Annotated in this window: 105 protein-coding genes, 4 pseudogenes and 3 riboswitches (2 of these 112 cut by a window edge); of the genes and pseudogenes, 69 read left to right on the top strand and 40 right to left on the bottom strand. The window is 37.2% G+C overall.

The window, feature by feature from the left end; all coding sequences use genetic code 11:
- Positions 1-508 carry the 5' portion of a 4-hydroxyphenylacetate 3-monooxygenase, oxygenase component gene (gene hpaB, locus KGF86_RS12985; protein WP_211742132.1) on the bottom strand. 947 nt of this gene lie to the left of the window's left edge, so the window shows 508 of its 1,455 coding nt (coding positions 1-508); the start codon lies at positions 506-508; the stop codon falls past the left edge of the window.
- A gap of 280 nt (positions 509-788) precedes the next feature.
- Between hpaB and KGF86_RS12980 the strand changes: the two genes are divergently transcribed.
- The 19 genes and pseudogenes from KGF86_RS12980 (at position 789) to KGF86_RS12890 (ending at position 21,054) form a co-directional block, all read left to right on the top strand.
- Positions 789-1,724 (top strand): NADP-dependent oxidoreductase, encoded by a 936-nt coding sequence (locus KGF86_RS12980; RefSeq protein ID WP_211742131.1) that lies wholly within the window; start codon positions 789-791, stop codon positions 1,722-1,724.
- Positions 1,725-1,985: 261 nt separating this feature from the next.
- Entirely contained in the window at positions 1,986-2,423 is a 438-nt protein-coding gene (locus KGF86_RS12975) for a GNAT family N-acetyltransferase (RefSeq protein ID WP_211742130.1), read from the top strand.
- 293 nt (positions 2,424-2,716) lie between these two features.
- Positions 2,717-3,724: a ketoacyl-ACP synthase III gene (locus KGF86_RS12970; RefSeq protein ID WP_211742129.1), complete on the top strand. Its 1,008-nt coding sequence runs from the start codon at positions 2,717-2,719 to the stop codon at positions 3,722-3,724.
- A 340-nt stretch (positions 3,725-4,064) separates the two neighbouring features.
- Positions 4,065-4,209, top strand: a riboswitch (FMN riboswitch).
- 762 nt (positions 4,210-4,971) lie between these two features.
- Positions 4,972-5,622, top strand: a complete 651-nt coding sequence (ribE, locus tag KGF86_RS12965) for a riboflavin synthase (protein WP_186868982.1) — start codon at positions 4,972-4,974, stop codon at positions 5,620-5,622.
- Between the two features lie 542 nt (positions 5,623-6,164).
- A pseudogene (ribB, locus tag KGF86_RS12960) lies at positions 6,165-6,770 on the top strand (3,4-dihydroxy-2-butanone-4-phosphate synthase); the annotation flags it as partial.
- Between the two features lie 62 nt (positions 6,771-6,832).
- Entirely contained in the window at positions 6,833-7,303 is a 471-nt protein-coding gene (ribH, locus tag KGF86_RS12955; RefSeq protein WP_186868980.1) for a 6,7-dimethyl-8-ribityllumazine synthase, read from the top strand.
- A gap of 198 nt (positions 7,304-7,501) precedes the next feature.
- The gene (locus KGF86_RS12950; RefSeq protein WP_186868979.1) at positions 7,502-8,368 is read left to right on the top strand and encodes a cation diffusion facilitator family transporter; all 867 of its coding nucleotides are present in this window, start codon (positions 7,502-7,504) and stop codon (positions 8,366-8,368) included.
- Positions 8,369-8,674: 306 nt separating this feature from the next.
- Positions 8,675-9,160 (top strand): hypothetical protein, encoded by a 486-nt coding sequence (locus tag KGF86_RS12945; protein WP_211742128.1) that lies wholly within the window; start codon positions 8,675-8,677, stop codon positions 9,158-9,160.
- A 258-nt stretch (positions 9,161-9,418) separates the two neighbouring features.
- Complete coding sequence (locus KGF86_RS12940; protein ID WP_186868977.1) at positions 9,419-10,870, top strand: NADP-dependent glyceraldehyde-3-phosphate dehydrogenase; 1,452 nt, start codon at positions 9,419-9,421, stop codon at positions 10,868-10,870.
- Positions 10,871-11,042: 172 nt separating this feature from the next.
- A complete protein-coding gene (locus tag KGF86_RS12935) occupies positions 11,043-11,219 on the top strand; it encodes a hypothetical protein (protein ID WP_246521545.1) in 177 nt (58 codons plus the stop codon).
- A 518-nt stretch (positions 11,220-11,737) separates the two neighbouring features.
- Complete coding sequence (locus KGF86_RS12930) at positions 11,738-13,279, top strand: NADH dehydrogenase subunit 5 (RefSeq protein WP_211742127.1); 1,542 nt, start codon at positions 11,738-11,740, stop codon at positions 13,277-13,279.
- Positions 13,279-15,903, top strand: a complete 2,625-nt coding sequence (locus KGF86_RS12925) for a DUF2309 domain-containing protein (RefSeq protein ID WP_211742126.1) — start codon at positions 13,279-13,281, stop codon at positions 15,901-15,903. Before KGF86_RS12930 ends, KGF86_RS12925 begins: the two co-directional genes overlap by 1 nt.
- Before the next feature lie 190 nt (positions 15,904-16,093).
- Entirely contained in the window at positions 16,094-16,462 is a 369-nt protein-coding gene (locus KGF86_RS12920; RefSeq protein ID WP_211742125.1) for a Na-translocating system protein MpsC family protein, read from the top strand.
- A 362-nt stretch (positions 16,463-16,824) separates the two neighbouring features.
- Positions 16,825-17,742 (top strand): phosphotransferase, encoded by a 918-nt coding sequence (locus KGF86_RS12915; protein WP_211742124.1) that lies wholly within the window; start codon positions 16,825-16,827, stop codon positions 17,740-17,742.
- 173 nt (positions 17,743-17,915) lie between these two features.
- Positions 17,916-18,239 carry a hypothetical protein gene (locus tag KGF86_RS12910; protein WP_211742123.1) on the top strand — a complete coding sequence of 108 codons (324 nt, stop codon included), beginning with the start codon at positions 17,916-17,918 and terminating at the stop codon, positions 18,237-18,239.
- Positions 18,240-18,405: 166 nt separating this feature from the next.
- On the top strand, positions 18,406-18,918 hold the full coding sequence (locus KGF86_RS12905; protein WP_211742122.1) for a GrpB family protein: 513 nt from the start codon (positions 18,406-18,408) through the stop codon (positions 18,916-18,918).
- 161 nt (positions 18,919-19,079) lie between these two features.
- Positions 19,080-19,508: an Rrf2 family transcriptional regulator gene (locus KGF86_RS12900; RefSeq protein WP_211742121.1), complete on the top strand. Its 429-nt coding sequence runs from the start codon at positions 19,080-19,082 to the stop codon at positions 19,506-19,508.
- Positions 19,509-19,582: 74 nt separating this feature from the next.
- Positions 19,583-20,491, top strand: a complete 909-nt coding sequence (locus KGF86_RS12895) for an NAD(P)/FAD-dependent oxidoreductase (RefSeq protein ID WP_211742120.1) — start codon at positions 19,583-19,585, stop codon at positions 20,489-20,491.
- Between the two features lie 68 nt (positions 20,492-20,559).
- Positions 20,560-21,054, top strand: coding sequence for a hypothetical protein (locus tag KGF86_RS12890; RefSeq protein WP_211742119.1), 495 nt, complete (start codon positions 20,560-20,562; stop codon positions 21,052-21,054).
- Between the two features lie 114 nt (positions 21,055-21,168).
- On the opposite strand, the gene KGF86_RS12885 is transcribed toward KGF86_RS12890, so the two are convergent.
- Complete coding sequence (locus KGF86_RS12885) at positions 21,169-21,810, bottom strand: response regulator (RefSeq protein WP_211742118.1); 642 nt, start codon at positions 21,808-21,810, stop codon at positions 21,169-21,171.
- Entirely contained in the window at positions 21,811-22,638 is an 828-nt protein-coding gene (locus KGF86_RS12880; RefSeq protein ID WP_211742117.1) for a sensor histidine kinase, read from the bottom strand.
- Positions 22,639-22,820: 182 nt separating this feature from the next.
- Here KGF86_RS12880 and KGF86_RS12875 point away from each other — a divergent pair, with 182 nt between their 5' ends.
- The 5 genes from KGF86_RS12875 (at position 22,821) to KGF86_RS12855 (ending at position 29,000) form a co-directional block, all read left to right on the top strand.
- Complete coding sequence (locus KGF86_RS12875) at positions 22,821-23,408, top strand: copper resistance CopC family protein (RefSeq protein ID WP_211742116.1); 588 nt, start codon at positions 22,821-22,823, stop codon at positions 23,406-23,408.
- A gap of 81 nt (positions 23,409-23,489) precedes the next feature.
- Positions 23,490-24,500: a copper resistance D family protein gene (locus KGF86_RS19595; RefSeq protein WP_211742115.1), complete on the top strand. Its 1,011-nt coding sequence runs from the start codon at positions 23,490-23,492 to the stop codon at positions 24,498-24,500.
- Between the two features lie 831 nt (positions 24,501-25,331).
- Positions 25,332-26,321, top strand: a complete 990-nt coding sequence (locus KGF86_RS12865) for a phosphotransferase enzyme family protein (RefSeq protein ID WP_211742114.1) — start codon at positions 25,332-25,334, stop codon at positions 26,319-26,321.
- On the top strand, positions 26,315-26,890 hold the full coding sequence (locus tag KGF86_RS12860) for a GNAT family N-acetyltransferase (protein ID WP_211742113.1): 576 nt from the start codon (positions 26,315-26,317) through the stop codon (positions 26,888-26,890). Before KGF86_RS12865 ends, KGF86_RS12860 begins: the two co-directional genes overlap by 7 nt.
- A 661-nt stretch (positions 26,891-27,551) precedes the next feature.
- Positions 27,552-29,000, top strand: a complete 1,449-nt coding sequence (locus KGF86_RS12855) for an Msr family ABC-F type ribosomal protection protein (protein ID WP_211742112.1) — start codon at positions 27,552-27,554, stop codon at positions 28,998-29,000.
- A gap of 58 nt (positions 29,001-29,058) precedes the next feature.
- On the opposite strand, the gene KGF86_RS12850 is transcribed toward KGF86_RS12855, so the two are convergent.
- Complete coding sequence (locus tag KGF86_RS12850) at positions 29,059-29,334, bottom strand: cation transporter (RefSeq protein WP_246521543.1); 276 nt, start codon at positions 29,332-29,334, stop codon at positions 29,059-29,061.
- A gap of 284 nt (positions 29,335-29,618) precedes the next feature.
- Positions 29,619-30,206, bottom strand: a pseudogene (locus KGF86_RS19685) (cytochrome c oxidase assembly protein); the annotation flags it as partial.
- 338 nt (positions 30,207-30,544) lie between these two features.
- Between KGF86_RS19685 and KGF86_RS12840 the strand changes: the two are divergent.
- Positions 30,545-31,297 (top strand): FixH family protein, encoded by a 753-nt coding sequence (locus KGF86_RS12840; protein ID WP_246521540.1) that lies wholly within the window; start codon positions 30,545-30,547, stop codon positions 31,295-31,297.
- 85 nt (positions 31,298-31,382) lie between these two features.
- On the opposite strand, the gene KGF86_RS12835 is transcribed toward KGF86_RS12840, so the two are convergent.
- The gene (locus KGF86_RS12835) at positions 31,383-32,600 is read right to left on the bottom strand and encodes an MFS transporter (protein WP_211742109.1); all 1,218 of its coding nucleotides are present in this window, start codon (positions 32,598-32,600) and stop codon (positions 31,383-31,385) included.
- A 128-nt stretch (positions 32,601-32,728) separates the two neighbouring features.
- Between KGF86_RS12835 and KGF86_RS12830 the strand changes: the two genes are divergently transcribed.
- From KGF86_RS12830 to KGF86_RS12815, 4 genes are all read left to right on the top strand, one after another.
- Positions 32,729-33,982 carry an aminopeptidase gene (locus KGF86_RS12830; RefSeq protein WP_211742108.1) on the top strand — a complete coding sequence of 418 codons (1,254 nt, stop codon included), beginning with the start codon at positions 32,729-32,731 and terminating at the stop codon, positions 33,980-33,982.
- The gene (locus tag KGF86_RS12825; protein WP_211742107.1) at positions 33,954-34,841 is read left to right on the top strand and encodes a phosphotransferase; all 888 of its coding nucleotides are present in this window, start codon (positions 33,954-33,956) and stop codon (positions 34,839-34,841) included. The genes KGF86_RS12830 and KGF86_RS12825 overlap by 29 nt, the downstream gene beginning before the upstream one ends.
- Before the next feature lie 204 nt (positions 34,842-35,045).
- Positions 35,046-36,833, top strand: coding sequence for a metal ABC transporter solute-binding protein, Zn/Mn family (locus tag KGF86_RS12820; protein ID WP_211742106.1), 1,788 nt, complete (start codon positions 35,046-35,048; stop codon positions 36,831-36,833).
- Positions 36,834-37,599: 766 nt separating this feature from the next.
- Entirely contained in the window at positions 37,600-38,106 is a 507-nt protein-coding gene (locus KGF86_RS12815) for a DUF1648 domain-containing protein (RefSeq protein WP_186868956.1), read from the top strand.
- A gap of 38 nt (positions 38,107-38,144) precedes the next feature.
- Here the strand turns inward: KGF86_RS12815 and KGF86_RS12810 are convergent, their stop codons facing one another.
- Genes KGF86_RS12810 through KGF86_RS12800 form a run of 3 tightly spaced genes read right to left on the bottom strand, consistent with a single transcriptional unit; the run spans position 38,145 to position 40,169 of the window.
- Positions 38,145-38,927 carry a hypothetical protein gene (locus tag KGF86_RS12810; RefSeq protein ID WP_186868955.1) on the bottom strand — a complete coding sequence of 261 codons (783 nt, stop codon included), beginning with the start codon at positions 38,925-38,927 and terminating at the stop codon, positions 38,145-38,147.
- Entirely contained in the window at positions 38,911-39,795 is an 885-nt protein-coding gene (locus KGF86_RS12805) for an ATP-binding cassette domain-containing protein (RefSeq protein WP_186868954.1), read from the bottom strand. Before KGF86_RS12805 ends, KGF86_RS12810 begins: the two co-directional genes overlap by 17 nt.
- Positions 39,792-40,169: a GntR family transcriptional regulator gene (locus KGF86_RS12800; RefSeq protein ID WP_211742105.1), complete on the bottom strand. Its 378-nt coding sequence runs from the start codon at positions 40,167-40,169 to the stop codon at positions 39,792-39,794. The genes KGF86_RS12805 and KGF86_RS12800 overlap by 4 nt, the downstream gene beginning before the upstream one ends.
- Positions 40,170-40,381: 212 nt before the next feature.
- On the opposite strand from KGF86_RS12800, the gene KGF86_RS12795 reads away from it, so the two are divergent.
- The 4 genes from KGF86_RS12795 (at position 40,382) to truA (ending at position 44,177) form a co-directional block, all read left to right on the top strand.
- A complete protein-coding gene (locus tag KGF86_RS12795) occupies positions 40,382-41,098 on the top strand; it encodes an MBL fold metallo-hydrolase (protein WP_186868952.1) in 717 nt (238 codons plus the stop codon).
- 2 nt (positions 41,099-41,100) lie between these two features.
- On the top strand, positions 41,101-41,664 hold the full coding sequence (locus KGF86_RS12790) for a TetR/AcrR family transcriptional regulator (RefSeq protein ID WP_186868951.1): 564 nt from the start codon (positions 41,101-41,103) through the stop codon (positions 41,662-41,664).
- A 167-nt stretch (positions 41,665-41,831) separates the two neighbouring features.
- Complete coding sequence (gene rlmD, locus KGF86_RS12785) at positions 41,832-43,220, top strand: 23S rRNA (uracil(1939)-C(5))-methyltransferase RlmD (RefSeq protein ID WP_211742104.1); 1,389 nt, start codon at positions 41,832-41,834, stop codon at positions 43,218-43,220.
- A gap of 219 nt (positions 43,221-43,439) precedes the next feature.
- Entirely contained in the window at positions 43,440-44,177 is a 738-nt protein-coding gene (gene truA / locus KGF86_RS12780) for a tRNA pseudouridine(38-40) synthase TruA (RefSeq protein ID WP_186868949.1), read from the top strand.
- Positions 44,178-44,353: 176 nt separating this feature from the next.
- Here truA and KGF86_RS12775 read toward each other — a convergent pair whose 3' ends face one another.
- Positions 44,354-45,211: a methyl-accepting chemotaxis protein gene (locus KGF86_RS12775; protein WP_186868948.1), complete on the bottom strand. Its 858-nt coding sequence runs from the start codon at positions 45,209-45,211 to the stop codon at positions 44,354-44,356.
- A gap of 412 nt (positions 45,212-45,623) precedes the next feature.
- Positions 45,624-46,820, bottom strand: a complete 1,197-nt coding sequence (locus KGF86_RS12770) for an MFS transporter (RefSeq protein ID WP_186868947.1) — start codon at positions 46,818-46,820, stop codon at positions 45,624-45,626.
- A 62-nt stretch (positions 46,821-46,882) separates the two neighbouring features.
- Positions 46,883-46,981, bottom strand: a riboswitch (purine riboswitch).
- A gap of 288 nt (positions 46,982-47,269) precedes the next feature.
- Between KGF86_RS12770 and KGF86_RS12765 the strand changes: the two genes are divergently transcribed.
- The 4 genes from KGF86_RS12765 (at position 47,270) to KGF86_RS12750 (ending at position 49,497) form a co-directional block, all read left to right on the top strand.
- A complete protein-coding gene (locus tag KGF86_RS12765; protein WP_186868946.1) occupies positions 47,270-47,854 on the top strand; it encodes a TetR/AcrR family transcriptional regulator in 585 nt (194 codons plus the stop codon).
- A 15-nt stretch (positions 47,855-47,869) separates the two neighbouring features.
- Complete coding sequence (locus tag KGF86_RS12760; RefSeq protein WP_211742103.1) at positions 47,870-48,475, top strand: hypothetical protein; 606 nt, start codon at positions 47,870-47,872, stop codon at positions 48,473-48,475.
- Positions 48,476-48,564: 89 nt separating this feature from the next.
- On the top strand, positions 48,565-49,065 hold the full coding sequence (locus KGF86_RS12755; protein ID WP_211742102.1) for a hypothetical protein: 501 nt from the start codon (positions 48,565-48,567) through the stop codon (positions 49,063-49,065).
- Positions 49,066-49,116: 51 nt separating this feature from the next.
- A complete protein-coding gene (locus KGF86_RS12750) occupies positions 49,117-49,497 on the top strand; it encodes a hypothetical protein (protein ID WP_211742101.1) in 381 nt (126 codons plus the stop codon).
- An 84-nt stretch (positions 49,498-49,581) separates the two neighbouring features.
- On the opposite strand, the gene KGF86_RS12745 is transcribed toward KGF86_RS12750, so the two are convergent.
- The 8 genes from KGF86_RS12745 to KGF86_RS12710 all read right to left on the bottom strand — a co-directional run bounded on the left by KGF86_RS12745 (position 49,582) and on the right by KGF86_RS12710 (position 59,170).
- Complete coding sequence (locus tag KGF86_RS12745) at positions 49,582-50,781, bottom strand: aminotransferase class I/II-fold pyridoxal phosphate-dependent enzyme (protein ID WP_186868943.1); 1,200 nt, start codon at positions 50,779-50,781, stop codon at positions 49,582-49,584.
- 196 nt (positions 50,782-50,977) lie between these two features.
- Complete coding sequence (gene vanT, locus KGF86_RS12740; RefSeq protein ID WP_211742100.1) at positions 50,978-53,113, bottom strand: serine racemase VanT catalytic subunit; 2,136 nt, start codon at positions 53,111-53,113, stop codon at positions 50,978-50,980.
- A 4-nt stretch (positions 53,114-53,117) separates the two neighbouring features.
- Positions 53,118-53,336 carry a hypothetical protein gene (locus KGF86_RS12735; RefSeq protein ID WP_211742099.1) on the bottom strand — a complete coding sequence of 73 codons (219 nt, stop codon included), beginning with the start codon at positions 53,334-53,336 and terminating at the stop codon, positions 53,118-53,120.
- The gene (locus KGF86_RS12730) at positions 53,312-53,872 is read right to left on the bottom strand and encodes a M15 family metallopeptidase (protein ID WP_211742098.1); all 561 of its coding nucleotides are present in this window, start codon (positions 53,870-53,872) and stop codon (positions 53,312-53,314) included. Before KGF86_RS12730 ends, KGF86_RS12735 begins: the two co-directional genes overlap by 25 nt.
- A complete protein-coding gene (gene vanG, locus KGF86_RS12725; protein ID WP_211742097.1) occupies positions 53,869-54,924 on the bottom strand; it encodes a D-alanine--D-serine ligase VanG in 1,056 nt (351 codons plus the stop codon). The genes KGF86_RS12730 and vanG overlap by 4 nt, the downstream gene beginning before the upstream one ends.
- A gap of 143 nt (positions 54,925-55,067) precedes the next feature.
- Positions 55,068-56,165, bottom strand: coding sequence for a sensor histidine kinase (locus KGF86_RS19680; protein WP_425516493.1), 1,098 nt, complete (start codon positions 56,163-56,165; stop codon positions 55,068-55,070).
- On the bottom strand, positions 56,158-56,865 hold the full coding sequence (gene vanR / locus KGF86_RS12715; protein WP_186868939.1) for a VanR-ABDEGLN family response regulator transcription factor: 708 nt from the start codon (positions 56,863-56,865) through the stop codon (positions 56,158-56,160). Before vanR ends, KGF86_RS19680 begins: the two co-directional genes overlap by 8 nt.
- Positions 56,866-57,097: 232 nt before the next feature.
- On the bottom strand, positions 57,098-59,170 hold the full coding sequence (locus KGF86_RS12710) for a cation:proton antiporter (protein WP_186868938.1): 2,073 nt from the start codon (positions 59,168-59,170) through the stop codon (positions 57,098-57,100).
- A 618-nt stretch (positions 59,171-59,788) separates the two neighbouring features.
- On the opposite strand from KGF86_RS12710, the gene KGF86_RS12705 reads away from it, so the two are divergent.
- Positions 59,789-60,025: a small acid-soluble spore protein Tlp gene (locus KGF86_RS12705; RefSeq protein ID WP_211742096.1), complete on the top strand. Its 237-nt coding sequence runs from the start codon at positions 59,789-59,791 to the stop codon at positions 60,023-60,025.
- A gap of 429 nt (positions 60,026-60,454) precedes the next feature.
- Here KGF86_RS12705 and KGF86_RS12700 read toward each other — a convergent pair whose 3' ends face one another.
- Positions 60,455-60,703, bottom strand: coding sequence for a hypothetical protein (locus KGF86_RS12700; protein ID WP_425516492.1), 249 nt, complete (start codon positions 60,701-60,703; stop codon positions 60,455-60,457).
- Between the two features lie 126 nt (positions 60,704-60,829).
- A complete protein-coding gene (locus KGF86_RS12695; protein ID WP_186868936.1) occupies positions 60,830-61,882 on the bottom strand; it encodes an NAD(P)/FAD-dependent oxidoreductase in 1,053 nt (350 codons plus the stop codon).
- A gap of 231 nt (positions 61,883-62,113) precedes the next feature.
- Here KGF86_RS12695 and KGF86_RS12690 point away from each other — a divergent pair, with 231 nt between their 5' ends.
- From KGF86_RS12690 to KGF86_RS12675, 4 genes are all read left to right on the top strand, one after another.
- Complete coding sequence (locus tag KGF86_RS12690) at positions 62,114-62,905, top strand: ABC transporter ATP-binding protein (protein ID WP_186868935.1); 792 nt, start codon at positions 62,114-62,116, stop codon at positions 62,903-62,905.
- A gap of 4 nt (positions 62,906-62,909) precedes the next feature.
- Positions 62,910-63,836, top strand: coding sequence for an iron-hydroxamate ABC transporter substrate-binding protein (locus KGF86_RS12685; protein ID WP_186868934.1), 927 nt, complete (start codon positions 62,910-62,912; stop codon positions 63,834-63,836).
- A gap of 175 nt (positions 63,837-64,011) precedes the next feature.
- Entirely contained in the window at positions 64,012-64,992 is a 981-nt protein-coding gene (locus KGF86_RS12680; RefSeq protein ID WP_246521538.1) for a FecCD family ABC transporter permease, read from the top strand.
- Positions 64,989-65,999 carry a FecCD family ABC transporter permease gene (locus KGF86_RS12675; protein WP_211742094.1) on the top strand — a complete coding sequence of 337 codons (1,011 nt, stop codon included), beginning with the start codon at positions 64,989-64,991 and terminating at the stop codon, positions 65,997-65,999. The genes KGF86_RS12680 and KGF86_RS12675 overlap by 4 nt, the downstream gene beginning before the upstream one ends.
- Before the next feature lie 43 nt (positions 66,000-66,042).
- Here KGF86_RS12675 and KGF86_RS12670 read toward each other — a convergent pair whose 3' ends face one another.
- Positions 66,043-66,501: an acyl-CoA thioesterase gene (locus tag KGF86_RS12670; protein ID WP_186868931.1), complete on the bottom strand. Its 459-nt coding sequence runs from the start codon at positions 66,499-66,501 to the stop codon at positions 66,043-66,045.
- A 179-nt stretch (positions 66,502-66,680) separates the two neighbouring features.
- Positions 66,681-66,855, bottom strand: a riboswitch (cobalamin riboswitch).
- A 219-nt stretch (positions 66,856-67,074) separates the two neighbouring features.
- Here KGF86_RS12670 and pepV point away from each other — a divergent pair.
- On the top strand, positions 67,075-68,484 hold the full coding sequence (gene pepV, locus KGF86_RS12665; RefSeq protein ID WP_211742093.1) for a dipeptidase PepV: 1,410 nt from the start codon (positions 67,075-67,077) through the stop codon (positions 68,482-68,484).
- A 141-nt stretch (positions 68,485-68,625) separates the two neighbouring features.
- On the opposite strand, the gene cysK is transcribed toward pepV, so the two are convergent.
- A complete protein-coding gene (gene cysK, locus KGF86_RS12660) occupies positions 68,626-69,543 on the bottom strand; it encodes a cysteine synthase A (protein WP_211742092.1) in 918 nt (305 codons plus the stop codon).
- Between the two features lie 206 nt (positions 69,544-69,749).
- Between cysK and KGF86_RS12655 the strand changes: the two genes are divergently transcribed.
- Complete coding sequence (locus KGF86_RS12655) at positions 69,750-71,555, top strand: M3 family oligoendopeptidase (RefSeq protein WP_186868928.1); 1,806 nt, start codon at positions 69,750-69,752, stop codon at positions 71,553-71,555.
- A gap of 98 nt (positions 71,556-71,653) precedes the next feature.
- Here the strand turns inward: KGF86_RS12655 and KGF86_RS12650 are convergent, their stop codons facing one another.
- A complete protein-coding gene (locus KGF86_RS12650; RefSeq protein ID WP_186868927.1) occupies positions 71,654-72,787 on the bottom strand; it encodes a zinc-dependent alcohol dehydrogenase in 1,134 nt (377 codons plus the stop codon).
- A gap of 164 nt (positions 72,788-72,951) precedes the next feature.
- Between KGF86_RS12650 and KGF86_RS12645 the strand changes: the two genes are divergently transcribed.
- Positions 72,952-73,560, top strand: coding sequence for a cadmium resistance transporter (locus KGF86_RS12645; protein ID WP_186868926.1), 609 nt, complete (start codon positions 72,952-72,954; stop codon positions 73,558-73,560).
- A gap of 92 nt (positions 73,561-73,652) precedes the next feature.
- Entirely contained in the window at positions 73,653-73,829 is a 177-nt protein-coding gene (locus tag KGF86_RS12640) for a DUF2187 family protein (protein WP_186868925.1), read from the top strand.
- A gap of 83 nt (positions 73,830-73,912) precedes the next feature.
- On the opposite strand, the gene KGF86_RS12635 is transcribed toward KGF86_RS12640, so the two are convergent.
- A complete protein-coding gene (locus KGF86_RS12635; RefSeq protein ID WP_211742091.1) occupies positions 73,913-74,104 on the bottom strand; it encodes a YbxH family protein in 192 nt (63 codons plus the stop codon).
- 115 nt (positions 74,105-74,219) lie between these two features.
- Here KGF86_RS12635 and KGF86_RS12630 point away from each other — a divergent pair, with 115 nt between their 5' ends.
- Positions 74,220-76,253: a catalase gene (locus KGF86_RS12630; RefSeq protein WP_211742090.1), complete on the top strand. Its 2,034-nt coding sequence runs from the start codon at positions 74,220-74,222 to the stop codon at positions 76,251-76,253.
- Between the two features lie 75 nt (positions 76,254-76,328).
- On the opposite strand, the gene KGF86_RS12625 is transcribed toward KGF86_RS12630, so the two are convergent.
- Positions 76,329-77,357, bottom strand: a complete 1,029-nt coding sequence (locus KGF86_RS12625) for a ketopantoate reductase family protein (RefSeq protein WP_211742089.1) — start codon at positions 77,355-77,357, stop codon at positions 76,329-76,331.
- Between the two features lie 182 nt (positions 77,358-77,539).
- On the opposite strand from KGF86_RS12625, the gene KGF86_RS12620 reads away from it, so the two are divergent.
- Positions 77,540-79,021, top strand: coding sequence for a methyl-accepting chemotaxis protein (locus tag KGF86_RS12620; RefSeq protein ID WP_186868921.1), 1,482 nt, complete (start codon positions 77,540-77,542; stop codon positions 79,019-79,021).
- 88 nt (positions 79,022-79,109) lie between these two features.
- Positions 79,110-79,844 (top strand): sulfite exporter TauE/SafE family protein, encoded by a 735-nt coding sequence (locus KGF86_RS12615; RefSeq protein WP_186868920.1) that lies wholly within the window; start codon positions 79,110-79,112, stop codon positions 79,842-79,844.
- A 32-nt stretch (positions 79,845-79,876) separates the two neighbouring features.
- Here KGF86_RS12615 and KGF86_RS12610 read toward each other — a convergent pair whose 3' ends face one another.
- From KGF86_RS12610 to pdxS, 3 genes are all read right to left on the bottom strand, one after another.
- On the bottom strand, positions 79,877-81,478 hold the full coding sequence (locus KGF86_RS12610; protein WP_211742088.1) for an amidohydrolase: 1,602 nt from the start codon (positions 81,476-81,478) through the stop codon (positions 79,877-79,879).
- A gap of 324 nt (positions 81,479-81,802) precedes the next feature.
- Entirely contained in the window at positions 81,803-82,399 is a 597-nt protein-coding gene (gene pdxT, locus KGF86_RS12605; RefSeq protein ID WP_186868918.1) for a pyridoxal 5'-phosphate synthase glutaminase subunit PdxT, read from the bottom strand.
- A gap of 34 nt (positions 82,400-82,433) precedes the next feature.
- Positions 82,434-83,321: a pyridoxal 5'-phosphate synthase lyase subunit PdxS gene (pdxS, locus tag KGF86_RS12600; protein ID WP_186868917.1), complete on the bottom strand. Its 888-nt coding sequence runs from the start codon at positions 83,319-83,321 to the stop codon at positions 82,434-82,436.
- A gap of 121 nt (positions 83,322-83,442) precedes the next feature.
- Between pdxS and pdxR the strand changes: the two genes are divergently transcribed.
- The gene (gene pdxR / locus KGF86_RS12595) at positions 83,443-84,858 is read left to right on the top strand and encodes a MocR-like pyridoxine biosynthesis transcription factor PdxR (RefSeq protein WP_186868916.1); all 1,416 of its coding nucleotides are present in this window, start codon (positions 83,443-83,445) and stop codon (positions 84,856-84,858) included.
- 125 nt (positions 84,859-84,983) lie between these two features.
- Here pdxR and KGF86_RS12590 read toward each other — a convergent pair whose 3' ends face one another.
- Both KGF86_RS12590 and KGF86_RS12585 read right to left on the bottom strand, forming a co-directional pair.
- Positions 84,984-86,891: a vWA domain-containing protein gene (locus tag KGF86_RS12590; protein ID WP_211742087.1), complete on the bottom strand. Its 1,908-nt coding sequence runs from the start codon at positions 86,889-86,891 to the stop codon at positions 84,984-84,986.
- A 15-nt stretch (positions 86,892-86,906) separates the two neighbouring features.
- Positions 86,907-87,779, bottom strand: a complete 873-nt coding sequence (locus KGF86_RS12585; RefSeq protein ID WP_186868914.1) for an AAA family ATPase — start codon at positions 87,777-87,779, stop codon at positions 86,907-86,909.
- A 95-nt stretch (positions 87,780-87,874) separates the two neighbouring features.
- Between KGF86_RS12585 and KGF86_RS12580 the strand changes: the two genes are divergently transcribed.
- Both KGF86_RS12580 and KGF86_RS12575 read left to right on the top strand, forming a co-directional pair.
- Positions 87,875-88,525: an N-acetylmuramoyl-L-alanine amidase gene (locus KGF86_RS12580; RefSeq protein WP_211742086.1), complete on the top strand. Its 651-nt coding sequence runs from the start codon at positions 87,875-87,877 to the stop codon at positions 88,523-88,525.
- 254 nt (positions 88,526-88,779) lie between these two features.
- Positions 88,780-89,205 (top strand): transposase, encoded by a 426-nt coding sequence (locus tag KGF86_RS12575; protein WP_186868912.1) that lies wholly within the window; start codon positions 88,780-88,782, stop codon positions 89,203-89,205.
- Between the two features lie 349 nt (positions 89,206-89,554).
- On the opposite strand, the gene KGF86_RS12570 is transcribed toward KGF86_RS12575, so the two are convergent.
- On the bottom strand, positions 89,555-90,904 hold the full coding sequence (locus KGF86_RS12570; protein WP_211742085.1) for an alpha/beta hydrolase: 1,350 nt from the start codon (positions 90,902-90,904) through the stop codon (positions 89,555-89,557).
- Between the two features lie 140 nt (positions 90,905-91,044).
- On the opposite strand from KGF86_RS12570, the gene KGF86_RS12565 reads away from it, so the two are divergent.
- Both KGF86_RS12565 and KGF86_RS12560 read left to right on the top strand, forming a co-directional pair.
- Positions 91,045-91,275, top strand: a complete 231-nt coding sequence (locus KGF86_RS12565; RefSeq protein WP_186869104.1) for an excisionase family DNA-binding protein — start codon at positions 91,045-91,047, stop codon at positions 91,273-91,275.
- A gap of 12 nt (positions 91,276-91,287) precedes the next feature.
- Positions 91,288-92,193 (top strand): RluA family pseudouridine synthase, encoded by a 906-nt coding sequence (locus KGF86_RS12560; protein WP_211742084.1) that lies wholly within the window; start codon positions 91,288-91,290, stop codon positions 92,191-92,193.
- 25 nt (positions 92,194-92,218) lie between these two features.
- On the opposite strand, the gene KGF86_RS12555 is transcribed toward KGF86_RS12560, so the two are convergent.
- Positions 92,219-93,211 (bottom strand): DmpA family aminopeptidase, encoded by a 993-nt coding sequence (locus KGF86_RS12555; protein ID WP_211742083.1) that lies wholly within the window; start codon positions 93,209-93,211, stop codon positions 92,219-92,221.
- A 194-nt stretch (positions 93,212-93,405) separates the two neighbouring features.
- On the opposite strand from KGF86_RS12555, the gene KGF86_RS12550 reads away from it, so the two are divergent.
- From KGF86_RS12550 to KGF86_RS12535, 4 genes are all read left to right on the top strand, one after another.
- Entirely contained in the window at positions 93,406-93,585 is a 180-nt protein-coding gene (locus tag KGF86_RS12550; protein ID WP_186868908.1) for a hypothetical protein, read from the top strand.
- A gap of 29 nt (positions 93,586-93,614) precedes the next feature.
- The gene (locus tag KGF86_RS12545) at positions 93,615-95,489 is read left to right on the top strand and encodes an ABC-F family ATP-binding cassette domain-containing protein (RefSeq protein ID WP_186868907.1); all 1,875 of its coding nucleotides are present in this window, start codon (positions 93,615-93,617) and stop codon (positions 95,487-95,489) included.
- 59 nt (positions 95,490-95,548) lie between these two features.
- Positions 95,549-96,601 (top strand): C45 family autoproteolytic acyltransferase/hydrolase, encoded by a 1,053-nt coding sequence (locus KGF86_RS12540; RefSeq protein ID WP_186868906.1) that lies wholly within the window; start codon positions 95,549-95,551, stop codon positions 96,599-96,601.
- A 91-nt stretch (positions 96,602-96,692) separates the two neighbouring features.
- Entirely contained in the window at positions 96,693-97,367 is a 675-nt protein-coding gene (locus KGF86_RS12535) for a hypothetical protein (RefSeq protein ID WP_186868905.1), read from the top strand.
- Positions 97,368-97,953: 586 nt separating this feature from the next.
- Here the strand turns inward: KGF86_RS12535 and KGF86_RS12530 are convergent.
- From KGF86_RS12530 to kynU, 6 genes and pseudogenes are all read right to left on the bottom strand, one after another.
- Positions 97,954-98,463 (bottom strand): DUF3916 domain-containing protein, encoded by a 510-nt coding sequence (locus KGF86_RS12530; protein WP_211742082.1) that lies wholly within the window; start codon positions 98,461-98,463, stop codon positions 97,954-97,956.
- A gap of 32 nt (positions 98,464-98,495) precedes the next feature.
- Positions 98,496-98,699 (bottom strand): annotated as a pseudogene (locus tag KGF86_RS19355) (IS1595 family transposase); the annotation flags it as partial.
- 64 nt (positions 98,700-98,763) lie between these two features.
- Positions 98,764-99,888: a DNA polymerase III subunit beta gene (gene dnaN, locus KGF86_RS12525; protein ID WP_211742081.1), complete on the bottom strand. Its 1,125-nt coding sequence runs from the start codon at positions 99,886-99,888 to the stop codon at positions 98,764-98,766.
- A gap of 131 nt (positions 99,889-100,019) precedes the next feature.
- On the bottom strand, positions 100,020-100,868 hold the full coding sequence (gene kynA, locus KGF86_RS12520; protein ID WP_186868902.1) for a tryptophan 2,3-dioxygenase: 849 nt from the start codon (positions 100,866-100,868) through the stop codon (positions 100,020-100,022).
- Positions 100,861-101,505 (bottom strand): arylformamidase, encoded by a 645-nt coding sequence (gene kynB, locus KGF86_RS12515; protein WP_186868901.1) that lies wholly within the window; start codon positions 101,503-101,505, stop codon positions 100,861-100,863. The genes kynA and kynB overlap by 8 nt, the downstream gene beginning before the upstream one ends.
- A complete protein-coding gene (gene kynU / locus KGF86_RS12510; RefSeq protein WP_211742080.1) occupies positions 101,505-102,776 on the bottom strand; it encodes a kynureninase in 1,272 nt (423 codons plus the stop codon). The genes kynB and kynU overlap by 1 nt, the downstream gene beginning before the upstream one ends.
- A 157-nt stretch (positions 102,777-102,933) precedes the next feature.
- Between kynU and KGF86_RS12505 the strand changes: the two genes are divergently transcribed.
- The 11 genes and pseudogenes from KGF86_RS12505 (at position 102,934) to KGF86_RS19345 (ending at position 114,408) form a co-directional block, all read left to right on the top strand.
- Complete coding sequence (locus KGF86_RS12505) at positions 102,934-104,118, top strand: LL-diaminopimelate aminotransferase (protein WP_211742079.1); 1,185 nt, start codon at positions 102,934-102,936, stop codon at positions 104,116-104,118.
- A 7-nt stretch (positions 104,119-104,125) separates the two neighbouring features.
- A complete protein-coding gene (locus KGF86_RS12500) occupies positions 104,126-105,790 on the top strand; it encodes a thiamine pyrophosphate-binding protein (RefSeq protein WP_211742078.1) in 1,665 nt (554 codons plus the stop codon).
- 31 nt (positions 105,791-105,821) lie between these two features.
- The gene (locus KGF86_RS12495; protein ID WP_211742077.1) at positions 105,822-107,312 is read left to right on the top strand and encodes an aldehyde dehydrogenase family protein; all 1,491 of its coding nucleotides are present in this window, start codon (positions 105,822-105,824) and stop codon (positions 107,310-107,312) included.
- A gap of 185 nt (positions 107,313-107,497) precedes the next feature.
- A complete protein-coding gene (locus tag KGF86_RS12490; protein WP_211742076.1) occupies positions 107,498-108,670 on the top strand; it encodes a saccharopine dehydrogenase family protein in 1,173 nt (390 codons plus the stop codon).
- Positions 108,671-108,734: 64 nt separating this feature from the next.
- Entirely contained in the window at positions 108,735-109,502 is a 768-nt protein-coding gene (locus KGF86_RS12485) for an IclR family transcriptional regulator (protein WP_211742075.1), read from the top strand.
- Entirely contained in the window at positions 109,499-109,828 is a 330-nt protein-coding gene (locus KGF86_RS12480) for a DUF3870 domain-containing protein (protein ID WP_186868894.1), read from the top strand. The genes KGF86_RS12485 and KGF86_RS12480 overlap by 4 nt, the downstream gene beginning before the upstream one ends.
- 151 nt (positions 109,829-109,979) lie before the next feature.
- A complete protein-coding gene (locus tag KGF86_RS12475) occupies positions 109,980-110,822 on the top strand; it encodes a hypothetical protein (RefSeq protein WP_211742074.1) in 843 nt (280 codons plus the stop codon).
- A gap of 17 nt (positions 110,823-110,839) precedes the next feature.
- Positions 110,840-111,646, top strand: a complete 807-nt coding sequence (locus KGF86_RS12470) for an aminoglycoside adenylyltransferase domain-containing protein (protein WP_211742073.1) — start codon at positions 110,840-110,842, stop codon at positions 111,644-111,646.
- A 5-nt stretch (positions 111,647-111,651) separates the two neighbouring features.
- Positions 111,652-112,764: a protein kinase family protein gene (locus KGF86_RS12465; RefSeq protein WP_211742072.1), complete on the top strand. Its 1,113-nt coding sequence runs from the start codon at positions 111,652-111,654 to the stop codon at positions 112,762-112,764.
- A 345-nt stretch (positions 112,765-113,109) separates the two neighbouring features.
- A pseudogene (locus KGF86_RS19350) lies at positions 113,110-113,940 on the top strand (alpha/beta fold hydrolase); the annotation flags it as partial.
- Positions 113,932-114,408: a DUF4279 domain-containing protein gene (locus tag KGF86_RS19345; protein ID WP_246521564.1), complete on the top strand. Its 477-nt coding sequence runs from the start codon at positions 113,932-113,934 to the stop codon at positions 114,406-114,408. The pseudogene KGF86_RS19350 and the gene KGF86_RS19345, both read left to right, overlap by 9 nt.
- Positions 114,409-114,563: 155 nt before the next feature.
- Here the strand turns inward: KGF86_RS19345 and KGF86_RS12455 are convergent, their stop codons facing one another.
- On the bottom strand, positions 114,564-115,343 hold the 3' portion of the coding sequence (locus KGF86_RS12455; protein ID WP_281413786.1) for an NAD-dependent succinate-semialdehyde dehydrogenase. Its footprint extends 666 nt past the window's final position; only the last 780 of its 1,446 coding nucleotides appear in the window; its start codon lies off the right edge, out of view; its stop codon occupies positions 114,564-114,566.

Below are 115,343 nucleotides of genomic sequence, written 5' to 3'. Positions count from 1 at the left end.
CTTCTTCAGAGGATTCTAAATATACCTCGGAACGATTTACTTGGGGTGAGACAAAGGTATGGGTGAATGAAAGGTCTTTTGTCATCGCTAATTTATATAAAGATTGAATATTTTCCGGAAAACAATTTACACGTCCACTCAATACAGGAGAAGAAGAGGCAAAACTCATCACAGCGGTATTGAGGTAATCGGGACTCCTTCCCATAAAACCACCAGTTTGTCTAGCCCAATGCTCAGCTGCCTTTCGCCTATTTAATAAGTCATCCTTCGTTTTGGGTTGTAAGAAGGATAGGCCGACAGAATCCCCTGTTTCTGGCGAAAGAAAAGTCATCTCATCTTTATATTTAGGATGATGCTGCATATCATATAAGGAAGCCTTAGTCTGAAGAACTCCTTTAAATACTGGGTGCTCAGAGATTTTCCCCTCAACTTTTTTCCCATCTAGCCAAATTTCAGTATCTAGCTGATTTAAGCGATTAATAAATTCCGTCCCATTAATAGCTCCCATAATAACACTCCTATATCCATTTGCTGTTAAATGCAGATTCATCTCTACTGTACTATTTTATTAGTCTGTTCCCTCGTCAGTTCCACTATTATCATTGGAAAAGCACTATAAGCTCATTGTGTTTGTTCATCTGATTTTAGCTAATTCCCAATAGCAGAAACCAAACTAAGAAGCTCAAGTAGTACTTCATAAGAGCAAAAAAGTAGTTAATACTATAAATATGTTGTTAAATTTTATACGTAATGGTTTTAAATAAAAATATAAGAGGGAGTTTATATAAATGAAAGCAATCATTATTAATAATTATGGCTCTATTAATGAATTAAAGGAGCAAGAGATACCAACACCCGAAATCGAGAATAATCAAGTTCTAGTCGAATTATATGCGACATCTATAAATCCAATAGACTGGAAGATGCGTTACGGATATTTGAAAGAGATGCTTCCATTTTCTTTCCCAATCATTTTAGGTTGGGATGCAGCTGGGATTGTAAAAGAAGTAGGAAAAGATGTGACAAGATTTAAGGTAGGGGACCGTGTCTTTGCTCGACCAGCAACAACTAACAAAGGAACATATGCTGAATATACAGCAGTAGATGAGGATTTACTGGCTCTAATTCCCGATAACATAACATTTGAAGAGGCTGCAGCAGTTCCACTTGCAGGTGAGACCGCATGGCAATGTCTGGTTGATTTTTCAAATATAAAAGCAGGAGATAAAGTTTTAATACATGCAGGTGCTGGTGGTGTTGGGAGTTATGCAATTCAGTTTGCTAAGCATTTTGGTGCGTATGTGGCTTCTACTGCCAGTGAAAAAAACAAAGAATTGTTAAATGAATTAGGTGTTGACCAATTTATTAATTATAAAGAACAAGACTTTTCGGACGTCTTATCCGATTACGATATCGTGCTGGATACAATGGGTGGAGAAATAATGAATAAGAGCTTCGATGTGTTAAAGGAAGGTGGAAAGCTCGTATCAATTGCAGGCACGCCAAGCGAGGAAAGGGCAAAGGAGAAAGGGATAAAAGCTGGTTCCTACTGGCTTGATCCCAGTGGAAAACAGCTTGCTGAAATTGCAGATATAATGGAACGCGGTATTGTTAAATCAATCATCGGACACGTTATGCCATTTACAGAAGCTGGTTTAAAGGAAGCCCATCAATTAAGTGAGACACATCATGCAAAAGGAAAGATCGTTATTAAGATAAAATAATTAAGGATACATGTTCCGTCTATAAAATGCTTTTTATACAATAACAATGGATTTACCCTTTCAAACACGTATAAAAAAAGCTAATGTCACTATTGTTGCTGACATTAGCTTTTTTCGTTGTCACTGAAAATTTGATTATTAGATAGAATTTTATACAAAATTTAGAAACCTATGATACACTCTTTGAAAAAGGAACCTCATATTTACATAAAAGTATATGGAATATAGGTGTAATATTTTTTAGAATGGGTGAGTTGAAAAGTGAACATAAGAAAACCAAATGAGGTAGAAATTGAAAAGATATTAGCACTTTCTCCACAAGCGATATTTGAGGGAACTTTAGGTGAAACAGAACCAACGATGGAAAGAGCAAAACAACTGGTAGAACCTCTTCTAAAGAAGGGGTGTTATTATTTAATATCCACGGAAAACAATGTAATGACGGGGTGGATTCTTATAGGAGGAAGCAAAGACAATTTTTCTGGTAAGGCTTTCGGATTTATTTATGAATTATTTGTATTAGAGGAATATAGAGGTAAAGGTATTTCCAAACAATTAATTAAAACAGGTATGGAACAATTGAAACAAGAAGGATACTTCGAAATTCGTTTAAGCGTATTTGATGGAAATCCAGCAATGAAAATATATGAAAGCTTGGGCTTTGAAAACAGGACAATTACTATGAGTATTTCCTTATAAAATAAGGTTTTTTCATCAAAGATACTAAAATAGCAGGATGGTTGTATAATCTAGTTAAACTACAGATAATAAGAGGAGCTTTATAAAAAAGTGGATGGGGTAAATACCCGTCCACTTTTTAAATTTGTATTCTTTTCTTCAGTGACACCACTAATGTTTAGATGTGGAAATATATGGAGATAGATTGGATGTAGATACGTTCTATTCCAAATTGTTACATTGACAGATTATCAAATAAATATGTTATAATTAGTACCAGGTATTAATATTAGATACTAAAATGAGGTGAACACATGATTGGGGCAAGAATAACGGCTATTGGAACATATGTGCCAGAAAAACGACTAACTAATTTTGAATTGGAGCAAATGGTCGAAACGAATAATGAATGGATTGTTCAAAGGACAGGAATTCACGAGCGTAGAATATCACGTTCTGATGAATTCACGAGTGATTTATGTGTATCTGCCATAAAAGATTTAATGCAAAGGTATGATAAAAAAGTCGATGATGTAGATATGATTATCGTTGCAACAAGTACACCAGACTTTCCATTTCCATCTGTCTCAAGCATCATACAAGACCGATTAAATATCTCGCAAACAGGTGCTTTGGATTTGAGTGCCGCTTGTGCTGGATTTGTTTACGGATTGCATACAGCACATACCTATATAGCGTCTGGACTGCACAAAAAGGTTCTTGTCGTAGGAGCGGAAACGTTATCGAAAATCACCGATTATACCGATAGAAGCACATGTGTATTATTTGGTGATGGTGCAGGAGCGGTATTGATTGAAAGCGATGAGAAACAAAACAGTTTCATGGGGTTCCATTTAGGAAGTGATGGAAGTGGAGCTCAACATGTATACCGTACTGGGCTATCAAACAAGGTTAATGGGATTGAGTTAATCGATACACAATACCTTGTGCAAAATGGTAGAGAAGTTTTTCGCTGGGTTACAAGAAATGTTCCAGAAAATATTAGACAGTTGTTAGAGAAGTCACAGATGCGTTTGGATGAGGTAGATTGGTTGATTCCCCATAGTGCTAACTTACGGTTGATAGAACCAATTTGTGAAAAATTAGATTTCCCATTGGAAAAAGCGCTTTACAGCTTGGTCAAGTTTGGAAATACATCAGCAGCAACCATACCTTTAGCGCTTGATCTAGGCCTAAGGGAAGGAAAGGTCAAAAATGGAGATCGCGTTTTGATGTATGGTTTTGGAGCGGGTTTAGTTCATGCAGGTCAACTTTTAGAAGTAAATTTTGACGAGCAGGTTAATACCCCTTTAGCATTGTGAGGACTTTTACTTACCAAAAAAGTGAGTACCTGTGATTATTAAAAGGTTGGGATTGAGAGTGGAAAATAGAGCAGTGGGAACAATGGTACTCAATCCTGATTATCTTGGATTCAATACAAATTGGGACCGGATACGATTGGAATCCAATCCCTTTCCTTGCAAATACAGTAGAACGATTATAGTATATAAATTGGGTAGAGATTATGTTTGAAATGATTGGTTGATGTTACGAAATGAACCATCATGGCAATCTTGGTTAGGATTAGGATAGGAACCCCTTTAACGACAAGGTTTTGAGGGGACTATTGGTAACCAACAATTTTACCCTTTAATTGAATAGGATTTTCTTCGGGGTCGGGTGCAATTCCCAACCGGCGGTGATGAGGGCAACCTCTTAGTCCGTGACCCGTGTTTAATAAGTGAACACGGTGGATTTGGTGAAATTCCAAAGCCGACAGTAAAAGTCTGGATGGGAGAAGAAAAGCGGAAATTGTTCAAAAAACTATTGGACTTTAGTTTTGTTGTGCACTGTTCTCCCCTGCCTAGATAAGCAGGGGATTTTTTTACAATGGAGAACGATAACTGAAGGGAGGAATAGTGTTCTACTAACATTATATGTGTATCTCTCTAGCATAAAAAACAACTCGGTAGAGCAGTAAAGAGACCAAATACTATAAGCATAGAGTTTTGGTGATATAGATATCATTTACGCAAACTCCATTTGTAAAGTTGAACTAGGCATATCATTAGTTAGAAATATCGCAGTAAACATTACGGAAAGAAAATGGATATTCTGGCAGAATTCACTATTAGTTTTTCTAACATATGTTTGAAGGACGCTGAATTGCTAGGAAAGACTCATTTTATTTCTTCAAAATAAAAACCTCTTCAATCACCAGAAGACCCCACGGTGAAAATCCCATTTACGTTATCTTTTTACGATTTAATTTTGGATTGTAATTTATGAATTTCTCCTTTTAGAGCAGCATAATGATGCTTCTTTGGTATGGAGTTAAATCGAAATTGTGTTTCTCTTATCCTTTCATTCTTAGGATTTTAATAATCCACCTCGCATTAAATGGAAGTTCGTTCGAGTAATGGGCTACCTAGAATTAAAAAGGGGAATACGGGACCTCTGTATAGGTAGAACATATCACGTTTCTAGAGGATGTTTTTTTAGGCGCGAGTTCATGAGTAGTCCAGAGTGCCGGCATAACGGCAGTGTAATTTAAAGAGGAGGAATAACGTTGTTCACTGGAATCATTGAGGAATTGGGAAGCATCGATGAAGTGAAAAAGCAGGGAGAAACGATTTCCCTTTCTATTAAAGCAAATAAAATAATGGAGGATATAAAACTGGGTGATAGTATTGCAATCAATGGTGTTTGTTTAACCGTAACGGATATTCATAATAATCGTTTCTTTGCTGATGTTATGCCTGAAACCTTCCATACAACCACATTAGCTAATCTGCAAAAAGGAACTTCAGTCAACCTTGAGAGAGCAATGCGTGCAGATAGCCGATTTGGGGGACATATTGTAACCGGGCATGTCGATACTATTGGGAAAATAACGAAAAGAGAGCGAAGACAGAACGCAATCTATATTGATATTTCGCTACTGCCTAACCTCAAGCATGTTGTCTTGTTAAAAGGATCGATAGCAATTGACGGTATTTCTCTAACTGTTTTTAATAAAGCAGATACTAGTGTAACAGTTTCCATTATACCGCATACAGCGAATGAAACGGTACTCGGTAAAAAAAGAGTAGGAGAGGACGTAAATATAGAATTTGATGTTATTGGCAAATACATCTACTCGATTGTTGGGACTAAGGAATCCGTCCTTCCACCCAATACTATTTCAAATGAGTTTCTGAAAGAGCATGGATTTAGCTGATCGGAAAGCCGCCAGTCCCTTATGGGGAATGGGAGTAGGTGGGGATAACGGATTAATGTGATCAGTGCCCTTTTACCGGAATGAAAGCAGGAGAAGGTAACAGAGAAGGTTGATCAGTGCCCTTTTACGGAGTGGAAGCGGGAAAAGGTAACAGAGAATTGATATCAGTGCCCTTTGACAGGAAAGGAAGCTGGAAAAGGTAACAGAGCAGGCTGATCAGTGCCCTTTTGCAGGAACGGAAACAGGAAAAGGTAACAGAGCAGGCTAATCAGTGCCCTTTTACTGGATTGGAAACAGGAAAAGGTAACAGAGCAGGCTGATCAGTGCCCTTTTGCAGGAACGGAAACAGGAAAAGGTGACAGAGGAGTGATATCAGTGCCCTTTTACCGGAATGAAAGCAAGAAAAGGTAACAGAAAAGGGTGATCACCCTTTACTGGAAAAGAAACAGAATCATAATCACAGCCTTTTATAGGAAGTTGAAGCAGAAAAAGGTAACAGAAAAACATAATCAGCTCGGATGGATGAAGAGAGGAGAAGGAAAATGTTTCACAAAGTCGAAGAAGCATTGGAAGATTTAAGGGCAGGAAAAGTCATCATAGTATGTGATGATGAAAATAGAGAGAACGAAGGCGATTTTATAGGATTAGCGGAGTTTGTATCTCCAGAGATGATAAATTTTATGGCAAAAGAGGGAAGAGGGCTCATTTGTGCTCCTGTTGCGGAAGCGTTGGCTCAGAAATTGGCGTTGAAGCCAATGGTAGATAAGAATACGGATCATTATGAAACAGCTTTTACCGTTAGTATTGACCATGTTCAGACAACAACTGGAATAAGTGCTGGGGAAAGGGCGTTAACTATAAAAAAATTGCTACAAGAGGATTCGTGTCCTGCTGATTTCAAAAGACCTGGGCATGTTTTTCCTTTAATTGCAAAAGCAGGTGGAGTATTAGAACGTGCGGGGCATACAGAGGCGGCGATTGATTTAGCGAGATTAGCGGGTGCAGAACCAGCAGGTGTAATTTGCGAAATTATGAATGATGATGGAACAATGGCTCGTGTTCCAGATTTGGAAAGAATCGCTGCGAAATTCGCTATTAAATTAATCACAATTGAAGCTCTCATTCAATATCGGTTAAAAATCGATACAGATAGTAAGCGAGTAGAATTTTAATAGACCAATTAAACTAACTTAATGGAGGAAATGGACAAATGAAACAGGTTGTTGAAGGTAATTTAGTCGGGAAAGATATAAAAGTTGGTATTATCATTGCTAGGTTTAATGAATTTATCACTAGTAGATTGCTTAGTGGAGCGGAAGATGCGTTAAGAAGACATGGAGTAAACGAAGCTGATATAACTCAAGTCTGGGTTCCAGGTGCATTCGAAATATCGATTGCTTCTAAAAAGCTAGCGGAAAAAGGGGAATATGATGCAATCATTACATTAGGAGCCGTAATCCGGGGAGCTACACCTCACTTTGAATATGTAAGTAATGAAACAGCAAAAGGCATTGCTAGTATAAGTTTGCAAACAGGAGTCCCTATCATATTTGGGATATTAACGACGGATACGATCGAACAAGCAATTGAGCGTGCAGGAACAAAAGCGGGGAACAAAGGATATGAAGCGGCGGTTAATGCGATTGAAATGGCCAATTTGTTTAAAGCTATGGAACAGTAGTAATTTTAGGGGCAGCGATATGCTGCCCTCTTCTACGTTTACAATTCTTCTTTTTTCACCTTCCTATATTATTTTCACCTCAGGAAACTCTTTTAGAAGGTTGTTACAATGCTTCTACTAGTCTATTTCATTGCTATAGACCCACTCGAATTTATTTGATATATTAATAATCCATTAATGAAAGGAAGGGTCATTGTAATGTTGAGAACACCTCGTATTGCCTTTTTATCGGTTATCAGCAACAGCTTTGTCGTGCTGTTAAAATTAATAGTTGGCGTAATCACAGGTTCTGTAGCCGTCATATCGGAAGCAATCCATTCTTCTTTAGATCTATTAGCATCGCTAATAGCATTTATATCGGTTAGAATATCTGGAAAACCAGCTGATAAGGAGCATCCCTTTGGGCACGGAAAAGTAGAAAACATCTCAGGAACGATTGAGACGCTTCTAATTTTTGTTGCCGGAATCTGGATAATTTACGAATGTATTCATAAACTTATATATCCTGAAGCTATAAAATTTCCTTTCCTTGCAGTAGCGGTAATGCTAGTTGGAGCGATTGTCAATTTCATTGTTTCTAGAATAGTAAAGAAAGAGGCTGATAGAGTTAATTCTATTGCGATGAAATCAAATGCTTTCCATCTTCTTACAGACGTTTATACATCATTAGGTGTGGCAGCGGGACTATTTTTGGTTTACTTAACAGATTGGCATATTCTTGATCCGATAATAGGCATTGCGTTAGCACTTTATATCATGTTTGAAGCAGTAAAATTAATGAAAGAGGCGTTTCCACCGCTGCTTGATGCTAAACTGAATCAAATAGAAGAAGAAAAGATTTTAGACATCATTCATAAATATCAAGATCAATTTCTTGAAATACATGATTTTAAAACTAGAAGATCAGGTCCAAATGAATATATTGAATTTCACATGGTAGTTCTTTCCCATAAAACGGTCGAAACCATACATGAATTGTGCGATAAAATAGAACATGATATTCAAACGGAATTTGAAAATTCACATGTTCTTATTCATGTTGAGCCTGAAACAGAATTACAATAAAAAATAGTAAGGAAGTTATAAGCTTTAAAAGGAAGCTATAGATTATGAAATGCTAGATGAATATAGTCAAAGTTAAAAACTGCAATAAGAAAGCAAGGTGATCATGGATGGTCACCTTTTTCTTTTGGCAATATTATTTAAATTAGTATCTGTTAAAAAGGTCATCTACAAACAGTGGAGAGAGCTAAAGAAGGAACATTTGTTAAAATGATTTCGTCATATAATTACGAAATCGTTGATGAAGGCAAAAGGACTATTTTTAATCCATAATAGCTCACAGCTACTATGTAGAAGGAGGGATACGGTATGAAAAAGTATCTATTTTTAATCGTAACGTTACTATTAGTTGTTAGCGGGTGTACGGAAAAAGAAATAAAGTTAAGTGAGAATGCTAACATTGCCAAAAGCTATTTAGAACAGAGCGGTTATCAAGTTATTTCCTTTGAGGGGGAGAGTAGTCAGGAATTTAAAAGAAAGGATCTATTTACTTCCCCTAACCTAGAATTTTGGTCTGTTCAATATATGGAACCTGATGAATATTTTGATAAGGAGATAAATACTGTGGCATTTATCGTAGAAAACCATCCATTAGATAACATCTTTGAAATGGGGAAAACTAAAGTAACGGTTTGGATAGTTGATAATGAAGTAATTGGCGGTTGGTCCTCCCCAATTTCAAAGAATCATGATGAAGTAGGTTCCCCCTATCCTTTGGATGGTAAGACCGTGGAAGAAGTAAAAGGAGATCATTCAGATTGGTTAGAGGAATGGAAAAACAAATACAAAGATTAAATAAGGTGCGATGATCAGGCAAGGTGGTTAAGATTAAATCGCCTTTTTCTTTGTTTCATAAGCTTATTTTTCTTATGTGATTATCTTAAATCACTATAAGGGTAAGTAATTTTTGCCTAGCTTTGCTCATTAATATGTTTGAAAGTGAGCATATTATTTAGTATAAATACGTTTCTCTATATATAATAGTAAACATTCCTTTTAAACTGTCTTACCCGAAATACACAAACTAGATACTAAATAAGATAGGAGATTATTATGACATCAAAGACAAAACTACCAACGTATAAGATTTATATAAATGGTGAATGGAGAGAAAGTAGTTCCGGACAGACTATCGATATACAGTCCCCGTATCTTCCAGAAACATTAGGTAAAGTTCAATCGATAACACAAGATGAAGTCGATGAAATAATAAGTTTCGCTCAAGCAGCTCAAAAAGATTGGGCAGAGGTCTCACTTCAGGATCGTGCGAAATACTTATATAGATGGGCTGATGAATTAGTCAATATGCAAGATGAACTTGCAGAAATTATTATGAAAGAAGTTGGGAAAGGCGCTAATGATGCTAAGAAAGAGGTAGTACGTACAGCTGACTTTATCCGCTATACAGTTGAAGAAGCGCTTCATATGCATGGAGAAAGTATGTTGGGAGACAGTTTTCCAGGAGGATCTAAGTCGAAGATTGCAATTATAAACCGTGTTCCACGTGGTGTTGTTCTTGCAATTTCTCCGTTTAATTATCCTGTAAATCTATCAGCTGCTAAAATTGCACCAGCATTAATGGCTGGAAATGCAGTTGTCTTTAAACCAGCTACACAGGGAGCTCTAAGTGGTACTAAGATGATTGAAGCCCTAGATAAAGCTGGATTGCCTAAAGGTTTATTAGGATTAGTAACTGGCCGTGGATCCGTCATTGGTGATTATTTAGTGGAGCATAAAGGGATAAACATGATTTCCTTTACTGGTGGAACAAACACTGGTGTACAGCTTGCCAAAAAAGCAACTATGGTTCCATTAGTACTTGAACTAGGTGGAAAAGACCCTGGAATTGTTCGGGAAGATGCCGATTTACAGGAAGCTGCAAAGCATATTATTAGTGGAGCTTTTTCTTACTCAGGACAACGTTGTACAGCAATCAAACGTGTATTAGTTCATGATAGTGTAGCGGATGAGCTTGTTGCCTTGTTAAAAGAGCAAGTTGAAAAGCTATCAGTAGGATCTCCGGAAGAAAATAATGTAATTGTTCCATTAATCAATGATAAATCTGCAGATTTCGTTCAGCATTTAGTAGATGATGCTGTAGAAAAGGGAGCAACAGTAGTAGCGGGGAATAAAAGAGAGGGTAATTTAATTTATCCAACCCTACTAGATCAAGTGACAGAAGAAATGGAGGTTGCTTGGGAAGAGCCATTCGGCCCAATTCTTCCAATTATACGCGTTTCTTCTGATGAAGAAGCTATCCGTATTGCAAATGAATCCGAATTTGGTTTACAGGCAAGTGTCTTTACGAAGGATATTAATCGAGCATTTGCTATTGCTAACCGAATTGAAGCAGGCTCTGTTCAAATCAATGGTCGTACTGAACGCGGCCCAGACCACTTCCCATTCATTGGTGTTAAAGGATCTGGTATGGGAGCACAAGGTATTCGTAAGAGCTTAGAATCAATGACACAGGAAAAAGTTACTGTATTAAATATAGTAGAATAATTCTAAGGTGAACCAAGACCAGGGAAAATACCCTGGTCTTTAAACTAATTTAAACTACTAAATAGCATTAAAGGAAAATAGTTCAGGTAGTTATTGACTAGTTGAAGACGGGAATATGGTAAAATAAAGCTGGTAACAAAAATCTAAGTTATAAGACTGTTTACAACCAGTCGTGATAAAATTGATTATTGAAATCAAAGGTTATGGTATTCAAGTTTTACTTACCGGGAAAAAGTGTTCCATACAACAATTGAAACATAACTATTTTCTAGCAAAAGAATTATGTTATGAGATTATGGACCTTCCTAATGTGTTTTGTAGGCTTCATGGTTTTGAACAAATTCCATGACAATTAAATGACAGTTGATTTTGTAATTGATATCGATACGAAAAGAATTTATTCCCCATCTTATTAAGCTAGTTGATCGAGTAGTGATTAATCTGAAAGGTGCTGGGACTAAACGATCAATGAAATAGTAAATGGATATCCTTGTTGACAAATTTTCCAATTCGATATACGCTAATATATATTGTAAAAGCATAATTCTAACTTAATTAGGGCTTTAGCATTTTATTAATGTTGATTAATATTGATTAGATGAAAAAGCTTCCTAAGTATAAGAATAAGAAAAATAATTTAAATCGGTATAATTTGATTTAGACTGATTTTTATTTTGAACATAACTTAATCCACCTTAAAAGGTTGCTCTTCAAAAAACTTTATTGAAGTTAGTTGAAGTGAAACCGACAATTATCAAAACTCAATGATAGTAAACCATCATTGAGGTTTTGAAGTTGTCGGTTTTTTTTATTGTAATAATAAGATTACTCATATGAACTAATTTTTAAATACTGGGAGAATTTTTTATGATAGTTTCACTAAATTCGTTATCATCGTTATCCATATTTCTCATTTTGCTTACTTTCTCTGGGGTTAGTGCACTATTGTTATTACATCCACGAGTACCATTACGTTTTGTTCGCATTCATATAGGTGTTGTTGCTTTACCGCCATTGTTCTCGCTATTGACTCTTTTAAACACTACTAATCCCAATTTGAATGGTATAGTGGGGCTTTGGTCATTGGACTCCTTAGCTTGGCTAATGGCTTTCTTTGTTCTTTCCATTGGTTTAATCATTCAGCGTTTTTCTGAACGCTACTTAATGGGAGATCGCCATTATCGTAAGTATTTCACGCTTTTTACATTCACTACAAGTGCTGCCGCTATTACATGGCTAAGTGGGGATCTCCGCTTAATGGTTATTTCTTGGGGAGTAACGCTCATCGGTTTAACCTTACTGATAAGGCTAAACAGTAGCTGGAAAGTAGCTAGATCAGCAGCAAGGGTTTCTGCTCGTATATTTACGTTAAGCTGGTTCGCCCTGTTATTCGCAGTGATTTGGCTATTTTATACCACAGGTCAATGGCAGTTATCGGTCGTTCTAACGAATGACAATTTAGCTCTACTTGGTGCATGGGAGAAAACTGGGATTAACTTATTGATTGTATTAGCAGTGATAATTCCTGCAGCTCAGTGGCCTTTCCAAAGATGGTTAGTCGAGTCAGTTGTCGCACCAACTCCTGTTTCTGCAATCATGCATGCAGGTTTAGTAAATGCAGGTGGAATTATCTTAACTCGATTTTCGCCTCTTTTTAACGGTGATGTCGCTTCGATAGTGTTACTCATTTTCGCAAGTATTTCTGTATTGATTGGATCAGGAATCAGTTTAGTGCAAGTTGACTATAAACGTCAGTTAGTAGGTTCCACAATTGGACAGATGGGTTTTATGCTTATTCAATGTGCATTAGGAGCGTATATAGCCGCTATTATTCATCTTGTTTTGCATGGGTTGTTCAAAGCTACCCTGTTTTTACAGAGTGGTTCAGTAGTACGTCGTTCCGAGGATTCTCCTCTCATTAATGAAAGGTCCTCCAAATTATGGATCGTAGCTGGTTGGATCTTAGGTTTACTTGTAGCAGTAGCTTTTTGGCTAGTAGCTCCTGGAGATGGGTATCAATTGATTAGTGCGCTAATCTTAGGCTGGTCATTGTCTATTTCCTGGAAACAGCTTGTTGCTTATGGGAAGGGAAGAATGGGTAGAATTGCTGGCTTCTTCCTATTAGGAGGCGCGGCCTTCGTTTATTTTATCATGCATGACCTTTTCTATGAGCTGTTGTATACAACCGTTTTTCATAGTGCTCAACCTCCAATGCTGGTTGTCATCATCGTTGTATGTCTCTTACTATTTGGGACTGTTATCGGTACGCGGATTGCTCGTAATCCTTCTTCTGCTTCCTTCGCCGTACTTTATTTTTGGTTAATTCGCTTAGGTGAAGCAAAACCTAAATCAGTAGAAAGTCATCCAAGCTACCTGAAGCTATTTTTATCTGAAGGAGGGAATAAGTGATGGATGCAACATCCGTTTTAACAAAAGAAGTGGAAAATAATAAAGCTATAAATAATGACGGTAACGAACGTGATATGAATGATATGGTTGAATCAGCTAGTCGAGTAATTGCGCCCCTATGGCCTATTTCTAAGTTCGCAGCACGTAATCCTTGGATGGGACTGGAAAATCAACCTTTTCAACAAGTTGCGGACTGGTTAAAAGCTACCCGTGATGTTGATCTATACCCTAGTGCTAATTTGATTCTTGCGGCAAAGAATAATGGTGAGATTGATGAAGCCTTTGTGAAAGAGGGTTTAAAGCGTTGGCTTGATTCCAATTCCTTTAATATCCCACAGGATGTGAAAGAACGGTTTTGTCATGCAGCATTAAAATTAGACACATTACCTTCAGAACTTTTGACCTCACAAAAGTTGGAGAAATTGGCGAAGAACTTAAACGGACGGAATACAGGTAGTGCCGAAAATGCTCCTGTGCAACCAATAAGTTCACAACTAGAGAATCAAGATGGTGAGAGGTTAGAAACGATTCTTGACCATCATGTCATCAAGTGGTGTAAATTATTTCTTGATGTCTCTCAGGCAGGCTGGACAATGCCACATCGAGAGAAGGGATTCTATGGTGCATGGCGGCAACTCATTCAATATGACCCGGCACTTACTAAGAACCAGCGTAAAAGCTTGAAGGATTGGCCACAAGAAGCATCTGTGGCGTTACAGCATGCAGTATCCTTATTAGAAATTCCAAAAGAGAAGATCCAATCCTATTTGGAAGGTCATTTGCTATCACTACCTGGATGGGCGGGAATGATGCTATGGCGCTCCCGCCAATCGAACGATGAACAGACTCTATTAACAGAATATCTAGCAGTTCGTATTTCCATGGAGTACGCCCTTTTAAAGCCATATTTACCTTTGTCCATACAACAATTTGAGAAAAAAGCTTCCATTACTACCCTGATAGCATCTTGGATTCATTGGGGCGATCTTACCATGGAAGAATGGTCAACGATGTCAGCTGCTGAGCAAGCCGAATATTTATCGTTTGCTTACGAATTTGATGATAATGTTCGCAGAAAAATTTGGTTAGAAGCTTGGGAACAAACCTATACAGATCGATTAAGTCAGATGATTCGTTCGACACAACGTAAGATTAACGATAGAAAAAGTACCTTAGCTCAATTAGCATTCTGTATTGATGTGCGTTCAGAGCCTTTTCGTCGCCATCTTGAAAAAGAGGGTCCGTTTGAAACGATTGGAGTTGCCGGTTTTTTTAACTTACCAATTGCTACGAGTGAACTTGGAAGCGATCATAGTCATCCTTCTTTGCCGATTATACTGGAGCCTGAGCACCGAATAACAGAGTCTGCAGAAGCGAATGAATTTGAAACGTATCAACAACGGAAACAGACAATTAATTCCGTAAGCTATACCTTCAAAGAGATGAAACAGAATGTGTTTTCAAGCTTACTTTTACCTGAGCTAAGTGGGCCATGGCTTAGTCTACAAACAGTAGCACGTAGCTTTGTGCCAAAAAGTGCAGACCGTTTCCTTCGTAACCTACGTAAGACTTGGTTACGGAAACCGAATACAGAGCTTTCGATTAACCATGTTTGTCACACGGAAACAGAGCTGCCTATTGGTTTCTCAGAAGAAGAAAAGGTAATGTATGCGCGCAGGGCTCTACAAATGATGGGGCTAACAGAGAATTTTGCTCCATTAGTTGTCATATGTGGTCATGTTAGTCAAAGTATTAATAATCCTTATGCCGCTGCTCTTGACTGTGGCGCCTGTGGTGGTGCTTCAGGCGGATTCAATGCGAGGGTATTAGCTACTTTATGCAACCTTCCAGAAGTAAGAAAGCAGCTATCTTCCTCTGGAATTGAAATCCCTGAGGACACGGTCTTCGCAGCAGCTGAGCACAATACAACCGTGGATAAATTACAATGGATTTATGTTCCTGAACTTTCCGAAGCTGCACAAGAGGCATTTAATCGTATCGAAGCAGTTATGCCGAAGGTGAGCTATCATGTCAATGCAGAACGTCTAGCACAATTACCTCATCATTCTAAGCCCAAAAATCTACAGGCGGAGGTACAGCGGTTTGCGGAAGATTGGAGTGAAATCCGTCCAGAATGGGGATTAGCTCGAAATGCTTCCTTTATCATAGGTCAACGTGAACTAACACAGGAATGTGACCTAGAAGGTAGAGCCTTTCTTCATAATTATGATTGGCAGCAAGATGAAAGTGGTGAGGTCTTAGCTAATATCATTGCAGGACCTGGAACGGTGGCGCAAATGATTAATTTACAATACTACGCTTCAACTGTAGCACCTGATTATTATGGTAGTGGAAATAAAACGACTCAAACCGTTACTGCAGGTCTAGGTGTTATGCAGGGAAATGCAAGTGACTTGTTATCTGGCCTACCTTGGCAATCGGTAATGCAATCAGATTCTGAGGCTTATCATGCTCCACTGCGTTTGTTAATTGTCATTCAGGCACCGAGTGAATATGTAGAGCGATTAATAAATAATGATCCAGCATTCCGGGATAAAATCGAAAATGGATGGGTGAGACTTTCTAGTATTAGCCCAGATGGACATTGGAAAAACTGGTACTAAACGCTCGCATTGAGCAATTTTCTAAGCTCGTTATTCTATAAGGAATTCGGATGTGTTAGGAGATTTTGCTGAACTTATTTTAGGGTTAATTAATTTACGACGGAACGAATAATCTTGTAAGATAGATAGCATAACATGTTAAAAATTGTATGCAATAGGACAGTTTTTATTCGATAGGAGTTGTATAGGTATGAAACTATCGAAAGGTTCTTATGAATCTGAGATAAGTAAAGCAATCACACATTGGGAAAAGGACTTTCTAGGCCGCGGATCTGTTTCCGTGAAGACAGATATCGTACGTGATATGGTTATTGTAAATCTACAAGGTATTCTAACACCAGCTGAATATGCTGTTTGTGAAACAAAAGATGGCATGCTAACTATAAAGAATACGCGATCAGTACTAGTAGAATCAGGCATTGAAGAGCTTAAGGAAATCGTATTAACTATAACCGGAGAAAAAGTTAAAAGTTTCCATACGGATATTAGCACTCGTACAGGTGATCGTGTGATGGTATTTAAATTATTTAATGACCTTGAGAAAAATATTACAAAGTAATGATAGTAAATTTATATTTTAATTATTTTAAAAGGTCATGTATTTTTAGCAAGGAAAGGTTGCTTGAAAGATAAGATGCTTTCATTCATGAATTGAATAATTAAGGTAACGTGTGCAGAGTCAAACAAGGCGATCATATAATTGGTCGTCTTTTTTTGTTTACTAATATCAGTAAAATTTTTAGAATTTTGTGTTATTATGGGAGTGGTATGTATGAAGTTAGTTTAGTGAGAGAGTTTTAAAGAAGATTGGAATCACGGTTTCGTGGGGAGTGAAATACTATTTCTCAATTTAATGCACTAGTAAGCTTATGAGTTGATGATCGCAATATATAAGACATAATTGGCAGGGAGTAATTAATAATGAACGGAAAAGAGATTCTAAGTAAATTCGGATTTGAAGTTAAAGAAGAACCTATAAGTATTTACCCATTTTCGCCAGTATTTCGTGTGAAAAATAGCGATTATGATGTCGTTGTAAAGCGTACCCAAGATAGATCAGATAATTTAATCACATATACTACTATGCTTAATTGTAATGGAGTGAACGTCGTGATACCTGTTGATTTACAGGTGGATAATCCTCAAAAAATTGATGAAACAAGTTTTGTTGTATATCCATTTGTTGAAGGATCAATGTATTCGGGGAAAAGAGAGGAAATCTTCGAAGCTGGGAAGTTGTTAGGACACATTCATAGTCTCTCACCTGTATCTAATGATTATAATCTAAGTGAATATAATGTCTACGATTTTAATCAACAAGAGGTAGAGGAGAGTATGGAAGCGATTTTGCAACATGCTACCAATGCTGGGGTGGAGTTCGATAAAGCGTTAAGCGTTAAGTTGCTTGAAGGAGTTGCGAATCAAGAAGGTCTTAAACATGCAGGGCTACCACATGTTGCTACCCCTCATGATTATAAAGCGAATAATTTGGTTCTAACTCCGGAACCATTTTTAATCGATCCAGATAATGCAACATGGATACCAAGAATTTTTGATCTGGCCTTAGCGTTACTACTATTTCATAATGAACATAAAAGTGCCCCAAACCGAGTTTTTACAATAGACGAATGGGAACTATTTTTAGCAGGATATAAGCAATATATTACATTAACCGATAAGGAAAAATTACTATGGGAAAAGGCGAAACTGCATGTCTTTCTTGATGAAGTAATGTGGCTGATGGCAGAGTATGAAGAGGATTGGAAAAATCCATCTCAACAAAGTCTGTTTGATAGTTTAATTCATATACTTGACAATACTGATTACAGGCTAGAATAACTTATGGTCTAAACTAGAGTCGGCTATATAATTTTACCCCAATCAGATCTTTAAGTTCCATATACTCTTTTGTTGTTATCGTAAAATTATCGCCTTCTACAAGAATTTCATTTTCTTCCATTGTTTTTAATTTCTCATTCTTTTGCTCGAAGAAATCGCTTATTGGATTACCCGTGTCTGACGATGAAGTGATGGAGTATGCCCTACAAACAGAAGAAGCAATGAAACAAAACTCCACTCCGGAATTAGAAGCGATTCAGGTCGAGTTAGCAAAAAGCCTAGATATAGCTCCTGAAGAATATTTTACACATCCAGAGATATTGGAACAATATAGAGATTTTCTATTAATTAATAAAGTGATTGATAGCCTTTACGAACAAAATATAATTAACCATAATGAATATACATTTGAGGATTTTAAAGCGGACCTGAGAGAAAGCAACAAGGCTACGATTCATATTAATAAGGAGATACTGGAAGAGTTGAATGGGAATTAGTTACTAGTTAGAAAGGTTAAGTAGAAGCCCAGCTAGTAATTGGCTGAGCTTTGATCTAAAGGTAAAATCGAGTAATTGTTACTCAACAGCCTAATTACTTATTCTTGTCAAAAGTTGAACGAGGACTTCTCAATATAGAAATGACTTAAAGGGGAGGATCATTACTATGAAGGTTCGGCTTATAGACTATAATGAGGATTGGTCTCGAATGTTTAAGGCTGAAGCAGAATATCTAAAAAAAATATTTGGCGATTTAATAATCCGATGTGAGCATTTTGGGAGTACCTCAGTTAAGGGGATGAAGGCAAAGCCTGTAATCGATATGATGTGTATTGTAAAAAATATCGAGAAGGTTGATTTATTTCATAATCAAATGAAGTCTCTTGGGTATGATGTTGCTGGAGAATGGGGTATTGCAGGTAGAAGGTTATTTCGGAAGGGTGGAGAAAATAGAACCCATCATATTCATTTCTATCAATGGGATAACCCTGAGATTGAGCGACATTTAATTTTTCGAGACTACTTAAGAGCTCATCCTGAAGAGGTAGCTAAATATAGTTACTTCAAGGAAAAGTTAGCACTGCGTTACAATACGACGAGTGAATACAGCCCAGCAAAAAAGCAATTTGTACGTGAGATGGAGCAAAGCGCACTCCGTTGGTTTTCTGAGAAAAAGTAGCTACTCATGCTCCTTATGTTTTACATTCTTATGGTTATGGGTGGTATAAGAAGAAATGATTAAGGAAAAGTTTCAATTACTTGCTAAATCATAATTAAGTTGATTATAATTAATTATAGACAGAAAGGGTCTATAATTAAGACCGCGTTAGGAGTAAGTGTATGAAGTATTCTAAAGCAACTAATTATGCGTTACATACAATGGTATATTTAATGTTAGCAGATAAAGGGGAAGCGGTTGGAGTAGAACAATTGGCTAAAATTCAAAAGCTGTCTCCCACATATCTCTCCAAAATACTAACAAAACTTGTTAAGGCTGGGCTAATTGAATCAAGTCCTGGTGCTAAAGGAGGGTATCGTATTGTAAAACATTCTCGAGATATTTCTTTCTTAAATGTTATTCATGCAATTGAAGGGAAGACCACATTATTTAGCTGTTCACAAGAACATGATGACTTAGGAAATGAAAATTGTTTAATTGAAAAGGTAATGGTTGAAGCGGAAGAAAAGATGGCTAAAGAATTAGATCAAAAATACATTGTTGATATAGCCAGACAAGTAGAAGCTAATCATGTAATCATGGAGCAATAATAGTAATTTTTTTGAATTTATTATAGATATTAAGAGTCTTTAATATATGGAATCATGAATAGGAGGAAAACAAAATGTTATTAGATTGTGCGATTATAGGTGGAGGGCCAGCAGGTCTTAATGCATCCCTAGTACTTGCAAGAGCAAAAATGAAGATCAGGTTGTTTGATGAAGATCAACCTAGAAATGCTGTGACACATGAGTCTCATGGTTTTATAACAAGAGACGGGATTAAACCAGCTGAGTTTAAACGAATTGCAAAAGAGGAGTTATTACAATATCCCGATATTACGATCGGTAACCAAAGAGTTACTGCTGTAATAAAAGATCATGATTCATTTATTATTCATACAAGCGATCAACAATCTTATCGTTCTAAAAAGGTTATATTGGCTACAGGATTAAAGGATGTACTGCCAGAAATCGAGGGAATATATGATTTCTATGGGAAAAGCTTATTTATTTGTCCATTCTGTGATGGCTGGGAATTAAGAGATCGTAAATTAGTACTGATAACAGAAAATGAGCATGCAATGCATGCAGTAAAATTGATTTATAATTGGAGTAAGGATCTTGTTGTATGTACAAATGGAAAGGATATCTTTACGAAGGAGCAAAAAGAATTACTAAGCAGGAAGAATGTCATCCTTCTGGAAGATGAAATAATTGGTTTACACGGTGAGGATGGCTATTTACAGAAGGTATTGTTACGTAATGGAAAAGAGATTGAGCGAGAAGGTGGCTTTATTGGTAGCGAGTTAAAACAAGCATCTACCTTAGCAGAGATATTAGGATGTCGCATAAATGAAAGGGGCGGAATAGAAATAGACGCTTTAGGGCGTACGAATATAAAAGGGGTATATGCTTGTGGAGATATCACATTGGGCCCTTCTCAATTAATTCATGCCGCAAGTGAGGGGAGCAAAGCTGCTAGTGGAGTAGTTATGGACCTAGCAAATGAATCGTTCTTAGATGAACAATGAGAATCCTCGCTCTAATCCTAAGTCGTTAGTACTTCTCTATATGCATAGAACAGTAAGGAGGAAAAACAGTGTATTCCTGGAGAGTTACGAAATATAATCCATTATTTAGAAACAGAGATGGAAGTTATCAAAATGACGAAGAATGGACCTGTTTCTCAGAGGTTGGATTAAAGGTAAGTATGGAAGAGTATGTACGAACCGAGCAATTATACATCAATGCCATCTCTTCCTTTATGGAGGATATCGGGTTAGATCATGCCTACTTGCTTGCTTTAGAGCAATGGTCTGATGAAGTTAACAAGCAAAATGCGAAAGAATTTTTATCCAAGATTTGGGTTGGAAAAACAATTAGTGTTCAAGAAATTGAAGCGTTAGCTAGGTTGACATTACGGAACGCAATTTGGTGCAAAATTGGCATTAAGAAGGACTTTTATGTTCATTTTGGTAATGATTACTACATGTACATAGGGGCACGGAAGGCCTGTGAAAAAGCGATAGATGAAGTGACACATTCTGGGTTATACGTAGAAAGGTGGGAATCTCCTTACCAGTCTACTAGCTGAGTGGTTGTGTAGCGGTTTATTCTAACCTTCTGTAACATAACCCTGAAATCCTATATCTGGATTCAGGGTTATGTTTGTTTTTTAGAAGTGGAAGTTTAAGAAATCTTATTCTCCCTAATCCATTAATCCTTTTTGAAATGCATAACTGGTAAGCTGAACGCGATTATCTAAATGAAGTTTGCTTAATATATTTTTTAGATGACTTTTAACCGTATGTTCAGAAATAAATAATGTATTTGAAATCTCTTTATTGGATAAGCCTTTGGCGACTAACTGTAGTACCTCTAATTCTCGGTTGGATAAAGGGATATTCTCTTCCTCTATTGCTTTCTTATGAGGGAATTCCTTTAGGATTTGTAATGCTATTTCTTTGGACATCGGGACTTCATCTAGAGCAAAGGCTCTTAAATGCTCTATCCATGTGTCGGACTGAATGTTTTTTAACAGATATCCTTGTGCTCCTTTTTTTAATGCATCAAATAAATCCGTAATATCATCGGATACCGTTATCATAACGATTTTTACAAATGGGAATTTGCTTTTGATTATCTTCGTAGCTTCAAGGCCGTTCATCATGGGCATTTTGATATCCATTAAAATAATATCTGGGATCAGTTCTTCGGTCAGCTGGATCGCTTCTTTTCCATTTTTCGCTTCTCCTATAATAAGAAAGTCGTCAAACTCCTCTAAAATTTCCCTAATGCCTTCTCTTGCATGTGCATGATCATCGACAATTAGTATTCGAAAAGGTTGCATCTACATCTGCTCCTTTTTTATTGTAATAATCGTTTCATTTTCAATTCGATTTATTGAAAAATCCCATCCCATATCGGAGGCTCTATTATTAATGATCTGTAATCCATAGCCTCCATTAGATAGAAGTGTTTCATTAGTGAATCCAATTCCTTGATCTTTAATTTGACATATCCAACCGTTGTCTGTTTCCTTTGCTTGAATCCATAATTGATTTGTTTTCGCATGCTTGATGACATTCATAACAGCCTCTTTAATACAGGCGAATAACTCAACCTTTTCTTTAGGAGATAATGTACTCTCATGTATGGACCATTGTAGGTGAACATCTATCATATGATGATTCTTAATTTCTGTAACAAATTGATTAATGGTTTCCGTCCAACTAAATGGTTCTTGATTGGGCGAATATCGTAAATTGGTAATAGCCTGGCGGGTATCCTCATGAATATGCTGCAATGTTTGTTTAATTTTTTGAAAATCTACATCATGTTCAAGTTGGTTCTTTTTACCGAATTTATTCGTTTTTACCGACAAGAGAAATAGCGATTGAGCAATTCCATCATGAAGCTCTCGAGCCAATTTTTCTCTTTCAATCAGTGCTGCTTTTTTTGCCTTTTCAACTTTTAGCTCTTCCTGCATTCTTTCTAATATCGTGAATAAATGACGGGAAAATATCAATGTTACAATAAAGACTAAAATGGGAGATAGATAATTTCCCATCTCCATGGATATATAGGGGAGAAGAAAATCATGTCTTATATATTCCCATAAGGCAATCGTCACAGTTGGAATTATTAGAATGAGCCATTTAATTTGTTTATACTTCATACGTTTCACCTTTTTATAAGAAAATGTGTCTATATTTTATCATCTACAAGCGTTATGGTATGATAAATCACTCTTTGGAGGTATTATGTTATTCGTGCTATTGTATATATAATATTTTCGAGTACAGGTTATTAATAATCTGTATTATAACGTATAGTAACACAACTTAAGGAGGAATTATTTTGAAACGTATATTTTTTACCGTAATAGTGTTCTTTTTAGTCATGTCTGTATCGAATAGTGTGTTTGCACATTCACACTTAGAAAGTTCTAATCCAGCTGATGGAGAGGTTGTAACAGAGGCCTTGGATAACATTGTACTCGATTTTGATGGTGGAGTTGAACAAGGTAGTATTATCGAATTATCGTCGATAGATGGGCAAGCTATTGATTTAGAAGAGATTACGATAGAGGATAACTCATTAACAGCTACGATAGCTAATCCATTACCTAATGGCGAATATCAAGTGAATTGGAGTATTGTTAGTGCAGATGGCCATCCGGTAGAAGGGGAGTTTACTTTTTCGGTAAATGCGCCAGAAACGGAGGAAAGTGAAGATCTAGCGGAAGAACCGTCCGAATCAACAGAAGCAAATGAGGATGATGAGATAGCAGATTCATCTGAACAATCAACTGACAATCAAGAATCTGTGGCTTCAGACAATGAGGAGAATCAAGGATTATCTTCTACTACTATTGTCATCATTATTCTACTAATTGCAATAGTGGCAGGCGGTTTAGTCGTCCTTACAAGAAGAAAGAGAGATTAGATGGAAGTAGTAGTAATAATTAGTAAGGTACTCTTATATCTGTGCTTTTCCGTTTTGGTAGGGAGTTTTATTCTTTTATTAGTGCCTAACAAATACCGTCCAGATATAAAAATACAAAAGAGATTCTTACAGGTAAGTGCCATTTCACTACCTGTAATCTCTTTTATTCCAGTACTTGATGTCATATTATATATAGCTCCACGTATAGGCTTAGTAGAGGCATTCAAAATCGTTTTAACGACATATACAGTTGGAACTGCTTGGATTTTTACTTTTCTTGGATCTATGTTATTAATTCTGTTAATTGCGATGGCTAAACCAACTGAGAAAAGTGCATTTGCATATTTGGGTTTAGCCATAACATCTGGTGTGATTGTTACCATTGCATGGTCTAGCCATGCTGGTGCTGTAGATCCCATCATAGGTATTATTAGTGACTTTATTCATTTAATGGCGGTTAGTATTTGGGTAGGAATTGTATTAGTGGTTGGTTGGTGTTCACTTAACTATAAGCGCTGGCTACCATTTTTAAGCTGGTTTTCAGTCGTTGCTATTGGCTGTTTAGTTGCGACAGTACTTAGTGGTTTGTTTTTAATGGATATCATGGTAAGTAAGTACACTGACTCATGGATGGTACCGTACGGGCAGGGATTATTAATTAAACACTTATTCCTAATACCACTTATTTTTTATGCGTTGGGGAATGGAATCATCGTAAAATATGCCATAACAAAGAATTCTAATTTCAATCCTATCCCATGGGTACGTTTAGAAGGGTTTATATTACTCATTATTTTTACCATTACATCTATCTACTCACAACAATCACCACCACATGGGAACTATTTATCAGATGAAGGAGTGTCACCATTATTTCGACTATTTCATCCTGGTGTCATCGATGCTAGTAGCACAGTTGGTTTTGCTGGTAGTATAAATACAGTCTATTTCTTATTCCTATCCGTATTCTTATTGGTATTAATGCTATGGACGTTCTACAAGAGAGCATCGATCATTATCTCTCTGCTATTTAGTGGCTTATTTGTGACGAGTCTATATTTCATGTTAATGCTAACGGTTGTGGTTCGCTAAGCCTAGTAAACGAAATAAGACAGTGAAAAATGAACTTTTTCTCCAAAAAAGATCTCGATTTCGAGGTCTTTTTTTAGTTGGAATGTGATTTTTCCTAAAATGAAACAGGTAGAGGGTGTCTGTTACCGAAATGGGAAAGGAGAGCGCCTCTGTGACCCAAATGAAGAGGGAAAGCGAAAAGAGGGAACAGAGAGAGCGCTTATGTGACCCAAATGAGGGGGAAAAGCGAAAAGAGGGAACAGAGAGAGCGTCTCTGTGATCCAAATGAAGATGGAAAGCGGAAAAAGAGAACAGAGAGAACATCTCTGTGCCCCAAATGAGGAGGAAAAGCAAACAAAGGGAATAGAGAGAGCATCTCTGTGACCCAAATGAAGAGGGAAAGCAGAAAAAGGCGATAGAGAGAGCTTCTCTGTGACGTAAATAAGTAGGAAAAGCGAAAAAAGGGAATAGAGAGAGGGTCTCTGTGCCCTAAATGAAGAGGAAAAGCGAAAAAAGGGAATAGAGAGAGCGCCTCTGTGCCCCAAATGAAGAGGGAAAGCGAAAAAAGGGAATAGAGAGAGGGTCTCTGTGCCCTAAATGAAGAGGAAAAGCGAAAAAAGGGAATAGAGAGAGCATCTCTGTGCCCCAAATGAAGAGGGAAAGCGAAAAAAGGGAATAGAGGTAGCATCTCTGTGACCTTCATGAGAAAGGAAAGGCAAAAAAGGAAACAGATATCCGTTTCCTTTAATAGAGTGGAATGTTTATGGTAGTTATTCTAATACAACATAATATTATCTAAATAATTTGAAACTTTATCTGGTAAAAATCGTAAGTAATCATGAGGTGGTGATAATGATAGATGAAAAGCTCTTATCCCTTGGCGCTAGTCGGTATGGTATGCAGAAGTCTGATTTAAAATTGGTCGGGGGATTTTCAGACAATGTGTTTGAATGTGATAACGGTAGAGATAGCTTTATTTTAAAGTTCTATTTAAGCTCGACATATGAAAAAAGTGCGATTGAGTTAGAATTAGATTGGATTTTATATTTACACCAATCTGGAATGAAGGTAACTGCTCCTATAGCTTCTTCTCATGGAAACCTATTAGAGGTGGTTGAGATGAGTAATAAAGAACAATGCTGGATAATTGCATTTGAGAAAGCTAAGGGGAAGTTTGTAAACGTATCTGACAAAAGGGACTGGAATACCAACACATTCTATCTTTGGGGTAAAACATTGGGAAAAATACATTCCTTATCTAAACAGTTTGAGCCTAAGACGTACAAAAGGAGTTGGAATAGCGAATCACTTTTTCTAGAAGAAAATGATGTAAGTGAAGAGATAAAATGTAAATGGAATAAGTATATTAATGAGCTTGAAAAACTACCAAAAGATGAAAATTCTTACGGAATGATCCATCATGACTTACACCATAAAAACTTCTATTTGTACGAACAAGATATCATCTTATTCGACTTTGGTGATTGTGTTTATCATTGGTTTGTCTATGATATAGCTATTGTTTTGTATCATGCCTTACAGACGGTTAGTGATGATAATGTAAGAGAAAGAGAGGATTTTGCGATAGTATTTCTCCGTTCTTTCTTGAACGGATATACTAGGGAAAATCGACTGGATCCTCAATGGCTATTAAAAATCCCATTCCTTTTAACGTTTAGACAAATATACTCTTATATGTACTTTTCGAAATACCTAAGTGAAGAGCAAAGAAATAATGGTAAAACAAGGGAAATCCTGAATAATATGAAGGCAAAAATTGAAAGTGATATTTCTTTCATAGATTTACAAATCGATAGAATCGTTGAAGATTATTCATGTTGACTAATCTCATCTCATCTTTACTAAGGGGGAAATCAAATTTGTTTATATCGCGAAGAGTAAAACTGAGGAAAATGGAAGTAGAGGATATAGAACTGTATCATACTTGGCGAAATGATATGGAGGTTATGATCTCAACAAATCCAGCATTAGATGTATACTCGTTACAAGAAACAAAGGAATTTGTTGAAGGAAATATAGTAATGCCCCATTCTTCTAAAAGCTACATAATCGAGGACAGAGAGAGTACGAAGGCAATTGGAATAACATCGTTAATTAATATCGATTTGAAGAATAGAAATGCAGAATGTATTATCGATATTGGTGAAAAGGATTACTGGGGTAAGGGATATGGTAAAGAAGCATTAACGTTACTACTTGATTACGCTTTTTTAGAAATGAATTTACATCGCGTATCATTAAAAGTATTTTCATTTAATGAAAGAGCAATTCATCTCTACCGTAATATAGGTTTTAAAAAAGAAGGGGTTAGTAGACAATCTATATATCGTAAGGGTAGTTGGCATGATACGATTCACATGGGAATACTCCAACAAGAATATAGGTTATGAGTAATTAGGTCATAACATTTTCCTGCAATGAAAGGACATGTATTTTTCTTACTATGAGTAACGTGATGATGATTATTATGTATACAGGGATTTGACTTTCCTGCCATAACTAACTATAATACTAACTGTAAAATCGAACGTTAAGGAGGATTATAAAAAAGTGTATTCAGTGAGACTACGTTTCCCAACTTTGAACCAGTAATTTAATACGGTCAAAGACTCTGTTTTGTGAAACAGAGTAAATTGGGAGTAGTCTGTCCTTTTTTATAATCTTCATCATATAGTTGTACCAAATGAGGGAAGGCGGATTTTTCTGCCTTTCTTTTTTGTTGTCCCTTTGCATAGTTTAGGGATCAGTTAGGTATGGTTTTAAGAAAAAATGAAATAGAGGCTAGCTATTCCCTTTTACTCTAAAATCACAGGCAGATGTCTGTGATTTTTTTCATTGGCAGATAGGCATTTAGAGTCATCAGTAAAAGAAAAATTAACACATTGCTAAAGAATGAGTTAATGCGAGTTTTTCTAATAAAGAAATCATAGGAGGAAGAAGCCATGCAAATACTGCTATTCTTTTAATATACGAGCTTTGTAATTAATAAAGCTCGTATCGATTCAGGCTATCGATACGAAATAATTATAAAAAATTTCGGGAGGTAGCAATATGGAGCAAATTTGTTTTGAATTAGAAAATGTAGAAGTGAGTTATTTAGATAAGGAGATTTTGAAGATTGAGCGACTAGCAGTCCATCAATTTGATCGCATTGGCATAGTCGGAGAAAATGGTGTAGGAAAAAGCACCTTATTAAAGCTATTAGCTGGCGAATTTCAACCGACAATGGGAAAAGCGAAGCGGTATGTAGAGTCTGGTTATTTTGAACAATTAGAAGCACCTAAAAATGTTGAAGCAGATCCTAAGTTACTTAGTCAATTACTCATTCCTAAACAAGAGGATCGATTAAGTGGTGGGGAACAGACAAGATTAAAATTGGCTCAACTTTTTACTCATTATTATGAAGCTTTACTAATGGATGAGCCGACAACCCATTTAGACAAGGAAGGGATTGCCTATTTACTCGGGGAATTACGTTATTATTACGGAGCCTTAGTACTCATTAGTCATGATCGTGCGTTACTAGATGAACTAGTAACGACTATTTGGGAGATTCGGGATGGAGTGGTAACGGTATATTCTGGTAATTATACAGACTATGCTGCGCAAAAACAGCTTGAACGGGAACAGCAAAACCAAGCTCATGAACAGTTCTTGAAGGAAAGGGCCCGATTAGAAAAGGCTGCTAAGGAAAAAATGAAAAAGGCGAGTAAAGTTGATCAGCCAGGTAAAATGACAAAAAGGGAAGCAAATGCAAAGCCTAACAAGACATTTATGACCAAGTCAAAAGGAACCAGTCAGAAAGCTATTGCACGTGCTGCAAAGGCAATAGAACAGCGAATGGAGAAGCTAGAGGAAGTAGACGCTGTTCAAGTGGTGAAATCCATAGTCTTTCATTCATCCAAAGCATTGGAGTTGCATAATAAGTTTCCGATAATGGCGGACCAGCTAACAATTTCTGCGGGTGGAAAGAAGCTATTAGAAGAAGTTAGCTTTCAACTTCCACTAGGAAAGAAGATTGCTATCACAGGACCAAACGGAAGTGGAAAAAGTACGTTATTACAACATATAAGGAATTGTGAAGAAGGTTTAACTATTTCACCTAAAGTAAAGTTTGGTTATTTCGATCAAATGAGCTACCAATTTTCATCGGATGAAACTGTACTGCAGTATTTGAAAAATCGTTCGGATTATGAGGAAGGGTTTTTAAGAAGTGTACTACATTCCATGCGATTTGTAGGAAATGATATCCAGAAAAAAGTGAATATACTAAGTGGTGGGGAAGCCATTCGACTACAGCTTTGTCATTTATTCCTTGGAAGGTATAACGTTCTATTACTAGATGAGCCAACTAATTTTTTAGATATTCGTGCGATTGAGGCATTGGAGCGGTTTGTTGGTTCCTATGATGGAACAATTATTTTCGTATCCCATGATAAGCAATTTATTCAGAACGTAGCCGACTTACAATTTGAGATTGTTGATAAAAAGCTTATATAAAAATTAAAGAAGGAAGTCCATGTAGAGGGCTTCCTTCTTTATGGTTACTTGCTCACAGTTAATTGCTTTGGATCGTTGCCTCCGATTCATCTCGAACAAATTTAGCTTCAAAACCCATTTTTTTAATTCGATTGATGATTTCAGCGATATTTGTTACCTGGTTATGGAACGTGACATTGCCGCTTTCTGTCTGATAGTTAATGTTTACTTCGGTTACACCATTTAATTTCGTGAGCGATCTTTCTACTTTTTTAGGACAATCAGGGCAATGCATTCCTGTTATGGTTATGTAAACTGTTTCCTGCATGTTGTAATTCACCACCTTTACCATCATGTAGAATTTCTCCTAACTACCTATATTAAATACTACTGTCCGGAAACGAACTTTATGAAATGTAATTTTAATGAAAGTCATTTCTTTACTAGTCGAGTAGAAAGCATGATACCGGATTTATGTATACCTATCATTAGAGTGCCTGCTACTAATGGATCATACTTTGAGTGAAAAGGGGACGCCAGTAAATCTAGGGAATTGGAATTGGTTGGTAAGCATAGCAATACTGCTAGCTGATTCAGGTAAGGATTTTGGACACCATCAATAAAGGCACTCAATATAAATAGTGAACAAGCGGGCATAGGCATTAACATGGTAAGGAGAATGAAGTTTTTCTTTTGTTTCTTGTATAGTCTCTGCCTATGATCAGGTGAAACAATCGGCCACCACAAACTAAAGGAAAGGATAAACAGGATACATAAATATATGCTTTGAATCAAAGGAGCCTGAGAAAGATACTCCAAAAGAAAAGGTAAATGATATAGTAAAAATAAAGCGGAAAATAACATGAGGGCTAATTTTGGTGTGAGAAATAGTTTTCCTATTTTTTGTAACAGTGAAGTTCGGATAGCTCGTGCAAATAACTGTGGGGGAATTCCTACCAATAGTAATGGAGGAATAATAAAATATAATATACTCATTTGAATCATATGCAGACTAAGGGAAAGATGGCTGAAAGCGGATAGAGGGCTACCTAGTATGAGACAGATTAGACATAAGGATAAGAAAAAGAAAATAGGCTGTTTGTTAAATAGTCTCACATCTGTATATCGTTTTATTAGATAAGAATACAAGAAAGAGATACCGATAAGAAGTACGAGTAATGGAAGATTCCATACCAAATGCCCCAATAGTAAAAAATCATAATACATGAAATCACCCTTCATGTTGTAGTGTATCAGCTACTTATCCCTACAATATATGTTGGAAATTGCTCATTATATTCATCCATTCAGTCTCATCATGAAGATATAATGAAGAAGGTTTCATGCTTAGACAATAGATTCACACTTTATTCACAACAATAGGTTGAATATTAGCTGTAGTACTGTTACATTTCTGTTAGAGGTAATTAATTGTCAATCAGAATAACAGGTGGGAAAGAAGATAAAATGTATCGTGTTTAAAAAGGATAGCTAGTAATTTAAATGATACTAAATAAGTGAGAGAATGACCCTGTCTAATTTGCAGGGTGATGGAGGAAATGAAGATGAAAAAATACATAGGCTTACTCATGATATTACTTGTAGGTGCTTTAGCTGCATGCGGCAATAATGGGGAGAAGACTGACGCTGATGAGGAAGTTAAAGCACTTAACGTTGATTTTCAGCTACCTGAGCATGCGGATGTAGGGGAAGTAGTAGAATTAAAGGCAATCGTTACATATGGTGATGAATTAGTGAAAGATGCGGATAAAGTGGAATTTGAGTATTGGATACAAGGAAATGAGAAAGAGACGACAACGGTTGAAGGTAAAAACAATGACGATGGTACATATACGGCAGATGTAACCTTTGAAGCGGATGGGGTTTATGAAATATATGCTCATACCACAGCTAGAATGGTGCATATAATGCCTAAAAAATCGATTACAATTGGCGAAGGTAATGCTACAGCTCATGAGGAGCATGGGGAAGGACATGATAATCATGATCATTCCAGTCATGTAGAAGGGTTTACGATGCATTTTATGAAGCCTGAAGATGTGCAAGTTAATAAAGAGATTGATCTGACTTTACATTTGGTGATGAATGATGAACCTCTTGAAGGTGCAACAGTTCGTTATCAAATTAACAGAGACGGTACGGAAGAGTATGCGTGGGTTGACGCAAACGAACCCGCTTCAGGGGAGTATAAGGGTTCGCACTCTTTTGATAAGGAAGGAACATACACGATTGTAGTTCATGTTGAGAATGATGAAGGTCTACATGAGCATGAGGAATACACGGTGGAAGTAAAATAATAGAATGATGAAAGAAAAACACGTGAAAGCATTAAGCGAAACGAAGGGGCTTTCACGTGTTTTTATCATTTACAAGTTATTCGCTTTACGACTCTTTAAAATACAGCTTCTTCGCTGGTAAAAATATACTAACAATAACCAAGCAAGCGATTATCAGCATACCGACTGCTAAAGTAATAATAGTTATTCTTAACGGTATAATATCAGCTATTGCTCCAACCATTAACACAAAAACAATCTGAAGCAGGCTTAAGAACAACTGGAACATACTAGTCACTCTCCCCATCATCTCAGTCGGGACATTGTTTTGGTAAAAGGTGGTGATACCGGCATTTAGAAATGCATTAAAGAATCCAAGGATCATAAACCCAACGGTAATAGAAAGGAATGACCAAGAAAAAGCGTAAAGCAGATAGCCAACCGTCTCCATCATCATTCCAATTGCTATTAAGTATCGGATAGATAAATTATTAGAGAATAGAGTAACAATGAAAGCACCGACAATTGCTCCAATCCCCGTAATACTGATGAGTAAGCTATATTCCATTTCGGACAAGCCTACCACCTTTTGTGTAAAAACGACCTCTTGCGCATCCATAGCAAAAGAGAAAATGGTCGTTGCAAGAAAGGCAGAATAGATAAAGGCAATATACTTGTTTTCCTTGATAAATTGAATGACAATAATCCAGTCAGATTTTATTTGCGCGAAGGATAAAGTTGGCGTGTTTCCTTTCTCATGTGTCTCCTTATCAGGTAATCTACTCAATAATATTGCAGCCATGATAAAGGCTAAAGAGTTAATAAGAAGGGTATAGTCTACACCCAAAAGTAAAATCAAAGCCCCTCCGATTGCTGGCCCAATAATAAATGCACCAGAGGTAGTCAATGATTGTATAGAGTTATAACGCTTGCGAATGGTTTTCGGTACTAATTGCGCTATGTACGTCATGGATGAAGGAGTAAAGAAAGATTTCGCTATGCCTAAGAAAACTAAGAACAAAAAGACTAACCATATGCTTGGTAAAAAGGGAATACAAAAAATAGAAATGGCTCTTGCTATGTAAGTAACAATCATAATTTTACGTTTGCTTCTAAAATCAATGAAGCTACCGGTCCAAAATTTAGTCAATACATTTACAACTGGACCGATAACCCATAAACCTGCCACAGCAGCTGCTGATCCAGTCATTTGATAGACCAAAATATTAATTGCTACTAAATAGATAAAGTCCCCAATTCCTGCTATCCCAACTGAGGATAATAGAATAACAGGATGCTTCCAAACTGCCAGATTGAATTTCACTGTCTAACTCCCCGCTTTCTCTATCTAAATTGATAATAATTTTTATTCATAAAGTTCTCATTGCTTTTTATTGAATTTATTGAAATAATTGTTAATTGTGAACAAAGTGTGAAGGAAGGTGGTTGGTAATGGATTCTCGGCTATTAGATTCTTATGCAACGGTCATATTGGAATTTGGATTGAAAATTAATATGGGGGAAAAAGTACTCATTCTTTTTGATGAAAATGGTATTGAACTAGCTAGAAGAATTAGCTCCAAAGCGTATCAGTTAGGTGCTAGTGATGTTCGAACGATTTATAGAGATTCAGAAATCGAAATATCACGGTATCAATATGGGACTAATCAAGCATTAATAAGTTTCCCTAAATTTGAAGCAGATTATCAATTAGAGAGTATGCGGAATGGATATCATTCAATTAATCTACTGTCGTTTAATGGTGTTGATAACAATATTGATGCTAATAAAATTGCAGCATATCAAACAATCCGTTCTAAAATGATGGCGGAAACACAGAAAATCGGTATGAGTAATTACGTGAAATGGGTGATTGTCCCAGTTGCATCTTATAGGTGGGCAAAGGCTATTCATCCCCAATTAGCACCAGATATCGCATATGAATTGTTGTGGGAAGAGCTTTTTAAGGTCTGTAGAGTCAATGAAGAAAATCCACTATTGAGTTGGAAGATACATAATCAGTCTCTTAAGTTTCATACGGATTGGTTGAACCGCATAGCGATAAAAAGTTTACACTTTATGGACGAAAATACAGATCTTACAGTTGGCCTGGTGGATAATCATATTTGGTGTGGGGGAGAGAATGTAACAAAGGATGGAAAGGTGTTTCTTAGCAATATCCCTACAGAAGAAGTCTACACTATGCCGAATAAGTATGAGGTGGATGGGCATGTGAAAATAACTCGTCCTTTTATGCTATATGGCAAGTTAATTAATGAGCTGACATTATATTTTAAAGAAGGCAAGGTAATTGATTTTAATACTTCCGGGGCAACAGAATTAATTTCCAAATTCATTCATACAGATAGTGGTTCTAATCGATTAGGAGAGATTGCACTAGTAGATAAATTCTCTCCAATTAATCAAATCAATCACCCATTTTACCAGCTATTAATTGATGAAAATGCTTGTTCCCATTTAGCGTTAGGAAATGCTTATGAAGAGAATATTACCAACTCATATTCCTCAAAAGAAAGTGTCGGATTTAATCAGTCAAGTGTCCATCTAGACCTAATGATTGGTAGTAATGATATGACAGTCACTGGGAAATTAAAGAATGGACAGAAGATGCTGATTATGAAGGAAGGAACATGGGTTAGCATCAAGGAGGAAAGCTATGAATCTAAAGGAAATAGTACGAAATGAATATGGAATCTCTTCAATAGAGGAAATAAACAAGATAGAAAGTGGCATAAGCTCAAATGCAAAACGAATTGTTACAGCTGATGGAAACTATATTCTTAGAAAAGTTAAGAGTGTAGAACAAGCTATTACAGAATATAAAATCTCGCAGGAATTACGTCATGATAATCTTTCATCCATCATAATTTTGAATCAGGATAATGCTCCCTATATCAAGCTTAATAATGAGGTTTATAACCTTCAGACAGAAATACCTAATCTACTGGAAAAAGACAACATTAACTTCTTTGAATTAGGGAAAACAATAGCTATATTTCATTCTAGAGTACAGAAAATAGAGGGATTATTTTCACAGGAGGATCGCTTTCCATTAGAGCGTATGTGGGACCAAGTAAAATTAAATCCTAATTTTGACGCAACAGAATATAGCGGAAAGCTAACCAAATTAGTAGAGCAATGTTTAAGGTATAATCATAAGGACAATTGCTATATCCATGGTGATTTAGGTAAATGGAATTTGCTATTTGATAAGTCGAATATCTATATAATTGATTTTGGAGAAGTAAGAAGAGGAAATAACCATTTTGATATTAGCGCTGTTCTTTCCTCCACGATAAATTGGAGCTTAGGGGATGAACAACTATTCCTTCAGGTGCGCCAATTTAAGAAAGGGTATGTATCGAACTTTCAACAGTGGAACAATGCCATTCTTAGGGAAAGCTTTCATTTATGGTTTACAAGAGGAATGGTTGCTTTATTAGCTCAACAAGGAATAAATGAACGAACGAATCATGCGATACATTTCATGATGAAAAAATGCACCAGAATAGAAACAGTATTCAAGCACTTATCTGCTAATTAGTTAGGCGGAAAGTGCTTTTTTATTTGATAGGCTGTTTCTTACGGGAGTAAAAAATATAAAAAGAATACAGGATTAAGGAATCGATTACCCCAATGTTAAGTATGTTTATAAAATAAAAAATAAATCGTAATCGTTACTATTTACAAAACGTAATCATTACGATATAGTATTATTGTTCAAATCATTAAAAAGGGAGATTGAGAAATGAAGTATGTAAAATCAATACTCATGCTATTATTTATTACTCTATTTATTGTAGGGTGTTCATCAGCGGATGATAATAATAGTAAACAAGATTCTGATGGCAAGAAAGATTCAGAGCTTACCATATACACATCTGTTTATCCGTTTAAATATGTAGTGGAAGAAATTGCAGGTGATACTGCTACTGTAAAAACCGTTTATCCCCCTGGAGCAGATGCTCATACATATGAGCCTACATCAAAAGATATTATCGATATAGCAGACAGTGATGCATTCATTTATCTAGGATCTAGAATGGAAAGCTTCTCCGATTCAATTGCTGAAGCTTTGGAAAATCAACCTGTAAAATTAATAGAGATGGGTAGTTATCATGAACTATTCCATAGCGGTCATGACCACGACCACGATCACGGACATCATGATCACGGTGATGAGCCTATTGAGATTACTGGGCTATCAGACCATTATCATACCGATGATTCTATTACTCTAACAGCAGTCGTTAATATGGATACAGACGAAGATCATTTTCATTGGTTTGCATTAAATCCTGGTGAAAAAGATTGGGAGATTGTTGATGGTCAGACATCTAATCATTTTGAAGGGAAAGCTGAGGTAGATGGTCAACAGATCAAGGTTGTACTATATGGTGACGATCATGAGGTTGTTGCAGAGTCAGAACCTGTAACGATAGCAATAGATGACCATGGTCACGACCATGATCACGGAGACAACGAGCACGGCCATGATCATGACCATGATGGAGACGACGAACATGGCCACAACCATGACCATGATGGGGACGACGAGCATGGCCACAGCCATAACCATGATGGAGACGACGAGCATGGCCACAGCCATAACCATGACCATGATGGAGATGACGAACATGGTCACAACCATGACCATGATGGAGATGATGATCATGGCCATAATCATGACCATGATGGAGACCATGAGCATGGAGACTCAAGTAATGCAACAGGAAATGTTGAAATAGATGGCCTATTAGGGCATTATCATACTGGTGACGCTATTAAACTAACAGCTATCCTTGCAGACGGAGTAGATTATGACCATACACATTGGTTTGTTCTAAATCCAGGTGAAGAAGATTGGGTAGAAGTAGAAGGGCAAACTTCTGAGAATTATGAAAGTGAAGCTGAAGTAAAAGATCAGCAAATCAAGGTTGTATTTTACGGTGACGATCATGAGGTTGTTGCAGAATCAGAACCTGTTGTGATAGAAATTGATGACCATGAAGGAGATCACAACCCTCATATATGGACTGATCCACAACGTATGATAAAAATTGCAGAAATTATTAAAGATCAGTTAGTGGAAATGAATCCAGATGCAGAAGAGATGTACAATGAGAATCTTGAGGCATTAAAAGAAAAACTAACAGATTTAGATAATAATTTCATTGACCTTCTATCTAAGAAGGAAAACAAAGCGATTATCGTATCCCATGCTGCCTTTGGTTACTGGGAAGAGCGATATGGAATTGAACAAATTGCTATTCATGGACTGTCTACAGCTGAGGAGCCTTCTCAAAAGCAATTGACAGAAATTATTAATCAATCCAAAGAGCATAATTTAGATTACGTTCTATTTGAACAAAACAGCTCGAATAAATTATCAGAAGTTGTTCAAAAAGAGATTGGCGCAACTCCGATAACTATTCATAATCTTGAGGTTCTAACACAAGAAGATATTGATAATGGAGAAGACTATATCTCATTAATGGAACGTAATTTGGAAGTATTAGATCAAGTTACTAAATAATAAGTAAAAATAAGCAAGATGAATTATCTCTTCCCTGATTTCCTTTAAGAATCAGGGAAGTTTTTTTATTGCTAGAAGAAATTATGCTAGTGTATTTGAGAAGGTTAAGAATATCTATTGGGAAAGCAACGGAGCCAAAATTTCACCACTCGCATTATGTTAGAATAATAGTAATAATCGGTAGCAGGAGAGGGATACATGGTTAATTACAAGGTGATTTGTTTGGATAACCTTATTGTATTAGGATTAATTCTGTTCATGCTAGGTGTTGCATTAACAACGAATGTGTCGGTGCCCTTTTTGAGGGAATGAAGGAGAAAAAAGTAACAGAGAGAGTGTGTCAGTAACCTTTTTGAGGGAATGAAGTGGAAAAAGGTAACAGAGAGAGTGTATCTGTAACCTTTTTGAGAAAAAGAAGCAGAAAAAGGAAACAGAGAGAGTGTGTCAGTAACCTTTTTGAAAGAATGAAGCAGAAAAAGGAAACAGAGAGAGTGTGTCAGTAACCTTTTTGAGAGAATGAAGGAGAAAAAGGAAACAGAGAGAGTGCGTCAGTAACCTTTTTGAGAGAATAAAGCAGAAAAAGGAAACAGAGAGAGTGCGTCAGTAACCTTTTTGAGAGAATGAAGCGGAAAAAGGAAACAGAGAGAGCATCGGTGCCCTTTTTGAGAGAAAGAAGAAGTCAGGGAACCCAAAAATTTTCTGAAACTTCCTGTGAACTGTTACGTATGTAAAGGTAGAATCCATAAATTGTATAGGGGTGGATGGAATGGCTGATTCCGGAAAACGTCCGAAAATAAAAATAGCAAAAACAAAATCGGAATGGATTTTTGATGTTATTGGATATTCTGCATATATTGGGTCAATCATCTTGTTAGTAGCGATTTGGCCTTCCCTACCAGACGAGGTTCCGGCTCATTATAATGCATTTGGTGAGGTAGATCGTTGGGGAAAGAAGTATGAACTATTAATTTTACCGATTGTTGGTGGATTTTTACTTTTGATGATGCAGTTGTTCGAGAAGTTTCCAGAGATACACAATTATCCAAGGCGTTTTAATGAATCCAATGCTGCACAATTTTACCTTGTTAGCAGGCAAATGCTGAATCAGCTTAAGAATAGTTGTTTACTATTATTGGCAGTACTATTATTCGAATCCATATCGATTGCATTAGACTGGACGAACGGTATGGGTGGATTATTTTTACCACTGTTAGTCGTATTAACTGCGATTCCAATTGCGGTAGGTATTATGAGACAGCGAAAGATAAAATAAGATCCCTTCTTTAAGAGTAGAGAAGGGATCTTATCAGGTTATATTTTGACAGAAGCATTTTTAGTGAAATAACGGATTAGTATAATCAAGACCAATCCTGAGACAATCAGGCCAATTTCTGACATGCTAGCGGGAATGAAATCTGTAGTAATTATCCGGTCAGGGATTGGTAGTTCCAGTGAAGTACGCAATAGGGAGTCCTTAATAATCATGATGACTAACCCGATGAAAACAGTACCTAAACCAATAATCGTATTGAATCGGTAAAAACCTGTACCGATGAGCCAGCCTATTAAATAGTAAAAAAAGATATTAATTGCATAAACTAGAATGGATAGGAACCAGTTACTCGATGGATCTACATAAGGAGATAAAATAAATGTCAGTACAATATCACTAACGATATGAGCCTCTACATCTAAAGCAGACGTATTAAATTCGGCTGCTTTAAATGTGAATATATCCATCCTCGTTAATAGGAACTGAAGGAATGATGAAATAACTAATGTAATTATTGGGATCATAAAGGATAAACCAATTGAAGAGAGTAAGGCACCTTTATAGTAATCCTTTCTCGTCACACCATTTTCCACATAATAGGCTAAAAAGAACGTAGTCAATATTCCAATGACAAACATATAAATACCAGCAGCTACAAATACAGCATTATAATACGTATCTAATTCGTTGCCGTTCATATATAGAGATATTCCTTTAATAATCTGGACAATAAGCATTACTCCTAAAAGTGCAAATGTCCAAGACGACAGAGCCATAAACATATCAGAAGCAACTTTAGGATAATTAGCTTTTTGTTTCATATACATCGTCCTCCTTTGTTAAATGCACAAATAACTCATGAAGTGTTACTGGTGCAATTTCTATCCCTTTATCTGATGCAATTCTTCGCTCATCTCCCGAAAGTTCTCCCAAGATAGTAACAGCTTTGGTACCCCCTAAGCGCTCTTCATGAATCGATTGCTTCGATTGAACAAAGTCATCCACAACATTCGCATTACCAGTGATTTTTGCCCCTTTAGAAATAAGCTCGTCGTAATTCTCGTGAAGCATGATTTTTCCTCCATGCAATAGCAGTACTTCATCAAATAAATAATCCATTTCTGAAACAAGATGGGTGGAAAGGATAATGGTTCTTGGATGCCTTTCTTGGTCTTCAAGCAATTCCTTATAAAATATATCCCGAGAAGGTGCGTCCATTCCTAAATACACCTCATCAAAAATGGTTAGTGGTGCTCTACTTGCGAGTCCGATGGTCACATTTACAGCGGATTGCATTCCTTTAGAGAGCTTTTTAATAGCCTTCTTCTGGTCGAGCTTAAATCGTTTCACCAGGTATTCGGCATATTCACGATCAAAGTTAGGACGAAATCGCTCAACGCCATCTAATAGTTTTTTGACACTATCTGTTTCATCCTTATAGTCCTTGTTGTAAAGAAAGGCAACCTGTTGCATAATAGAGGCATTTTCAAATGGTGCCTCACCATTAATTGTAACGGAGCCAGCGGATTGTTCACGAAATGAGGCGAGGATAGATAGTAGAGAAGTTTTTCCAGCTCCATTTCGTCCTAAAAGTCCATAGATTTTCTTATCTGTTAACTCGAATGATACATCCTGTAGGGCAGCATAATTCCCATACTCTAAACTAAGCTTATCGACTTTTACATTCATTCTTTATCACGACCTTTTACTTTTTTAATAAAACTGATGATCTCGCTTTCTTTAATTTCAAGTTTATCTGCTTCTTGTACGAGCTTGATAATGTAGTCTTCGATAAAAGATTCTTTTCTTTTTTGGATAAGTTTTTCTCTTGCTCCTTCTGCAACAAACATTCCAATCCCTCTCTTTTTATAGAGAATTCCTTCATCAACTAGCTGGCTTACACCTTTGGCTACGGTGACGTGATTAATTTTATAGAAGTTAACTAGCTGATTGGTCGAAGGAGCCTGTTCCCCTTCTTTAAGCTGTTTATTAATGACTTGATCTTCAATTTTTTCCCGAATCTGGATATAGATCGGTTTATCTTGATCAAAAGCTTTGCTCATTTTATCGCCCACTATCTTCATTTGGTTATATCCTAATACGGTTATATAGTCATGTATATAACTATAATAGTGGGATTGGAATCTGTCAATAGTGATTAAGCGAAATTTACAAAATTAGGCTTGCAAAAGATGCGATAATGAACTACATTAAAACTAATGGTATTAGTTTTTCGTTTAGGCATGAATTTGAAGGTATGAGGAGGAAGAATGGGATGAGAGTTATACGGTATCATAATCTATATCAACTGACGGTTTTACCGAGTTTTTTCCCAGTTAATTGTTATATTTATGAGGAAGAAAACGAGCTTACGTTAATTGATGCTGGTATCCCAGGTAGTTATAAAGGGATCGTTAAAATGGTTAAAGAACTGAATAAGCCATTAACCAATATTATATTAACTCATGCACATGGGGATCATGTTGGGGCTTTGGATAAATTGAAGCAGACATTTCCTAATATAATCGTATCCATATCAGAAAGGGATAGTAGATTACTAAGGGGAGATGTATCATTGGATCGAGATGAACCACAAATGCCAATTAAAGGTGGAGTTCCAAAAGGTTTAACGACGAAAGCTGACCACCTGTTAAAGGAAGGTGATCGAGTAGGATCGCTCGAAGTTCTTGCTACTCCTGGACATACACCGGGGTCCATCTCATTACTCGATTCAAAACATGGGATAATTATAGCAGGAGATGCTTTACAAACTCGTGGAAGGATGGCTGTTGGAGGACAATTAGTGTGGAGCTTTCCTTTTCCTGCTTTTGGCACATGGAACAAAGAAATTGCTCTTGAAAGTGCAAGGAAGATTATGTCAAGAGAACCTACATTATTAGCTGTGGGACATGGAGACATGATTGAAAATCCAGGTCCGAATTTAGAAAAGGCGATTAATGAGGCAGAAAGTCAAATAGAGAAAGGAGCCTGATGATGCCGCGAGTAGGACTTAACATAGTGCAGATAGTTCAGACTGCTGCTGATATAGCAGATAACCAAGGAACAGAAGCAGTGACATTATCGGGTATAGCAAGAGAACTATCTGTTCGCCCACCATCACTATTTAACCATGTAAAGGGGCTGCCCCAGATTAAAAGGGAGCTATCCCTTCTCGGAGTGAAAAAACTTTTTAAAAGAATGAACGATGCGACAAAAGAAAAATCTGGGGATGAGGCCATATTTGCTATAGCTAATGCCTATCTTCAGTTTACAAGAGAGCACCCTGGATTGTACGAATACACGATTGCTTTACCAAAGCCTAAGGATGAAGAAATAGAAAGAGAAAGTAATAAAATACTTACGCTCATTCTTACACTATTTCACACCTATTCATTATCAGAGGAAAATGTCATCCATGCGGTGAGGGGATTTAGAAGTATTTTGCACGGCTTTTCTTCACTAGAACAAAAGGGTGGATTTGGTATGCCTATTGAACGAAATGATAGTTTACATTATATGATTAGGGTATTTTTAACTGGTCTTAATAAAACGGAATGATACGGAATATGCCTGCTATTTTTTTCTAGCAGGCTTTTAAAATACATATAGGAATTCCCAATTAAGTTCTCATCCGCTATAATAGGAAAGTATGTAAAGAAATAGAACTGTTAAGATTGATACTATAGTGTTTATATAGATAATGACTGTGAGGGGAGGAAACAATCTTGACGACAGTAAATAGTGAAACATATATTGCAGAAATAAATGATTTAGATAAAAAAGGTTCGGGTCGAGCGGTTGTTTGGCGGGATATTGGCAAGGTAAATCCTAGAAAGCTAAAGCTTACGATACCACAAACATTACCGGGTGAAAAGGTACGTGTTACAGTGGGACAGCCAGACCGAAGAAGAACTAGAGTTATGCCGGAAGAAATTGTAGAGGAACATCCAGAACGAGTAGCGGCTCCATGTCCGCATTTTGAACGATGTGGTGGTTGTGTATGGCAGCACTGGACCTATACAGGGCAATTAAATGAAAAAACAAATCATGTAAAGAAAGTCTTGGAACAGCAAGGATTTGATTCTAGTCTTGTTCATGAAACCATTGGCATGGACAATCCGTATCATTACCGGAATAAGATGGAGTTTACGTTTTCTAAGGAAGGCGATTTAGGGCTTCACGAATTAGGCAATTGGAGAAAGATTATCTCTTTAGAAACATGCCTAATTGCTGGTAAGGATATGGTAGAAGCTACAATGGAGGTTGCCAACTGGGCTAAAGCTCATGAATTATCAGGCTATGATAAGGATACCCATGAAGGCTTACTACGCCATCTGATGGTTCGTCAGTCATTTGCAACTGGTGAAATTATGTTAGGTCTATTTGCTACGGAGGGTCCTACTGGGGAACTAGAAGTGGCAGCGAAAGATTTGGAAGACAGAATTACTACCAATTTCCCTAAAGTAAAGAGCCTAATGTGGTTTAAAAATACCGACTGGGGTGACCGTACTCAAGCAGAAGAGTCCCATATTTTAGCAGGACGCGACTTCATTTATGATGAGATGCTAGATTATCGCTTCCGTATTTGGTTTGATACGTTCTTCCAAACAAATCCAACACAGGCGCAAAAGCTAGTCGAATTGGCACTAGAAATGGGGAAACCAAGAGAAACAGAAAAAATGATTGATCTATTCTGTGGTGTCGGTACATTCTCCCTTCCATTTGCTAGCCGAGTTGGGAAGCTAGCGGGAATAGAGATAGTCGAAACTTCGATTGAATCTGCTAAACGTAACGCGAAGGATAATGGAATCTCGAACACATACTTCCTAGCAAAAGATGCTAGACGTGGAATTGATGAAGTGCTAGAGAGCTTTGGGATTCCTGAGCTTCTATTATTAGACCCACCTCGTTCTGGTGCTGGTGGAAAAGTAATGCGTAGAATTGGTCGTGCTCAACCTGAACGTATTGTCTATGTATCTTGTAATCCAGATACATTTGCAATTGATATTAAGGAACTGGAGCCGTTTGGTTATGAACTAGTAGAGGTTCAGCCGGTTGATTTATTCCCACATACGACGCATGTGGAGTGCGTAGCACTACTTACAAGAAAATAATTAAGTAAGAGAAGAACCATGTCTAATTTAAACCTTCCTTTTGGGAGGTTTTTTATTATTTCATATATCTATTATACAGGGAATGAACAATAGATTACCAAATATCACATTTTTAGTTTTAATTACACCTAGTTAACGTTTCGTGCAGACGAATTTTTTATTGTGGGATTCTTATGTCATAATAGAAGATATCAAAAGATAATAAGGAGAAAGCATGCAATGAACAATTATAAATTAACGATTCAGTATGATGGTGGCCGTTACAAGGGTTGGCAACGACTTGGTAATAGCGACAATACGATTCAAGGGAAAATAGAAAATGTATTAACAGAGTTGGCAGGAGAGAAGATTGAAATCATTGGATCTGGAAGAACGGATGCAGGTGTACATGCTCTTTTGCAAATCGCTAATTTTAAAATGCATAAAAATGCAACCGAAGAAGAAGTAATGGATTATTTAAACAGGTATCTACCTCATGATATTAGCGTGGTGGATGTAACGTTAATGCATGATCGTTTTCATGCACGCTATAATGCTAAAGATAAAACCTATTTGTATAAGATTTGGAACATGCCTTATACACATCCCTTTATGCGAAAGTATAGTATGCATGTGCCGGAAAAGCTTGATATCGAAAAAATGAGAAAAGCATCTGAATATTTTCTAGGTAAGCATGACTTTACTTCCTATTCCAATGCAAAGTCGAAGAAAAAGTCCATGGTTCGTGAAATTTACTCACTTGAGATAATGGATAACGAAGGCTTTATCGAAATCGAAATACGAGGCAATGGCTTCCTTTACAATATGGTGAGAAAAATGGTCGGAACGTTAATTGAAGTTGGTTTAGGACAAAAAGATGCTGCTACCATACCAACTATTCTCGAATCAAAAGAAAGAATCCAAACAGGTCGTATGGCGGATGCCGAGGGGTTGTATTTGAAGAAGGTTGGTTTTTAAGGACTTACCTTATTTTTATATTAACTTTAAAGCAGAGAATTTATCGGAAGCAGGATCCTAATATAGGATCTACTGCTTCACTATATGTATAGGTGAAAAGCAAAAATGAATCTGATATAACAATCCATATATTCCAAAATTTATTATTGACTAGACGCTTTTTCGTTTTTCAATGACTATTCACCATTATTTGCTCTTAAAGAAGCTTCAGCTAATAGTGCTAAGTCTTGTGAATTCTTGCTCATCTCTTGGATGGTTGCTGAAAATTCTTGTAAGGCCCCTGCTTGCGTACCAGTAAGGGAGTGAATCTCTTTAAAAGAAAGATCTAACTTAGATAGTAGTTGCTGTATATTTCTGGTGATTTCGTTTATATAATTTACATTCTCATTCGAGTTAGCTGCCAACATACGGATTTCATTAGCTACTACAGAAAATCCTTTTCCTGCTTCTCCAGCACGTGCTGCCTCAATAGAAGCATTTAATCCTAGTAAATTACTTTGATCTGATATTTTTTTTACTACCGAAGAAATTTTGTCAATTTGCTCTGCGCTAGTACTTACACCCTTCATTTGATCAGTCATTTCAGTCACTCGATTAGCTAACTTGGAAATAGAACCATTTATACTCTCAATTGATGAAGCTGTTTGCTCTACAATTGCGGAAAAGCTTTCAGCCATCTCAAATAACTTATTTGCTTTTTCAAGGCTTGTTCCAAGTCCTACTCCTCCAATGACATGCCCACTCTCGTCATGAAGTGGAATCGCACGTGCAATAAGGGGAAATCCAAATATCTCTTTTGGAATGATCGCTGACATAGGCTCATTCTTTCTAATGGCATTGGTTATGATATCCCCTTCAGTTAATGGATCCCCTGCATTTACATTTAGCGAAAATGTTTTTCCAGGAATATTGATAATAAGTTTTTCAGTATCATAAATTCCTACTGTAATATCATCTTGTACTAAATGATTTAGAAATGGAGCTATTTTCACAAAAGCATTTAATAAGTCATTTTCTACCTTTACTTCATGCATAATCTTAATCTCCCTTAGTATGTAAAAGTTCTTGTGTCTGTAGTTTGCAGATATTCTTAAAGATGTCTAGAAACCACCCATTTTATATCGGTATAACGTTGAAATTCTAAAATAATATATATTGTGTTTCTTATTTTAATGAGTCATGTCTTTAAATTTGATAATAACATTTATTTAAGTTGGTTCTTTTATTAGATTGATTTTTGCGAGAGAATGATTAGTAACCATTAGATTAATTGCAAAAGCCGTAATAAAAGAATAGACGAATAGTAAGTTGTTACTGGTATTTTGAGAAATGATTCAACTAGTTTCTGATATAAACAGCACCAACTCCAAAGTAATTTAGAGTGGTGCTATTTTTGATTTTCCATATAAATACAATAAAAAACGATTAGTTATAAAGCATCTATAACTATTCATGTACTTGCTTCGACGCATCTACAGACAAATTCGCATTATCTCTACCTACTGTTTTTCTTGTTAAAGAAAAGACTGCACATCCTAAAGCGATAATAATAAGGATGCCACCGAACCAGGATGTATGAGAAACAGTTTCAGTTTGACTTAATACGATACCACCAAATGCTGACCCAAGAGAAATACCTACTTGTAGTGCTGAATTATTAAAGCTTTGTTGAATATCAGACGTAGCAGGGTCTGTTTGAATCAAATAGCTTTGTTGTGGTGGAGCTAGACTCCAGCTTAATGCCGCCCAAATCATCATAGTCGGTATGAATACAATAAGTGAAAACGTAGTGAATGGTAATAGAAATAACACTACAGCAAATGCAATGATTACTACCAGGATGCTTTTTGGTGCTCCGATCGAGTCTGACAGTGTCCCTCCGAATGCTCCGCCACTTACCGCTGCAATTCCAAATAGTAGATAACAGATGCTGATCCAACTGGAATTCAGCTGAAGTTCTGTTTCTAAAAAAGGAGTGAAGTAAGCATAAAGTGTGTAATGTCCTGCTAACATAAACATCGTTGCAAGATGTGCACTGCCTATTTTTAAGCTACTAACTGCCTTTAATTGCTGTGAAAGTGGAACCGTGTTTTCCCCGGATAAGCGCTCCAAAAAGATGGAAATGAGGACAAAGGAACCGATAGATAAAATAGCAATCCCAAGAAAAATAATGCGCCATCCAAATTTGTCGGAAATCAGAATTCCTAGTGGCACTCCCATGACAAGCGACGAACTAATTCCCATATAAATGAGACCAAGAGCCTTTGCTCGGTGTTCTGGTGAAACAACTTTTGCAGCTATGGTTAAGGACAGTACCACGATAAGTGCTGTACTCATAGCGGTTAAAACTCTTGCAATCATGATAAAGGTAAAATTCGGACTGAAATAGGTCATGATATTCCCAAGGAAGAAAATCGATAAGGATATAAGGTATAACCTCTTTCGCTCCATTTTACTAGTGATAACTAGTAACACCGGACCGGATATAGCATAAATAAGTGCAAAAACCGTGATTAGTTGTCCAGCAGAGCTTAATGAGATGTTTAAATCGTTTGCGATTGTTGGAAGTATTCCGCCAATGATTAATTCAACTAGTCCAACAGCTACAGTGGATAATGCTAGTATAAAAACTTTTAAATTCATATTCTGTTTACGTCCTTTCTGTTGAAAATTACTTTTAGATAATAAAAAAACTGATTACAAAAAATGAATGATTCATTTTCTGTAATCAGGATTTTAAGGTTCCTGGTAGAGACCCTCATGCCATATTCTGAGGTTATACAGGTAATATTTTTTTATAAGTGAGCACTTTGAACAGTTTACTAGCTATTGTCTAATTTTTCAAGTAGTAAATTTTTGGCTGTGAATCCATTAACAAACGTCGAACTAGTTAAAGAGCCCTGTTATAGGCAAATTGTTTTCGGTAATCAATATTAGTCATCTGCTTACATCCGACGAATTACAACGTATTACTGAGGAGAATTTAGGTTTACCGGAAGTTTTAGTTCCCTATTTCATTTGACAAAATAGAGTAAATACTCTAATCTGTTAATTAGAGTATTTACTCTATTTCTGATGTGGAGGGAATATTGTTGAATAAGACGAAAGAAAAGGTTATAGAGACAGCTATTAGTATGTTCAATGAGGAGGGAACTAGTTCTGTCTCAACCAATCATATTGCTAAAGAACTCGGAATTAGTACAGGAAACTTATACTATCATTTCAAGAACAAAGAGGAAATTATTCGAGCGATTTTAGACCGAATGATTCAAGAATGGGACATGGTTTGGCAGGTTCCAAGTCCTGATTGGCAGCCTACCCTGGAAGACTTAAAGTCAATAATTAGACTTACCTTTCAATTACAGTGGAAATACCGTTTCTTCTATCGAGAGCTTATTGTATTGATGAAGATTGATCCGCTATTAAAAGACAGACATCAACGAATGCAAGAACAACGTATGTCGGAACAAAGGAATTTTTTCCAGTATTTTTTAGCATCTGGTGTCTTGAATTTACAGCAGGATCAATCGCAAATGGACTCCCTATTAAAAGTTAGCTGGATGATTAGTAACTATTGGCTTGCTTTTCTGGAAACAAATGATGAGGAAGTTTCAGAAGAGAAGGTAGAAGAAGGCATTCAACTAATTATGATGGTTATTCAGCCGTACATAAAATGAGAAGGAGCAAAGTAGATGAATATACAGGAGAACAAAGAGTTTGAAAGGCTATCGAGGAGAGTTTTTCTAAAGAGATTAGGGGGTGCTGTTCTTGTCATTTCCGTTGCAGGATTAGCATGGAGAATGATAGATCAAGGGGTATTTAGTACGGGGAAGGGACCTGCTTATGAAGCTTGGAATAGTAGTAAGGATAATCTAGAATCTGGTCCACTTGCCTTAGTAAACGATGCAATCCTAGCTTCTAATCCACATAACACACAACCATGGCTATTTAAAGTAACAGATTCGTTTATAGAAATATATGCAGATGAGAGCAGAAATCTTGGAGCATTTGATCCAATGAGAAGAGAAATGTTTATCGGTCTCGGTTGTGCCATTGAGAATATGATGTTATCTGCAAATGCACATGGTTATAATCCTAAATTAATCTATAAGCCTAGTATTACTGAACCAGACTGTATTGCTCGTATAGACCTTACACCGGGTGCAAAAAAAGATTCTCCATTATACCAAGAAATTCCACATCGACATACACATAGAGGGAAATATGATACGGACCGACAGATTTCGAAATCAATCCTTGCAGATATAAAGAATCTATTGCAGATGAGAAAAAAGTAAAAATTTCCTGGATTACATCAACTGAGGAAAAGAAAAAAGTAGGAGATTCAATAGTAGAAGCAACAGAAGCCATCATAGCTGATGAGGAAATGAGTGCAGAGACTAATAAATGGTTTAAAGAAAATTGGAAAGATATTCAAGAACAACGAGATGGGATTACCTTGGATGCACAGGGGAGTTCCTTTCTGATACGGATGCTTGGTAAAATATTACCCCCTATGTCACATGAACGGAATGATCAATTTTGGCTATCCTCAACAGAGAGCGTTCATACGGCTACTGCTGCAACCTATGGAATCGTTTCAATACGAGATTCTAGTGACAAAGAACAACTTGCAAGAGCGGGTAGAGCATGGCAAAGAATTCACCTATATGGAACAAAGCTTGGGCTCGGGATGCAACCTCTAAATCAAGTACACGAGATGGCTGATCGTGAGCTAGTACTTGGTACATCGGAACATTTCGGAACAGAGTTAAAGAATATCGTAGGAGATGCATCTTGGAAAGGGATATTTACATTTCGATGTGGTTACCCATTAAAGGAAACACATCCAAGTCCGAGGAGAGCAGTACGTGATGTCATCTTATAATCGGATTTATCGTAATGGTTTTCAATTAATCTAGTAAAGGGGTTGCTAGACTTGAGTACTTCTAAATTCATGCGTAAGGTGACGAGTTATCTAGGCAAGGCATTTTTATACTTTGGTATTATAGTGTTCGTGTTACTTCTTGGAGGCTTCATCTCAGATCTACGTAATTTTGATCGTACAAAAGGGGGATATGAAGCCCCATATGAAGATTATACAGGTGAACCAATAAATTTTGATGAACTAGACCAATCCAATGAAGGTATGATTGGGAGGGGCTATGTCATGAACATCGGCTTGAATTGTACAACAGGAATGATTTCTTTTGAGATATTTAAACAAAAAGTAGACTATCGGGTAGTTTCTGAGCGGGCAATAAAAGTCCACCAACCCCGTGAAGCTTGTATTAAGAGAGGATTTGAACCAGAATTCTAACTAGATGATAAATGGGAGTAATCAATATTCATGCTAGATTACTCCCATTTGATTATAGTGCTTCCGAACGTGAATCGAGTAAATCTAATAGACTAAAACTTGATTCTTTATGTTGGAGAAAGCGTTTAGAATTTGGTCGATGTGTTCTTCTTCATGGGTAGACATCAATCTAATTCGAATCATTTGCTGTCCTTCAGGAACGGCTGGGCTTACTGCGACGTTGGTATATACCCCGTGCTCCATCAGTTCTCCCCATGTTTTAAATACTTGCATGTCATCGCCTAATATTATTGGGATAATCGGCACTACTCCGTCTGGCACATTATATCCAAGTGAGCGCAATCCGTCTCGAAGCGTTTGCGTTAGTGCTTGTATTTTATCGATACGTTCTGGCTCTTCAAGTAATATATCAAGCGCTGTCATAGCCGCCGCAACATTTGCAGAAGGTAAGCTGGCTGAGAAAATATAGGCAGAACTTGTATACGTTAAATAATGTATAAGCTCTTTACTTCCAGCAATAAATCCCCCAAAGGAACCAAATCCTTTTGAAAGTGTACCAACAATAATATCTACTTCATTATCTAAACCATAATAACTAGCCGTTCCAGCTCCGTTATTTCCGATAACACCAATTCCATGTGCATCATCAAGCATTATTTTTGCATTTGTTTTTCTAGCGGATTCCACCATATTTGGAAGATCAACTACCGTACCTGACATGGAAAATACGCCATCTGAAACGATTAGTTTTCCGTGATCATCGGGTGCTTTTTTTAGGCATTGATCTAGGTGATTCATATCATTATGTCTATAACGAATAATCTGGTCTTTATTCAGAAATGTCCCACGTGAAATTAATGCTGCCTGTACTATACTGTTATGGTTGTCTCGATCACTAAAAATGACATCATTTTTTCCTATTAAAGGAACAATAGCGCCTTGGTTAGTTTGATAACCGGTGTTAAAGGTGATGACAGCTTCTTTGCCAAGGAACTTCGCCAATTTTTCCTCAAGCTCTAGATGTAAATCCAATGTTCCATTATGTAACCGGCTGCCATTATTACCTATGCCATATTTACTTAGAGCTTGAATTGCTGCTTCTTTTACTCTATTATTTTGCGAAAAACCATGATAGTCACTAGAGCCTGCCATTACGACAGTTTTACCATCCATTTTCACAAGCGGTCCATTGTTCTCTTCAATTGTTGGATGGAAGGGAAATACGGAATTACGTAAAATATCTTTGGCCCTCGAATACGTCTTCACTTTATCGAATAGATCCAAGAAAATCCCTCCAAACTAATTTTTTTATTCTACGATTAAAGTATACCGCAAAAAATGTTGGATTTTAAATAAAATTTTGAATAAAAGGCAAATAATGTTGATAATTTGCTTTATTTGGAAAAAATTTGGATCTTTTTGTCCTTTCGTATAGGATAAGAAGAAAAGAATCGCTATGAAACGATTCTTTTCTTCCTGGTTATAATTTATCTTTATATTGATATTCTAGCCGTTCTCCTAATCTACTTAGTATTTCATTCGTAATCGTACCGCACTTATCAGCTATTTCTTCACAACGAATTTGTTTATCTCCATCCGTACCGATAATCGTAACAATATCATTCTGTTTGACTTCATTTATATGGGAAACGTCAATGATTAATTGGTCCATACATATTCTCCCGATGATCGGTGCCTTTTTCGAATGGAGTAATACGTATGCATCATTTTCAGATAGGTGTCTTGGGATTCCGTCTGCATAGCCTATGGTGACAGTGGCGATCGTCATTTTCGACTTTGTTTGATATTGTCTTCCATAACCAATCGCCTCCCCTGAATCTATTTCTCTAATAACTGCTATTCGGGCCATTAAGGATAATACCGGTTTTAAATGAATTGGAGTACCGGTTCTGCCTGGGGTGCTTAATACCCCGTATAAGGCGATTCCAGCACGTGCATAGTCACAAGTTAAATCGGGGTAATTTAATATTCCATAACTTGATTGGATATGTAGTTTTCCAGGCTGATATCCGTTCTCCTTTAGGGAGTCAATTAACTGGTAGAATTGCTGAATCTGCTGTTTGCTATACTGAATGTCTTCGTCTAGTAAACGATCAGAAGTAGATAAATGGGTAAAAACTCCTGCCACTTTTATATTGGCACAATGGAATATTTTTTCGATTTCGATACGGTTTTCGACGGGAATACCAAGCCTGTGCATACCGGTATCAATTTTTATATGAACAGTAATCATTTTCGGATAGTCATTTAACAGTTTTGCATAGGCGTAATCTACTACGGTTTGTATTAGCTTGTATTTTACTAAATACGAGAAATCTTTAGGATTGGTATATCCAAGAATTAGAATGTCTCCTTTTATCCCATTCTGTCGTAGTCGTATCCCCTCTGATATAGTAGCAACTGCAAACGCCTTTATTCCAGTCCTCATTAATTCACGTGCAATGATGACGTCCCCATGTCCATACGCATTTGCTTTAACCACAGCCATTAAATCACATTGGCTTGGAAGGGTCTGGTTAAGCTCCTTCACATTGTGTCTAAGTGCTCCAAGGTCAATTTCAATCCATGCTCTACTGTCGGGGGATACATGATTCTCTTTTTTGGTATTTGAAAATAACAGAACTAGAATTATCGATACTAAAAGTGAGACCCCGCAAACTACCAAATAATGAATAAGACTGTGGTAGATTAATAGTTGTTCCTGATTCATAACTTTAGCAAATCCACGTACTAGAATAATAATCCAAGGGTGAATCAGGTAGAGGAAGAGCGATAAGTTACGTAGTGTTTTACTACTTTTTCCTGGTAGCTTTCTCAATAAAAGAAATAAATAATACATGCAAGGTACGAGTAAGATGTACATACTATCATGCCTTTGCCAGGAATGACTATGTAGTAAAAGTCCCTCCATAATAAATAAACTACCCGATGAAAATAGTCCGATCAGGATATGCTTCATGGAATAACTTAGATTAGTTTTTGCGATTGTTATTCCTAATATAAGAAAGATAGGAGCGAAAAATAGTCCATTTCTCGTGTAATCAACTATAGTAAAAATGGACTCATAGAATGTAGCTAGGGAATTGGTGGTTTGAACAAGGCCATAATAGCTGTCACCAAGTAGTCCAATTCCATATAATACAATTGCCCCAACCCAAGAAGCTCTAAGTCCAAATCGTTGTATACCAAACGTTACAATTAGAATGCCGACAATCATGGCAGGTAAGTACCATAGGTGATAAAACGTGCCATCAAATAAAATATCTTTAACAAGCTTATTCCAGGAGAACGTATCCTGAAAATAGCCAGAATAGTAATTCACAGGTAAGAAAAGCAGGATTGAAAGCCCATAGATAGTACTTATCTTAATGACAGAGCTTCTAATATAGGAACGGTCTTTATTCTGGATTGCTTGGTATAGAAAATAACCCGTTACCATCATAAAAAATGGAACTGCTACACGGCCCACAATACGAGTGAGAATGAAATCAGCCGTTTCATTTATGCTATACAATGGGGAGGTGTGAATAGCAATTACTAGAAATGCTGCGATGACACGGAACATGTCTAGGGATCCTGTTTTATTGAATTGCATAAAGTCACCCCCAGGTCGTTATGATAAAGCCATCTACATTATTTCCTGATACTTGATAAAAGCAGTTGTCTGGTATGTCAATTGTTATTGGATGTGACTCTGCCTTAAGAAAGCTAATTTCTATTTTTTGATTACCTTTAAGATAATGATAGTGTTTCACTCCAAAGGTAAAATCTTTGATAAATGCGATATATTCTTCTAAACAAAGCTGTTGTTCCTGCATGATTTGTGCATCGGGTATCCAACATAACGAAAATGCCATGGCTCATGAGAGATTCCAGTAACCGCTTCTTTATCCAACCCATATCGTTCAATAAAACCAAATTTTGCTGCTTCTCTACGGAACTTCCCAGCAATTCCAGAATAGGAGAAGTGGGGTCTGATGAAATCAATATTCTCAGCACGTTCGCCCAAATCAATAGCTAATCCTGTTTGGTGCTCACTGCAATTTGGTAAGGCTACATATTTTTCCGTAAATCGTTTACCGTTTTCTAATAAAGAAGATTGATAGATTTCCTCTTGTTCTTTTTGATTTCGATAGCCACTAACTAAGACGATTTTCTCTTTGGCAGAAATGGAATTGAGTAACTGGTTTAGTAGATTTGCAGTGTTCTTCTCTAACTGGATTCGACTAGACTCTATTCCAATAGGTAGTATTTTCCTAGTAAAATATGCATTATTTTGGATTGGATGTTCTCTGTTAACTAGTATTTGATAGCCTTTATGGATGTCTGCTTGTTGTAATGTAAGTACAGTCATTTTTCTAAACCTACTTGAATGAGCTTGTCTAGAAGATCGGCAAACTCTAATCCAATTCCTTTCATCATGTTCGGGTATCTACTATGTGTCGTAAAGCCAGGAAACGTATTAACTTCATTGAAGACAATCTCATTATCTGGCGTTAGGAACATATCTACCCGTGCTAGTCCGCTACAGCCCAAAGTGCGGTAAATAGTGACTGCTGCTTCTTTTACTTTTTTCTCAAGCTCTTGATCAATGCGAGCCGGGACATAAATCTGGGATAGCTCAAGGGAGTATTTTTCCTTATAGTCAAAAAATCCCCCCGGCACTTCTACTTCATCTACTAGGCCAATGGTTAAGTCTCGATTACCTAAAATAGCACAGCCAACTTCAAAGCCTTCAATATTTTCTTCAATGATTACTTCTTCATCATATAGAAAGGCTTCTTTTATAGCGTTTGATAGCTCCTTTTTCTGATAAACCTTTGTAATGCCATGTGAAGAACCTGCCTTGACCGGTTTTACATATAAAGGATAGCTTAATTGATTTGTTCCCTCGAAGATTTCCGTTTGTGAACAGTTCCTTGTAAATACAACAGATGAAGGTGCTTTAATTCCAGTCATGGCAACTAATTGATGGGCTTTGTCCTTGTCCATACATAATGCAGAAGATAAGGTATTACATCCAACAATCGGGATGCCAGATAGTTCTGCCATTCCCTGAAGTGTTCCATCCTCGCCATATCTCCCATGAAGAATAGGAAAGATTACATCGATTACGGTTATTTGAACGGTTCCATCCTTTTTGAATTCAATTAATTTATTCTCGTATCTGTCGGGGGAAATCACTACCGAATAACAATTTGAATCGTCTTCATACCAAGTATTGTTGCGAATGTGGTCAACATCTCCTTGATAACGTAGCCATTTTCCAGTCTTCGTAATCCCGATTAATATCGGTTCATATTTTTCCTTATCTAGATTAGTAATAATGGCGTGGGCGGATTGTAGTGAAACCTCATATTCACTGGAATATCCACCAAATATAATAGCAACATTTATTTTTCCCATTTGATATGCTCCTTTTCTATGTTTTCGTTACAAAAAAACACTTTCTAACTTGATACGTATATCGTACCAAGCTAAAAAGTGTTATTCTTTCGTATTTCATCAAGAAAAACTACTAAATTTCTCTTTAATTTCTTACAAAATTCCTACGAGAGGTTTGGAATATAGATGTTGAATTCAATTCTTTCATTGGAACTTGAAACAGATATAGTTCCTTGGTGTAATTCAACAATTTCTTTTGCAATGGCTAAACCTAAACCAGCTCCCCCTGTATTAGTACGTCTAGAAGAATCTAAACGATAAAATTGTTCAAATATGCGATTTAATTTTTCTTCGGGAATAGTATTTCCTTGATTCTCAAAACGAATTTGGACGCCTTGTTTTAGTTCCTTTACTTCTATCGTAATCGTGCTATTAGGGAAACTATAGCTAACAGCATTACGAATGATGTTATCAAATACCCGCTCCATTTTTTGAACATCACATGTTAGTTGAAAACTAGTAGGAGAAATGAGCTTAAATTCGAGGTTTTTTTCAACCATTAATGGTTGGAACTCAAATGTTATTTGCTCTAGCATTCGAGTGACATTAATTTGACTAGTTTCAAGGGTCAGTTGGCTTAAATTAAAACGAGTAATCTCGAAAAACTCATTGATTAAATCCTCTAAACGTATTGCTTTATCTAATGAAATAGAGGTGTATTTATGTACAAGTTCTTCCGAAATGTTCTTTTCATCTCGAAGTAAGGTTAAGTAGCCAATCACAGATGTAAGTGGGGTCTTGAGATCATGAGCTAGATAGACAATTAAATCATTTTTTCTTTGCTCCGCTTCCCTTGCTAACCGGTCATTTCGTATCGCCTCTTGCTTTATTTGATTCATTTGGACTTCCACTTGCTGAAGTTCTCTTGGTAATTGGATGAGGTCTTCATTGTTAGAAGCTAATTCATTACTAGCCTTTACGATGCTATTAAAATAAAATAGAATTCTTTTCCAATTAATAAAAAGAATGACGATAAATCCTATAATCCAGCAAGCCGATAGGAATAAGATTGGATTATTATTAATTGGACTAAGTATTAATTCATATATGTATTCACCAGGATACCAGATGAATCTTGAAAATAAGAATCCCGCTATGAAATATGTAAATATTAGCAGTGCTGTAAAAATAACGACCATATATACGAATCTAAGAAATATAGCTCTCGTTAAGTCTTTTGCTAAATAATCTCGCTTATTCAATCGTATAGCCAACTCCCCAAACGGTTTTAACAAACTTAGGATTTCTAGCCTTTTCATTCATCTTTTCCCGTAGACGACCAATATGGGCCATTACGGTGTTATTGTTATCGATGTATTTTTCTCCCCAAACCGCTTCGAATAGCTCTTCAGAGGAAACCACTTTACCCTTATTTTCACAAAGGTACCATAAGATGGAGAACTCTAAAGGGGTGAGGGCTAGTTGTTTTCCATAGAGGAAACATTTATGCTTGTCTTTGTTAATGTACAATCCAGCAAAATCATATACCTTTTCACTAGAAACTGTCATGTTTTCAGTTGATTCGGTATGATTATATCGTTTGTATCTTCTTAATTGTGCTTTAACTCGTGCTACCATTTCAAGTGGATTAAATGGTTTCGTTATATAATCATCTGCACCGAGTGTAAGTCCAGTGATTTTATCGATATCCTCTATTTTAGCGGTTAGCATAATAATCGGATAATGATAATGGTCTCTAATCCGCTGGCATAGCGTGAAACCGTCTACTTCAGGTAACATAATATCTAATAGTGCTAAATCAAAAGTAGTGGATTCAATACTTGCTAATGCATCTTTCCCATTAGCATATTTATGAACGTTAAAACCTTCATTCGTAAGATAGACTTCGATTAAATTTGCAATTTCGTATTCATCCTCTACAACAAGTACTTCTGCTGTCATGTTCTCACCTTCATTGTTAATGGATTAGACTGTAACTCAATTGGATTATATCATAATTTGATTGGAAAGAACTGTTAATCCCTGCTTTGTTCAGATTAGGGAAGATTAGTATGAAAATAAAAATATAGACCATTGGAGCTCCAATGGTCTATTAGCTTGTTGTAAAAGGATTACTAATTACCGATAAGCTGCCTGCTTTAAAGGTGTACAATTTATTAGCATAATCTTTTAATCAGTTATACTCCTCATAGTCTTTTTTCCTTAGCACTTCTTTTGGTACTTCAATACCTTTTGAGCCTCTAATATCCACTTCCTCTTCTTCTCGTGGATAATAAATGATGAAGCTTTCTGGATTGACAATTGCTAATTTCTTGGGTAATTCTTCAAGCTCTGGATGCCAAGCAACTGTGCCTCTTCTTGCACTTAAAATAACAATAATATCGTCCTCTACTAACCTTGTTTCCAAACCTTCCTGCAACGCTTTCCAGCTATCTATTGTTCGTATCTCGGTAGGAGGCTCTGGTTTAATTTGCTTCAGATATTCTTCATATGTGTCAGTTGAATCGTTTATTACTAAAACTAATAAGGAAGCACTTAGGCTCGCGGTTAATCGTTTAATTCGTTCCAATGCATCCATAAATCCTGGTTTATGATCTGCCCCATACGGAATAATTAAAATAATTCGTCTCGTTGTTTGTAATGGGTGGCCTAACTTGGTAACTAATACCGTTTGTGTTGTTTGGTCAACAAAGCGATCAATAACACTTCCAAATAATTTATTTGAGTTTCTCTCGGCATCCCATCCAATTACAACCGTATTAATTCTTTCTTCTGCTATGGCTCTAATGATGCCGTTTGACACGTTTTGATCTACCCTAGTTATCGGTCGAACTGGTATCTCGGCACCAGCAGCATACATAACGGCGTGACCTAACATTTTTTCAGCTTGAGCGACCTCATCATGTGCCGTAGTAATATCCTTTTGAACGACAGTAAGAGGATACAAAGGCTGTTCATCTGTATGCGAATGCTTAATCATATTCCCAAGGTCAAGTAACGATTCCATTGTTTGTGGATTGGCCAAAGGGATAAGAACACGTTCAGGACTTTGCTTTCTTTCACTCGGCTTTTGTTCTTCTTTTAATGCTAACTTTCTACCGTATTTTTCCACGAAATATGGTCCTACAATACAAGTTATTAATATCATGATAATAACAGCATTAACCGTTGCCTGGTCAAGCAGGCCAACTTCAAAACCAACTAATGTGGAAGCAAGTGTCGCTGCCGCCTGTGGAACAGTTAACCCAATCATGACATTACGTTCTTTCTTAGAGTAGTTATAAATCTTGCTAATAAGGATTGGTGCTAGTGCTTTTCCTATAATGACAGAAAGTACAATTGCTCCTGTAATAATCCATGCTCTTGGGTTGTTAAATAATACACTTAAATCCATCAACATCCCAACAGATAATAAGAAGAATGGGATAAATAGTGCATTACCTAAAAAGCGTATTCGATTCATTAATGTTCCATGTTCAAGTACAAAACGATTTAATGCTAAACCTGCTAAGAATGCCCCAATGATTGGTTGCATGCCAGCAATAACCGCTAAAAATCCGGAAACAAAGAGAATAACCATGACATATGTAAAATTCATTACACCTTCGTTTTCAGAGTTTCGGAAAAACCATCTAGATAATATTGGAGTTCCCCAAAGAATAATGAGTACAAAAACGATTAATGAGATTGTCATTTTCACCCAAAAATGAAGTGATAATTGGCCGGCTGCAGCACCGGTAACTACTGCTAATATTAATAAGGCGAAGGTATCCGTTAGAAGTGTACCTCCAACAGCAGTGGTCACTGCCTTGTTTTTCGCAATTCCAAGTCTACTGGCAATAGGATAAGCAAGAAGTGTGTGTGAGCCAAGAATGGAACCAAGAAGGATAGAAGCTGTTAAGCTATAATCAAATATAAGACCAACACAAGTTCCTAAGACAAGTGGAATAGTAAAGGAGATGGATCCAAATAAAATACTTCGACTCCGATACTTTTTAAAGCCATCAATATCTAGCTCTAAACCTGCAATAAATATGATAAATAACAATCCGATTGTACCTAATAATACAATGGTCTGATCTCGTTCAAGAAGATGAAAACCATGCGGGCCAATAATGACTCCAGCAAGAATTGGGCCAATAATGCCAGGGATTCTCAGTTTTTTCATCAATATTGGAGTAATTAAAAAGATAACCATTGCGATAGCAAATATAATAACCGGTTCATCAATTGGAAGCTTTATCAAAAAATCTCCCTCCCTAATAAATTTTTATAGTAGCCCCTTTAAAGTATCAATTTAAAATTCTACTATATAATATTTTAAACGAAATTATTCATTAAATGTCTTTTAATATTGGGTATAAAATTCCTCCTAATTTATTATTTAAATCTAACATAACAGTGTAAGCGTTTTTACTGCTAGCGATAAATAAGGTGAACCATAAGTAGCGTAAGATTAGGAGGGAAGAGGATAGTAACGTTGTTTATTTACCGGTGCAGCAACTGACTTGTAGTGCTATAGCATTAAAGTTAGCTACTAAAGGTTATTGTTTAAGCTTGCTAGATTATAACGAGAAGGATGGAAAGGAAACGGCAGAAAGTGTAAAAAGCTAGGAGCTGAAGTGATTTTGTAAAAGCCAATGTGTCGAAAGAATAGTATGTGCAATATTATGTAGCTCAACCAGTGGAGGCTTTTGGGAGAATAGATTACTTACATACGCTCTTAAGTCTTGATAAGGCTAGCTATCGGGATACGTTAGATTATGAAAAAGTGATTTAGGGAAGAAGGAAGCTTCTTTTTTCGTATATAAAAAAGAAGCAGAACCAAACTACCATTAAAAGCAGTTAAATATGGAGGTCCGTAATGAGTGATCAAAAAACCCCTAAACCTGATAATCGAAAGAATAATGTGGAAAGATTACACGACATGATGGAAAGAACAGAAGCAAAAATGCACGAGGCAGAAATGAGTATGGAGCATGTAAGCTCAGAAGAACAAGAACGCATCAATCAGAAAAATGAACATAGAAAACAATCTATTAAAGCGATGAAGGAAGAGATGTTAGACGAGATGAATGACCGAATGAAAGGTGATATTTAAGTGAGTTTTCGGATATATATAGGCTCCCCATTTTGGTGAAAATTCTGTTTTGCCAATAGGGGGCTTTTTTGACAGATGAGGAAGTAAAGCCTTTATAATGGGACACGGTGAAAAAGATAAGAGAAAGTGCTTTTCGATAACCAAAATGAGTAGGAATGAGTGGTAAAGGAAACAGAGGGAGCGTCTCAGTTACGAAAATGAGGAAGGATAGCCGAAAAAGGAAACAGAGAGCGCCCCCCAGTTACCGAAATGAGGAAGGAAAGCCAAAAAAGGTAACCGAGAACCGGATGCCTGATCTATTATTTAACCGTGCAGAAGAAAACTACCACATTTGCATAAAGACAAGCGAATGTGGTAGTTTTCAAACCGAATCGATCACACTGGTGAGTTGCTGTTTTACTAAGTGATTGCTATTAATCTTTTTAACTGTTAATAGTAAGGATAATATGGTGCCCCATATCCATAAAACGGATAACCATATCCATACGGCGGGACTAGAGCGCTTCCTAAGAGCCCACCTAATACGCCTCCAATAAATGGTGCTCCAAACCCATATCCATACCCAAATGGTCGACCAAAACCGAACGGTCTACCGAATCCGAATGGCCTTCCGAAAGGCCGAGGTCTAAATACTCTTTCGTCGTTTTGTGCTTGCATTGAATATAATCCTTCATACATCTATATGTTCCTCCTTAAAAAGATTTTTTTAGTGATTAATTGGCCCATATGGTAATGTATGTAAGGGAATGGAGATTGCTTGGGTATCAACCTAGAAATAGTTACAAATTTTAGTGAGCATAGCAGTTATTTGACTAACTTCTTTATTAAATCTTTATTTCTTTCTTCAAAAACCTCATTATGTGAGGAGACCATAGCCATTTCATTAGCTTTAGGTTCAATAAATAGCTTTGCCCTGTTAACTGCGTTGGCAGCATCTTGAAATGCACCAGCAATTAAATGTAATTTACCATCGTGCTTTAAAATATCCCCAGCCGCAAAAAGGCCAGGGATCGATGTTTCGCTCATCGAAGTACCCTCGATATAAAAGTCATCAATTAAATTAATTTCCAGTGGACTATTTTTTATAAGGGATATATCTTGATCAAATCCATGGTTGATCAAGACATGATCTACCTCCAGTTGAATAGCTTCACTCGTTTTATCGTTATATAGTTCTACATATTCAATTTTATCCTGGTTCTTGTTTGCTAAGAAATTTGTTATCGATGTATGGAAAAAACATTTTGCTGAACTGTTTAATAATTGTATTATTTGTGCTTCATGTCCCTTTAAATGCTCTTCATCTTTTCGGTAGGTAAGATATACTTTTCTGGCGATTGGCTCTAATTCATTTGCCCAATCAATAGCTGTATTACCACCGCCTGATATGAGAACCGTTTTGTCCTTAAACTTCCTTAACGATTTTATCGTATAGTGAAGGTTTGAAATTTCAAAGCGCTCGGCACCTTTTATATTAATCTTTTGTGGGCGTAAAATACCACTTCCAGTTGCAATGATAACGGTTTGAGACAAATGCTCTCTCCCAGATGACTCCGTTAATAGGAACTGTCCGTCGTCAAGTTTTTGAATAGATTCTACTTTCGCATTTAATACGACTGTTGGATTGAAGGTTAGACCCTGCTCCACGATTTGATCTATTAATTTCGTACCTGTAACAGGTGTTAGCCCCCCGACATCCCATATCATTTTTTCTGGATAAATATGTACTTTTCCACCTAATTGTGGTTGGAAATCAATAATCTTTGTTTTCATATTTCGTAATCCACTATAAAATGCGGCAAAGAGTCCTGCAGGGCCCCCGCCAACTATTGTTACATCAAATATGTCATTAGACATGGTCTACCGCTCCTCGATTATCATGATTGGTTTATCACCATAACAAACTTTTTAAATCTTCAATTGACAATGAGAATCATTTTCATTATATTATTGATTGTAAACGAAAATGAGAATCATTATCAACGCTTTTTTCGATTTTTCTGCAGAAGGAATACAATAATCTTTCCAGCCTGCAAAGAAAAGCTACTAATTGTTAAAGTGGGAGTTTTTCTATTATGGGAGGTAATTATGCATAGATTACATACAGACCGTGTTCGTTTAGGGTATGGGGAACGAATCATTATAGATGACCTATCACTTGAGATTCCCGATAAGAAAATAACAACTATTATCGGATCAAATGGTTGTGGGAAGTCGACATTATTAAAAGCGTTAACACGTATAATTTCTCATCAATCCGGAGCAATTATGTTAGATGGCAAAAGCATTTTAAAAGAGAATACGAGATTACTAGCAAGAAAAATGGCCATTCTTCCACAAACTAATGAAATTCCGGTAGGTTTAACGGTTGGAGAGCTAGTATCCTATGGACGGTTTCCTTATCAAAAGGGATTTGGGAGATTAAATCAGTCAGATCTGGATGCTATTGATCGGGCCTTGGAGAAAACAGGGACAGCTGAATTTAAGTATGAATCCGTGGATTCGTTATCAGGAGGACAACGGCAACGGGTTTGGATTGCTATGGCGCTCGCGCAGGAAACAGAAATTATCTTCTTAGACGAACCGACTACATATCTAGACATGGCACATCAATTAGAGGTGTTGGAACTTTTACAACAATTGAATAAGGAGGAGGGAAGGACAATTGTAATGGTGCTGCATGATTTAAATCAAGCTGCACGATTTGCTGATTATATTATTGCGTTAAAAAACGGCAAAATTGTTCGTTCGGGTTCTAGTGAAGAAGTAATTAGTCATGAAGTACTGAAGGAAGTATTTCAGATAGATGCGGTGGTTGAAAAAGACCCGAGAACCAATAAACCGATATGTATTACCTATAATTTAATTAAGGGAGAGTAATGTTATGAAAAAGATAATTCTATTAGTTGTTCTTATAGTACTACTAGTTCTTAGTGCATGTGGGAAGGAAACGTCTAATGAAAGTGAGCAGTCAGATAAGGTCGACTCGAAGCGGGAGGAGACAATCATCTATGAATCTGAAAATGGCCCGATTGAGGTGCCTAAAGACCCACAGCGTGTCATTGTTCTTTCGTCCTTTGCAGGAAATGTGATGGCTTTGGATGTTAATTTAGTAGGTGTCGATGCTTGGAGTAAGCTAAATCCTCGTTTTGAAGAGGGGTTAAAGGATGTAGAACAAGTATCAGATGAAGATTTAGAAAAAATAATTGAATTAGAGCCGGACTTAATTATTGGTCTTTCCAATACGAAAAATATGGATAAATTAAGTGAGATAGCCCCTACTGTACTCTTCACTTATGGCAAGGTAGATTATCTTACACAGCATATTGAAATTGGTAAATTATTAAACAAGGAAAAAGAAGCGACAGAATGGGTTCAAGACTTCCAAAACCGTGCGGTAGCAGCTGGAGAGGATATACGTTCTCGTTTGGGTGAGGAATTAACCGTTTCGGTAATTGAAGGCTATGATAAGCAAATATATGTATACGGCGATAATTGGGGACGTGGAACTGAAATTCTTTATCAAGAGATGAAGTTGAAAATGCCAGATAAGGTAAGAGAAACTGCATTAGAAGCGGGTTACCATGCAATTTCTCCAGAAGTGCTACCAGAGTTTATCGGTGACTATGTGGTAGTTAGTAGTTTCTCTGACCAAGAGAATGCTTATTTAGAGACGGAAACCTATCAATCTATTCCAGCAGTGAAAAATGGAAATGTAATTGAAGTAAATGCGAACGAATTTTACTTTAATGATCCACTTACATTAGAGCTTCAATTAGAAACATTTATCAAGGCATTTCAGGAAAATTAAACAAAGATAGAGAAGGGATTCGCTATTGGAGTCTCTTTTTCGGAAATCGGAAAGTATAAACATTATTCCCGTCAGCATAAGAAAAACGAACATATTCGTTAAAGGACGAGCACATGCGCGTTTTTCTAATAAGTCTTAAGGAAGAAAGTTCGGGGTTAAGATGAGTAAACAATTCATGATATATAAATTTTTGATCACGATCACTATAGCTGTCATTGGGTTTGCGGCATCTTTATTATTTGGTGCCGCAGACATTGATTTTCAAAGTGTGTGGCTAGCCTTAACTTCAAGTAATCAAACAGATGAGATAACCATTATTCGAGAGCTTAGAATTCCAAGGGTAGTAGCTGCGATGTTTGTTGGGGCTTCTTTATCAGTGGCTGGTGCGATTATGCAAGGATTAACAAGGAATCCTTTAGCAGATCCTGGATTGCTGGGACTAACAGCTGGAGCGAATTTGGCATTAGCCATCACCATAGCGTCTATTCCTTCTGCTAATTATTTCTCGATTATGCTTGCTTGTTTCCTAGGAGCTGCTATTGGTGCTTTACTCGTCTTTGGCATTGGACTCATGAAAAAAGGTGGATTCTCACCGTTTCGAATTGTACTAGCAGGTGCTGCGGTGACAGCGTTATTAACTGCGATCTCGGATGCTATTGGTATTTATTTTAAAATAGCTAAAGATGTATCGATGTGGACTTCTGGTGGGTTGATAGGGACAACTTGGAAGCAACTATTGGTTATTATACCTGTTATTATGATAGGAATTATTGTTGCTATCCTATTCTCACGGCAGCTGACTATCCTAAGTTTACATGAAAATGTTGCGGTAGGGTTGGGCCAGAAAACGAGGCAAATTAAGGCTGTCTTATTCGTTGTAATCATCCTCTTAACAGGTGCAGCGGTAGCACTTGTTGGTAATATGGTCTTTATTGGATTAATGATTCCCCATATGGTGCGTGCAATGGTAGGGACGGATTATCGTGTTATTATTCCTTTTTCTGCTATAGTAGGTGCTACTTTTATGATGCTAGCTGATTTAGCTGGGAGAACGATAAATGCCCCTTATGAAACACCGGTTGCTGCGATTGTCGCTATATTGGGGTTACCATTTTTCCTAATCGTGATACATAGAGGGGGCAAGGTATTCTCATGATCCGTCCAGAACTAGTAGTAAAACAGCGAATCATATTCTTCTCATTGCTTGTTCTGATTGTCATTACTGCGATAATATCCATGGGAATAGGTTATTCCTCCGTCTCCTTTGATAGAATTCTTCCAATATTATTTGGTGAAGGAAGTTTTAAGGAACACTTTGTTTTATTCGAGGTGCGATTGCCAAGGATTTTAATTACCATTCTTGCAGGTGCAGCATTAGCGGTGTCAGGCTCTATTTTACAAGGGATTACTAGAAATGACCTAGCAGACCCGGGCATAATTGGAATAAATGCGGGAGCAGGTGTAGTAATTGCTATTTTCTTTTTATATTTTCCAATAGATACAGGTAACTTTGTATATCTATTACCAGTTCTTGCTTTTATTGGTGCATTTGTTACAGCGGTAATTATTTACCTTTTATCTTATAAGAGAAATAGTGGATTCCATCCAATCCGATTAGTATTAGTTGGGGTTGGATTCGCGATGGCACTTTCTGGTGTTATGATTGTTGTCATTTCTTCCGCAGAACGGGAAAAGGTAGATTTTATTTCAAAGTGGATTGCAGGCAATATATGGGGGACAGATTGGCCTTTTATTATAGCATTACTTCCTTGGTTAATCTTACTTATACCTTACGCCATCTATAAGGCAAATCGGTTAAACATTCTTTCCATGGATATGCCTGTTGCCACAGGGCTTGGCATATCGATTGAGAAAGAACGATTTTCCTTATTGATAACAGCAACGGCTTTGGCTGCAGCAGCAGTAGCAGTAACGGGAGGAATTGCTTTCATCGGGCTGATGGCCCCACATATGGCTAAAGCACTAGTAGGACCAAGAAATCAATTGTTCATCCCAATTGCAACACTTTTAGGTGGATTTCTATTATTGCTGGCAGATGTGATTGGACAAAATTTGTTACCAGATGAAGCGATCCCAGCTGGGGTCATGACAGCTATAATCGGCGCACCCTATTTTATTTATTTGTTAATGAAACGAATCTAGTAATGGGGCTTCATTTTAGCTTAGGGGGAGAATATATCTCCCCTTATTGTTTGGCTAATTTTGCCCTTTTCTTCTGTGCTTCTTGAAACAACTCTAGCTCATGCTCTGTTTCTGGAATCACCCCTGGAACAGGTACTGGCTTACCATGTTCATCAATCGCTACCATCGTAATAAAGGAGGTAGTGGTTAGACTTTTTTCCCTTGTTTTAAACCGTTCACATTCAACCTTCACATAAACCTCCATGGAAGTTCTCCCAGTGGAAATAACAAACCCCTCTAAAGTTAAAATATCGCCAACTCTTGCTGATGATAGAAAATTCACTGTATCAATAGATGCTGTAACGACTACCTTACCACTGTGTTTCATTGCAGCAATCGCAGCAATTTCATCAATATAAGATAAAACCTTTCCGCCAAAAATGGTACCTAAGTGATTAGTGTCAGGTGGTAACACCAATTTGGTTAGAATAGTACGTGAAACATTCGTAGATAGCTTTTCCATTACACTCCCTCTTTCTTCTTTTTTTGTACTATAGGTCTCTTAAAAAAGTGATGGAATAAAAAAATCCATCCTTCTTAAAGAAGATGGATTTTTATTCAGGTGTAAAGGATAGACCACACGACTGGTCTATAGCTGTTTATTATACCCTCATATCCAACCTTCTCAATTCCCGAAGAAGATCATACATCATAGAACTGGCAGGTCTCCTGACTTATGCTTCACCCTACTTTAAGCCTTCCCGTCTTAGACAGTGGTATTCTCATTTCGTCAGCATTTACAGTTGCGGGGACAGTTCTGGATTTTCACCAGATTCCCTATTAAGTCTATTAAGACACCAATTCTACTGGTATACCTATATGTAGTTGTATGGCAACAGACCATATTATAAATTTAATATAGTTTGCTGATTATGCCAATTGTTTTAACGAATGTTTGTACATGGGAATGGAATGCTAATGATAAGTAATGTTAACTATTATGCTAAATCATGGTTAAGGAGTAAAATAAAGATGTTATTAGAATGATGAGTGAATCAAACGTTTGTTTGAAATATGTGGAAGGAGTGAAATACATATGGCTACCATCAATTGGATGGAGGAAGTTTTAAAGAGAAAAGACGAATTTATTAAGGACCTACAAGGACTACTTCAAATTAAAAGTGTCCTAGATGAAGAAAATGCTTCTGAGGATGCTCCATTGGGACAAGGCATTAAAGATGCCCTACAATATGTGTTAGATTTAGGTGAGAAAAACGGATTCTCGAGTAAAAATGTGGATAACCTTGCAGGTCATATTGAAATAGGGCAAGGGAAAGAATTAATTGGGGTATTAGGGCATGTAGATGTTGTTCCAGAAGGGGATGGCTGGAGTGTCGATCCCTATAGTGGCATTGTTAAGGATGGTAAAATCTATGCTCGTGGATCTAGTGATGATAAGGGTCCGACTATGGCAGCATATTATGGAATGAAAATAATAAAAGAACTAGGGCTACCTTTAAGTAAGCGAGTTCGCCTAATTATCGGGACAGATGAGGAAAGTAACTGGCGTTGTGTCGATCATTATTTTACACAAGAAGAAATGCCTACAACAGGATTTGTGCCAGATGCGGATTTCCCTATTATTTTTGCTGAAAAAGGAATCGCGGATTATGATATTGTCCAACCCATTCATAAGCAAGATGCATCTGCAAGCTATCAACTAGTATCCTTCCAATCAGGTCGCAGGTACAATATGGTGCCAGATTTTGCGAAAGCAACGATTAAAGTACAAGAGGCACCCACTAAACTAATAGAAGATTATCTTGGCTATCTGAAAGAGGTAATGCTCGAAGGAGAAGCTAATATCGAAGATGGTGAGTTGTTCTTTAGTTTAATTGGAAAAAGTGCACATGGTGCTGAACCACGTCATGGCAAAAATGCCGGAGTATTATTAGCACAATACTTACAAAAGCTTGAGTTAGATGAAGAGGGACAAAAGTACATGTTAACTGTATCAGCGTTCCACAATAAATCACGTGGAGAAGTTTTCGGAATTGAGTATGAAGACGAAGACTCTGGTGAGTTAACAATTAATGTAGGTGTGATGAGCTATAGTAGGGAAGCAGGGGGCCGCATTGGGTTAAATATGCGTTATCCTGTCACATTTGATATCGAAGAAGGAAGAAAGAAGATTGAAGAAACCTTACATTCAAAAGGCTTACAATTAGAAAACTTCTCTGATTCGAAGCCAACGTATGTGAAAAAGGATGACCCTTTAATTAAAACATTGCAAAAGGTGTATGAAGAACAGACAGGTGAGAAGGCCGACTTATTAGCAATTGGCGGAGGAACCTATGCGCGCGCATTAGACCATGGGGTTGCTTTTGGAGCCTTATTCCCTGGACGAGAAGATGTCATGCATCAAAAAGATGAATATGCTATTGTCGATGATTTATTACTAGCAACGGCGATTTATGCCCAAGCAATTTATGAATTAGCAAAGTAATATAATAGAGGAAGCATCAAGAGTAAAAGGCAAAACAAAAGGAAGGTAGTTTTAAACCGAATGATTACACAATTCCAGAGAGGAATTAGTATGATCATTCGGTTATCTTTTTATGCAAATCCTTTTGTCCCCATCCCTGAATTATTCAAACAATCCCATGCTTAAATAACGTTCACCTGTATCTGGTGCTATGGACACCACACGTTTTCCTTTTCCTAACTTTTTCCCAACTTGAATTGCCGCGTAAACAGCTGCAGCTCCTGAAGGGCCGATAAAGATTCCTTCTAATCGAGCTAATTGACGAAGCATACGAATTGCTTCGTCATCCTCAATTTGAATAATTTCATCATAGATGGCTGTATTCAATATAGTTGGAATAAATCCAGGACTTGTTCCAACAAGCTTATGCTTTCCAGGCAGACCACCGGATAGCACAGGGGATCCTTTTGGCTCTACTACAGCAATATGTATGTGGGGAAGGTTCTCTTTTAACACTTCACCAGTTCCGGTTACCGTTCCACCCGTACCAGCAGTACACACAAATCCATCTAAGCTATGATCCATTTGCTCTAATATTTCTAATGCAGTAGTGGTTCGATGAATACTAGGGTTTGCCTCGTTTTCAAATTGTTGTGGTATGAAGCTACCAGGAATTTCTTTTTGTAATGCCAATGCTTTACGAATACAGCCTGGCATTTTTTCTTCACTTGGTGTTAATACAATTTCTGCACCATATGCTTGTAGGATTCTTCTTCTTTCTAATGTGCTATTATCGGGCATAACTAAGATGGCTTTATACCCTCTTGCAGCTGCATTCATGGCTAATCCGATTCCCGTGTTACCACTTGTAGGCTCAATAATAGTTCCACCTGGTTTTAGTAGACCTTTTTCTTCGGCAACGCGAATCATATTAAATGCCGCACGATCTTTAACGCTTTTACTAGGATTGAACATTTCTAGTTTGACATAAATATCCGCGGAATCTTCAGGAACGACTTTATTTAATTTAACAATGGGGGTCTCCCCAATAAGCTGAGAGATGTTTTGTACGACTTTCATTATATACCGACTTTCTTTATGTGAATTTTAATGTTTCCGTCATTTTACTACTGAAATAAGCTAAAAAGCAAACAGTAGAACGATGGTACATTAGACCATAATTTATACCCAATCACTAGTGGGAAGTGTTTCTATTATTAAAAGTTATTATAGTTTTCAAATATTACGAGAAGGTTTACAATGATAAAAAGGGAGCGTGAAAATAAATGAAATATATAGATACTTGGGATTTAGAAACAATTTTCCCTGGAGGTACGAAATCCGAGGAATTACAGGCTAAATTAACGGATGTCCAAAATCAAATTACAGAGTATCAAGCGTTACTGAATGATTGGGATTATTCGTCTCAGTCAGTTGACACGTTTAAAACTATTCTTAACAAGCAAGAAGCAATTGGAAAAGGGTTAGGTCAATCTGGAACATTCGTAAACATGTGGCATGATGCATATATGAATGATGAGCATGCCAATGTAGTAAAGGGTCAGATTATGGAGCTTTATAGTGAAGTTCAAAAGTTATCCAATACATTTACTAAAAAGCTAGTTGAAATACCAAATACTGATTGGACTACTATGCTAGAAGATAGTGATTTAAAAGAGCTTTCTTTTGCATTAAATGAGATTCGTTCAGAGGGTAAGCGCTTATTATCAGAAGAGGAAGAAAAGCTAATTGCTGAGCTTAACAAGGATGGTCTTGCTGCATGGAGTAACCTTTACGATACAGTAGTATCCATTATAACTATTCCATTTACGGATAAAGAGGGCAATACTACCGAATTATCGGTTGGTCAAGCAATGAATAGAATGTACGCAGATCCAGATCCTGAAGTAAGAAGTCAACTGTTTGAAAACTGGGAAGCGGCATGGACAAAGTACGGTCCAATCTTTGCAGATACGTTAAATCACTTAGATGGATACCGTATTACGTTACAAAAGAAACATCAGTATAAAGATCATTTAGAAGAACCATTAGAGTATAACCGAATGACAGAGGACACACTAAATGCAATGTGGTCAGCTGTTTCCAATAATAAGAAACCGTTCCTAGATTTTCTTGACCAAAAAGCAAAATTATTAGGTATGGAAAAACTAGGCTGGCAGGATGTTGATGCTCCTGTAGCATTAGGCGAAGTCAAACCTACTCAGTTTACCTATGATGAAGCATGTGATTTTGTTATTGAAAACTTCTCATCTTTCGGGCCTAAATTAGCTGACTTTGCGAAGCATGCGCTAGAAAATCGTTGGGTAGAAGCAGAAGACAGACCAAATAAACGACCAGGTGGCTATTGCACCTCACTTCCAGAGTTTGGGGAATCCCGTATTTTCATGACATTTACTGGTTCATCATCCGATACAAGTACACTTGCTCATGAACTAGGACATGCTTTCCATAGTCATGTGATGAAGGATCTTCCGACGTTAAATCGTCGTTACGCTATGAACGTGGCAGAAACAGCTAGTACGTTTGCCGAAACTATTATCGGAAATGCAACCGTAGCAAATGCAAAAACGAAAGAAGAAAAAGCTAGTCTTTTAAATGCAAAATTAGAAAATGCTACAGCGATGTTTATGAACATCCATGCTCGTTTCCTATTTGAAGATGCATTCTATAAAGAACGTGCTAAAGGGATAGTGTCAGAAAAGAGATTAAATGAACTTATGGTTGAAGCACAAAAAGAAGCCTATGGGGATAGCTTAGCTAGCTACCATCCACACTTCTGGTGTAGTAAGCTTCACTTCTTTATTGATGGAATACCATTTTATAACTTCCCATACACATTTGGATTCCTATTCAGCTTAGGTATCTATGCTGAATACTTGAAGGATAAAGATGGTTTTGAGGATAAGTATATTGCGTTACTTCGTGATACAGGTTCTATGAAAGTAGAGGATCTTGCACAGAAGCATCTTGGTGTCGATATTACGAAGGAAGATTTCTGGACTGCTGGCATTCAATTAATGGCAAAAGATGCAGCTGAATTTATTGAATTGACAAATGAAATTGTAAAATAGGGTTATCAAAAGTGATTGGAACATAAGAAAGAGCCGGACAATTTACGCATTCATTGTTCGGCTCTTTGGATAATCACATTTAAACTCACGCTTTACTTTTATGGTTTTAAAACTACTTTAACACAGTTATCCTCTTTATTATTGAAGATCGTATAAGCATGTGGAGCATCCTCTAATCCTAATTTGTGGGTAATAATTTTCGTAGGATCTATCTCCTCATTGATGATCATGTTGTATAGATGTGGCATGAAATGACGCGCAGGTGCTTGTCCCATTTTAATTGTTATATTGCGGGTAAAGAAGGGACCTAATGGAAACATATTATAAAGTCCACCGTATACGCCAGTAATTTGTAATGTTCCGCCTTTACGAACAGCTTTAGTAGCAATTTGAATTGGTCCTAATGTCCCACCTTGTAGCTTTAATTTTTGTTCTACCCATTCAAGTGGAGACTTTTTCCCATCCATTCCAACACAATCGATAACAACATCGGCGCCACCTTTGGTGATTTCCTTTAAGGTTTCCCCCATATCTTCATCTTTCGTAAAATCAAATACTTCTGTTTTATTTATTGTTCTAGAGAGTTCTAGTCTGTTCTGGATGTAATCCACTGCAATGACACGTTCTGCCCCTTGTTTCCATGCAAATTGTTGTGTCATTAATCCGATTGGACCAGATCCTAATACAATTACCGTGTCTCCTTCTTTAACCCCGCTATTTACAACACTCCAGTAAGAAGTTGGTAATACATCCGATAAGAACAGTAAAGATTCGTCTTCTAATTCACAATCCTGTGGTATGATAAAAGGAGTGTAGTTACCAAATGGTACTCGCAAATACTCCGCTTGACCACCAGGGTAATTACCAAACTTCTCCGAGTACCCAAGGTACCCACCAGAATCATAATGTGGGTTGGCGTTATCACATTGGCTCTCTAATTCATGATTGCAATAATGACATTTTCCACAAGCTACTGTAAACGGTATAACGACACGATCACCCTTTTTTACTTTGGTGACATCCGATCCCACTTCTTCTACAATTCCCATAGGTTCGTGCCCAATGACATACCCAATTGGAAGAGGAAAATTCCCCTGATAAAGATGTAGGTCAGAACCACAAATCGCTGTAGAAGTAACTTTAATAATCACATCTTCTTTGTCTTGAATAGTTGGCGCTTTAACATCTTTTACCGCAACTTGATATTTACCTTGATACGTAACAGCCTTCATAATACCTCCTGGAATTAACATGATCTATACAGCTATTTTGTGTTCAATTGGTGAAAGTATGTATTCTTCATGAACCTAGCGATAGAAAGTTGTTATGATCTTGGTCTATTCCAAAATTCCCAAGCTTATAATAGTATTAAGCTCGTCTTATAGGGGGAATTTTCTTGGCTACAATTCTAACAATGGCTATCATGTTTATTGCTGCAGGTATCGATGAGATGATCGTACTCATTTTTTTATTTGCTCATGCTAAAAGTAAGAGACAGGAAAGGCAAATATATATTGGACAGCAATTAGGAATGACTGGAATCTTAATTATCTCCTTAATAGCTCTATATGGAATATCTTTTATTACTGGAAAATGGACAGGCTTATTTGGTTTACTTCCAATAGCCATAGGAATAATGGCTTTATTTGAAGGGGATGATGAAGAGGAAGAGCGCGAGAGAATTATTCATAAAACCTCGATATTCAGTAATCTTACGCTTAGAGTCTTTGTTATTGCATTAGCTGGCGGTGCAGAGGAAGTTGCGATTATGGTGCCATATTTTACTACATTGACTTCTTATCAAATTATTCTTGCTTCTATAACGTTCTTTGTTATGGTAGTGATATGGAGTGGATTATGTCATCTATTAGCTTCTAGTTCAAAAATTTATACGTTTGTAAATAAATACGAAAGAATCATTATTCCTCTAGTATTTATCGGGATTGGTCTTCATATCCTATTGGAAAATGACACGATTGAAACTATTTTGGATTTATTTTTGTAAGGCGTTTTACTTATTTATTTATAGTGAATCTGTTATCATGCCATGTGGAATACTATTTATATGTAAAGTAGAAATAGAAGGAGTTTTAAATAATGGCAAAAGCAAATGAAGGCGATACAATTGAGATTTTAACAGGAGATTATAAAGGGAAAAAAGGAACTGTTCTTATCGTACGAGAAAACTCCGTCATTGTGGAAATCGGGCATAACAAGGTACGCGATGAACCAATCAAGACCGTAATTAACCACAAGAATTATGCATTAGTTTGATGAATGGAAGTCCACCAGAGTTGGTGGACTTTTTAAATTTGACCATTTATGGTCTAACATGACATTGACTGGTTAAACCACCGTTACAATCCTCTTTCCTCACAATAAGCGTCCACTAATTCTTCTATCATGTCCACTTCAGGATAGTTACCGGAAAAACGAAATGTAATTTCTTCGATAAACTGCCCATCTTGGTATACGTGGATTGCCCATTTTTGCTCAATAACACTAAACTCAGGCTCGAAACGATAACCGCTGCGTTCAATCGCACCCATTTAGTCCACCCCTCAAAATCAAATTTTGTATTAGTAATTTGCTAACTTGTCCTATTCAATTCATATGGATAAATGAACTAATCACAGCATATCCATTAATGGGGAGGTATGCTGAATGGCGGATAAGCGACATGAGAACGAAAAGGATGCGCAACTGGAGTCTTTTCGTGTAGATGACAAAGGGAAGTATATGACTACTAACCAAGGACTTAGAGTGTCAGAGGATGAACTCTCCTTAACAGCTGGAGTACGGGGGCCAACCCTAATGGAAGATTTTCATTTTAGGGAGAAGATGACCCACTTTGATCATGAAAGGATTCCAGAAAGGGTTGTTCATGCTCGAGGATTTGCTGCTCATGGTGAATTTCAGCTTTATGAAAGCATGGAACAGTATACGAAAGCGAAAATCTTTACCGATACTTCAAATAAAGTACCAGTATTTGTCCGGTTTTCCACAGTAAACGGTTCAAAAGGATCCGGTGATACGGCAAGGGATGCTCGTGGGTTTGCTACGAAATTTTATACAGAAGAAGGAAACTATGACCTCGTAGCGAATAATATCCCAGTCTTCTTTATACAAGATGGAATTAAATTCCCAGATGTCGTGCACTCATTCAAGCCTGAGCCTCATAACGATATTCCACAAGCATCGACTGCACATGATAACTTTTGGGACTTTGTAGCTAATAATCCTGAAAATGCACACATGGTCATGTGGATCATGTCAGACCGAGCTATACCGAGAAGCTTTCGAATGATGGAAGGGTTTGGGGTTAACACGTTTCGATTTGTTAATGCAGCTGGTGAGGCTTTTTTTATTAAGTTCCACTGGAAGCCAAAGCTCGGGGTACATTCACTAGTTTGGGATGAAGCGCAAAAGCTGATGGGAATTGATCCTGATTTTCACAGAAACGACTTATGGGATGCCATTGAAAGAGGAGATTATCCAGAATATGAGCTTGGAGTACAAATCGTACCGCAGGAAGATGAGTTTAAATTTGATTTTGATTTATTAGACGCAACCAAGCTAATTCCAGAGGAAGAAGTACCTGTTAAAATCATTGGGAAAATGACATTAACAAATAATGTCGATAACTTCTTTGCGGAGACAGAGCAAGTAGCATTTCATCCAGGGAATGTTGTACCTGGCATTGACTTTACTAATGACCCGTTATTACAAGCGCGACTATTTTCATACATCGATACCCAATTGATTCGGCTCGGTGGTCCTAACTTTCATGAGCTTCCCATTAATAGACCCATCTGTCCATTCCATAATAATCAACGAGATGGATTCCATAGGCAGGCTATCAATGTTGCCAGAGTAAATTACCACCGTAATTCCCTTCAAGGAAATACTCCAGCTCCTGCGTCACCTGAGCAAGGTGGATATAAGCATTATGAGGAGAAGGTAGACGGTAAGAAAATTCGCGGGAGGAGTAAAAGCTTTATAGATTTCTTTTCTCAAGCAAAGCTGTTCTGGAATAGTATGAGTGAACCGGAGAAAAAGCATATTATCGATGCGTTTAGCTTTGAGTTAGGAAAGGTAAAGAGCAAGTCGGTTCGCCGGCAAAATGTTGATTTATTTGCTAATGTTGATCTACAGTTAGCACAAAAAATTGCTAGAAATATTGGGGTCAAACCTCCAACACAGGGAGGATCTCCTGTTACAAAAACATCCCCAGCGCTAAGTCAATTAAATACTACGATGACTGCTAAGACACGTAAAGTTGCTGTCATTATTTCAAATGGCTTTCACGGTAATGTAATAAAATCAATACTCGATTATTGGAAGAAAGAAGGACTCGTAGTAGAGTTTATCAGTGAAGATTTAGGACCAGTAAAAGGAACTAATGGTGTTGTATTAGAGGCTGTGCAAAATGTCTATACTGCTCAATCCGTATTATATGATGCTGTTTTCATGGTACGCGGGAGTAGCACGGATAAAATGTTTAATGAAAAAGCAGCTTATTTCATTGATGAAGCATATCGTCATAAAAAAACGATTGGTGCAATAGGCGAAGGGAAGAAATGGTTAGAGGCTAACCAGATGGTAAATAAACCTGGAGTAGTAACGGATGAAAATGTGACGGAGTTTGCAAGACACTTTGTTCAAGCAGTTGCACATCATCGACATTGGAATCGATAAATAAAAGGGAACTAGATGCCTTGAGAATGGCATTTAGTTCCCTTTAAAAGATTTAGAACGTATAAGTAAAAATAATTACTTCTTAAGCGCTTTAAAATAACCAATGTTTCCTTCGAAGGTAGGTACCGATTTTTCTTCTTCTGCCTTTTTAACTAGTTGTACAACAAGATCGTTATATGGTGTTGCAATACCTAGTTCTTTTCCTTTTGCAGCTACGAATCCATTAATATAGTCAATTTCAGTTTTTCTTTGTTTTTCTAGATCTTGGAGCATACTTGCTCTTAGTAAGGCTTGGGGTTCGAAAGCTTTTCGAGCAAATCCTATAGCAGTTGGTAAATTACTTTCATCTTCTGCTAGTTTAAAGACACCTAAATTAAATCCAGCAAGTGGAGCAAACGTTACACCAGCTGCTTCTCCAACACGAATCGTTTCGTCAGCTAATGATACAGCACTATAAACACTCGCATCGTCTTTAATAACCTCACCAAAGTTACAGCCAAGTGCAGCTGACATACCACTTAAAGCAACATTAACTAGTAACTTAGACCATTTCGTGCCAACTAAATTATCCGTAACATGAGTGCCACCAACAAGATCTAATATCTCTTTTATTTTTTTCACTCTATCTGTAATAGATCCATCTAATTCTCCTATTTGGAAAGCATTGCTCTGGAAAGCTTCTGTTGCGGTAGTTAATTCTGAAACACCAGGTTCCTTAAAAGTAGCACCAAACTCAACAGAACCTCCAATAACAAGTTTTTCTCCTAAAATAGAGACAAGGCTTTCTTCTGGTACACCATTTTGTAGTGATAAAATAACACTGTCATGATGTAAATAGTTTTTCAAATTTGATACAACATCATGATTAAATACTTGCTTAGTAAGTAATAAAATTAAATCATAGTTTCCAGACATTTCAGCTGGTGTAATAGCTTTAACTGGAATTGTTTCATTCATCGTACCAGTAATTGTTGCACCGCGTTCATTTAATGCCTTTACATGCTCTTCGTAAACATCGATTAATTCTACCTCGTCATTCCCTTTAGAGATAAGTGCACCAATAATGGTCCCTAAAGAACCTGCCCCCATAATTCCAATTCTCAAGTTAAACAACCTCCTAAGTCCATAATACATTCTCTAGTAAACCTATTACATTTAGCTTATAGGAACAAGTAGAACTCTGGCAAACAAAACGACATATATCTAAAAAAATAAATAAACTTCACAATAAAGAATTAGATGACGATATAGTAGTATGAGTAAGTTTGTAAAAAAGGGGGAACAGCATGAATCATCTTGATACATATAATACAAAAAGGGTTCATAAAGTAAATTTTATATTATTATTTGCCATTACCTTTCTGTTAGTAATACCAATCGTACTGGCTAGAGGTTTGGGAGATAGTATTGGCATTATTATAGCTGGTTTAGTCGTAATTATCATCTCTACTGGTAACTATTTCTTGCCAATACCAGCCTATGTGAAAGGGTTTATTTTTGCACTAATACCAAACCTAGTTGTGATGCTGCTATTCGTTATAGATGGATTTGCATTAAATAAGCACTACCTTATATTTTTAACAATAGCTATGATTGCGTTGTATTTTAAAAAAGAATTAATATTAATATTCGGTATCGTATTAAACATACTTTTATTTGCCTTGTACTTCCTAGAGCCTACAAATCTGCTTTCGATTGATGATAATTTAAAGGGATTTATTACGGTAATCGCTTTGATAGATGGAATCTTAATTGCGCTATACCTATTAACGAAATGGGGAAGGGATTTAGTAGAAGAATCATCGAAAAAGGAATTAGAAGCGAAGGAATTACTCGATAAACTGCAGGATACTTTCCATACAATTGAAGATGGCGCGAATAAATTAGATTCAACAATAGGTCAATTTAATAAGGATATTTCAACAATAGTTGAATCCAGTGAGCTAGTATTAGATTCGGTTCAACAAATGGCTACTGCTATTCAAGATGAAGCAGAAAGTGTTAGTACGGTTAATGAATCGATGGGCTCATCATTAGAGAAAACAAATCAAACAATAACCATTTCGCAAAATATCGTAGAAAAATCAGAGCATATGAATGGGGAAGTACAGGTAGGTTGGGAAAAAGTTCAACAGGCAACCAACCATATCCGTACGGTAAATGATGCAATTGGCACAACTACGTTAACAGTAACAGATTTACAGGACAGCTTAGGTAGGGTAAATTCATTGCTTCAAGGTATCAGGGATATAGCAGAACAAACTAACCTACTAGCCTTAAATGCTGCTATTGAATCCGCACGTGCAGGAGAGTATGGAAAAGGCTTTGCCGTTGTAGCAGATGAAGTTCGTAAACTAGCAGAACAAAGTGCTAGTATTACGGTTGATATTACGGAGGTAACGGATAACCTGTTCCAAAAATCAGAGAATGCTAAAGAAAAATCTACTGAAGGAGAGCTTGCAGCTCGTGAAGGGATGAAATTATTGAATGAGGTTTCTTCCTTCTTCGATGAGCTGAAGAAATCCTTTAAAGATACGAGCACTAGTCTATCTATAGGCATGAAAGAGATTCAATCCGTAACAGGTGATTTTAAAGCTATCCAAGAGCAGCTGGAAAACGTAGCAAATATTTCCGAGGAAAATGCTTCATCCACACAAGAAATTGTTTCTACATTGGAAAGTGAGCATGATCTAATTACATCGATTAATACAGCAGTAGTTGAAATAAGTGAATTAAGTAAGGAATTAAAGCAATTAATTAACAAGTGATATAACAAAAAGTTATCAATGAAGATAGAAATATAGTATTTTTTCAAATTAACAATAAGATCTATACTGAATACAGGGGGGATTCAGAATGGATCTTATTTTTATCTTTTTGACAGGAATCATTGCTACAACTCTAGGGACAGTAGCGGGTGGGGGAGGATTGATTAGTCTTCCGATGATGTTGTTATTAGGAATGCCAATCCATTCCGCAATTGGCGCAAATAAAGTATCTAATACCGTTAGCTCTTTTTCGAGTTTTTTTCATTTGCTCAAGCATAAGAAGATTTCATTGAAAGAATGCTACTGGATTGTTCCGATTAGTATTACAGGCGGACTGAGTGGAGGATTAATTGCAACGTTACTCCATCCTGAACATCTTTATATCATTGCAATTATCCTATTATTATTAGCACTTATAACTTCTATGATTGGAAAGCGAAATTTTCAAGGTGGTAATGTTCTAAAACCAACTAAAATAAGTATTCCTGGCTTGTATGGTATCGGGATTTATGACGGTTTATTCGGCCCTGGTCAAGGGACATTAATGCTTTACCTCTTTGCCTACTTAAAGATTGATTATATTAAGGCTGTAGGCTATGTGCGTTTTGCGACGTTCTCAAGCTGTATTGGTGCAGCTGCGATGTATATTGCATCAGGGAAGATTATGTGGGGTTTAACACTTGCACTGCTTTGTGGCTCATTCATCGGAGCGCAAATTGGCGTTCGAGTAGCTGAAAAAATTAAACCAGCATATATGAAGCCGATTTTACGTATCGTGACTCTAGCTCTAATCGTTCAAGTGTTTGTGGAGAATATGATGTAAAGAAAAAGGCCAGCTCATTTTGAACTGGCTTTTTACATACCTTCGAATACAATCTTCCCATCCACCATAGTAAATATGACATTGGCGGTCTTTATTTCTTCAGGAGTTACAGCAAATAAATCTTTATCCAAAACAATTAAATCAGCTAATTTTCCAGCTTCTAATGTACCGAGTTCTTTTTCCCGAAATGAGCCATAGGCAGGTGCATAGGTATATGCCTTTAGTGCTTCAGCAAGCGTAATTTTCTCGTCTTCACTCCAAACTACTTTCTCATCATCTAGTCGTGTTACAGCGCGATAAATAGCGGTTAAAGGGTTTAAGCCTACAACAGGATAATCACTTCCGTAAGCTAATGTAGCCCCATGATCCATCAGTGTTTTTTGTAGCATATAACGTTGCATACGTTCCTTCCCAATCAATTCTTCAAATACATCATATGAAGAACCATTGATATGTTCTGGTTGAATGGAAGCAAGCACACCTAATTCATGGAAACGTGATATATCCTCTTCTCTAATCATTTCTATATGCTCTATGGCGTGCCGTGAATCTTTATTTCCATTTTGTTTCTGTGCCTCTTCGAACGTATCTAATGCAAACTTTACAGCCTTATCACCAATACAGTGGAAGCGGACACGGAAGTTTTCCTTATCAGCAGCTATCGTCCATTCCTTAATGCTTTCTTCAGGATAAACGGTACTACCTATTGAATCTGGCTTGTTTGTATAGGGATCTTGTAAATAGGCAGTATAGCTAGTAATAACCCCATCTATAAATTGTTTAAATCCAGTAAACTGTACCATATTAGAATGATACGTATTACGAAGTCGTTTTGCTTCTTCTAAATCGCCATTTAACGGTGCTACAAAGTGTACGCGAGTTGTCAGTTTGCCCTTTTGTTCAAAATCTGCATAAATAGCTGCTTCTTCTGTACTCATCTCTGGTAGTCTCAACAAGTCATGTACCGAAGTAATACCATATCGGGATGCTTCACGTAAGAATTTCTCAAGGAGCTGCTCTTTATCTTTTAGTTTCATTGGCATTGCTTTTGTAACGAGCCCAACGGCATGTTCTAGCAATAATCCAGTTGGATATCCGTTTTCATCTTTTACGACTTCACCAAAGTCTGGATTCATTGTATCCTTTGTTATACCAGCAAGCTCTAACATAGCACTATTAATCCAAGCACTATGAAACTCTGCTTGATATAGTATTACAGGTCTATCTGGAACAGCCACATCTAAGTATTTTTTATCGACTTGCTCCGCTGTATTCCAAGTATTATCATCCCAGCCGCTACCAATAATAAGTGGTGTATCTGGATGCTTATCTGCATATTCTTTTACTAGAGCTGCAACAGCTGTTGCAGAACGAGCTTCAGATAACGACACACTATCTTCTAACATGCTGCCTAACAACAGATGGATATGAAAATCATGGAAGCCAGGAATAATCAGTTTATCATCAAAATCGATAACCTTAGTTTGATTCGAAACATATTCCTCTATATGCTGTTGATCAATGACATCCACAATCCTATTATTGGAAATGAGAACAGCAGCCTGTATAGGGGATGATGTAGTGCCTGTAAAAACGGCATTACTAGAAATAATATAATCAATCGTATGCGACATAAGGTTCTCCTTTTTGAGTGTAAATTTATTTTCATATAGATGTAATCATATAGTATAGTTAGAAAAAATACTAGCCGTTTTCCTACCTAGGGGTTAAGCATTTAGGTAACGTGATTCTGTATCTCTTTATTTCTATCAGACCGAATAAATCGTGTTCCTTTAAATGTTAGAATACCGAGGTCGTCTACCCCTGAATGAAAATCCGATTCGAATGGTACCATAGTAATTTCCCCTTTATATTAATACAGCATAAACGATAAGAAGTTTCCAAACGAATCATAACACAAAAAAGACTAGTCCAAATACTTAGACTAGTCTTTTTTGCTATAATGCGACAGTATTTTTCGATTTTTTTACCATATCAATAAAGATTTCAATCATGCGTGTATCGTTCGTCAGCTCTGGATGAAACGCAGTAACTAGAATGTGATCTTGTTTAGCTGCAACAATATGGTTTTCATAGGTTGAGATAATTTCAACATGCTGAGCTGCTTTCTCAATGTATGGAGCTCGAATGAATACAGCTGAAAAAGGTAAGTCAAGCCCTTTTATCGGTAGTACTGCTTCAAAGCTTTCCTTTTGCCTACCAAAAGCATTTCGTTTTACACGCACATCCATTAGCTGTAAGTGAGCTTCAGAGGATGCTGAAAGCTCTTTTGCGACAAGGACCATGCCTGCACAAGTACCGAACAGGGGCTTACGCTGTTTACTAAATTGTTTTAATGGCTCAAAAAAACCGTATCGTTCAATTAGTTTACGCATTGTAGTACTTTCTCCTCCTGGGAGAATTAAGCCATCAATCTCTTTAAGTTGTTCAGGCTTTTTTACGATAACCCCATTACAACCTGAAGTTTCAACTTGGTTAATATGCTCGGTTACAGCCCCCTGCAAGCCAAGTACACCAATTACAAGCCTACTCATTATGACACATCCTTCCTAGCAAACATTAGTCTTTTTACCAGCCACGCTCTTGCATACGTTCTTCTTGGCTAAGTGTTGAAATATCAATTCCTTTCATCGCAGTACCAAGTTCTGTTGATAATCGACCGATTAGGTCATAATCTTTATAATAGGTAGTAGCTTGGACGATTGCACTGGCGAATTTTTGTGGATTCTCTGATTTAAAGATACCAGAACCAACGAAGACACCATCTGCGCCTAATTCCATCATAAGAGCAGCATCGGCAGGTGTTGCAACACCACCTGCAGCAAAATTAACGACAGGTAGTTTCCCAGCTTCCTTAATTTCATTTAATATGTCATAAGGTGCTCCTAGATTTTTCGCTTCTGTCATCAATTCGTCATCGCTCATATGAGTCACTTTACGAACTTGCGCTTGAACTTTACGCATATGACGGACAGCTTCTACAATATTCCCTGTCCCGGGCTCCCCCTTTGTACGAAGCATTGAGGCTCCTTCTGCAATTCTTCTTGCAGCCTCACCAAGATCACGACATCCACATACAAATGGAACAGTAAAATCACGCTTTAGTAGGTGAAACTCCTCATCAGCAGGTGTAAGTACTTCACTTTCATCAATATAATCCACACCCATAGCCTCAAGCACTCTAGCTTCAACAATATGTCCAATACGGGCTTTTGCCATTACTGGTATACTTACAGCACTCATTACTTCCTCAACGATACGAGGGTCTGCCATTCTAGCTACACCACCAGCTGCACGAATATCAGACGGTACACGCTCTAATGCCATGACTGCAACTGCGCCAGATGCCTCTGCAATCCTAGCCTGCTCTGCATTAACAACGTCCATAATAACGCCGCCCTTTTGCATTTGTGCCATTCCACGTTTTACTGTTTCTGTGCCTAGTAATTTTTCCAATCGTAACACTCCCTGTTTAATGAGTTGATTTATTTGAATTTTAATTTATTATAAAAATTAGTTGGCATTGTTGAAAGTGTCAGTTTTATATAATTTGATGATGCCAGTATGGAGGGATAGGATGAAGATGTTATCATGTGAAATGAACCGAGATAGTGTAGTTCCATTGTACGAACAGCTATATACCTATATCAAAACCGAAATAATGAATGGTCAAATTCCACATAATACAAAATTACCATCCAAACGAAAGCTGTCCGAATTTCTAAAGGTTAGTCAAAATACAGTCGAAACTGCATATGAACAATTAGTTGCAGAGGGCTATGTCGAAGGGGTCCCTCGGAAAGGATATTTTGTTTTAGCCTCGGAGGACTTAGAATATGTACAAGAGATCAATCCCATGCTTCACCAATCCGCCGAAAGCAAAGAGCAAATTCGTTATGATTTTCATCCGAGCTGGATTGATACAGAACATTTTCCATATGCCAAGTGGAGAAAGCATGCCAAAAATAGTATTGATATAGCAAATCAATCTTTATTATTAATGGGAGATAGGCAAGGGGAGTATATCCTACGAGAAGAAATTGTTCATTATCTCTATCAGGCAAGGGGTGTTCACTGTTCTCCAGAACAGATTATTCTTGGAGCGGGCATTGAGACACTACTGCAGCAGCTGATTTTATTAATGGGGCAATCCGTTGTGTACGGTGTAGAAGACCCAGGCTACCATGTCATTTCTCGTATTCTGAAAAACTATCCTAATGAAGTCATACCATTAGAAGTTGATGATCAAGGAGTAATAGTAGACTCCTTAGAAGCTTCCCCAATCAATATTATGTATGTAACACCGTCTCATCATTTCCCATATGGTTCTGTTCTATCGGCAAACAGAAGGATAAAATTATTAAATTGGGCCATGGGGGGGGATGACCGTTATATCATTGAAGATGATTATGATAGTGAATTTCGTTACAGTGGAAAATCTATTCCATCCTTACAAAGCATGGATAAGAGAGAGAAGGTTATTTATTTAGGTACATTTTCCAAGTCATTAATACCATCTATACGAATTAGTTACATGGTATTACCGAAGCCGCTCTTAAGTCGATATCAGAAGGAATTGTCCTTTTTTCAATGTACCGTATCAAGAATTGATCAACATATCCTCGCTCATTTTATGAAAGAAGGGGATTTTGAAAGACATCTGAATCGCATGCGTAAGGTCTACCGGAGAAAGATGGAAAAAACATTGCACCTGTTAAGGCCATATTCTGATGTGGTCGAGATAATTAGTGATTTATCTGGCTTTCATGTTGTATTAGAGGTAAGGAATGGCTGGAAGGAGGATAAACTATTCCAGCGTGCAAAAGACGCGCATCTTAAGATATATCCGTTATCAAACTATACCATCGAAAAGCAATCCAGCTCATTTCCGAGAATTATTTTAGGTTTCGCTGGGATACCTGAATCAGAGCTAGAAACAGCTATTACAAGTTTACTAACCTGCTGGGGCAGGGAGCTAGAATCGTCTTCTTAATAGCATCATCAGTCAGGGTAAGATTTATATTTTTCAGCTACTTCTGGTCTAGGTCTACCATAGTGCCAGTGGGCTGTGAGACTCCTCAAGAAGGGGTCTCACTTAGCCTACAGGAACTTATCAGCTTAAATGGTCTTAAGTAGTAATTTTTTTAATAGCGGTGCAAAATGTTCAGGTAGATCCGCTACACTAGGAATCATCACTCGTTCTCTTCCATAAATATTTTGCAGAGTATGGTCTTCGCGTTCTTCAATTTCACCATTCGCTAAAAACATACCAATTATTTCAATCCCTTTTTTACGAGCTTCTGAAACAGCTAGATTCGTGTCCACTATCCCGTTCTGGTCATAGTTGGCAGCAGCAGGTTCCCCATCAGAAAAAACGAGTAAGAATTTATTCTTTTCTCTTCTAGCCTCAAGCTCTTTTGAAATTACTCGTATACTAAATCCGTCACGATTGTCTTCTTCAGGTTCTAACTGCATGATTTTCGGCCCGTTCTGTTCATAAAAAGAATCAGTAAAGGTATGAATACGGTGAAAATAATTAGGTTGATAGCCTTCTTTAACTTCATTTGCATCTTCCCAAAACCCGATGATAGAATGAGGAATCTTCAAATGCTTTAATACCTCATGGAAGAGGACTATTCCGCGCTTTGTTTCTTCCATTTTATTATGCATGGATGCTGAACAATCAACGAGAAGGGTGAATACAGCATCAAACTCATTCGTATCTTCATTCTTCTTATAAAAGACTCTTGGATTATCATCCGTAATAATTGGTAAAAGCTTCTTCGATAATCTACCGAAAACGAGATCACGTCGTGGTTCATTCTTTTTATGCTCAATCGTTTTCTCAATTGTTTTGGCTAATTTGCGTTTGTATGGTTCAATATCCTTTACAAATTGTTGATAGTCTTCTATTTCTTCTTGTGTTGGGGTACTAGCTTCTTTATCTATTTTTATAGCATCCTTGTTTTCCTCACCAAACTCATCCGTCTTTCCGCTTTGCTTAGAAGATTCATCCTTTTCCAGTGCTTCCATTTCGGAGTAATCGTTCTCTTTGCTTTGGCTAGATGCCCCCTGAATAGATGCTATCGCCTGGTCTCCCTCTTCTGTTTCTCGAGCTCCACCGCCTAGAATACTTGTATTTGTCCCTTGTTCTAACTCGAACTGTAAGAAATTTTGCTTACGGTTTTCATTTTTATTTTCCCGATGCCAGGTGGAAAACTCCTGGTCAAAGTATTCACTTTCCTCTTGATCCACCTCTTCAAAATCATCGTTATTTAATGAATCTGTTCTTGTCAGTTCGTCAAATAGAGTATTTTTCTCATACCGTTCCACATGACTAACTGGAAAAACAAAGTATTCATTCAGTGTGTCTTTATAATCAGTTAAACGATATACAATTTGTTCAGTTATTCTCGTCGTATCAGCTGTACTTCTAGCTTCAAATAATTGGAATAGGTATGGTTTTAATTCTTCCAACTTCTGCAACTGTCCAGCTGTTGCTTTAGGGAAGGAAGGATTTGGACGGTCTGATACAAGTTGCAAATAGATTAAACAAAAAAGCTCATCCAAGGGAAAGCTTCTCGTCGCATTCACAATTAACTGACTAGAAAAGTAGTGCTGATATGCATCTCTACGAATGGCAAAGGCTTTTGTTGTTCCAGGTCGATCATGTTTAATAATCTCCTCCAGTCGTAAGTCCTCTAGTAAAGCAAACAATTGATAGGAGAATTTAGGTAAGGGTGAATCCGTTATATGATCGAGAAAGGCATTCATTTCAGGAATGGTCGAGTGTCTTAATGTTCCTATAGCCCGTAAATAGACATCCGTTTTTAAGCCAGCTTCTTTGATTTCATAACTAGTATTATCCCAAAAGCGACTTGCAGTGAGCTTAAAATCGATAAGATCTACAATAGAACCGAAGTTGTATTCGAACTTAATCGTAGCATCACCAGATAAGACGTTAGCAAGATCTTGAAGCTGTAAGAATAGACTGGTATCGACTCTTGCATCATTAAAGACATGCATCTTGCATTCTCCTATCTAAAAATAAGTTTCTGCTAAATTCTTCACAAACTCTTTTTCTCTTTCCTCATCTAACTTATCCACGATGGAGCGGAGGACGGCTCTTTTTGGTGGAATCAAGACACTTAAATCACACGCGTCTAATAATGCGCGAATGGATGCGGCATCCTCAGACAGCTTTCCTTGCACAACTGCTTGAATTAAATCGGAGGACAATTTAACAAAGCGTTCAATCAGTTTTTCATCGGTTAACTGAGTATTTGTCTTAATTAGTTGCTCTAATTGCTCCCCTTCAATATATGGAATTTCTAACACAATAAAGCGATTTTTTAATGCTTCATTTAGGGGGACAGTACCAATGTACCCTTCGTTAATGGCAGCAATTACACCAAATCCGTCTTTTGCTGTAATCACATCATTTGTAAACGGATTTGTAATCGTTCTTCGGTAATCAAGCACACCATTAATAAGAGGTAATGTCTCTGGTTTAGCCATATTTACTTCATCAATATATAGAAATGTTCCATTTGTCATAGCATTGATAACTGGTCCAGGAACAAATTCGATTACTTGTTTTTCTCCTTGATAAGATAATGTTTTAAATCCGAGTAAGCTTTCTGCATCTAAATCAACTGAGCAGTTCACACTAAACATAGGTTGATTAAAAAGATTAGAGAGGGTTTCTGCAAATTTAGTCTTTCCTGCTCCTGTAGGACCTTTTAATAATACGTTTTTGCCCATGCTAAGGGCAGTAATTGCATCAATTAACAGGTCATTATTAGGTGGCATATACCCACCTTGTCTAATAAGATCTTGAAATTTATCAGAATGGCTTCTTTTTTCCTTTATTAATGTTGTTATTTCGTTGGGTAATGAGTAGTTTATTGTCATGTTGGTATCTCCTTTCCTTGAACATTGTAAGCTTTTTTAACTTGAATCACAAAAGGAATGTTTGATAGCAAGAATTAAAGTAGAGGAGATGTGAAATGAGACATCTTAGAATGATTATCGTTTTCCTGATACTAGTATGGTCCTCTCCCTATAAATTATCTGCATTAGAGTTAGAAGAATCGACCCTTCGGCTAGAAATAAAGGAACTCTATTTACCATATGCCTATTCTATGCCTAGAGAGCAAGAGGTTACACATATCGTTATCCATTCTTTAAGTAATGTTGTAGCTAATCCGGAAAATCCTTACCAAGTAGTTGATCTTTATCTGTTATTAATGGAATATGGCGTGTCTACACACTATTTGATTAATCGAGATGGTGAAATATATCAACTAGTTTCGGAGAATCGGGTGGCCTTCCATGCTGGTAGAAGTAGCTTTCCGTACCTTCCATTCTTTCCTCATAGCTTGAATGAATACAGTATTGGAATTGAATTAATGGGGATTGGTACTCGGGAAGAAATGCTTCCCTTTGTATCAGAAGAAATCTATGATTCCTTACATGATAATTTTATAGGCTATACAGAAGTACAGTATAGAGCTCTATCCCGATTGCTAAATGATATCCACAAGCGTTATCCAACTATTCCCCGGAGTCGAAACCATGTGATTGGTCATGAGGATTATGCACCGGGAAGAAAGGTTGATCCAGGTAAATTATTTGATTGGGAAAAAATTAACTACTAAATTTCCATTATCTTGAAACAATTCTTAAAGGATAAACGTATAAATAGGTGACTCAACGAAGGGGAGGAGATATAAATTACAGAAAAAGAAACATTGCTAGAAGAATGGCCAGGAGCTATTGGAGCTAGAAGAGGTTCTGCTTCATGAAGATTTTGTAATGATTGTGTAATGATGCATATTGTAAAATAATTTACGTCATGATCAATAAGTAAAACACTAGGGGGAGTAGTGTTTGTAGTAAGGGGTGATGGGTTTTGACTAAGAAAAGACAACTATATAGCAGATATACAAAAGAGATAAAACTAGAAGCTATTAGACGAGTTCTAGAAGAAGATCAACCTGTCCAAGAGGTAATTGCTGATTTAGGTATAAGGCATCGGGATAATGTTTATGAATGGATCAAAAAATATAAAAAGAGTGGTCCTGAAGCCTTCGATAGACCTATCAGAAAAACAACAAAGCCATTGGAGAAGAATAAGGTTGAAGAGCAGTTACAGCATTTGAAATTGGAAGTAGAAGCTTTAAAAACATACATAGAGACTTTACTTCACTGTGAAGAAGAAAAATATAAAGCAATCCAAGTCTTAGAAAAGCAGTATCCTATCGAAGTCCTATGTAATGCATTAGATGTATCGGAAGTAAGCTTTCATAAATATAGAGAGCGTCAAGGGATAAATTAATGTTAACAAAGAATTAATACCAGATCCTGCTATCATAAAGATAATAGTAATAGCGGGATAAAACACTATATTCACTCATGTAGACTGTAGCGGAAGGAGGGGCACGATGGAAAACACCGTGATCCCTCTAATTTGATAGACTGTAGCAGCGTACTTCTTCGGGGAAAAGTTGGATAAAAGGTTGAACAAATACAACCTACCTCCCCAGCTTGTGCTGTGAAAAAATACAAAGGATACACTCCAATCGGATGTCGACTATATATTGGAAGAAATCGTAAGTAAAAAAAATCTTGGGCATGAGCATAGCCTATTATTAGTTGGATTAAGACCCTTTTGTACTCCTTAGTTCCTAATTAAGTGATCTTACTATTTTATCTAATTGCTGATCAATTTCATCTTGAATAGCAAATAACCATTCGTCATAAAAATCAATGAACATTCTTTCTTTATATTGGCTCATCAGTTCGATAAAAATCGACTTTTTCCTTTCAAGGTCCTTTTCTAGAACGCATCCGTAAAGTAATTGCATGTAATTTAATAAGTCGAAAGATATATCGCCTACCAAGCTAATATTTTCGCGACCGATACTGAGGTGACAATCAAGTCCGTGATTTTGTAAGATACTTTTAAGATGATTTAATGCTACACGTAGATTGTTTTTTGCACTAACTAGATCAATTTCTCCCCAAAACTCATTAATTAATGCTTCCCTAGAAGTAGAATTATGATAGGCTAAATAAGCTAGCAAATTTTTAGCTTTTCGCTGATTCCACTTATCGGTAATTTCTCTTCCTTGGTATTTCACTGAAAATCCATTGATTATGTTTATCTCCAGAGTATTGAAATTTTTGGAAATTAAGTAGTCGATATTTTTGATAAATTCTTGCTCGATTATATTAGTAAACGAATTGGATAAACCGTTTTTAATAAAATTCGATACGAGTGTAGTGAATGTATATGGATTGTCCAGTGGAACAAGGTTAGATGCATTTGGAACAACATAGCTTGCTGATTTATTCAGGTATGTTTGATATAAGTTAGTTTGCTGAATGGGAAAGAGTGGATCCTTCTCTCCTTGAATTAATAAAACCTCTCGATCAATATCCTTTAATTCCTCTAACGAAACCGTTTTGGTTAGCATTTCAAAGAAATTAAAATAGGTTCGTTGATCAACTTTATTATAGGCTTTCATTAATAAATACTCTTTCTCTGGTGTGAGATTGTGACAGATTTGGTGGATTAAGTTTTTGGCTAGTTCAGATATTTTTCCATCTGTAACCATTTGCTTTCTTTTTTGAAGCTGCTTTGCTGTCACTTCTTTTGGAAAATACATATAAACAGATGCCAGAATAAGCTTATCTACCTTCTCAGGGTATTGTTCTAAATATTTTATTGCTAGATTCCCACCGATTCCAAATCCTACTGCGTGAAACTTAGGAATATTGAGTGCAGTAATAAGTGTATGTAAATCTTCTACGAGTGTATCCCAAGTAATCACGGATGTATCTGCTTTTGTTTTACCGTGCCCTCTCATGTCAAATGTGATAATGTTAAAATGATCTTGGAGATATGGTATAATTGGTTCCCACATCGTTAAATCTAGTCCCAACCCATGCAACAACAGGATATATTCGGATTGCTCACTACGTGTATTATATAATTGATAATGAATCTGAATATGATCTATTTCCAATTGCATATATATGTGATTCCCCTATAAATAATAAGATATGTGGTAATTATATTATACATAGGAAAATTTTACTATTGAATAACTTAGTAAAGTTAGGATTGGTTAGTCGCTTTTAGTGATAAATACAAGATAGGATGGTGTTTACGTTGTATGTTACCATACCAGAGCTAGCAGAATATTTATCCATGCATGAGGCGAAGGTGAAGTCTTTAGTTCTACAAGGAAAAATTCGTGCCATACATGATGGAGAACAGTTCCTAGTAAACAAAACGCAGTTCACCACCCATTTAGAACAAGTGGAAAAATATAGACTGATGATTCAAGAATACTTGAATACCCCTATCCCGGAAGATATTGATGTAAAAGATGAAGACTAGGAGAATGGTTGAATGTCACAGAATAGAAGAAATGCGAAGCCCACAAGAAGTGGTACACTTAAATTTAAGGTAAATGAACCAAGTGAATTATTGGCCTTTTTGTTACAGAAGATGGAAGGTAGGAGTAGAAACTCTGTAAAATCTATTCTAACACGGGGACAAGTAAAGGTAGATGACCATATCGAAACAAAGCATAACTATCCTCTTCAACCCGGGCAAGTTGTTAGTGTACTAAAAAATAAAGTAGCGGTGAAGGAAAGTACATTAATTGGAATGAAAATACTATTTGAGGATAATTCGATTATTGTCATTGAGAAGGATGCAGGATTATTGTCCATCGCTACGGAAACAGAAAAGAAGAACACGGCGTTACACCAGCTAATGGATTATGTAAAACGTCGTGATCCAAGAAATCGTGTATTTGTTGTACATCGTCTAGATAAGGAAACTTCTGGTGTTATGATGTTTGCCAAAAGTGAGAAAGTAAAACGAAAGCTTCAGGATAATTGGAAGGAGCTAGTTCAAGAGCGTACTTATGTAGCGCTGGTAGAAGGAGAATTAAAGAAGCCAGAAGGAACCGTAAAATCCTGGTTGAAGGAAAGTAAAACTCACAAAATGTACTCTGTTCAAGATAAGGATGGACAATTTGCAATCACACATTTTCGAAAAATCCAATCGAATAAACAATTTAGCTTAGTAGAAGTGAACCTAGAAACAGGTAGAAAAAATCAAATACGTGTTCATTTAAGCGACATTGGATATCCCATTGTTGGAGACAAGAAATATGGAGCAAAAACGAATGAAATTGGTCGATTAGGTCTCCACGCCAAAATACTTTCCTTTCATCATCCAGTAACTGGACAGCTCATGTTATTTAAGTCAGATATGCCGAAGTCGTTTTTAACAAAATCGAGGTAACCCTAAAACGCCCAAAGGCACCACATTACGTTAGTGGTGCCTTTTCAATTACTCTTCCATTTTGGCCTTCCGTTGTTTCTGCATGTTTTAATGAATTAATAATGGCTTCTTCGGTTGCTTCAGCTACAGCTTGAAATAATTGGTTCATTGCTTGGTCATCGTCACGTAAGTATGTGATAGACTCTAGGTGACCATTGACATTATGAACAGAGGGATTCGCTGTTGTAAAGGCTATTGCGATATCTCCGCTACCATTATCCATATGGCTGCCAACACGGCCAAGTCCTGCAGCAGTACGCTTTGCGAGTCGCTTTAATTGCCTGTCGTATAAAGGTGCATCTGTCGCAATAATCATCATAATAGATCCATCTGTTGAGTTAGGGTTTTTCTTCTTTGGGAAGTTTGCAAATAATGCATCTTGACTATCACCGAAGTTACTAAGAACGAGACAACCGACCGTGTATTTTTCATTGGACGCTGTAACGACTCGGGAAGCTGTGCCAATACCACCTTTATACCCAAAACAAATCATGCCTTTTCCAGCGCCTACAGCACCTTGTTGAACAGCACTACTACTTGCATTTTCAATTGCTTCGATAGCATGATTCGGTCGGACAGCTTGAAGTCGCATCGAATTTAAGAAGCCGTCATTACATTCCCCAACGACCACATTTAATGTTCCGGCAGAGGTACCTATTTCTTTATTCTGTTGGAGCATATATGTAACGGTACCCTCCATGACAGGACCAATACTTAAAGTATTGGTAAGCATAATAGGTGATTCAATAAAGCCTAGCTCCTCCACTTGGACAAGCCCACTTGTTTTTCCGTAACCATTAATGACATGGCAGCCAGCCCGTACCTTTTCATAGAAGAGATTGCCTGAATGTGGTAGGATAGCGGTGACTCCGGTACAGATGGTTTGTTCTTTATTCACTTTTTCATATAATGTCTTATGTCCTACTTGTACACCCTCTACATCTGTTATACAGTTCTTTTTCCCCTTTTGTAGTACCACTGAAATTCCCCCCATTATAAACATGTTACCTATATTATGTACGAAATAAGCCGGATAATCACGTGGATTCTTCACAGCTTGTTCAACTGAGGTAATGAGATATTGTTCTGGAACTCGAACTTCACCGAACAAATGGTAAAATATCCTGTAGTAATGTAAACTTATACATAGGATTGTAACAGGGGGAATTGAATATGAAACCATTAATTTACCAAATCTTGATCATCGCCTTCATTTGGGTTGGAATGGTATTTTTTGTTCAGGATATGGACCAAATGAGTAAAATGATTTTCTATTTAGTAACATCCTGGCTTCTATTACTAGTTGTACTTTTAGTTAAGGAGATAATTCGTAATAGAAAAAAATCAAATTAATCTTTGAGAGGCAAGAAAGGGCTCATGCTATGCTAACGATTGAAAATATACATAAATCTTATGGTGATAAGGTTTTATTTGAAAATATATCTTATACGATTACAGAACATGATCGTATTGGATTAATTGGTGTAAACGGTACAGGAAAATCTAGTTTTCTAAAAGTAATTGCAGGTCTTGATTCACCAGATGCCGGATCAATTCAATATCCTAAGGATTACCGGATTGAGTACTTACCACAAGAGGCAGAATTAGATCCGAATCTATCCGTTATCGAACAAATTTACTATGGTGAAGCGGCCATTATGAAGGTAATGCGTGAGTACGAGAAGGCGCTACAGAAGTTAGAACTGGATCCAGAGAATACGAAAGTCCAGGAAGCACTAATGAGAGTCCAACAAAGGATGGATGAGTTAGAGGCTTGGGAAGCTAATACAACAGCGAAAACTATTTTAACGAAGCTTGGTATTACCGATTTTAATAAAAAGGTTACCGAATTATCCGGAGGGCAACGTAAGCGGATTGCGATAGCCAAAGCATTAATTCAGCCAGCTGACTTATTGATTCTGGACGAGCCAACCAACCATCTCGATAATGAAACTGTAGAGTGGTTAGAGAAATACTTACAGAGCTTTAAGGGAGCGCTTTTACTCGTTACCCATGATCGATACTTCTTAAATCGGGTAACCAATAAAATAATTGAGCTGGATAAGGGAAATTTGTATTCTTATGAAGGAAACTATGAGATTTTCTTAGAGAAAAAGGCAGAGAGAGAAGAATTAGAGCGAAGCAATCAACAAAAGCATGCTAATATTCTAAAGCGTGAATTAGCTTGGTTAAAAGCAGGGGTTAAAGCACGCACAACAAAGCAAAAAGCTAGAATCGATCGCGTTCATGAAATGAAGGAAAAGACCTTTCATACAGATCAAAACAATGTCGAGTTCCAGGTTGGTTCTACTCGATTAGGTAAAAAGGTAATCGAGTTAGTGGATATAGCTAAAACAACCGAAGGAAAACAGCTAATACAGCATTTTAGCCAGCTTATTATTCCCGGTGACCGTATCGGTATTATCGGACCAAACGGTTCAGGAAAGACAACTCTTTTAAATGTAATGGCCAAGCGATTGTTACCAGATCATGGGGAAGTAATTATTGGTGATACAGTGAAAATTGGCTATTATACCCAAGGGGAAGAAGAACTAGATGGTGAGATGCGTGTAGTTGATTTTATAAAGGAAACGGCTGAAGTCATCCATACAAAAGAAGGAGATGTCATAACGGCAGAACAGATGCTAGAACGCTTTCTATTCCCACGGTCTGAGCAATATAATTATATTCGCAAGCTATCCGGTGGAGAGAAGAGGCGCCTATATCTATTGAAGGTACTTATGACAGAGCCAAATGTTCTTTTTCTAGATGAGCCGACAAACGACTTAGACATTCAAACATTAGGTGTTTTGGAAGAATATTTAGACCATTTTCCTGGCGTTGTGATAACGGTATCCCATGATCGGTATTTTCTCGATCGCGTCGTTGAAAAATTACTAATCTTTGAAGGAAAAGGTAAAATAAGCCCGTTCTATGGTAACTATAGTGAGTACTTGGAGAAGCATCAGGTAACCGCAAAAAGGGAAGTAAGAGAAACAAAAGCAGAACAGAAGCCAAAGCAAAAAAAGAAGCTTTCGTATATGGAACAAAAAGAATGGAACGAAATCGAGGATCAAATCGCAGCACTCGAAGAAAAGATTACCGAGCTGGAAGCAGGCATTTTAGAAGCTGGAAGTGACTCGGAGAAGGTCCAGAAACTATTTGCCGAACAGCAAAGGGTTGAAGAAGAATTGAACAAGAAGATGGAACGCTGGGAAGAGCTATCCATTTTAGTAGAAGAATATAAAAATAAGTAAGAAAAGCTTCACAAGATAGAGTTTATATTCTATCCTATTTCCATAAAAGGATGATCAAATTGAAGGAAATTTACAGCGACTTAATTCAATTCCGTGGCACCCATTATGAATTTGGTTATAAACAGGGTGAGATGCTAAAAGATTCTTTAATCATCGAAAATCGTAGACGAATTTGGAAAATACGTAGAGCTCATTTTATTATTAAAGAACAAGAAGTAAAGGAAGCAATACTTCCATTTGCACCAGGTATTTGGGAAGAGCTACTCGGTTTACGTGACGCATTACAATGGGATATGCAAGAGGTGCTACGTGAGTTTGGCGGATACCGACTACATTATCAGCGAAGTGGATGTTCTATTTTTACTGATACAGATTATATGATACGCAATTATGATTATCATCCTAAAACATATGAAGGAAGGTATACGATTTTTTCACCGACCGATCAAGGCTATGCTGTCATTGGTCCCTCGCAAAGGATTACCGGAAGAATGGATGGAATGAATGAAAAAGGTCTAAGCCTTGGCTATAATTTCATGCATCGTAAGAAACCAGGCGACGGTTTTATTTGTAATATGATTGGCAGGATGGTTCTGGAAAATTGCGCAACGGTCGAAGAGGCAGTAGATATGTTGGAGGAAGTCCCACATCGTCATAGCTTCAGTTATATTGTATTAGATAAGTCTGGAGAAACGTTTATCGTAGAGGCGACACCACGGGGAACCGAGGTTCGCAGATCGAATGTTTGTACGAATCATTTCGAAATCATGACACATGAAAATCGTCATCATTTAGTAGATTCCTATAAGCGAATGGATGCCATCGAAACGCAGAAACACCGTGTAACAAATGCCTATCAAGCTTTTCGAATGATGAATGATTCCGATAAAGGAGTATTTTCAAACCAATATAAAAACTGGTCTGGAACAATACATACTTCTGCTTATTTTCCAAAAGAATTAAAAGCATGGTTTGCATTAGGTGGAGATCGTGAACCTATCATCTTTGATTTTGGAAAATGGTTAAATGGAGAGCAAATAAATTTAAAACGGATTTTAGGGAAAGTGGATACTGACCTACCATTCGTGCATATGGATAAGAATGTACGTTGAATTTGTTGATAGTATGTTTAAATATTATCATGTGACAAAAGATAAGAATAGTTATTTTAAATTGTATTCATAATTTTAGGAGGAAAATCTGATGAAGCTCTTTCAGGTTCGGAAAGGTCAATTTGTTTTTTATCAAAATGAATTGCACAAAGTTTATACGGTAAAACCGATGTTTAAAAAGTCGGTCCATTTATATCGACTAAAAGATATGAAACAAGTCCTAACAAGCGCTAATGAGATTACTTTATATAAGCCAAAGCATAATGATACATTTATTTTCTATGGAAAACGATACACGATTGACGAGAGTAGACGACCTAATCCTGGTGATTACATATTAATTACAAAGCCTGCACCAGATTTACTAGACCATTATTCTTTAAATTCTATTGAAAAAGTGGCTAGTGTGGAAGACGGTAATGTTGTGACAACTAGGGATAATGGTGTAAAACATAATGAATACGTTGTAATGGTTCCTGGTAAAGCGGATGCTAGTCAAGAAATTGCCTACTATGATAAAAGCTTAGTACCGGAGGAGCAGCAAATTCAAGATGAATCGATAACGTACCTAACCGACAGTGATGAAGATGTCGTAAAACCAGTTGTTGGAGATGTCTTTTTAGATGTTGAGCAAAATACAAAAGCAATGGTAGTCGCGATGACCGATGCAGAGGTTATTTTTGGTCATGGAAAACGAGTTCATGTTACCGATTTATTTGATGAACAAAAGTACAAAGTACTATTTCGGATTGAGGAGGATCTTTAAAGCTCTTTTTGCTTTAAGGATCTTCTTTTTTAGTTAAGAAAATATTAATTTTAGCATGCATATCGTAACAGCCATGTCTATCTCAGAGCATCTGCGGCGAGTGAGAATCCCCTTACCTCAACCCAGTCCATACGTCTCTTTCCAGTGTTTATTTGCTTTCAGCTAGGGAAGTATAAATAACTTTTCCGTCAGCATTAGAGAAACTAACACATTCGATAAAAGACGAACGAATGTGTTAGTTTCTCTAATTAATAGGCTCTGTTAAACAATATTGTTGTTTATTTGATTAAGAAAAGAGGCCGGGACAAAAGGATTTATCTTAAAGGAAAAACCGAATGATACGCAAAGACCCCGCTCCGAAATATACTTGCGGTTGCTTCCGGCACAGGGGCGACATCTGCTCGAGAGAACCTCGCAGTGTCTTCTTTACCGCCGGGCGGTTGCCTTAGCCTCCTCGTGCTACTTCTTTAGGGGTCTCACCTATGCCTAACCTCCCCAGGAGTCTACGTATATTTCCGGAGCTAGTATCGTGTATTATTCGGTTATACATTTAATTCTTTTAGTTATGTCCCGGGCCTCTTTATATTTATTTTAAATCGCCGATAAACCAAATTTCACCCTCATAGTGGTATCCATCTTCATCAGTAATTACTTCTTTAAAACCCGATATTTTCAAATCGTTAGGAACAGATAATCTCCATTCAATTTGAATGTTTCTATCATCAGATAGATGAAGCCACTTTTGATATTCGTCGTTTCTGTTAAAGAAATCTTTAAAATGGGAGTCACCTTTAAATACAATAATTTGCGAACCCCATAAATCAGGTAAATCAACTGCAACTACTACTCGATAAATTTCTTTGTCATTTGGCTTCAAACCCATTAGATGTTCAGCTCTATCCAATAATGTTTGAATGCATAATCGTTTGATTTTTTTTGGTGTTTTTTTGGAACTTATAAAGTCCTGAGCAACTGGTAGGTGTAGATGCCAATAACCATTGAAAAATTCTGTTGGAAACTCCAAAGTATTTTCTTTAATTCGTTCAATCATTTTATAAGACTTCCGTTTAATTCCTCGAACCTTTTTCTCTCGCATACCATTTCTCCTGATTCCCATAACTTAATGCCCTAAGTTTCTTTATACGTTATCTTAGTTGAGAATAAACTACTATCAATAAGCATCTTACTAACAGTTGTATTGTCATTACGATGTTTGATGATGTCCAAACATTTAAACCAACCCAAATAATGGTGGAGGTATTTTGTTGTCGCGTCATTGAAACGGTTAATCTAACCTTTAAGACGGCTGTGATAGTTATTAACATTTTGAATAATTGTATTTGCTGTAAACTGAACGACTTCTTTAAAAAACGCTACTTATCCAGTATCTAGTTGTTTAATGTGTCCTTACAGGAGATATGAGATGAATCTGAGAGGTATTTCCTACTGGTTCCAATATGACAGGACGCATAGAGCCATTGAAACGAATACTTACCTCATCCTCTTTCATTTCTTTTAATGCATCTATTACATAACTTCCATCGAGAGTAACATTTACTTGTTGCTCGCCACTTAATTGCCCAATCTTTTGCGTTTCTTCTATTTTTCCTACTTCTGTAGATTTAGAAGAGATTTTTAATTGGCTATGATTTATAGTTAGTTGGACCGTATTGTTTTTCCTTTCACTTGCAAACAAACAAGCTCTATCAATTCCCTGTAATAATTGCTTGGTGTCCACAGTAATATTAGTTTTAGATGACTGTGTAATTAAAGCTGTCATATCAGGATAATGCCCCTTTATTAGTCTGGAATACAAAGTGAGGTTATCTGATTTAAACAACATATAATCTTCAGATACAATGATATTCATCATAGAATTGGCATGAAATAACTTGGTTACCTCTTGTAAAGCGGCACTTGGCACGGTAAAGGAACTAGTTACATTCGATTCTATTCCCAGCTTACATAGTGCAAATCGGTGAGAATTGGTTGCCATACAGATTAGTTCATCCTGTTTAAAAGATAGATTTACGCCAGTTAAGACTGGTTTTGTCTCACTCCTAGAAACAGCAAAAACAGTTTTCTTAATGGCATCTATTAATTTATCACTATAAATCCTGATCCGGTTCGTTTGATTAATCATTGGTAAATGAGGATACTCTTCCGCACGGATTCCATTCAATCTAGTCATAATATCTTCAGACTGGATTGTGATGTAATGATTATCGGATAAGGTCAGTTTTATATCACGTGGTAATTTTTTGATTATTTCACGCAAATATATTGCTGAAACCACTATACTACCAATGGAATGAACCTCTAGCACCTGTACTCCATCAATGATTTGTGGAATCGTTCGTTGAATAAGAATATCTGAATTGCTACCAGTAAGTATGATACAATCTGGTTTTGCTTCCATTTTTATACCAGTTAAAATTGGAAGCGTAGCCTTTGAAGAAACAACGTGACTAACTTCTGTAATAGCCTTGCTAAAATAATTGTTATTAATGGTGAATTCCATTAGTGTAAATCCTCTCTATAGGTGCTCGATGGAGTACGTTAGGCATCCGAAATAAGGAACTAGTGAAGGGCATTCTAAGCTTTTTACAATTGAATCAAAGGTCTAGCTCCGGTCGCCGTGAACCTTTCTTATTATAGCTTTGTTCGCACTTCCCACAATTCCGGAAAGAAATAATGATCTAACACCTTTTTTAAATAACCAACACCGGATGTTCCGCCGGTTCCTGTTTTATGCCCAATAATTCGTTCGACTGTTTTCATATGTCGGAATCGCCATTGTTGGAACCAGTCTTCAATGTCGACGAGTTTTTCTGCCAATTGATAAAGGTTCCAATAGGTATCTTTGTTACGGTATATCTCTAACCACGCATCTGCAACAGTTGGATCCTGTTGATATTTGCTGGAAAAATCACGTTCTAATATGCTTTGATTAATGTGGAAGCCTTCTTTAGCCAGTGCTTGTATGGATACGTCATAAAGGCCAGGAGCCTCAAAGGCTGATTTTAGTCGTTTATGTAAAACAGGGTCTTTTTCATAGATTTTTACAATATGTGGTGTTTTATAGCCTAAAACAAATTCAACTAGCCGGTACTGATAGGACTGAAAACCCGATGCATTACCTAAAAATCCACGAAACTCCATATACTCAGCTGGTGTTAAGGTTGAGAGGACATCCCAGGCATGGATAATTTGAGTTTGAATTTTCGATACGCGGGCAAGCATCTTAAAAGCTGCTTGATACTCTCCGTTTTGAATAGCATTTGTTGCAGCCTCTATTTCATGGATCATCAACTTTAGCCAGAGCTCACTTACTTGGTGAATGACGATAAATAACATCTCATCATGATGATCAGAAAGTCGTTTCTGACTGTCTAGTAATGTTTCGAGCTGTAAGTAGTCACCATATGTCATTTTTTCTTTAAAATCAGTATATGCTCCAGAGTCATCAGAATAAAAGTCCCAAATGTAGTCTTCACGCATTTGCCATATCCCCCTTGATAGGACGTATTACCGCTCTTACTGGACTGCCATCGGCCCCAGCGATACGTAGTGGTAGGGCGATCAATTCATATAAGCCTGGGGACACATTATCAAGCATAAGATTTTCTAGAATATGGATGCCGTGTTTATAGAGAGCATGGTGTGTATCTAAGCTCTTACTAGTTATTGGATCCACAGAAGGCATATCAATTCCAAGTAATAGGATACCCTTACTAGCCAAGTAGGCTGCGATACTTGGATCTAATAACGGGATTTCTTCAGGAAAGCGCTTTGGATTATTCGGTAAAGAAGTGTGTAGTAATAAACGTTCTACATCCTCTAAATTATAGTCCCTTAATACTTCTGGGGTAATAGTATGATAGGAACTTACATCGATTACTTTTGCTTTACCTATATACGTCTCAATCGGAATTTGTTCCATAGTGATTCCATCATTGTCGAAATGAAATGGAGAATCAACATGAGTCCCCATGTGAACACTTGTCGTAATTTTTCCGACATTAGCAGAGCCAGTTTGTTCCTTCGTTGCGGCAACCTCATATGTAAAAGGGCGATCCCCTGGCCAGTGAGCCATGTCGTTTGTAAGTGTTTGTGTGATATCAATCCATTTTGTCATCACGCGATAACTCCTCTAGTATTCTCGTATTTTTTATATTTTTGGTCTCGCATAATTTGTTTAAGCACTTCAACCGTCTGCCAAACTTCCTCAAATGTATTATATAAGGCGACTGGCGCGAGACGGATGCCATTAGGGCTTCGGAAATCGGGAATAATTCCAGCATCCTTCAATGCTTTACAGATACTAGCAGCATTCGGATGGGTTACGTATACATGTCCCCCACGAGATAGATGTTCCATAGGAGAAGCAATTTTAAACCCAAATTCGCTTAACTCCATCTCCATTAATGCTATGAGATAATCTGTTAATGCTAAGGACTTTTGACGTATAGCTTGGATACCAGCCTCCTGGAAAATTTCTAGCGACCCAATTAATGGTGCCAAGCTCAATACATGTGGAGTGCCAATCTGGTATGCACCGGCAGTTGGGGCGGGTGTCAACTGATGCTCTAAGTCAAATTGTTTATCCTTTTTCGAGCTGAACCAGCCAGATAATCCAGGTTCACTTCCTAAATGCTTCTCGTTTACATAGATACCAGCTACACTTCCAGGTCCACCGTTTAAATGTTTATACGTACACCAAAAAGCAAAATCAACGTTCCATTCTGATAAATAGTGCGGGATGGAGCCAATGGAATGGCAAAGGTCAAAACCGATTGGAATACCTCGCTCACACGCAGCGACTGTTAAGGTCCGCATATCTAAAATTTGTCCACTACGATAAAGAACTCCCGGTAAGATAATAAGTGCAATATCATCGGTCATCGAAGCGATGATATCCTCTGTAGTCAGAGTATGACCATCCCTACTTTTTACTTTCACTAAATGCTCATCAGGAGAAAATCCTTTTAGCTGAAGCTGGCTTTTGATGGCATAGATATCAGAGGGGAAATTTAATTCATCTGCAAGAATTTTCGTTTTCTTTCCCTCAGGCTTATAAAAACTAGCTAGGAGCTGATGCAGATTTGTAGTAGTTGACCCGGTTGCAATTAACTCATCCGGTTTAGCACCAACCAGCGGAGCAAATGCTTCTCCAACCTTCTCCGATAAATAGAACCAAGGATGCTTACCCATTGTCCAGCCATCAATGGCATCATTTTTCCAAGCACCAAGAATGGAAAGAACTGCCTGTTCCGAGCGTTTGGAAAGAAGACCTAAGGAATTTCCATCTAAATAAATTTTATCTTTAGTAACATAGAATTCTTTTCGAAACCTTTGCAATGGATCTTGATGATCTAAAGTTATAGCATATTGTCTACTAGTATCCAAAATAATCACCTCTGTTTTTTAAGCGCTTACTATTTTTATTGTAACAAAAATATTTCGTTTTTTAATAATAATTGAAAATTTTAATTAATACGATTATACTGATACCAGATATATGAAATGGCATTTCGCATGTTGAAACGGAAGGATGGGTAGAACCATGTATGTGTCCAATAAGGTAAAGGATTTGCCACCATATCTATTTTCCAGATTTCAAAAAAGGAAAGAAGCGTTGAAGGCACAGGGTGTGGATGTTATTGACTTAGGGATTGGTGCACCCGACTTACCAACACCGAAGTTTATTATTGATAAACTCTGTGAGGAAGTGCAAAATCCGTCTAATCACCGATACTCACCCTATGATGGAAGTAAAGAATTTCGAGAGGCTGTAGCTTACTTTTATCAGAACCATTATGGGGTGGAGTTGGACCCAGACACCGAAATTTTAGCATTAATTGGCTCCAAAGAAGGTATTGCCAATCTTATGCAGGCTACCATTAATCCTGGAGATAGGGTGCTTATTCCAGACCCAGGGTATCCGGTTTACCAGACAGCAGTCCATTTAGCTGGTGGTTACAGTACATATCTGCCGTTAGATATAGACAATGGCTATGTACCAATGTTTGACCGATTGTTAGCGGAGGATATACAAGAAGCAAAGCTGATGTTTTTAAACTACCCAGGTAATCCAACAGCGGCAACAGTCGAATTAGATACTTTTGTGGAAGCGGTTGCATTTGGGAGGAAGAATCAAATAGCTGTCATTCATGATGCTGCTTACGATTTAGTAACCTTTGATGGATATAAGTCACCAAGCATTCTTCAAGTCCCCAAGGCGAAAGAGGTAGCAATTGAATTTGGTTCTTTGTCGAAGAGCTTTAATATGACTGGATGGCGAATTGGTTATGTTGTAGGGAATAAGGAATTGATCAAAGCGCTTCACACATATAAAAGCAATATCGACACTAGTCAATTTCTATCCATCCAAAAGGCGGCAGCACACGCATTAAAGAGTGACTTAGCGGATGTGAGAAAGCATAATGAAATCTTTAAAGTAAGAATGGAACGAATGTACAAAGGATTAACTGATGCAGGTTTTCAGCTTGATAAGCCTAGGGGGTCTATATTTGTTTGGCCAAAGATTCCACCAGGCTATTTATCAGGAGATTTTGCTCACAAGCTATTGGAGGAGGCTGGAATTATCGTTACACCAGGAACTGCTTTTGGACCTTCTGGTGAAGGGTATATTCGGATTGCTCTATCGGTAGAATTGGAACGCATTGATGAAGTGATTAGGAGAATAAAGGAATTTACGAGTAAGGGGAATTTACGAGTAAGGGCGTGAGACCGTCATGAACATGGAATTAAAAACAAAGATGACTGCAGCACAAGCAATCGTAGAATGTGTGAAAAGAGAAGGTATATCGAAAGTATTTTGTGTTCCTGGTGAAAGCTATCTGCCACTACTTGATGCGCTTTATAGTGAGTCATCAATAGAGCTTATTTCTGCAAGACATGAGGGTGGAGCATCCTTTATGGCAGAAGGGTATGCAAAGGCTGCCCATAAGCCGGGAATTGTCTTGGCTACAAGAGGAGTAGGTGCGGCTAATCTATCCATTGGTGTTCATACAGCATTTCAGGACTCTACCCCGATGGTAGTTTTACTAGGCCAGGTACATCGTAAGTTTCGAGGTCGGGAAGGATTCCAGGAGGTAGACCTCGACCATTTCTTTAAACCGATTAGTAAATGGGCTGTGGAGATTAGCGATCCTGAAAGAATACCAGAACTAATCGATCGAGCATTTCGAATTGCACAGTCAGGTCGTCCTGGTCCTGTAGTTGTTTCCTTACCAGAGGACATACTCCCTCAAGAAGTCGAGATGTCTTTTGGTCCCAAAATAACAATACCAAAGCCCTCCCCATCCAAAGAAGAAATTGTTTCAATCGAAAAGATCCTTAATAAAGCGGAAAAACCGCTCATTATTGCTGGGGGAGGGGTAAAGCTATCACAAGCAGAGGCAGAGTTAGTAGATTTGGCGGAAGCGTGGCAAATTCCTGTTGTGGCCTCGTTTAGGCGACATGATGTGTTTTCAAATACTCATCCTTTATACGCGGGACATCTTGGACTAGGAACTCCGAAGAAGGTAATACAAACGATTCAGGAAGCAGATGTGATTTTAGCATGTGGAACAAGACTTTCCGAGGTAACAACTCAAGACTATACCTTGTTATCCGCCAATCAGAAGCTCATCCATATTGACATCGAGCATGAGGTGATTGGAAAGGTATATCCGCCTGACTTAGCCATAATAGCCGACATGAAAAAGGCAATCGAATCACTACGTATGGTAGGTCTTAACCGCAGCTGGTCAGATTGGGCTAAGGAAAGTAATCAACGTTTTCGAGAGGTTAGCAGTTTAGTAGTTACAGAGTCAGATGCTATTAATAAGCATATTATTCATGCAATGGTAGAATTGCTGGAATCAGATACCATCATAACAAATGATGCAGGCAACTTTGCAGGATGGTTACACGGTTTCTATCCTTTCTCGGAAAAGGATACGTATATAGGGCCGACTTCTGGGGCAATGGGATATGGTTTACCTGCCGCAATAGGGGCAAAGCTTGCATCACCGAATAAGACAGTTGTATCACTTTCTGGTGATGGTGGGTTCATGATGACGTGTCAAGAACTGGAGACAGCGGTCCGAGAAAATATACCAGTAATTGCTCTTGTGTTTAATAACAATAGTTATGGAACCATCCGAATGCATCAAGAGATCCACTATCCGACACGCGTTATTGGAACTGATTTAGGAGAAGTCTCGTTCTCCGCGCTAGCCAAAGCTGTGGGTGCACAAGGCTATACCGTATCAACCATTGAAGCGTTTAAGAATGCGTTGATTCAAGCATTGAATAGTAATACGCCTTCGGTTATCGAAATAATAACTGACGTAGAGCAAATTTCAGTCACATCCACCATTTCGTCCATAAGGGAAAAATCCCTTAAGTCATAAATCAATGAAAATATTAGAGGAGGTTATAAAAATGGTAGAAGTAAAAACGAAAAAACTAGCAAACTATATAAATGGAGAATGGGTTGAGGTAGAAAAGACAACGCCAGTAATTAACCCGGCAACAGGGGAAGCAATACTTGATGTGCCATTATCAGATCAAGCGAGTGTTGATGCTGCCGTTCAAGCTGCTTTGAAGGCACAAAAAGAATGGGCAATGATTCCAGCTCCACAACGTGCGGAGGTATTATATCGAGTAGGTTATCTTCTAAAAGAAAGAAAAGAAGAAATCTCTCAGCTACTCACAATGGAAAATGGAAAGGTAATTGAGGAAGCTCGAGGAGAAGTACAGGAAGGTATTGATATGGCATTTTATATGGCAGGTGAAGGGAGACGTTTATTTGGCCAAACTACTCCTGCAGAGCTGAAGGATAAGTTTGCTATGAGTGTGCGCGCTCCAATTGGTGTAGTCGGCATTATTACCCCTTGGAATTTTCCAATTGCGATAGCGACATGGAAGTCCTTTCCTGCGATTGTAGCTGGCAATGCTGTTGTATGGAAGCCCGCTACGGAAACCCCAATCATGGCGTATGAACTAGCGAAGATTTTTGAAGAGGCAGGTCTACCTAAAGGTGTAATTAATGTCGTATTCGGAAGTGGTTCAGAGGTTGGAAATGCAATGGTTCATCATAAGGATATCCGAGTTATTTCCTTTACAGGCTCTAATGATGTGGGAAGGAATATTGCGGCAGAATGTGGACGTCAATTGAAAAAGGTTTCCTTAGAAATGGGTGGTAAGAACGCCGTAATCGTGATGGATGATGCAGATATTGATTTAGCCGTTGAAGGGATTCTGTGGAGTGCCTTTGGAACAAGCGGCCAACGTTGTACAGCATGTAGCCGTGTCATTGTTCATGAGGATGTGAAAGAGGCTTTAGAAGAGCGTTTATTAGTTGCGATGGAAACATTAACGATTGGTAATGGATTAGATGAATCCATCAAAGTTGGTCCAATTATTAATAAGGGTGGAATTGAAAAGATTAAGAAGTATATCGAGATTGGTAAAGAAGAAGGGGCTAAGCTTCTAGCAGGTGGTTATGAACTAACAGAAGGAGATCATGCATCCGGTAATTACTTTGCACCAACCTTATTTACCGATGCGACTGCTTCCATGCGTATTGCACAAGAAGAAATCTTTGGTCCTGTCGTTTCGTTAATTCCGGTTAAAAGCTTTGAAGAAGCGATAGAAGTGAATAATGGTGTGACATTTGGTCTGTCCAGCTCCATCTTTACTAGAGACGTAAACCGCGTATTCAAAGCACAACGCGATTTAGACACCGGCATAGTCTATGTCAACGCAGGAACAACCGGAGCAGAAATTCACCTACCATTTGGAGGAACGAAGGGAACAGGCAACGGCCACCGTGACTCCGGCGTCCAAGCACTAGACGTCTTTACAGAGTGGAAATCCGTATACGTAGACTATAGTGGTAAATTACAAAGGGCACAAATTGATGTGGAGTAACCAATAGGTTTAGCTAGGAGAACGGTCCTCTTTTTATTAAGGAACTGATACGAAGAGTTTTCTCTAATCGAGCGGATTAGCAGAAGAACAGTATTGGTGAACTCACAGATTGATAATACGAGTTCACCAGCCACCCGCGAAATAATATAAAATACAACTTTTAAAAGAACATAAGGAGTGATCACATGAAAGTAGGAGTATTAGGATCAGGATTAATGGGAAAAGAAGCAGCACGAGACCTAGCAGCAAGTGAGCAAGTCACAGCAATTGGACTTGCAGATATTGACTTAGCACGCGCACAACATGTAGTAAATCAACTTAATTCACCAAAACTAACAGCTTTCCAAGTAGACGCATCTAATGAAACTGAACTAGCACAATTTATGCGTCAATACGACGTTATCATCAATGCTTTATTTTATTCCTTTAACGAGATTGTAGCCAGAACAGCAATCCAAGTTGGTGTGAACTCTGTAGACCTTGGAGGGCATATTGGACACATAACGGATAAAGTGTTAGAGATGCATGAAGATGCGGAGGTAGCACGTGTAACACTGATTCCTGATTTAGGTGTTGCTCCAGGAATGATTAATATCCTTTCCGGATATGGTGCAAGTAAATTAGATGAAGTAAAATCGATTCGACTATTTGTTGGTGGAATCCCAGTAAAACCGGAACCACCACTAGAATATTTCCATGTCTTTTCCATGGAAGGATTATTGGATCATTATACCGACCCATCTCTTATTATACGCAACGGTTTGAAACAAGAAATCCCTTCCTTATCTGAAGTGGAACGACTTCATTTTGAAAAGTTTGGTCCATTAGAAGCTTTCCATACTTCTGGTGGAACATCCACATTACCAATTTCTTATCCTAATGTGGATACTTTAGAATATAAGACGATACGCTATCCAGGTCATGCGGAGAAGTTTAAATTACTAGTTGATTTAAACCTTACTCGAAATGATTATGAGGTTGAATTACATGGTCAAAAAGTCAAGCCAAGAGAGGTATTACTAAAAGTGTTAGATCCTATTGTAGAACTTGGGGATAGGGACGATGCGGTATTACTTCGTGTTGTCGTATCTGGTATAAAGGACGGAGAAGAGACTACGTACGAATATGAAATGGCAACATTTAAAGATAGAGAGCATAACGTAACTGCAATGGCAAGAGCAACTGCCAATACGATTTCCGTTGTCGCGCAAATGATTGGAAACGGAACCATCAACAAAAAAGGCGTATACCCTCCAGAGAGAAGTGTACTAGGAGACATTTATATTAAGGAAATGGCAAAGCGTGATGTTCATATTAAAGAAACCGTGATAAAAGAAGACTCCAAAGTTAAAAGCTAATGAATTAACCCTCTGTTTAGGCAGAGGGGAATTTTTCTAATTGTAGCTTGCAAGGAGAATTGAGATGAATCAAAGTGTCATAAAAGCACTAAATCTATTAAATTTATTTGATGAGAAAAACTACGAATTGTCTTTAAAAGATATTGCTAACCGAGCCAATCTCCCTAAGCCTACTGCTTACCGGTTATTGTCAGCATTAGAAGCAATGAATTATGTTTATAAAATAAAAGAGAATGAACACGATAGCCGTTATCGATTAGGGTTAAAGTTGCTAGAGCTCGGACAATTAGTTTCTGACCAATTGGAGGTCAGAAGAATTGCTTATCCTTATATGGAGAAGCTTGCATATGATATTCAAGAGGCAGTTCATCTTGTCGTGCTAAATCATCAAGAGGCGACGTATATAGAAAAGGTAGAAAGTAATAAAGCGATTCGGCTATATACACGGATTGGTAAAAGCTCACCACTTTATATTGGATCTGGACCTAAGCTATTGTTAGCACATATCCAAAAACAGAAGCAAGAAGAAATCTTAAATCTTGCCGGTAATACCATTAATCGAGAAAAAATGGAAAAAGAACTAAGGCATATTCGAACGGAAGGATACTCCTATAGTATAGGAGAGCAGGATGAGAATACAACTGGAATATCATATCCGATTTATGACTATCGAAATAATGTAATTGCTGCGCTTACAGTGAGTGGTCTTTCCACTTATTTTGAAGGAGATAGTTTACAACAAATAAAAGCCAAAACAGAAGATACGGCCGCACGAATATCTAGAAAGCTAGGATTTCGAGGCTTTGTCCAAGGAGTTGTTGATTCATCATGAACACCGTTTTTATCGCAGGGCATGCTAGATTACCATCCGGTATGGCTGCACAAAATATGTTTGAAACTTTAACCATCACCGCGGAAATTGACCGGAAATATGGTGTTATTGTTGCAGCAAGTTGTACCCTGGCAACTGAGCATGGTCGTGACTTTGTCCAATATTTATTACGGGGATACAGTCTGCATGATGGTATCGATGAACCAATTCAGACAGTAAAACGACATTATATGGGGAAAGCGGGAAATGCTATTGTTTCGGCTTTGAAAGATTTGCATAAGCAGTATGAGTTGTATCTAGAAAAGCGAAAAAGTGCTTCATTATAAGCTGTTATTCAATTGAACGCATATTTGTATCTATGCGTTTTTTTCTTTATTTAAAAATTTCTATAAATCTATTAAATGTGTAGGGCGTTTGATAGAATTGAAGTAATCCTAATATAAAAATGTTGAAAACAATGGGAGGGGGGAGTTAACAATGAGAATCGTGGATACGTTTGACACATTTCCTTCTAATCCTTCAATAGAGAATCTACGAGCATACTACGATACGTACCATGAAATTTTTAACACATACTTTCCAATTCATTGCAAAAACAAGGATGAGCGATTACATCAAGCTATAGTGAAGTATCGCACGGACTGGGATTCTATTACTTTAGTCCACGAACGTATTGCTAGTCTTATTGAAACTACGGTAGAAAAATATAAGAAAGTATATCAGCTCCAATTTCCAATTAGTGTAAATCTTATCATTGGTGCATATGGTTCTAATGCATACACCCATCGACAGATTATACCTGATATAACGTTTGCTATGGAGAGACTCACATATGAAGAAGAGCCTCTTCAAGTCATTATTGCACACGAGTTTGGACATGCTGCTCATAATATTTTCTGGAATAACCAAGAAATAGATTGGAAATTTGTCAATTGGAATCATCCGTATACTTGGTTATTACAAGAAGGAGCAGCAACACATTTTTCTAAGCAGATTGTTCCGGGCCTCGATGAGTCAATATATTTTTCCTATAAAAATGGTGAAGATGATTGGCTTGAATTTGCTAAAGGGAATAAACAAGAGATAATTCAAACCTTTATAAGAGACATGCATAGTGGAACAGCTAGTAATGAGATTTTTAAGGAATGGTTTTCCATTAATGGTGGTAATCATTTTGGTTTCAATCGACTCGGTTATTATATCGCAGATTGTATGTTTCAAGACTATATTCTGGAAAAAGGTGAATTACTTACATTGTTACTTTGGAAAAAGGAATTTTTTATTGAGATAGTGGAGGCCTGGTTGTCTAATTACAAATAAAGATCGGGGAAGCGGTTATGTCTTATTCATGGAAAACATGTCCGGCTAAGGTCAAGGACTTTGTCGATAAGTTGCAATTAAGAATCAATGAACGGATTGGAGAGATTGTTGTAGGTAGCTATCTTCATGGGTCTCTAGCAATGGGTGGGTTTAATCCGAGTCAGAGTGATATTGATCTACTTTTTGTTACGAAGGACTCTCTAGCTATAGAAGAAAAGCGAGATTTAGCACGAATATTATTAGATTTATCTAATTCTCCTTATCCAGTGGAACTAAGTATTCTACATGCCGAGTCATTAAGAAGCTGGAAACATCCTTGTCCATTTGAATTTCACTATAGTGAGTTCTGGCGAGGGCATTATCAAGAGGATTTGCATAAGCATACGTTTCATTATTTGAATGAAGAGATGAAAGTAGATCCAGACTTGGCTGCACATATTACCATACTCCATCATCGTGGAATTTGTTTAAGAGGGTGGCCAATTGATAATGTATTCCCACCTGTACCAAAGTCTGACTATATTGCCTCGATCATGGGAGATTTTGAAGATTGTTTAACGAATATAGAAGACAATCCAATATATTGTACTTTGAACTTGCTAAGAGTGTACTGGTATTGGAAAGATGGAATCATCACGTCAAAGCTAGAAGCAGGTCAATGGGCCATATCCCATTTGCCAAGGAAATTACAGGATACCATACATAAAGTAGTAGCGTGTTATACGGGTGAAAAGAAGTTAGATAGGCTCACTAATGAAGAACTTTTCCTTCTATGCGATTTTATAAAAGTTGAAGTAGAAAATATGAGAGAAGGTAAGGGGTAAAAAACATGAACTCCACACAAACTATGAGGTTGCAGGTCGACATAGGGGTACTACATCAATGTGTTGAAAAGGAATTAAGTAATGCGGATTTAATTATTTCAAATTGGAGAATTAGTCCATTTTCTATTGAAAAGAAAAATTTTACGACGGCTGGACTATATCAAGTTCGGGGAAATGCTAAAAGTGGAGAAATTGATTATCCTTGGTCACTGTTTTTAAAAATCATTCAGCCAGAATCAGAGGAAAAGAATGATCAAGCGCACTTTAATTATTGGAAGAGAGAAGCATTGGTATATCAATCAGGAGTCTTAAACCATCTTCCACCTCTTATCCAAACACCCAAATGTTATGTAGTAGAAGAAAAATCAGATTCAGAGATTTGGCTTTGGATGGAAGAAGTGAAAGAGAGTAATCTTGCTTCCTGGTTTTTGGAGAAATTTTCCCTTATTGCCCATAAAATTGGATTATTCCATGGGGGGTACGCCACTGGGGAAATTCCCTTACCAAAAGAAGAATGGGTCTGCCAAGAATGGTTAGCGTCATGGGTAGCTGGCTGTGATCAATATGCACCAGACGCAAGTAGTTATTATCCAATAGTAAAAGGACGTTATGAATCAATTGATAAAAATTGGAATTCTTACCTATCGTTTAGACAACACCAGAATCATTATTTTCACATATTAAAGACTCTTCCAAGAGTAGTTTCTCATCATGATTTAAGTAAGCAAAATATGTATATGAATAGAGAATTAACCGTAATTGATTGGCAGTATTTTAGTGTTTCTGGGCTAGGTGAGGATCTAGGGAAAATGTTTGGAGTTGCTATAAGCAATGATGATATATCAATCCATGAGGCTTGGTATTATCAAGAGCGGTTATTTGATGAATATTTAGAAGGGCTAAGGCTGATGGGGTGGAAGGGGAATCCTTTATTACCGAAACTTGGATTCTATCTCTCTGTCGCCTTCCGAAGTGCTTGGGAAATGCCTAAATTAATGAAACTTCTTGCGAATAGCACTATAAATGAATTGGATAAGGTGATAGAAAAATATATGACGATAGTAGAAGTACAGATGAGATTAGCGGAAGAAGCGGATAGAATAATAGCGGAATTATAGTGGTGTCAACAATGTGATGTATAAGAATCGCCATTGGTTGTGGTTAGAGCTTTTGTGAGCGTTAGTGGTTGCAGAAAAAAGAGAGTTGTATGAAGAGACAGGATTACTTGCAACAGAACTGGACATCTTCAAGGTATATTTTAGAAAGGAAATTTACTTTAAATATTCGCAGAGTGACAAGATCTATAATGTTGTAGTCTCTCTTATATATGTATGATTATCAAGGTGAACGAAAGAGGGGCGTGAGTGAAGTGTTAAAGTGTTTGAGCTTTGAAGAACTTCTGAAAAGTATGTCCAGCTAATTACCAGTAATAAGAGACGTTATAAACAAAAGGGGGAATTTGTATGTGGATCAAAAGCTTAATAGAAACAGAAAGAGGAGTATTTGAGGTGTTTGAGAAGGGGGAAGGGGAGCCTTTAGCAGTAACACATCACTATAGTGCTTATAATGAAAAAGGTAATAGATTTGCTAATTTCTTTACCGAGCATCATCATGTGTACCTGATTAACTTAAAAGGAGCGGGTAACTCAGCTCCGGCTAAAGATGTCAGTGAGTATAGTATGGATGCAGCTGTTCTTGATTTAGAGGCTATTAGAGAAGCTTTAGGCATTAAGCAATGGGGATTTGCTGGTCATTCTGCTGGTGGCATGCTTGCATTAAAATATGCCATTATTAGCCCTCACTCATTAACAAAGATAATTGCAGGTGGTGCAGCCGCAAGTAAGGAATATGGCGAGGATCCAGATTCAATTTATTGTAGTAAAAATCCTAATTTCAATAGAATAGTAGAAATAATGAATTTGTTGGAAAATCCAAATACTCCTATTGAAATGAGAAGAAAAATGGGCTATGAATGGGCGTTAATGTCTTATCATTCCGAAGCAAAGCTTCAAGAATCAATGAAAAAGCCGAACAGTGGAAAAACCGTGGGACCGAGGCTAGATTATTTTAGAAAAGTAGAATATCCCACCTATGATATTAGGGAAGAATTAAAAAGCATCACAATTCCAAGTTACATTTATGCAGGAAGATATGATGCCCAGTGCCCTTTAAGATTTGGCGTGGAAATTGCAGAGCTTATTCCGAATGCTTCTCTTACCATTTTTGAGGAAAGTAATCATAATCCTTTCTCTGAGGAAGAGGAGAAATTCGCGGAGTTTGTAAGGATGACAATAGCGCAATTTGGAGGAGAACTATTGGAAAAAGAAAGAACTTCGATTGAAGTATACTTATCACTTAATGGGGGATTAGATAATGATTTCTCCTTAGCATATGTAACAGAAAGACTTGGAATCATTCCAACTGAAACAGAGAAAAGGGGAGAATTTCATCCACCAAATAGAATAAGGCAATATCGGTTTACCAAATGGAAATATAGTACAGGACGAATTGAAACCCTAGACTTTGAGGGGCTAGTAAATGAAATAGTTCACACATTTCAGGATAAAGTTACTATCATCAATGAACTTAAAGAAGAATTAGGTGTTGAACCATATATTGGCATGGTTCCCTATATCTATGATGGAATGTCTCCAGGCTATTCACTTACTGTTGAGCAAATGCAATTTATGGTTGACATTGGAGTAGGAATGGATTTAGATCAATATGTTAATCCATTTACTGAAGAAGAGAGTAATGATTAATACAGAGCTCGTAACAGAGGGTTTTGTAATTTTCATCCGTTAATAGAGTGAAGAGGAAATCATAGTTTAAGAGGATCAGCATATCGGGAAAGCGAAGATAAGTTGGCAGACAACAAAAATCGGCTACAGTAGTTGACTATAGCCGATTTTTTAAGTTAATCAATCGCAATCGAGATTAATTTTTCTTCTAAAAATTCACTCATACCATGATGGCCGCCTTCTTTACCGTTACCAGATTGCTTGATTCCACCAAATGGTGCTTCAGGAACAGAAGGGAAGACATCGTTCACACCGATCATGCCATATTCAAGTTTTTCAGCAACGCGCAATGTTCGACTAGTATTCTCGGTGAAAATATAAGCAGCTAAACCATAGTCTGTATTATTTGCCTTTTGGATAACCTCTGCTTCATCCGTAAAGGTTTGAATAGGGAAGAGAGGACCAAAAGTTTCTTCACGCATGACCTTCATGTCGTCGGTTGCGTTTTTAACAATGGTTGGTGGGCAGAAATAACCTTTTAGCTGTCCATCCCATTTATTGCCTCCTGCAACAATTTCAGCACCTTTCTCTAGCGCATCATGTAGATGACTTTCGACCTTTTCTCGTGCTTGTTCGCTAATTAATGGACCTAGGTCCACACCCTCATCCAAACCATTTCCAACCTTCATTTTTTCAAGCTTTTCTTTTAATAAAGCAGTAAATTCGTCAGCAATGGACTCGTGAACATATAAACGATTCGCACAAATACAAGTTTGCCCATTATTACGGAATTTACTTGCTAATGATAGTGTAGTAGCTTTATCCAAATCCGCATCCTCAAACGCAATAATTGGTGCGTGTCCCCCAAGCTCTAGCGACACTTTTTTCACTTGATCTGCAGCTTCACGCATTAAGTATTTTCCGACCGCAGTAGAACCAGTAAACGTTATGAGTTT

It is taken from the genome of Ornithinibacillus massiliensis, from assembly GCF_018310345.1.
GTDB classification, from domain to species: domain Bacteria; phylum Bacillota; class Bacilli; order Bacillales; family Amphibacillaceae; genus Ornithinibacillus; species Ornithinibacillus massiliensis.
This window is presented reverse-complemented; position numbering and strand designations above follow the sequence as displayed.

What these genes read in the sequence shown, in the direction of transcription:
- KGF86_RS12490 (WP_211742076.1), top strand. Translation starts at nt 107,498, where the DNA reads ATGAAAGTAGGAGTATTAGGATCAGGATTAATGGGAAAAGAAGCAGCA.
- KGF86_RS12840 (WP_246521540.1), top strand. Translation starts at nt 30,545, where the DNA reads ATGAAAAAATACATAGGCTTACTCATGATATTACTTGTAGGTGCTTTA.
- KGF86_RS12620 (WP_186868921.1), top strand. Translation starts at nt 77,540, where the DNA reads ATGAATCATCTTGATACATATAATACAAAAAGGGTTCATAAAGTAAAT.
- KGF86_RS12735 (WP_211742099.1), bottom strand. Translation starts at nt 53,336, where the DNA reads ATGCAGGAACAACAGCTTTGTTTAGAAGAATATATCGCATTTATCAAA.
- KGF86_RS19345 (WP_246521564.1), top strand. Translation starts at nt 113,932, where the DNA reads ATGACAATAGCGCAATTTGGAGGAGAACTATTGGAAAAAGAAAGAACT.
- KGF86_RS12905 (WP_211742122.1), top strand. Translation starts at nt 18,406, where the DNA reads ATGAAGGTTCGGCTTATAGACTATAATGAGGATTGGTCTCGAATGTTT.
- KGF86_RS12610 (WP_211742088.1), bottom strand. Translation starts at nt 81,478, where the DNA reads ATGTCGCATACGATTGATTATATTATTTCTAGTAATGCCGTTTTTACA.
- KGF86_RS12980 (WP_211742131.1), top strand. Translation starts at nt 789, where the DNA reads ATGAAAGCAATCATTATTAATAATTATGGCTCTATTAATGAATTAAAG.
- KGF86_RS12810 (WP_186868955.1), bottom strand. Translation starts at nt 38,927, where the DNA reads ATGAAACAAAAAGCTAATTATCCTAAAGTTGCTTCTGATATGTTTATG.
- KGF86_RS12495 (WP_211742077.1), top strand. Translation starts at nt 105,822, where the DNA reads ATGGTAGAAGTAAAAACGAAAAAACTAGCAAACTATATAAATGGAGAA.
- KGF86_RS12880 (WP_211742117.1), bottom strand. Translation starts at nt 22,638, where the DNA reads ATGAAGTATAAACAAATTAAATGGCTCATTCTAATAATTCCAACTGTG.
- truA (WP_186868949.1), top strand. Translation starts at nt 43,440, where the DNA reads ATGAACAATTATAAATTAACGATTCAGTATGATGGTGGCCGTTACAAG.
- KGF86_RS12830 (WP_211742108.1), top strand. Translation starts at nt 32,729, where the DNA reads ATGGATTCTCGGCTATTAGATTCTTATGCAACGGTCATATTGGAATTT.
- KGF86_RS12695 (WP_186868936.1), bottom strand. Translation starts at nt 61,882, where the DNA reads ATGTCTAATGACATATTTGATGTAACAATAGTTGGCGGGGGCCCTGCA.
- KGF86_RS12925 (WP_211742126.1), top strand. Translation starts at nt 13,279, where the DNA reads ATGGATGCAACATCCGTTTTAACAAAAGAAGTGGAAAATAATAAAGCT.
- KGF86_RS12470 (WP_211742073.1), top strand. Translation starts at nt 110,840, where the DNA reads ATGTCTTATTCATGGAAAACATGTCCGGCTAAGGTCAAGGACTTTGTC.
- KGF86_RS12535 (WP_186868905.1), top strand. Translation starts at nt 96,693, where the DNA reads ATGAAGCTCTTTCAGGTTCGGAAAGGTCAATTTGTTTTTTATCAAAAT.
- KGF86_RS12770 (WP_186868947.1), bottom strand. Translation starts at nt 46,820, where the DNA reads ATGAATTTAAAAGTTTTTATACTAGCATTATCCACTGTAGCTGTTGGA.
- KGF86_RS12940 (WP_186868977.1), top strand. Translation starts at nt 9,419, where the DNA reads ATGACATCAAAGACAAAACTACCAACGTATAAGATTTATATAAATGGT.
- KGF86_RS12730 (WP_211742098.1), bottom strand. Translation starts at nt 53,872, where the DNA reads ATGACTGTACTTACATTACAACAAGCAGACATCCATAAAGGCTATCAA.
- KGF86_RS12475 (WP_211742074.1), top strand. Translation starts at nt 109,980, where the DNA reads ATGAGAATCGTGGATACGTTTGACACATTTCCTTCTAATCCTTCAATA.
- KGF86_RS12930 (WP_211742127.1), top strand. Translation starts at nt 11,738, where the DNA reads ATGATAGTTTCACTAAATTCGTTATCATCGTTATCCATATTTCTCATT.
- KGF86_RS12860 (WP_211742113.1), top strand. Translation starts at nt 26,315, where the DNA reads ATGTTGACTAATCTCATCTCATCTTTACTAAGGGGGAAATCAAATTTG.
- cysK (WP_211742092.1), bottom strand. Translation starts at nt 69,543, where the DNA reads ATGAAAGTCGTACAAAACATCTCTCAGCTTATTGGGGAGACCCCCATT.
- KGF86_RS12915 (WP_211742124.1), top strand. Translation starts at nt 16,825, where the DNA reads ATGAACGGAAAAGAGATTCTAAGTAAATTCGGATTTGAAGTTAAAGAA.
- kynA (WP_186868902.1), bottom strand. Translation starts at nt 100,868, where the DNA reads ATGCGTGAAGACTACATTTGGGACTTTTATTCTGATGACTCTGGAGCA.
- KGF86_RS12820 (WP_211742106.1), top strand. Translation starts at nt 35,046, where the DNA reads ATGAAGTATGTAAAATCAATACTCATGCTATTATTTATTACTCTATTT.
- KGF86_RS12550 (WP_186868908.1), top strand. Translation starts at nt 93,406, where the DNA reads ATGAAACCATTAATTTACCAAATCTTGATCATCGCCTTCATTTGGGTT.
- KGF86_RS12580 (WP_211742086.1), top strand. Translation starts at nt 87,875, where the DNA reads ATGAGACATCTTAGAATGATTATCGTTTTCCTGATACTAGTATGGTCC.
- pdxR (WP_186868916.1), top strand. Translation starts at nt 83,443, where the DNA reads ATGAAGATGTTATCATGTGAAATGAACCGAGATAGTGTAGTTCCATTG.
- KGF86_RS12545 (WP_186868907.1), top strand. Translation starts at nt 93,615, where the DNA reads ATGCTAACGATTGAAAATATACATAAATCTTATGGTGATAAGGTTTTA.
- KGF86_RS12590 (WP_211742087.1), bottom strand. Translation starts at nt 86,891, where the DNA reads ATGCATGTCTTTAATGATGCAAGAGTCGATACCAGTCTATTCTTACAG.
- KGF86_RS12865 (WP_211742114.1), top strand. Translation starts at nt 25,332, where the DNA reads ATGATAGATGAAAAGCTCTTATCCCTTGGCGCTAGTCGGTATGGTATG.
- KGF86_RS12615 (WP_186868920.1), top strand. Translation starts at nt 79,110, where the DNA reads ATGGATCTTATTTTTATCTTTTTGACAGGAATCATTGCTACAACTCTA.
- KGF86_RS12700 (WP_425516492.1), bottom strand. Translation starts at nt 60,703, where the DNA reads ATGTATGAAGGATTATATTCAATGCAAGCACAAAACGACGAAAGAGTA.
- KGF86_RS12570 (WP_211742085.1), bottom strand. Translation starts at nt 90,904, where the DNA reads ATGCAATTGGAAATAGATCATATTCAGATTCATTATCAATTATATAAT.
- pepV (WP_211742093.1), top strand. Translation starts at nt 67,075, where the DNA reads ATGGCTACCATCAATTGGATGGAGGAAGTTTTAAAGAGAAAAGACGAA.
- KGF86_RS12855 (WP_211742112.1), top strand. Translation starts at nt 27,552, where the DNA reads ATGGAGCAAATTTGTTTTGAATTAGAAAATGTAGAAGTGAGTTATTTA.
- KGF86_RS12705 (WP_211742096.1), top strand. Translation starts at nt 59,789, where the DNA reads ATGAGTGATCAAAAAACCCCTAAACCTGATAATCGAAAGAATAATGTG.
- KGF86_RS12635 (WP_211742091.1), bottom strand. Translation starts at nt 74,104, where the DNA reads ATGGGTGCGATTGAACGCAGCGGTTATCGTTTCGAGCCTGAGTTTAGT.
- KGF86_RS12670 (WP_186868931.1), bottom strand. Translation starts at nt 66,501, where the DNA reads ATGGAAAAGCTATCTACGAATGTTTCACGTACTATTCTAACCAAATTG.
- KGF86_RS12895 (WP_211742120.1), top strand. Translation starts at nt 19,583, where the DNA reads ATGTTATTAGATTGTGCGATTATAGGTGGAGGGCCAGCAGGTCTTAAT.
- KGF86_RS12800 (WP_211742105.1), bottom strand. Translation starts at nt 40,169, where the DNA reads ATGAGCAAAGCTTTTGATCAAGATAAACCGATCTATATCCAGATTCGG.
- KGF86_RS12760 (WP_211742103.1), top strand. Translation starts at nt 47,870, where the DNA reads ATGAATATACAGGAGAACAAAGAGTTTGAAAGGCTATCGAGGAGAGTT.
- KGF86_RS12500 (WP_211742078.1), top strand. Translation starts at nt 104,126, where the DNA reads ATGAACATGGAATTAAAAACAAAGATGACTGCAGCACAAGCAATCGTA.
- KGF86_RS12530 (WP_211742082.1), bottom strand. Translation starts at nt 98,463, where the DNA reads ATGCGAGAGAAAAAGGTTCGAGGAATTAAACGGAAGTCTTATAAAATG.
- KGF86_RS12900 (WP_211742121.1), top strand. Translation starts at nt 19,080, where the DNA reads ATGAAGTATTCTAAAGCAACTAATTATGCGTTACATACAATGGTATAT.
- KGF86_RS12560 (WP_211742084.1), top strand. Translation starts at nt 91,288, where the DNA reads ATGTCACAGAATAGAAGAAATGCGAAGCCCACAAGAAGTGGTACACTT.
- vanR (WP_186868939.1), bottom strand. Translation starts at nt 56,865, where the DNA reads ATGACAGCAGAAGTACTTGTTGTAGAGGATGAATACGAAATTGCAAAT.
- vanT (WP_211742100.1), bottom strand. Translation starts at nt 53,113, where the DNA reads ATGCAATTCAATAAAACAGGATCCCTAGACATGTTCCGTGTCATCGCA.
- KGF86_RS12805 (WP_186868954.1), bottom strand. Translation starts at nt 39,795, where the DNA reads ATGAATGTAAAAGTCGATAAGCTTAGTTTAGAGTATGGGAATTATGCT.
- KGF86_RS12775 (WP_186868948.1), bottom strand. Translation starts at nt 45,211, where the DNA reads ATGCATGAAGTAAAGGTAGAAAATGACTTATTAAATGCTTTTGTGAAA.
- KGF86_RS12795 (WP_186868952.1), top strand. Translation starts at nt 40,382, where the DNA reads ATGAGAGTTATACGGTATCATAATCTATATCAACTGACGGTTTTACCG.
- KGF86_RS12790 (WP_186868951.1), top strand. Translation starts at nt 41,101, where the DNA reads ATGCCGCGAGTAGGACTTAACATAGTGCAGATAGTTCAGACTGCTGCT.
- KGF86_RS12480 (WP_186868894.1), top strand. Translation starts at nt 109,499, where the DNA reads ATGAACACCGTTTTTATCGCAGGGCATGCTAGATTACCATCCGGTATG.
- ribH (WP_186868980.1), top strand. Translation starts at nt 6,833, where the DNA reads ATGAAACAGGTTGTTGAAGGTAATTTAGTCGGGAAAGATATAAAAGTT.
- KGF86_RS12465 (WP_211742072.1), top strand. Translation starts at nt 111,652, where the DNA reads ATGAACTCCACACAAACTATGAGGTTGCAGGTCGACATAGGGGTACTA.
- KGF86_RS12920 (WP_211742125.1), top strand. Translation starts at nt 16,094, where the DNA reads ATGAAACTATCGAAAGGTTCTTATGAATCTGAGATAAGTAAAGCAATC.
- KGF86_RS12630 (WP_211742090.1), top strand. Translation starts at nt 74,220, where the DNA reads ATGGCGGATAAGCGACATGAGAACGAAAAGGATGCGCAACTGGAGTCT.
- KGF86_RS12885 (WP_211742118.1), bottom strand. Translation starts at nt 21,810, where the DNA reads ATGCAACCTTTTCGAATACTAATTGTCGATGATCATGCACATGCAAGA.
- KGF86_RS12755 (WP_211742102.1), top strand. Translation starts at nt 48,565, where the DNA reads ATGAGTGCAGAGACTAATAAATGGTTTAAAGAAAATTGGAAAGATATT.
- KGF86_RS12685 (WP_186868934.1), top strand. Translation starts at nt 62,910, where the DNA reads ATGAAAAAGATAATTCTATTAGTTGTTCTTATAGTACTACTAGTTCTT.
- KGF86_RS12970 (WP_211742129.1), top strand. Translation starts at nt 2,717, where the DNA reads ATGATTGGGGCAAGAATAACGGCTATTGGAACATATGTGCCAGAAAAA.
- KGF86_RS12945 (WP_211742128.1), top strand. Translation starts at nt 8,675, where the DNA reads ATGAAAAAGTATCTATTTTTAATCGTAACGTTACTATTAGTTGTTAGC.
- KGF86_RS12650 (WP_186868927.1), bottom strand. Translation starts at nt 72,787, where the DNA reads ATGAAGGCTGTTACGTATCAAGGTAAATATCAAGTTGCGGTAAAAGAT.
- KGF86_RS12680 (WP_246521538.1), top strand. Translation starts at nt 64,012, where the DNA reads ATGATATATAAATTTTTGATCACGATCACTATAGCTGTCATTGGGTTT.
- KGF86_RS12655 (WP_186868928.1), top strand. Translation starts at nt 69,750, where the DNA reads ATGAAATATATAGATACTTGGGATTTAGAAACAATTTTCCCTGGAGGT.
- KGF86_RS12690 (WP_186868935.1), top strand. Translation starts at nt 62,114, where the DNA reads ATGCATAGATTACATACAGACCGTGTTCGTTTAGGGTATGGGGAACGA.
- dnaN (WP_211742081.1), bottom strand. Translation starts at nt 99,888, where the DNA reads ATGGAATTCACCATTAATAACAATTATTTTAGCAAGGCTATTACAGAA.
- KGF86_RS12485 (WP_211742075.1), top strand. Translation starts at nt 108,735, where the DNA reads ATGAATCAAAGTGTCATAAAAGCACTAAATCTATTAAATTTATTTGAT.
- KGF86_RS12505 (WP_211742079.1), top strand. Translation starts at nt 102,934, where the DNA reads ATGTATGTGTCCAATAAGGTAAAGGATTTGCCACCATATCTATTTTCC.
- vanG (WP_211742097.1), bottom strand. Translation starts at nt 54,924, where the DNA reads ATGGGAAAAATAAATGTTGCTATTATATTTGGTGGATATTCCAGTGAA.
- pdxT (WP_186868918.1), bottom strand. Translation starts at nt 82,399, where the DNA reads ATGAGTAGGCTTGTAATTGGTGTACTTGGCTTGCAGGGGGCTGTAACC.
- KGF86_RS12585 (WP_186868914.1), bottom strand. Translation starts at nt 87,779, where the DNA reads ATGACAATAAACTACTCATTACCCAACGAAATAACAACATTAATAAAG.
- KGF86_RS12950 (WP_186868979.1), top strand. Translation starts at nt 7,502, where the DNA reads ATGTTGAGAACACCTCGTATTGCCTTTTTATCGGTTATCAGCAACAGC.
- kynB (WP_186868901.1), bottom strand. Translation starts at nt 101,505, where the DNA reads ATGACAAAATGGATTGATATCACACAAACACTTACAAACGACATGGCT.
- KGF86_RS12675 (WP_211742094.1), top strand. Translation starts at nt 64,989, where the DNA reads ATGATCCGTCCAGAACTAGTAGTAAAACAGCGAATCATATTCTTCTCA.
- KGF86_RS12815 (WP_186868956.1), top strand. Translation starts at nt 37,600, where the DNA reads ATGGCTGATTCCGGAAAACGTCCGAAAATAAAAATAGCAAAAACAAAA.
- KGF86_RS12850 (WP_246521543.1), bottom strand. Translation starts at nt 29,334, where the DNA reads ATGATGGTAAAGGTGGTGAATTACAACATGCAGGAAACAGTTTACATA.
- KGF86_RS12825 (WP_211742107.1), top strand. Translation starts at nt 33,954, where the DNA reads ATGAATCTAAAGGAAATAGTACGAAATGAATATGGAATCTCTTCAATA.
- KGF86_RS12640 (WP_186868925.1), top strand. Translation starts at nt 73,653, where the DNA reads ATGGCAAAAGCAAATGAAGGCGATACAATTGAGATTTTAACAGGAGAT.